The 115,343-nt window shown below is 35.4% G+C and carries 97 protein-coding genes (2 of these 97 only partly in view); 35 read left to right on the top strand and 62 right to left on the bottom strand.

Annotation, left to right across the window (positions count from 1 at the left end):
• Positions 1–558: the 5' portion of an anti-sigma factor gene (locus ACFQ1K_RS05215; RefSeq protein WP_320556739.1), read on the bottom strand. The gene continues 219 nt to the left of window position 1, outside the view; the window shows 558 of its 777 coding nt (coding positions 1–558); its start codon is at positions 556–558; the stop codon falls past the left edge of the window.
• Positions 558–1,112, bottom strand: coding sequence for an RNA polymerase sigma factor (locus ACFQ1K_RS05210; protein ID WP_320556740.1), 555 nt, complete (start codon positions 1,110–1,112; stop codon positions 558–560). Before ACFQ1K_RS05210 ends, ACFQ1K_RS05215 begins: the two co-directional genes overlap by 1 nt.
• Before the next feature lie 127 nt (positions 1,113–1,239).
• Between ACFQ1K_RS05210 and ACFQ1K_RS05205 the strand changes: the two genes are divergently transcribed.
• The gene (locus ACFQ1K_RS05205) at positions 1,240–1,749 is read left to right on the top strand and encodes a fasciclin domain-containing protein (RefSeq protein WP_320556741.1); all 510 of its coding nucleotides are present in this window, start codon (positions 1,240–1,242) and stop codon (positions 1,747–1,749) included.
• Positions 1,750–1,984: 235 nt separating this feature from the next.
• Here ACFQ1K_RS05205 and ACFQ1K_RS05200 read toward each other — a convergent pair whose 3' ends face one another.
• Positions 1,985–2,638, bottom strand: coding sequence for a YceI family protein (locus ACFQ1K_RS05200; protein WP_320556742.1), 654 nt, complete (start codon positions 2,636–2,638; stop codon positions 1,985–1,987).
• 170 nt (positions 2,639–2,808) lie between these two features.
• On the opposite strand from ACFQ1K_RS05200, the gene ACFQ1K_RS05195 reads away from it, so the two are divergent.
• From ACFQ1K_RS05195 to ACFQ1K_RS05165, 7 genes are all read left to right on the top strand, one after another.
• Positions 2,809–3,360: a nucleotide exchange factor GrpE gene (locus tag ACFQ1K_RS05195; RefSeq protein WP_320556743.1), complete on the top strand. Its 552-nt coding sequence runs from the start codon at positions 2,809–2,811 to the stop codon at positions 3,358–3,360.
• A 104-nt stretch (positions 3,361–3,464) separates the two neighbouring features.
• Complete coding sequence (dnaJ, locus tag ACFQ1K_RS05190; protein WP_320556744.1) at positions 3,465–4,580, top strand: molecular chaperone DnaJ; 1,116 nt, start codon at positions 3,465–3,467, stop codon at positions 4,578–4,580.
• A 290-nt stretch (positions 4,581–4,870) separates the two neighbouring features.
• Positions 4,871–5,797, top strand: coding sequence for an ABC transporter ATP-binding protein (locus ACFQ1K_RS05185; protein WP_320556745.1), 927 nt, complete (start codon positions 4,871–4,873; stop codon positions 5,795–5,797).
• Positions 5,798–5,799: 2 nt separating this feature from the next.
• Positions 5,800–7,113, top strand: coding sequence for an ABC transporter permease (locus ACFQ1K_RS05180; protein ID WP_320556746.1), 1,314 nt, complete (start codon positions 5,800–5,802; stop codon positions 7,111–7,113).
• A 4-nt stretch (positions 7,114–7,117) separates the two neighbouring features.
• Positions 7,118–7,993, top strand: a complete 876-nt coding sequence (locus tag ACFQ1K_RS05175) for a mechanosensitive ion channel family protein (RefSeq protein ID WP_320556747.1) — start codon at positions 7,118–7,120, stop codon at positions 7,991–7,993.
• A 5-nt stretch (positions 7,994–7,998) separates the two neighbouring features.
• Entirely contained in the window at positions 7,999–8,886 is an 888-nt protein-coding gene (locus ACFQ1K_RS05170) for a DUF6268 family outer membrane beta-barrel protein (RefSeq protein WP_320556748.1), read from the top strand.
• A 2-nt stretch (positions 8,887–8,888) separates the two neighbouring features.
• Positions 8,889–10,052: a sigma-54-dependent transcriptional regulator gene (locus tag ACFQ1K_RS05165; RefSeq protein ID WP_320556749.1), complete on the top strand. Its 1,164-nt coding sequence runs from the start codon at positions 8,889–8,891 to the stop codon at positions 10,050–10,052.
• A 2-nt stretch (positions 10,053–10,054) separates the two neighbouring features.
• Here ACFQ1K_RS05165 and ACFQ1K_RS05160 read toward each other — a convergent pair whose 3' ends face one another.
• Positions 10,055–11,239 carry a hypothetical protein gene (locus ACFQ1K_RS05160; RefSeq protein WP_320556750.1) on the bottom strand — a complete coding sequence of 395 codons (1,185 nt, stop codon included), beginning with the start codon at positions 11,237–11,239 and terminating at the stop codon, positions 10,055–10,057.
• Between the two features lie 93 nt (positions 11,240–11,332).
• Between ACFQ1K_RS05160 and ACFQ1K_RS05155 the strand changes: the two genes are divergently transcribed.
• On the top strand, positions 11,333–12,211 hold the full coding sequence (locus ACFQ1K_RS05155; protein WP_320556751.1) for a PPK2 family polyphosphate kinase: 879 nt from the start codon (positions 11,333–11,335) through the stop codon (positions 12,209–12,211).
• The gene (locus ACFQ1K_RS05150) at positions 12,204–13,625 is read left to right on the top strand and encodes a M20/M25/M40 family metallo-hydrolase (RefSeq protein ID WP_320556752.1); all 1,422 of its coding nucleotides are present in this window, start codon (positions 12,204–12,206) and stop codon (positions 13,623–13,625) included. Before ACFQ1K_RS05155 ends, ACFQ1K_RS05150 begins: the two co-directional genes overlap by 8 nt.
• Positions 13,626–13,651: 26 nt before the next feature.
• Here the strand turns inward: ACFQ1K_RS05150 and ACFQ1K_RS05145 are convergent, their stop codons facing one another.
• From ACFQ1K_RS05145 to lysA, 4 genes are all read right to left on the bottom strand, one after another.
• Positions 13,652–14,374: a DUF6090 family protein gene (locus ACFQ1K_RS05145; protein ID WP_320556753.1), complete on the bottom strand. Its 723-nt coding sequence runs from the start codon at positions 14,372–14,374 to the stop codon at positions 13,652–13,654.
• A 164-nt stretch (positions 14,375–14,538) separates the two neighbouring features.
• Positions 14,539–15,726, bottom strand: a complete 1,188-nt coding sequence (locus tag ACFQ1K_RS05140; RefSeq protein ID WP_320556754.1) for a DUF1624 domain-containing protein — start codon at positions 15,724–15,726, stop codon at positions 14,539–14,541.
• 83 nt (positions 15,727–15,809) lie between these two features.
• Positions 15,810–16,535, bottom strand: coding sequence for a hypothetical protein (locus ACFQ1K_RS05135; protein ID WP_320556755.1), 726 nt, complete (start codon positions 16,533–16,535; stop codon positions 15,810–15,812).
• Positions 16,536–16,739: 204 nt separating this feature from the next.
• Positions 16,740–17,945 carry a diaminopimelate decarboxylase gene (gene lysA / locus ACFQ1K_RS05130; RefSeq protein WP_320556756.1) on the bottom strand — a complete coding sequence of 402 codons (1,206 nt, stop codon included), beginning with the start codon at positions 17,943–17,945 and terminating at the stop codon, positions 16,740–16,742.
• A gap of 106 nt (positions 17,946–18,051) precedes the next feature.
• On the opposite strand from lysA, the gene ACFQ1K_RS05125 reads away from it, so the two are divergent.
• From ACFQ1K_RS05125 to ACFQ1K_RS05115, 3 genes are all read left to right on the top strand, one after another.
• Complete coding sequence (locus ACFQ1K_RS05125; RefSeq protein ID WP_320556757.1) at positions 18,052–18,714, top strand: hypothetical protein; 663 nt, start codon at positions 18,052–18,054, stop codon at positions 18,712–18,714.
• Positions 18,715–18,816: 102 nt separating this feature from the next.
• Entirely contained in the window at positions 18,817–20,007 is a 1,191-nt protein-coding gene (sucC, locus tag ACFQ1K_RS05120; RefSeq protein WP_320556758.1) for an ADP-forming succinate--CoA ligase subunit beta, read from the top strand.
• A gap of 155 nt (positions 20,008–20,162) precedes the next feature.
• The gene (locus tag ACFQ1K_RS05115; protein WP_320556759.1) at positions 20,163–20,507 is read left to right on the top strand and encodes a hypothetical protein; all 345 of its coding nucleotides are present in this window, start codon (positions 20,163–20,165) and stop codon (positions 20,505–20,507) included.
• A gap of 50 nt (positions 20,508–20,557) precedes the next feature.
• On the opposite strand, the gene ACFQ1K_RS05110 is transcribed toward ACFQ1K_RS05115, so the two are convergent.
• The 3 genes from ACFQ1K_RS05110 to ACFQ1K_RS05100 all read right to left on the bottom strand — a co-directional run bounded on the left by ACFQ1K_RS05110 (position 20,558) and on the right by ACFQ1K_RS05100 (position 22,313).
• The gene (locus tag ACFQ1K_RS05110) at positions 20,558–21,259 is read right to left on the bottom strand and encodes a phosphoadenylyl-sulfate reductase (RefSeq protein WP_320556760.1); all 702 of its coding nucleotides are present in this window, start codon (positions 21,257–21,259) and stop codon (positions 20,558–20,560) included.
• Positions 21,260–21,343: 84 nt separating this feature from the next.
• The gene (locus tag ACFQ1K_RS05105) at positions 21,344–21,586 is read right to left on the bottom strand and encodes a DUF1456 family protein (protein WP_320556761.1); all 243 of its coding nucleotides are present in this window, start codon (positions 21,584–21,586) and stop codon (positions 21,344–21,346) included.
• Positions 21,587–21,596: 10 nt separating this feature from the next.
• Positions 21,597–22,313 (bottom strand): alpha/beta hydrolase, encoded by a 717-nt coding sequence (locus ACFQ1K_RS05100; RefSeq protein WP_386133913.1) that lies wholly within the window; start codon positions 22,311–22,313, stop codon positions 21,597–21,599.
• A gap of 234 nt (positions 22,314–22,547) precedes the next feature.
• Between ACFQ1K_RS05100 and ACFQ1K_RS05095 the strand changes: the two genes are divergently transcribed.
• Positions 22,548–22,949 (top strand): TerB family tellurite resistance protein, encoded by a 402-nt coding sequence (locus ACFQ1K_RS05095; RefSeq protein WP_320556763.1) that lies wholly within the window; start codon positions 22,548–22,550, stop codon positions 22,947–22,949.
• Between the two features lie 11 nt (positions 22,950–22,960).
• Here ACFQ1K_RS05095 and uvrB read toward each other — a convergent pair whose 3' ends face one another.
• The 13 genes from uvrB to ACFQ1K_RS05030 form a co-directional block, all read right to left on the bottom strand.
• A complete protein-coding gene (gene uvrB, locus ACFQ1K_RS05090) occupies positions 22,961–24,967 on the bottom strand; it encodes an excinuclease ABC subunit UvrB (RefSeq protein ID WP_320556764.1) in 2,007 nt (668 codons plus the stop codon).
• A 35-nt stretch (positions 24,968–25,002) separates the two neighbouring features.
• Positions 25,003–31,509 carry a choice-of-anchor L domain-containing protein gene (locus ACFQ1K_RS05085; protein ID WP_320556765.1) on the bottom strand — a complete coding sequence of 2,169 codons (6,507 nt, stop codon included), beginning with the start codon at positions 31,507–31,509 and terminating at the stop codon, positions 25,003–25,005.
• Positions 31,510–31,635: 126 nt separating this feature from the next.
• Positions 31,636–33,993: a choice-of-anchor L domain-containing protein gene (locus tag ACFQ1K_RS05080; protein WP_320556766.1), complete on the bottom strand. Its 2,358-nt coding sequence runs from the start codon at positions 33,991–33,993 to the stop codon at positions 31,636–31,638.
• Positions 33,994–34,052: 59 nt separating this feature from the next.
• On the bottom strand, positions 34,053–38,966 hold the full coding sequence (locus ACFQ1K_RS05075; RefSeq protein ID WP_320556767.1) for a choice-of-anchor L domain-containing protein: 4,914 nt from the start codon (positions 38,964–38,966) through the stop codon (positions 34,053–34,055).
• Positions 38,967–39,076: 110 nt separating this feature from the next.
• Entirely contained in the window at positions 39,077–43,912 is a 4,836-nt protein-coding gene (locus ACFQ1K_RS05070; RefSeq protein WP_320556768.1) for a choice-of-anchor L domain-containing protein, read from the bottom strand.
• Positions 43,913–44,330: 418 nt separating this feature from the next.
• Entirely contained in the window at positions 44,331–46,112 is a 1,782-nt protein-coding gene (locus ACFQ1K_RS05065) for a gliding motility-associated C-terminal domain-containing protein (RefSeq protein ID WP_320556769.1), read from the bottom strand.
• A gap of 37 nt (positions 46,113–46,149) precedes the next feature.
• Entirely contained in the window at positions 46,150–48,609 is a 2,460-nt protein-coding gene (locus ACFQ1K_RS05060; protein WP_386133910.1) for a T9SS type B sorting domain-containing protein, read from the bottom strand.
• Positions 48,610–48,611: 2 nt separating this feature from the next.
• Complete coding sequence (locus tag ACFQ1K_RS05055; RefSeq protein WP_386133908.1) at positions 48,612–52,055, bottom strand: T9SS type B sorting domain-containing protein; 3,444 nt, start codon at positions 52,053–52,055, stop codon at positions 48,612–48,614.
• A gap of 103 nt (positions 52,056–52,158) precedes the next feature.
• A complete protein-coding gene (locus ACFQ1K_RS05050) occupies positions 52,159–52,983 on the bottom strand; it encodes an ABC transporter permease (RefSeq protein ID WP_320556415.1) in 825 nt (274 codons plus the stop codon).
• 70 nt (positions 52,984–53,053) lie between these two features.
• The gene (locus ACFQ1K_RS05045) at positions 53,054–53,956 is read right to left on the bottom strand and encodes an ABC transporter ATP-binding protein (RefSeq protein WP_320556416.1); all 903 of its coding nucleotides are present in this window, start codon (positions 53,954–53,956) and stop codon (positions 53,054–53,056) included.
• A gap of 118 nt (positions 53,957–54,074) precedes the next feature.
• Positions 54,075–54,590 (bottom strand): IS1096 element passenger TnpR family protein, encoded by a 516-nt coding sequence (locus ACFQ1K_RS05040; RefSeq protein ID WP_320556417.1) that lies wholly within the window; start codon positions 54,588–54,590, stop codon positions 54,075–54,077.
• A 14-nt stretch (positions 54,591–54,604) separates the two neighbouring features.
• On the bottom strand, positions 54,605–55,621 hold the full coding sequence (locus ACFQ1K_RS05035; RefSeq protein WP_320556418.1) for a COX15/CtaA family protein: 1,017 nt from the start codon (positions 55,619–55,621) through the stop codon (positions 54,605–54,607).
• A gap of 26 nt (positions 55,622–55,647) precedes the next feature.
• Positions 55,648–57,063 carry a CCA tRNA nucleotidyltransferase gene (locus ACFQ1K_RS05030; RefSeq protein ID WP_320556419.1) on the bottom strand — a complete coding sequence of 472 codons (1,416 nt, stop codon included), beginning with the start codon at positions 57,061–57,063 and terminating at the stop codon, positions 55,648–55,650.
• A gap of 117 nt (positions 57,064–57,180) precedes the next feature.
• Here ACFQ1K_RS05030 and ACFQ1K_RS05025 point away from each other — a divergent pair, with 117 nt between their 5' ends.
• Positions 57,181–58,071 (top strand): ATP-grasp fold amidoligase family protein, encoded by an 891-nt coding sequence (locus ACFQ1K_RS05025; RefSeq protein WP_320556420.1) that lies wholly within the window; start codon positions 57,181–57,183, stop codon positions 58,069–58,071.
• On the opposite strand, the gene ACFQ1K_RS05020 is transcribed toward ACFQ1K_RS05025, so the two are convergent.
• Positions 58,055–59,158: a glycosyltransferase family 4 protein gene (locus ACFQ1K_RS05020; RefSeq protein WP_320556421.1), complete on the bottom strand. Its 1,104-nt coding sequence runs from the start codon at positions 59,156–59,158 to the stop codon at positions 58,055–58,057. The genes ACFQ1K_RS05025 and ACFQ1K_RS05020 overlap by 17 nt on opposite strands.
• Positions 59,159–59,255: 97 nt before the next feature.
• Positions 59,256–60,107 (bottom strand): glycosyltransferase, encoded by an 852-nt coding sequence (locus ACFQ1K_RS05015; RefSeq protein ID WP_320556422.1) that lies wholly within the window; start codon positions 60,105–60,107, stop codon positions 59,256–59,258.
• A gap of 69 nt (positions 60,108–60,176) precedes the next feature.
• On the opposite strand from ACFQ1K_RS05015, the gene ACFQ1K_RS05010 reads away from it, so the two are divergent.
• A complete protein-coding gene (locus ACFQ1K_RS05010; RefSeq protein WP_320556423.1) occupies positions 60,177–60,950 on the top strand; it encodes a lipopolysaccharide kinase InaA family protein in 774 nt (257 codons plus the stop codon).
• Here the strand turns inward: ACFQ1K_RS05010 and ACFQ1K_RS05005 are convergent.
• Complete coding sequence (locus tag ACFQ1K_RS05005) at positions 60,947–61,708, bottom strand: glycosyltransferase family 2 protein (protein ID WP_320556424.1); 762 nt, start codon at positions 61,706–61,708, stop codon at positions 60,947–60,949. The two genes, ACFQ1K_RS05010 and ACFQ1K_RS05005, sit on opposite strands and share 4 nt — an antisense overlap.
• Positions 61,709–61,749: 41 nt before the next feature.
• On the opposite strand from ACFQ1K_RS05005, the gene ACFQ1K_RS05000 reads away from it, so the two are divergent.
• Positions 61,750–62,571 (top strand): glycosyltransferase family 2 protein, encoded by an 822-nt coding sequence (locus ACFQ1K_RS05000; RefSeq protein WP_320556425.1) that lies wholly within the window; start codon positions 61,750–61,752, stop codon positions 62,569–62,571.
• 3 nt (positions 62,572–62,574) lie between these two features.
• Positions 62,575–63,396, top strand: a complete 822-nt coding sequence (locus ACFQ1K_RS04995) for a glycosyltransferase family 2 protein (RefSeq protein WP_320556426.1) — start codon at positions 62,575–62,577, stop codon at positions 63,394–63,396.
• A 2-nt stretch (positions 63,397–63,398) separates the two neighbouring features.
• Here ACFQ1K_RS04995 and ACFQ1K_RS04990 read toward each other — a convergent pair whose 3' ends face one another.
• Positions 63,399–64,463: a glycosyltransferase family 9 protein gene (locus tag ACFQ1K_RS04990; protein ID WP_320556427.1), complete on the bottom strand. Its 1,065-nt coding sequence runs from the start codon at positions 64,461–64,463 to the stop codon at positions 63,399–63,401.
• A gap of 53 nt (positions 64,464–64,516) precedes the next feature.
• Positions 64,517–65,332 (bottom strand): 2,3,4,5-tetrahydropyridine-2,6-dicarboxylate N-succinyltransferase, encoded by an 816-nt coding sequence (locus ACFQ1K_RS04985; RefSeq protein ID WP_320556428.1) that lies wholly within the window; start codon positions 65,330–65,332, stop codon positions 64,517–64,519.
• Between the two features lie 215 nt (positions 65,333–65,547).
• On the opposite strand from ACFQ1K_RS04985, the gene ruvX reads away from it, so the two are divergent.
• From ruvX to mazG, 4 genes are read left to right on the top strand one after another with little or no spacing between them, the layout of a single operon-like run.
• Complete coding sequence (gene ruvX / locus ACFQ1K_RS04980) at positions 65,548–65,961, top strand: Holliday junction resolvase RuvX (RefSeq protein ID WP_320556429.1); 414 nt, start codon at positions 65,548–65,550, stop codon at positions 65,959–65,961.
• Positions 65,962–65,999: 38 nt separating this feature from the next.
• Complete coding sequence (def, locus tag ACFQ1K_RS04975; protein ID WP_320556430.1) at positions 66,000–66,590, top strand: peptide deformylase; 591 nt, start codon at positions 66,000–66,002, stop codon at positions 66,588–66,590.
• Between the two features lie 10 nt (positions 66,591–66,600).
• A complete protein-coding gene (locus ACFQ1K_RS04970; RefSeq protein ID WP_320556431.1) occupies positions 66,601–67,029 on the top strand; it encodes a DUF5606 family protein in 429 nt (142 codons plus the stop codon).
• Between the two features lie 3 nt (positions 67,030–67,032).
• Positions 67,033–67,806, top strand: coding sequence for a nucleoside triphosphate pyrophosphohydrolase (mazG, locus tag ACFQ1K_RS04965; protein WP_320556432.1), 774 nt, complete (start codon positions 67,033–67,035; stop codon positions 67,804–67,806).
• A gap of 252 nt (positions 67,807–68,058) precedes the next feature.
• Here the strand turns inward: mazG and ACFQ1K_RS04960 are convergent, their stop codons facing one another.
• The 18 genes from ACFQ1K_RS04960 to ACFQ1K_RS04875 form a co-directional block, all read right to left on the bottom strand.
• Complete coding sequence (locus ACFQ1K_RS04960; RefSeq protein ID WP_320556433.1) at positions 68,059–68,244, bottom strand: hypothetical protein; 186 nt, start codon at positions 68,242–68,244, stop codon at positions 68,059–68,061.
• A 3-nt stretch (positions 68,245–68,247) separates the two neighbouring features.
• Positions 68,248–70,206: a DUF349 domain-containing protein gene (locus ACFQ1K_RS04955; protein ID WP_320556434.1), complete on the bottom strand. Its 1,959-nt coding sequence runs from the start codon at positions 70,204–70,206 to the stop codon at positions 68,248–68,250.
• 150 nt (positions 70,207–70,356) lie between these two features.
• Entirely contained in the window at positions 70,357–71,115 is a 759-nt protein-coding gene (locus ACFQ1K_RS04950) for a shikimate dehydrogenase family protein (RefSeq protein ID WP_320556435.1), read from the bottom strand.
• Entirely contained in the window at positions 71,084–72,103 is a 1,020-nt protein-coding gene (locus ACFQ1K_RS04945; protein WP_320556436.1) for a DUF368 domain-containing protein, read from the bottom strand. The genes ACFQ1K_RS04950 and ACFQ1K_RS04945 overlap by 32 nt, the downstream gene beginning before the upstream one ends.
• Entirely contained in the window at positions 72,103–73,071 is a 969-nt protein-coding gene (locus ACFQ1K_RS04940; protein ID WP_320556437.1) for a DUF368 domain-containing protein, read from the bottom strand. The genes ACFQ1K_RS04945 and ACFQ1K_RS04940 overlap by 1 nt, the downstream gene beginning before the upstream one ends.
• Before the next feature lie 37 nt (positions 73,072–73,108).
• Positions 73,109–74,515 carry a tetratricopeptide repeat protein gene (locus tag ACFQ1K_RS04935; RefSeq protein WP_320556438.1) on the bottom strand — a complete coding sequence of 469 codons (1,407 nt, stop codon included), beginning with the start codon at positions 74,513–74,515 and terminating at the stop codon, positions 73,109–73,111.
• 157 nt (positions 74,516–74,672) lie between these two features.
• On the bottom strand, positions 74,673–75,848 hold the full coding sequence (locus tag ACFQ1K_RS04930; protein WP_320556439.1) for an aspartate aminotransferase family protein: 1,176 nt from the start codon (positions 75,846–75,848) through the stop codon (positions 74,673–74,675).
• Complete coding sequence (locus ACFQ1K_RS04925) at positions 75,849–77,708, bottom strand: OstA-like protein (RefSeq protein ID WP_320556440.1); 1,860 nt, start codon at positions 77,706–77,708, stop codon at positions 75,849–75,851.
• Positions 77,709–77,751: 43 nt separating this feature from the next.
• Positions 77,752–78,192: a hypothetical protein gene (locus tag ACFQ1K_RS04920; protein WP_320556441.1), complete on the bottom strand. Its 441-nt coding sequence runs from the start codon at positions 78,190–78,192 to the stop codon at positions 77,752–77,754.
• A gap of 9 nt (positions 78,193–78,201) precedes the next feature.
• Complete coding sequence (locus ACFQ1K_RS04915) at positions 78,202–79,482, bottom strand: adenylosuccinate synthase (protein ID WP_320556442.1); 1,281 nt, start codon at positions 79,480–79,482, stop codon at positions 78,202–78,204.
• Between the two features lie 12 nt (positions 79,483–79,494).
• Positions 79,495–79,947, bottom strand: coding sequence for a Fur family transcriptional regulator (locus ACFQ1K_RS04910; RefSeq protein ID WP_320556443.1), 453 nt, complete (start codon positions 79,945–79,947; stop codon positions 79,495–79,497).
• Between the two features lie 105 nt (positions 79,948–80,052).
• A complete protein-coding gene (locus ACFQ1K_RS04905; protein WP_320556444.1) occupies positions 80,053–82,260 on the bottom strand; it encodes a RelA/SpoT family protein in 2,208 nt (735 codons plus the stop codon).
• A 110-nt stretch (positions 82,261–82,370) separates the two neighbouring features.
• A complete protein-coding gene (locus tag ACFQ1K_RS04900; protein WP_320556445.1) occupies positions 82,371–82,541 on the bottom strand; it encodes a hypothetical protein in 171 nt (56 codons plus the stop codon).
• Between the two features lie 362 nt (positions 82,542–82,903).
• Complete coding sequence (locus tag ACFQ1K_RS04895) at positions 82,904–84,136, bottom strand: M48 family metallopeptidase (protein WP_320556446.1); 1,233 nt, start codon at positions 84,134–84,136, stop codon at positions 82,904–82,906.
• A gap of 144 nt (positions 84,137–84,280) precedes the next feature.
• On the bottom strand, positions 84,281–85,078 hold the full coding sequence (locus ACFQ1K_RS04890) for a TrmH family RNA methyltransferase (protein WP_320556447.1): 798 nt from the start codon (positions 85,076–85,078) through the stop codon (positions 84,281–84,283).
• A 166-nt stretch (positions 85,079–85,244) separates the two neighbouring features.
• Positions 85,245–86,558: an amidohydrolase family protein gene (locus tag ACFQ1K_RS04885; protein ID WP_320556448.1), complete on the bottom strand. Its 1,314-nt coding sequence runs from the start codon at positions 86,556–86,558 to the stop codon at positions 85,245–85,247.
• Between the two features lie 29 nt (positions 86,559–86,587).
• A complete protein-coding gene (locus ACFQ1K_RS04880; RefSeq protein WP_320556449.1) occupies positions 86,588–89,560 on the bottom strand; it encodes an amidohydrolase family protein in 2,973 nt (990 codons plus the stop codon).
• A 78-nt stretch (positions 89,561–89,638) separates the two neighbouring features.
• Positions 89,639–90,706 (bottom strand): DUF3810 domain-containing protein, encoded by a 1,068-nt coding sequence (locus ACFQ1K_RS04875; RefSeq protein WP_320556450.1) that lies wholly within the window; start codon positions 90,704–90,706, stop codon positions 89,639–89,641.
• 61 nt (positions 90,707–90,767) lie between these two features.
• Here ACFQ1K_RS04875 and ACFQ1K_RS04870 point away from each other — a divergent pair, with 61 nt between their 5' ends.
• Positions 90,768–92,231 (top strand): aminoacyl-histidine dipeptidase, encoded by a 1,464-nt coding sequence (locus tag ACFQ1K_RS04870; RefSeq protein WP_320556451.1) that lies wholly within the window; start codon positions 90,768–90,770, stop codon positions 92,229–92,231.
• Between the two features lie 118 nt (positions 92,232–92,349).
• Here ACFQ1K_RS04870 and ACFQ1K_RS04865 read toward each other — a convergent pair whose 3' ends face one another.
• The 3 genes from ACFQ1K_RS04865 to ACFQ1K_RS04855 are packed head-to-tail and all read right to left on the bottom strand — an operon-like array spanning position 92,350 to position 95,103.
• Positions 92,350–93,561 (bottom strand): peptidylprolyl isomerase, encoded by a 1,212-nt coding sequence (locus ACFQ1K_RS04865; protein ID WP_320556452.1) that lies wholly within the window; start codon positions 93,559–93,561, stop codon positions 92,350–92,352.
• Positions 93,554–94,087: a gliding motility-associated peptidyl-prolyl isomerase GldI gene (gene gldI / locus ACFQ1K_RS04860; protein ID WP_320556453.1), complete on the bottom strand. Its 534-nt coding sequence runs from the start codon at positions 94,085–94,087 to the stop codon at positions 93,554–93,556. Before gldI ends, ACFQ1K_RS04865 begins: the two co-directional genes overlap by 8 nt.
• The gene (locus tag ACFQ1K_RS04855) at positions 94,087–95,103 is read right to left on the bottom strand and encodes a DHH family phosphoesterase (RefSeq protein ID WP_320556538.1); all 1,017 of its coding nucleotides are present in this window, start codon (positions 95,101–95,103) and stop codon (positions 94,087–94,089) included. Before ACFQ1K_RS04855 ends, gldI begins: the two co-directional genes overlap by 1 nt.
• Before the next feature lie 282 nt (positions 95,104–95,385).
• Between ACFQ1K_RS04855 and ACFQ1K_RS04850 the strand changes: the two genes are divergently transcribed.
• Positions 95,386–95,805 carry a nucleoside-diphosphate kinase gene (locus ACFQ1K_RS04850; protein ID WP_320556454.1) on the top strand — a complete coding sequence of 140 codons (420 nt, stop codon included), beginning with the start codon at positions 95,386–95,388 and terminating at the stop codon, positions 95,803–95,805.
• A gap of 107 nt (positions 95,806–95,912) precedes the next feature.
• Here the strand turns inward: ACFQ1K_RS04850 and ACFQ1K_RS04845 are convergent, their stop codons facing one another.
• The 9 genes from ACFQ1K_RS04845 to ACFQ1K_RS04805 all read right to left on the bottom strand — a co-directional run bounded on the left by ACFQ1K_RS04845 (position 95,913) and on the right by ACFQ1K_RS04805 (position 102,544).
• On the bottom strand, positions 95,913–96,299 hold the full coding sequence (locus ACFQ1K_RS04845; protein WP_320556455.1) for a hypothetical protein: 387 nt from the start codon (positions 96,297–96,299) through the stop codon (positions 95,913–95,915).
• 149 nt (positions 96,300–96,448) lie between these two features.
• Entirely contained in the window at positions 96,449–97,204 is a 756-nt protein-coding gene (locus tag ACFQ1K_RS04840) for an MBL fold metallo-hydrolase (RefSeq protein ID WP_320556456.1), read from the bottom strand.
• A gap of 168 nt (positions 97,205–97,372) precedes the next feature.
• Positions 97,373–97,792 (bottom strand): hypothetical protein, encoded by a 420-nt coding sequence (locus ACFQ1K_RS04835; protein ID WP_320556457.1) that lies wholly within the window; start codon positions 97,790–97,792, stop codon positions 97,373–97,375.
• A 76-nt stretch (positions 97,793–97,868) separates the two neighbouring features.
• Positions 97,869–98,258, bottom strand: a complete 390-nt coding sequence (locus ACFQ1K_RS04830; RefSeq protein WP_320556458.1) for a hypothetical protein — start codon at positions 98,256–98,258, stop codon at positions 97,869–97,871.
• Between the two features lie 112 nt (positions 98,259–98,370).
• On the bottom strand, positions 98,371–99,036 hold the full coding sequence (locus ACFQ1K_RS04825; RefSeq protein ID WP_320556459.1) for an energy transducer TonB: 666 nt from the start codon (positions 99,034–99,036) through the stop codon (positions 98,371–98,373).
• A 34-nt stretch (positions 99,037–99,070) separates the two neighbouring features.
• Positions 99,071–99,670 carry a hypothetical protein gene (locus ACFQ1K_RS04820; protein ID WP_320556460.1) on the bottom strand — a complete coding sequence of 200 codons (600 nt, stop codon included), beginning with the start codon at positions 99,668–99,670 and terminating at the stop codon, positions 99,071–99,073.
• A 66-nt stretch (positions 99,671–99,736) separates the two neighbouring features.
• The gene (locus ACFQ1K_RS04815; protein WP_320556461.1) at positions 99,737–100,729 is read right to left on the bottom strand and encodes an alpha/beta fold hydrolase; all 993 of its coding nucleotides are present in this window, start codon (positions 100,727–100,729) and stop codon (positions 99,737–99,739) included.
• Positions 100,730–100,908: 179 nt separating this feature from the next.
• On the bottom strand, positions 100,909–101,502 hold the full coding sequence (locus tag ACFQ1K_RS04810) for a hypothetical protein (protein WP_320556462.1): 594 nt from the start codon (positions 101,500–101,502) through the stop codon (positions 100,909–100,911).
• Between the two features lie 112 nt (positions 101,503–101,614).
• Positions 101,615–102,544 carry a helix-turn-helix transcriptional regulator gene (locus ACFQ1K_RS04805; protein ID WP_320556463.1) on the bottom strand — a complete coding sequence of 310 codons (930 nt, stop codon included), beginning with the start codon at positions 102,542–102,544 and terminating at the stop codon, positions 101,615–101,617.
• A 253-nt stretch (positions 102,545–102,797) separates the two neighbouring features.
• On the opposite strand from ACFQ1K_RS04805, the gene ACFQ1K_RS04800 reads away from it, so the two are divergent.
• From ACFQ1K_RS04800 to ACFQ1K_RS04770, 7 genes are read left to right on the top strand one after another with little or no spacing between them, the layout of a single operon-like run.
• On the top strand, positions 102,798–103,223 hold the full coding sequence (locus ACFQ1K_RS04800) for a DUF2141 domain-containing protein (protein WP_320556464.1): 426 nt from the start codon (positions 102,798–102,800) through the stop codon (positions 103,221–103,223).
• 2 nt (positions 103,224–103,225) lie between these two features.
• Positions 103,226–103,849, top strand: coding sequence for a tetratricopeptide repeat protein (locus tag ACFQ1K_RS04795; RefSeq protein WP_320556465.1), 624 nt, complete (start codon positions 103,226–103,228; stop codon positions 103,847–103,849).
• Positions 103,850–103,875: 26 nt separating this feature from the next.
• The gene (locus tag ACFQ1K_RS04790; protein WP_320556466.1) at positions 103,876–105,234 is read left to right on the top strand and encodes a histidine kinase; all 1,359 of its coding nucleotides are present in this window, start codon (positions 103,876–103,878) and stop codon (positions 105,232–105,234) included.
• 12 nt (positions 105,235–105,246) lie between these two features.
• On the top strand, positions 105,247–105,552 hold the full coding sequence (locus tag ACFQ1K_RS04785; protein WP_320556467.1) for a 2TM domain-containing protein: 306 nt from the start codon (positions 105,247–105,249) through the stop codon (positions 105,550–105,552).
• Positions 105,553–105,563: 11 nt separating this feature from the next.
• Positions 105,564–105,908 carry a 2TM domain-containing protein gene (locus ACFQ1K_RS04780; RefSeq protein ID WP_320556468.1) on the top strand — a complete coding sequence of 115 codons (345 nt, stop codon included), beginning with the start codon at positions 105,564–105,566 and terminating at the stop codon, positions 105,906–105,908.
• A 32-nt stretch (positions 105,909–105,940) separates the two neighbouring features.
• A complete protein-coding gene (locus ACFQ1K_RS04775) occupies positions 105,941–106,264 on the top strand; it encodes a 2TM domain-containing protein (protein WP_320556469.1) in 324 nt (107 codons plus the stop codon).
• A 28-nt stretch (positions 106,265–106,292) separates the two neighbouring features.
• A complete protein-coding gene (locus ACFQ1K_RS04770; protein ID WP_320556470.1) occupies positions 106,293–107,048 on the top strand; it encodes a LytR/AlgR family response regulator transcription factor in 756 nt (251 codons plus the stop codon).
• A 2-nt stretch (positions 107,049–107,050) separates the two neighbouring features.
• Here the strand turns inward: ACFQ1K_RS04770 and ACFQ1K_RS04765 are convergent, their stop codons facing one another.
• Positions 107,051–108,223 carry an LETM1-related biofilm-associated protein gene (locus tag ACFQ1K_RS04765; RefSeq protein WP_320556471.1) on the bottom strand — a complete coding sequence of 391 codons (1,173 nt, stop codon included), beginning with the start codon at positions 108,221–108,223 and terminating at the stop codon, positions 107,051–107,053.
• Positions 108,224–108,364: 141 nt separating this feature from the next.
• Here ACFQ1K_RS04765 and ACFQ1K_RS04760 point away from each other — a divergent pair, with 141 nt between their 5' ends.
• The 4 genes from ACFQ1K_RS04760 (at position 108,365) to ACFQ1K_RS04745 (ending at position 113,186) form a co-directional block, all read left to right on the top strand.
• Positions 108,365–109,021: a DUF4331 family protein gene (locus tag ACFQ1K_RS04760; protein ID WP_320556472.1), complete on the top strand. Its 657-nt coding sequence runs from the start codon at positions 108,365–108,367 to the stop codon at positions 109,019–109,021.
• Positions 109,022–109,044: 23 nt separating this feature from the next.
• A complete protein-coding gene (locus ACFQ1K_RS04755) occupies positions 109,045–109,608 on the top strand; it encodes a DUF4331 family protein (protein ID WP_320556539.1) in 564 nt (187 codons plus the stop codon).
• 75 nt (positions 109,609–109,683) lie between these two features.
• Positions 109,684–110,961, top strand: a complete 1,278-nt coding sequence (locus tag ACFQ1K_RS04750; protein ID WP_320556473.1) for a tetratricopeptide repeat protein — start codon at positions 109,684–109,686, stop codon at positions 110,959–110,961.
• The gene (locus ACFQ1K_RS04745) at positions 110,961–113,186 is read left to right on the top strand and encodes a TonB-dependent receptor (protein ID WP_320556474.1); all 2,226 of its coding nucleotides are present in this window, start codon (positions 110,961–110,963) and stop codon (positions 113,184–113,186) included. Before ACFQ1K_RS04750 ends, ACFQ1K_RS04745 begins: the two co-directional genes overlap by 1 nt.
• A gap of 287 nt (positions 113,187–113,473) precedes the next feature.
• Here the strand turns inward: ACFQ1K_RS04745 and ACFQ1K_RS04740 are convergent, their stop codons facing one another.
• Together ACFQ1K_RS04740 and ACFQ1K_RS04735 are read right to left on the bottom strand one after the other, a co-directional pair.
• Entirely contained in the window at positions 113,474–113,827 is a 354-nt protein-coding gene (locus ACFQ1K_RS04740) for a hypothetical protein (protein ID WP_320556475.1), read from the bottom strand.
• Positions 113,820–115,343: the 3' portion of a penicillin acylase family protein gene (locus ACFQ1K_RS04735; RefSeq protein WP_320556476.1), read on the bottom strand. 900 nt of this gene lie beyond the right edge of the window; the window shows 1,524 of its 2,424 coding nt (coding positions 901–2,424); its start codon lies off the right edge, out of view; its stop codon occupies positions 113,820–113,822. The genes ACFQ1K_RS04740 and ACFQ1K_RS04735 overlap by 8 nt, the downstream gene beginning before the upstream one ends.

Raw genomic sequence — 115,343 nt, 5'->3', positions numbered from 1 at the left:
ATTTATTAAAACGGTTTTATTACTGTGGTTAACATAGCTTACCACTTTACCATTTGGCATTAACGTATTGCCTTTTAATATATATTGTTCAGTATCTGGATGCCTAAGTATAGCAAACAGTGCGTTTTCATTTTCTATCTGTTTTCTAATGGTATTGAGTTTATCATTCAACTCGGTCTTTTCGATTTCAACAGCTTCCAATTGTTGTTTTAGATCGTTCAACTGGTTGTACATCCAAAAACTGCCAATCATTAAAAATACAGCTATGCTTGCGGCAATACCCATATAAAATTTGAGGTTGCCATTGTTTGTATTGTTGTTTGATTCCTTAGCTTCTCTAATGTCTTGTATTAGTTGGTGTTTGATGCTTTTTGGTGGAGTGATGGCATTTTCTAAACCCAAGATTTCAAAGTCTTTTTCTAAAGCATCAAACTGCGCTTTTAGGTCTGTATCAGAAGCTAGGGCTTGCTCAATCATTTCGCAATCTTTTGCATTGAGTTCTCCAAGCAGATATTGCTCTAACAATCCGTTTTCTAATATGTTTTTCTTATTCATCATCACAGCGCATTTAGTATTAGTAAAAGTACACTCAAGGTTTTAACATAGGCTTGTCGCAGCTGTTTTAACGCTTGTCGTACATAAGATTTAAACGTGCCAAGAGGCACATCCATTTGCTGGTGTGCTTCCTTATGTGTTAATCCTTTAAAGTAAACTAATTCTATAGCCTCTTTATGGTGTGCTTCTAACGAAGTAATGGCACCATTAAGTTCTAAATACTTAGCATCTATACTAATAGCTTCTTCTTTACTGTCATATACACTAAAATCATCGGTTTGGATGAGCGGTTCAACTTTTCTTAGAAAATTTAACGTTTTGTTTCTGGCAATTCTAAAAACCCAAGTATAGAAACGGCCTTTGTTCGCATCGTAGCTTTCTGCCTTATTCCAAACGGTCATAAAAGTATCTTGGAGTAAATTTTGGGCTTTGCCTTCATCACGTACCATTTTTACAATCACGCTGTAAATAGCACCAGCATATTTATCGTAAAGTAACGACAACGCACGCTCATCCTTGTCTTTTAGTTGTTGAATAAGAAAGTTGTCGTTTTGCATTACTGTTAAAGATTTCCCAAAAATAAAGGCTTGCTCATCCAATAGTATCAAGCCTGTGTAAATATAAATGAAAGCACTCCAAAAACGAAAAGAAGTGCACTAGTTTAACCAAAAATTTAAAAAAATCATGAAAAAGTTAGTATTAGTATTTACCACAATTGTGGCATTAGTATTCTCACAAAAGACTGTGGCGCAGGAAACCATCGTAGATGCAGCAGTGAGTAATGAAAATTTTTCAACTTTAGTTACGGCTTTAAATGCGGCGGATTTAGTTGAAGCTTTACAGGGAGATGGACCTTTTACCGTATTTGCACCAACCAATGATGCTTTTGCAAAAATTGACAAAGAAACATTAGGCAATCTACTAAAGCCAGAAAACAAAGAAACCTTAACCAAGATTTTAACCTACCACGTTGTACCAGGAAAATTGATGGCTAATGATGTTGTGGCAGCGTTAAAGAAAGGCAAAGGCAAAGTAGAAGTAAAAACATTAGCGGGAGAAATCTTAACTGTAATGCAAAAAGATGGAAAAATCTGGTTGAAAGATCAGAATGGGAACTATAGTGAGATTACTGCAACAGATGTAAAAGGTAGCAATGGTGTAATACACGTCATTGATACTGTAGTAATGCCGTAATTCGGTTTTAGTGTTAATAGTTAACGCATTACTACACCGTTATTAATCAGTGTTTTGATTGATGGTGTTTTGATTAATAGCGAAGCAGCAATTTTAGCAATAAAATTGCTATGAAGAAGAAAAGCACTTACGTAAACGTAAGTGCTTTTTGTTTTAATTGATTTTGTCATCTCAAGTTCTTGACAGACTGAGTACAGTCCAAATCAAAAAACTATTGAGAATTGACGTTTAAATGTTATGCCTTATTCGCCACAAGATTAATGGTTAACTCTATCTCATCATTGATAAAGCTATCGCCTAAATCATCAAAGAAGGATTTAGAACCATATTTTACGTTCCATTTAGAACGGTCAATAGTAAAGGTCTCACTCCTTAAAGTCATGGTATCACCATCAACAGACGTTTTTACAGGGAAACTTATGTTATTGGTTTCATCTTTCATAGTTAAGTTTCCAGAGAGCATGGTTTTACCATCTTTAGTCTCTAAACCAGTAACCTCGAATGTTGCTGTAGGATGACTTTGGACATCAAAGAAATCAGGACCAGATAAATGACCTTGTAATTTGGCATTGTCTTCATCATCTACAGGGATGTCAGTAACCACAATAGTACCCATATCAATAGTAAAGTTTCCACTTTCTATCATACCATTATTAACAGCAACCGTTCCTTCCTTTACGTTAATGGTTCCTGTGTGGGATCCTGTTGGTTTAAATCCTTTCCACATAATAGAAGAGTTGTCTGCATCAGCTTTAAACGTTACGGCAGTTTCCTCAGCGACAGCAGCAGCTTCGGCGTCTTTTGTTTCAGCTTCTTTGGCTTTGTCATTACAACTAGTAAATGCGACAAAGGCAGCTAAAGCGGTAATCTTTAAAAATGTTGTTTTCATGTCAGTGTTTTTTTTGAATTAGAAATTAAAAACACAAAGTTAAGGATATGGAATACGCTAGTGTTATAAAAAAATGTTAATGACATTTTGACATTTTAATAATAATGGCAGTACTTTTGCAACCCTAAATCGTAGATTTAAAATTCAGAAAGAAATAAAATAAACTCAAAATGAGTAAAAAAGATAAAAATAAAAAGGCTGAAGAACCTCAAGTAGAGGATACAGCGACTGCAACGGCAGAACAAGAGCAACCTAAGAATGAAAATTCTGTTGAAGAGCAATTACAAGATCAATTGGCAGCTGAGAAAGATAAATTTATGCGTTTGTTTGCTGAGTTTGAAAATTATAAGAAGCGCACCAATAAAGAGCGTATAGAATTATTTAAAACTGCTAGCGAAAGTGTAATGTTGGCCATGCTGCCGGTTCTGGACGATTTTGAACGTGCCTTACTACACATCGAAGAGGATAAAGAAGCCGAAGAATTGCGCAAAGGAGTGCTATTGATTTATAATAAATTACTAAACACTTTAGAACAAAAGGGCTTATCTAAGATAGACGTTAAAAAAGGAGACGTTTTTAATGCCGACGATCATGAAGCCGTTACCCAAATACCTGCACCTAGTGAGGATTTAAAAGGAAAAATCATCGATGTCGTAGAGCGAGGATATAAACTTGGGGATAAGGTAATTCGTTTTCCAAAAGTGGTTATAGGCCAATCATAAAAAAACAATAAACTTCGATTTAGTTTGTTGGTTAGAGTATTTATATGGGCTAGCCATCCGTATCGAGAACAATGAAAAGATAGCCACGGTAGTGGACAATGCATATGAAAGAAGATTATTACGATATATTAGGAGTAAGCAAAGGTGCCTCTGATTCAGAGATAAAAAAAGCCTACCGCAAGATGGCTCTAAAGTATCACCCGGACAAAAATCCTAATGATAAGGAAGCCGAGGAAAAGTTTAAGAAAGCTGCTGAAGCTTATGAAGTTTTAAGTAATGCAGATAAAAGAGCGCGTTACGACCAATTTGGTCACCAAGCTTTTGAGGGTAATGGTGGCTTTGGCGGAGGCGGCATGAACATGGACGACATCTTCAGTCAGTTTGGGGATATTTTTGGTGGAGCCTTTGGAGGCGGTGGTTTTAGCGGCTTCGGTGGAGGCGGTAGACAACGTGTGGTAAAAGGGAGTAATCTCAGAATACGTGTAAAATTATCTTTAGAAGAAGTCGCCAATGGTATCGAAAAGAAGATAAAGGTAAAACGTAAAGTTCAGGCACCAGGGACCACTTACAAAACATGTAGTACTTGTAATGGGTCAGGTCAGGTAACAAGAATTACCAATACCATATTAGGTCGCATGCAAACGGCAACGACGTGCCAATCCTGTGGAGGAGCTGGTCAAACCATTGATAAAAAACCTTCTGATGCCGATGCTCACGGTTTAAAAGTATCAGAAGAAACGGTTTCTGTAAAAATACCTGCTGGTGTGGTAGATGGTATGCAACTTAAAGTTACCGGAAAAGGTAATGATGCGCCTGGTAATGGCATAGCAGGAGACCTTTTAGTAGTCATCACCGAAGAAGAACACCCTACTTTAAAGCGCGAAGGAGACAATTTACATTATGATATGTATGTAAGTGTTCCAGATGCTATTCTAGGAACTTCTAAAGAAATAGATACTGTTACTGGCAAGGTAAGAATTAAGATTGATGCTGGTGTACAGTCAGGAAAAATTTTAAGACTCAGAGGTAAAGGTATTCCAAGTATAAATGGATATGGTAAAGGAGATTTGCTAGTCCATGTAAATGTTTGGACACCAAAGACTTTGAGTAAAAAACAAAAAGATTTTTTCGAAAATATGAGGGATGATGAGCATTTTGAGCCTAAACCAGAAAGTACCGATAAGTCTTTTTTTGAAAAGGTGAAAGATATGTTTTCGTAAAAACCTTGATGTTAAATAAAAAATACTATCTTTGAATTATCGCTAATGCTAATTGGCGGTAATTTTTCTTTTTCATAGCAATTTTTTCCCATCCTTATTTAACTATAAGGGTGGGTTTTGTTTTTTATGTGCTTAAGCAATTTGTATAGCCTCCCATTTTTATTAGCTGATTGATCAAAAAAATTAGAATAAGTAATCTTGTGTTACTAAAAACGCTATACATTTAATATATTTACAAACTAACCGTTATTTACGATCTAATCGTTTACGTTTAAAAAATCACTACTCATATGAACGATCTGTTAGTCGCCGACTCCGTATCTAAAAGTTTCGGAAATTTTAAGGCACTAAATGAAGTCTCAATAGCTGTTCCTAAAGGCAGTATTTTTGGATTACTTGGGCCGAATGGTGCTGGTAAAACAACATTAATAAGGATTATAAACCAAATTACCATGCCAGATGAAGGGAGTGTGAAATTGGATGGTCAACCATTAAAACCCGAACATATAAAGGATATTGGTTATTTGCCTGAGGAACGTGGTTTGTATAAGTCTATGAAAGTTGGTGAGCAAGCCTTGTATTTGGCACAATTAAAAGGCATGTCAAAGTCTGAAGCCAAAAGCAGATTAAAATATTGGTTCGATAAATTAGAGATAGGAGATTGGTGGAATAAAAAAATTCAGGAACTTAGTAAAGGCCAGGCCCAAAAAATACAATTTGTTGTTACCGTATTGCACAAGCCTAAACTTTTAATTTTTGATGAGCCTTTTTCGGGATTTGATCCTATAAATGCCAACCTAATAAAAGACGAAATCCTGAAGCTTAGAGACGAAGGAGCAACCGTTATTTTTTCAACACATCGTATGGAATCTGTCGAGGAACTGTGTGATCATATAGCATTACTTCATAAGTCCAATAAAATTTTAGATGGTAAGCTAAACGACATCAAACGCCAATTTAAAACCAACACTTTTGAAGTAGGTTTGCAATCTAACAACAGTGAGGCCGTTTTAACTGAGATAAAAAATAGATTTGAAGTTTTGCCAGCAACCTTCAAAAATTTGAATGATGATATAAAGCTCAATGTAAAAATAGATGAGACCACGTCATCAAATGATTTATTGTCGTTTTTGGCATCTAAAGCAGAGGTACACCATTTTGTAGAAGTGATACCAACAGCCAATGATATCTTTATTCAAACTGTAAAAAATAACTAAGAATGAATCATCTTCCACTCATTATAAAGCGTGAATACCTGACTAAGGTTAAGAATAAGTCTTTTATCATCATGACCTTTTTAAGTCCTCTTATAATGATTGCCCTCATTGCAGTTGTGGCATATCTTTCGCAATTAAACAATGACAAAAAGCGCACTATTTCAGTATTAGATGAGACAGGGTATTTAAAAGATGTATTTCAGAATACAGAGAATACAACTTATAATGTTCTTAATGATTTTAGCTTGGAGGATGCTAAGAAGTTAGTAAAGGAAACCGATAATTACGGTTTACTTCATGTGGCTAAAGTAGATTCCTTAGATGAGATTTCGGAAAACATTAAATTCTATTCTGAGGAGACTCCTTCGTTAACATTAATTTCTAGCATCGAAAGGAAAATAGAAAAAAATTTGCGTGAGATGAAACTTCAAAAAGATGGAGTATCCCTTGCGCAGATTGAAGCTTCAAAGACAAGTGTTGATATTACACAAGAAAGTTTTGAGGGTGAAAAAACCTCTAAAATTGACAATGTGATTAAACTGGCCTTTGGTGGTATTGCAGGCTACCTGTTGTTTATGTTCATTATCATCTATGGCAATATGATAATGCGTAGTGTTATAGAAGAAAAAACAAGTAGGATTATAGAGGTGATTATTTCTTCCGTAAAACCAATTCAATTAATGATGGGTAAAATTATAGGCACATCTTTGGCTGGTGTAACCCAATTTACGATTTGGGTGATTTTAGGTGGTGTCTTAATGGTAGTCGTTTCTGCTATTTTTGGTATTGACCTCAGCCAAACTTCTGTACCACAACAAGAATTGATGAATGAGGCTATGCAAAGTGAGGGCGCTCAGATGATGGCTGAAAATATCTTAACAGGCATCAGTCATTTACCAATTCTAAACCTGGTTATAGCTTTTATGTTCTTCTTTATTGGAGGTTATTTGTTATATAGTTCCTTATATGCAGCCATTGGTGCAGCTGTAGATAACGAAACGGATACACAACAGTTTATGTTGCCTATTTTAATGCCTTTAATTTTGGCTGTTTATGTTGGTGTGTTTACAGTAATTGAGGATCCTCATGGCACGGTCTCAACAGTATTTTCATTTATTCCATTAACTTCACCAGTAGTCATGCTCATGCGTATTCCATTTGGTGTACCTTTATGGCAACAAGGATTGTCGCTGTTGCTTCTTATAGGTACATTTATTTTTGCAGTATGGTTTGCTGCTAAAATTTATCGTGTAGGTATCTTAATGTATGGTAAAAAACCAACCTATAAAGAACTTTTTAAATGGTTGAAATATTAATTGTATGATTCAAGACCTGAAAGATATAGAAGAAAAAATTACAGATAATTCAGTTTTAGAACGTGTAAAGGAGTTTCTAAGCCTTCATGTAGATTTCACCAAGGAAATAAGCATCTCAATTTTAGACATGCTAATTGTGGTTACCGTGATTGTACTCACTAAGGTAGTCTTAAGGGTTTTACTAAAAATTATTACAAGAAATTTACCCGAAACCGATAAGGGAAAGTTCAATGTTGTTTACGGTTATTTTAGATGGTTAATCTACATTATTATATTACTTATTACCTTGCATTCGGTCGGAGTTAATGTTACTGCTGTTTTTGCCGCTTCAGCAGCATTGCTTATTGGTATAGGTCTTGCTTTACAGACCTTGTTTCAGGATATTTTTTCAGGGGTTTTTATCCTTTTGGACCAATCCGTACATGTTGGGGATATTATTGAAATAGATGGAAAGGTTGGTAGGGTTGAAGAAATTAAATTAAGAACGACTAGAGCTGTAACCATAGATAATAAGGTGTTGGTGATTCCTAATCATTTGTATTTAACCAATTCGCTTTATAATTGGACTCAAAACGGCTCTGAAACACGTGAAAGTGTTGAAGTCGGGGTAGCTTATGGTAGTGATATACAATTGGTAAAAAAATTATTGCTACAGGCAGCGCGTACGCATCCAGATGTTATTGCAGAACCAGAGCCTGTAGTTTTATTTATGGACTTTGGGGATAGTTCCCTAAACTTTAAGCTTGTATTTACACTTAACGATAGTTTTAAAGCAACCTTTCCTAAAAGTGATATCCGTTTTGAGATTGATAAGCTATTTAGAGAGCATAAGGTTACTATTCCTTTCCCTCAGCGCGACATCCATATTATCGAAAAATAGAGCAAATGAGTTTACACTTATTAAAATGTTATGCGATTTTAGCTCTATTGGCTATAGGTTGCGTACATACCGTAAGCGCACAACTTACAGATTTAGCTCGCCTTGAGTATTCTTTTATACCCAGCACAAGGTCAGAGGATCAATATACCAGGTTACGGGCTTTAATTAACTATCCGATACAAGTCGACGATAAAGACTATTTTATAATAGGAGGTGAGTACAATAGAATTATCCTTAATCTCGAAGATAACTATCCATTCAATGTTGGATTGTTGGAACAGATACACATTATAGACCTTAATTTGGCTTACACATTTAAGTCTGATTCCAAGTGGAGATTTGGTTTTAAAATCAACCCACGCATCGCCTCAACGTTAACAAAAACATTGACTTTTGACGATGTCTTTTTAAATGGTGGTGCTTATATGGTCAAAGACCGCACGGATTCGGATATAAAAAGACCATATCGGTTAATCTTAGGTTTGACTTATAATACCACGGCAGGGGTGCCATTTCCATTACCTTTTATAAGTTATTACAGAAGGATAAATGAGAAATGGTCATTTAATGCTGGTGTACCCAAGTCAAATGTTAAGCACTTTTTTAATTATAAAAACATGCTACAGGTCTTTGCAGGTTTAGATGGCTATTTTGCCCATGTTCAAGAGCCTACAATAGTTAATGGTCGAAGCATTGACAATATTTCACTTTCCGTTGCAGTTGGTGGAATTGGGTATGAATATTGTTTTACTAAAAATCTGGTAGCTTATTCTTATATTGGGTACACATTTAGACTGAACAACGTATTGCGTAATGATGCTAGAGACGAAGTCTTTCGGTTAAATAATCTAAACGCATTTTATCTGAGAACGGGAATTAAATTTAAAATATAAATATGTCAAAAATATTAATAATTGAAGATGAAGCGGCAATCCGCAGAGTGTTAGTAAAAATTCTGTCCGAAGAAAACGACAATTACAAAGTAGAAGAAGCTGAGGATGGTTTGGTTGGTATTGAAAAAATTAAGAAGGGTGATTTTGATTTAGTACTTTGTGATATTAAGATGCCAAAAATGGATGGGGTAGAAGTACTGGAAGCGGTTAAAAAGCTAAAACCAGAGATTCCTATGGTTATGATTTCTGGTCATGGGGATTTGGATACAGCGGTTAATACAATGCGATTAGGTGCATTTGACTATATTTCAAAACCGCCAGATCTCAACCGATTATTAAATACGGTACGAATTGCTTTAGATCGAAAGGAACTCGTAGTGGAGAATAAAATGCTTAAGAAAAAAGTAAGTAAGAACTACGAGATGATTGGAGAAAGCGATGCTATTGCTCGAATTAAAAGTATGATCGATAAAGTCGCGCCAACGGATGCTAGAGTTTTAATTACCGGACCCAATGGTACAGGTAAGGAATTAGTCGCCCATTGGTTGCACCAAAAAAGCGAGCGTTCAAAAGGCCCTATGATAGAAGTAAATTGCGCTGCAATCCCAAGTGAGTTGATAGAAAGTGAACTTTTTGGTCATGTCAAAGGTGCATTTACATCGGCCAATAAAGATAGGGCAGGTAAATTCGAAGCAGCTAATGGAGGCACTATTTTCTTAGATGAGATTGGAGATATGAGTCTATCTGCACAAGCAAAAGTGCTGAGGGCATTACAGGAAAGCCGTATACAGCGTGTAGGTAGTGATAAGGATATTAAGGTCAATGTTAGGGTGGTTGCTGCAACCAATAAAGATCTAAAAAAGGAGATAGAAGAAGGTAATTTTAGAGAGGATCTGTATCACAGATTAGCTGTTATTTTAATAGAAGTACCAGCACTAAACGATAGGAGAGAAGATATTCCACTTTTAGTAGATTATTTTGCTGATAAAATTTCACAAGAACAAGGAAATACAAAAAAATCCTTTTCTGATAAAGCTATAAAGCTTCTTCAAAATTATGATTGGACAGGAAATATTAGAGAGTTGCGAAATGTCATTGAACGGTTGATAATTTTAGGAGGGAAAGAAGTAAGTGAATCCGATGTAAAAGCATTTGCTTCAAAATAATTTTAAAGGCCAAAAGAGACACATATGCCAGTTTGTATATCTGGATTATTGTTAACCGTAAGATCTTGTTGGATGTAAAATGTAGTAGTCATTTTTTTGGTTAATGAGTACATTAGTGTCCAATAGTTATTATTTCTATATAAATTAGAAATTCCAGAATTCCATGACTTAAATGATGTTCCGTTTTTGGTGGGTATGATATAATCGAATTCATTTTTATTATTTAAACTTGTTTGGAAGTAAAAATCAGTCGCGAAACTATGTCGGGTTCTTTTACTTTTTGATAGAAAACTGAACTGTACTAGTGTTTCAAAATAACCTATAAACGTGTTTGAACTAAAGTCTATGTTATCACTTTGAAAATTAAGAAGGTTGTTCTTAGTCCCACCTATACTCAAACCAATATCAAATGAATCTTTAGTGTTTAACTCAATCGATTTCCTAAGGTTCACTGAAGCTCCTATATCTAGGGAAGCATTGAATCGCGATGTGTTTATCCCAATATGTGTTCCATAATTAAAGTCCAATCCTGCAATTAATACTTTCGGGTATCGGTAATAGCTAAATTCAAATCCACTTAAAATGAAATCTCCATTATTTATGTCCATAATTTGGTCTCTCCTATCTTTATATCTAATTCGAGCTTTATTTAAAGGATACAATTGCCTGTCGAAGGGATCTTTTCCACCGGCAATATTTTCGTGAAAATACTCGATAGTGTCATCATTAGTTATTAAAGAAAATGGAAATTTACCTCTAGTTAATAAGAATGATCTTAAGCCAACTTTTAATTCACTTTTAGTGTTAATGGGGATATTTAAGTTTATGCGTAGGCCTTTAATTACCCCGTCATTTTGAACTTCTAATGTTTTAGCATCTAAAGTGTCAACATCGACAATAAATTCTCTAACATGCCATGGTCTCGTACTAATAAACTCCCTATCAGCAACATTATTTGGTATATACGCGGTGACGGGTGGTGACCATACATTTCCGCTCTCAAGATTTATATTTAAGTTATATTCTCCAAGCGGTTTACTTTGAAAATTCCCTTGCCATCTCGAAAAAAAAATACCGAATGGGTGTGTAGAAACAACACTTACCTTTTTTATACTATTGTTTATATCTATTGTCTTACTTAAATCTTGTGAAAAAGAACATATAGAACTTATTAATAATAAACACAATTGTATATTTTTTAGATTCAAAAGTTGCCTTGGTTTAATTGTCTTTCCCAAATCTATTAAATCTTCATTATATTAGAGATTTAATTAAAATAAATGAAAAATATTAACATAGAAGATTTCAGGATTAAGTCCCAAGTCAGCATAAAAGATTTACCAACATCTTATGATTTAGGGGTCAATAAAAAGAAAATAGAACGCGAGCTAAGGACTGTATGTGAAGACTTGGCAGATATTCAAAACGCCATGTACGCACATGGTAAGTATTCAGTACTTTTTTGTGTACAAGGCATGGATACGGCAGGTAAGGATAGTTTAATTCGCGAAGTTTTTAAAGAATTTAACGTTAGAGGAATTGTAGCCCACAGTTTTAAAAAACCAACCGAAATAGAACTTAAACATGATTACCTTTGGAGGCACTATATAGCATTACCCGCACGTGGGAAATTTGGTGTTTTTAATAGAACGCATTATGAGAACGTTTTAGTAACTCGTGTTCATCCAGAATATTTAATGTATGAAAATATGCCAGGAATTGACTCAGTTAATGACGTCAACGATGCTTTTTGGAATAGGCGATTTGAGGAAATTAATAATTTTGAAAAACATATCGCTAATAATGGTACTATCATCTTCAAATTCTTTTTGAACATATCAAAAGACGAGCAGAAAAATAGACTTTTAAGACGTTTAGATAGGAAAGACAAGCAATGGAAATTTTCTGCTGATGATCTTGATGAACGCAAGCTATGGGATCATTACCGAACCTGCTATGAAGATATATTGAATAGAAGTTCTAAAGCCCATGCACCTTGGTTTAATATTCCTGCGGATGATAAACCAACAGCGAGATACTTGGTAGCAAAAATCTTATATGACACTTTAAAAACTTACAAGGATATTAAGGAACCAGAGTTACCAGAATCGGAGAAAGCTAAAATTGGTATGTATAAACAAGAATTGGAAAATGAATAAACTAAAGCAAAAATTTTTAAAATTAATCGTTTTAGGGCTTTTGCTAAGTCCGTTGGGTGCTACTTCACAAACTGATGAAGGTGCTTTAAAAAATATCTATAAAACCTCCCTTACCAACGGTATGAGTTACCTTTGGTTAGATTATTTGTCTAATACTATAGGTGGTCGTTTATCAGGTTCAACTAATGCAGAATTAGCTGTGCAATATACCAAAAGAGAACTTGAAAAACTTGGGTTGGATAAAGTGTGGCTACAGCCTGTAATGGTACCAAAATGGGAAAGAGGTGAGAAGGAAATGGCCTATATTTCAACAAATGGAGAATTGGACAAGGTGAATATTTGTGCGTTAGGGGGCTCGGTCGCTACTCCAGAAAATGGAGTAAAAGCCAAAGTAATCGAAGTAGGAAGTCATAAAGATTTAGAAAGCCTTGGTGAGGATAAAATTAAGGGTAAAATCGTATTTATAAATAGAGCATTACAGCCAGATTTGATTAATACGTTTGAGGCTTATGGTGGATGTTCCTCAGAACGTTATAGAGGTGCTGCCGAAGCCTCTAAGTATGGAGCTGTTGGGACTATTGTGCGCTCATTAAGTTCTAGACAGGACGATTATCCACATACTGGCAGTATGAGTTATGGAGATTTGCCAGCAGAAAAGCGAATACCATCTGCTGCTATAAGCACGAATGATGCGGTAAAGCTCAGTGAAGCTTTGAAAAAGGATAAGGATTTAGAATTCTTTTTTGAAATGAGTTGCCAGCAATTTGATGATGTACAATCTTATAATGTCATAGGCGAAATTACCGGAAGTGAATTTCCTAATGAGTACATTATTGTTGGTGGCCATTTAGATTCGTGGGATTTGGGTGATGGAGCACATGATGACGGTGCAGGTGTCGTGCAGTCAATGGACGTGTTACGACTATTAATAGAAAACGGCATAAAACCAAAACGAAGCATTAGAGTTGTTCTTTTTATGAACGAAGAAAACGGATTACGAGGAGGACGTAAGTATGCCGAAATTGCTAAAGAAAAAGGCGAAAAACACATCTTTGCATTAGAAAGTGATGCCGGTGGCTTTACACCAAGAGGGTTTAGCTTTGATGGTAGTGATTTGATGTTAAAAAAGATTGATACATGGAGACCACTATTTAAGCCGTATTTAATTCATTTTTTCGAAAAGGGTTATAGTGGTGCAGATATTGGTCCTTTGAAAAATGATGATATATTATTAGCTGGCTTACGACCGGATTCCCAGCGTTATTTTGATCATCACCACGCAGCGAATGATACCTTTGAACATGTAAATAAACGTGAGTTAGAATTAGGTGCTGCCACCATGACGGCTTTAGTGTATTTAGTAGATAAGTATGGTGTGGAAATTAGCCTTGAAATGAAAGATATTAAAGATTAGTTGCCATTTTTCATCAAAAATATATTCTAATCAGCTTCCAACCGATTGTCGATAGAGGTTATGAGTTCTTTTGCACTGCGCTTATGAGCTCTAACAAAATTGGCGTGATTCTGACTTGCTAAAATATAATTTGCAGCAACTCTATTTCTGTAATCTACTGAATTGCCAAAATAAACTTTCATTTCGTCTGTAAACCGACCTTGCATCCAATCTACGAACCAGTCTTTATTTTTATAATAGTCTAGATTACGCAAGGTTTCAGATTTTATAAATTCATTGCTTTGTCCTAAAATATCCGTCATGGTCTTGTAAAACTGAAGTATGTTATTTTGAAGGCTATCTATTTCAATAGTCTCTAATTCTTCGAAATTCTTAAGCATGTTGTATCCTTTATCTTGGATAATAAAGGGTTGATAAAGTGTCGTGAGACTTCTACACATAAGACATTTATCAATGGAATTGGTATTATACTCTTTATTGATAATTTTGGTGCTGTATTTATTGATAGAGTCATAAAAGGTAATTATACCATCAGCCCTAAGTGTATCCGTAACCAAATCAGCACGAACTGTTTTTAAAATAACTTTAAGTTGTTTGTCCTGTTTTCGCTTCTCGTTCCAGTGGTTCACTTGTACTGCTAGTAAAATACCAATCATCACCAATGCTATTTCACCAATGGCATATAAAAGGTAATTACTGGCTTTATTAGTAAAGAACGATTTCCTTATTTTTCTAAAGATGCTAATCATGGTTATTGTTTTTTTTGATCTTGTTTCATTTTCCGATATTTTAAAACTAGGCGTACGCCTAGCCTTGCACATAGAATTACAGCAATCACCATAACAATGTCAAATCCGCTCATGGTTTTGTTTTAAATGGGTTCATTATGTAAGTGTAGCAAATTACCTTAAAGTTACAAATAACTTAACCACCACTTATCTTTATGCTTTAGTTTGTATCGCATATAGGTTTTACAGATTGGGTATAAAACCATAATCAGGATAACCCAAATGATGTAGACTGTAATGAGTGAGTAACCATAACCTTGTAAGATGCCCGAGTTTATGGTTTCATTGTCTAAGATCATTAATTTCCAATCCTTACCTGTTATGAGTAAACCGATAATAGCCGCAGTGTGTATTACCAAAATATGAAGGATATAGTAGAAAAATGGGACTCGTCCAAAAACAAGAAGGAAATTAGTGATTCGATTTTTGATATTCTCAATTCCATAAAGAAATAATAATGCTGGCCCTAATGTCATAAGAAGATATACTAAGGATGGAGGATATTTGGTTGCATTAAAAAATGATATAATGGTTTTCTCTGTGTTTTCTTGATAGGTCCATGGTGTTAAATCGCCATAAAGGTTTGTTCCCCTCAAGATGAAGAATAAAATGATAGAGCCAAAACCAATATATAAAAGCCATTTTCTTCTCAAGTTTAATGAGTTTCCTTTTTTATAGAATTCCCCAAAACAGTAACCTAAGATTATTACTCCTATCCAAGGTAAGACAGGATATGAGAACCATAAAAATTTCTCCTGAGTTAATGGAATACCATTGGATTGATGCAAAAAATACCAAAGTATAGCTTCAAAACTAGTTCCTTCTTTTGTAATACCATCTAGCATATTATGCCCAAATACAAGTGCAAGTCCTAATATGAGAATTAGTATTCTTGGTAAATGAACAACAAGTCCAAGAATGATCATGCATACACCAATAGCCCAGATTACCTGAAGATTAGTAAAGCCAAACGACACATCAAACCACCACAAGAAATTATTGATAAAAATTTCAACAAAAATTAACCAAAATCCTCGTGTGATTAAGAATTTAGATAGCTCACCCTTAGTTTTCTTTTGTCCATAGAGAAAGGCTGAGGTTCCAGCAAGGAATACAAAAACTGGGGCGCAATAATGGGTGATGAAACGCGTGCCAAATAAGAAAATATTGGTAGTTGCCATATTTTCTGGATAATTACTCGTAAAAGCATTGATATGAAAATAATCCCTTACATGATCTAATGCCATAATAACCATAACAAGACCTCTGAGGATGTCTATGGATTCAATTCTGGTAGATTTGATTGATGCCATTTGTACTTTTATTTTAAGTGAATAAACAAAAAAATGCCAAACTTAATTGGCATTTTTTCGTATCATAATTTGAGTTGAATTACTTATTCAGTTTTGGATAAGTCATCACTTTTATCATAGATGTAAGACCAAGCGTCATCGAGTGCATTTCTAAATTTATTCCGCATTTCTTCAGTTTTCTTTTTGCCATGGGCTTTTTCGTATATTTTCCATACTCCATCCATATCAACATCGAGATCTGCATATTTATCAAATGGCCATGCTACCAAATAGTCGGCTGAATCTGTAGAGCCTCCCGCAACAGAATACCAATACCCTCTTTCATCACCTTCGGCTTTCTTAATTTCACCAGATAAGGCTTTAATCACCTCCATAAAATCTGTTGAATTATCAACTCTAAAATAAGTGACCCATACTTTGTCCTTGCCTTCTTGAGAGTCGTTGCTGATTTCTGGCATGGTTTCGGATATCATATAATCCACACTTTCCATATGAGGAAGAATAAAACTTGGGAAAATACTGCGACAACTGTTACCTGCTTCATCGTTTTCGTCATCCATTTCAGCCCAGTTTTCCATAGTATCCGTTACGGCATAAACCGTATTGGCACCTTGGACTCTTCGCCAAAAATTCCATGTGCCTTCTCCATTATTTTCCTCATAGCATTTCTTGTACATTTTAACGCCTTCAGCAAATTGTGCTTCATGGCCCATTTTAACTTGAATGTGGGTAATATTATTAATGATTGATTCGTTTTGTCCCATTAAGAAAAATGGAACAGCCAGGAGTAATAAACCTAGTTTTTTCATGTTTGTAATAGTTTAGTTGATTAATATTAATAGCAAACCAAACATAAATTCGGATGAATCATCAGAATTATAAACTAAGTTCTAAATAAACAGGAGCGGTAAACAAGTAACAAATTATGATAATTATCGAACTGAAATTCAATAAGATAATTATCTAAAGATATAAAATATTATTCAATGTAAGAATTTTATTGTTAGAAAATCTTAAAATGACAGTTCCATTTGATTTCTGAGGATGTCATCAAAAGTCTCCCTTTTTCTTATCAGCTGTGGTGTGTCGTTGTAAATGAGAACTTCCGCAGGTCGGTATCGTGAGTTATAGTTACTTGCCATTGTAAAACAGTATGCACCTGCATTTTTAAAACAGAGAACATCACCTTCGTTTATTTCAGCAATTCGTCTATTGTTTGCAAAGGTGTCTGTTTCACAAATGTATCCCACTACAGAATAGAAGCGCTCTCTACCTTTTGGGTTAGAGATGTTAATAATCTCATGTTGTGAGCCGTAGAGCATCGGTCTTATTAAATGATTAAATCCGGAATCGATTTGTGCAAAAACGGTTGATGTGGTTTGTTTTACAACATTGACCTTAGCTAGAAAAACTCCAGCCTCGCTCACCAAGAATTTTCCAGGCTCAAATGCAAGGGTTAAATCCTTTCCATAGGTTTTACAGAAGCTGTTAAATCGTTTTGATAGTTTTTTGCCAAGTTCTTCAATGTTGGTCTCTATATCGCCTTGTTTATAAGGTACCTTAAAACCAGAACCAAAATCTATGAATTCAAGGTTTTTAAAGTTCATCGCTGTTTCAAACAAAATTTCACTTGCATATAGGAACACATCAATATCTAAAATATCACTACCTGTGTGCATGTGTATGCCATTAACGGTCATTTTGGTATTTTCTACAATGCGCAGTAGAAGCGGAATCTGATGAATTGAAATCCCAAACTTACTATCTATATGACCAACGGAAATATTTGTATTTCCACCAGCCATTACATGAGGATTAATTCTTATACATACAGGGATGTTAGGATGCTTAGAACCAAATTGTTCTAATATGGAAAGGTTATCGATATTAATTTGCACACCTAGCTGTGCTACGTTTTCAATTTCTTCAAGAGAAACACCGTTTGGAGTGTATATAATATCTTCTGGATTAAAACCTGCTCTAAGTCCTAAATGAACTTCTTGTATGGAAACAGTATCTAAGCCAGAACCCATTTTGTTGAATAGTTTCAACACTGAAATATTAGAGAGAGCCTTTACTGCGTAGTTAATTTTTAGGTGCTTTACGGTATTAAAAGCATTTGTTAATCTGTTGTATTGAGAGGTTATTTTTTCAGCATCATACACATAGGTTGGGCTGCCGTATGTTTTTACAATCTGTAATAAAGTGTTGTTTTCCATCGCGCAAGTTAAAAATAAGGATGCAAACTTAAACTTAGTATGAGTTTGCTGGAATTTATTTCACATTATTTACTAATTTTACACATTAAGTTAAATAATTAACAAAATGAAAACTATTGCATCTTGTGTGGAAACCATTGTTTTACGCCAGCCCTTTTTGGAAGAGGGTTTGGCTAAAGAAATTATAAATTATTCGGCATTAGCGGATGCACTGCAAAATGAAGTGTCTCTACAATTAGGAAAACCTGTTAAGACAGGTGCTATAATGATGGCCTTAAGACGTTTTAAAGAGCGCTTGGAGGTTAGTAAACCCTATTATGGACTGGATGCTCTACTTGCTAAGTTGGGTGATATTACCTTACGATCCAATCTTAGCGATTTCACGTACAAGAATTCTAGTACGCTAATCGATAGTCAAGCTGCTATTTTAACCAAGATAAAAGATAAAAACAATATTTTTTATACGTTCACCAGAGGCATTTTAGAAAGTAATATTATCATTTCAAGTTCAGAACGCACGTCTGTATTGGAGAGTTTTAAAAATGAAGACCGTATCGCGGTCAAAGAAAATTTATCAGCAATCAGTTTAACATTGCCTAAGAGTAATACTACTGTTGCTGGGCTCTATTATCAAATTTTAAAACGATTGGCATGGCAAAACGTTCCACTATATGAAGTCATTTCTACGACTAATGAATTTACCATTGTTATTGAAGATGTGTATGTAGACAGTGCATTTTCGGTCATTAAAAACTTGAACAAGAAATAATATAATCCGATGAACAAAATCGTTAAAAATTCAACCTAAAATTTATTGGTTTAAACTACGCGTATATGTATTTTTGCCAAACGAATTAATTTCAGATCACACATGAATTTACACGAATATCAAGGAAAAGAATTATTAAGCAGTTTTGGAGTTCGCATACAACGTGGTATTGTAGCTCAAAGTGCTGACGAGGCTGTAGAAGCAGCTAAGAAATTAACTGAAGAGACAGGCACAGGTTGGCATGTTATAAAAGCTCAGGTTCATGCTGGTGGACGTGGAAAAGGTGGAGGTGTAAAACTTGCCAAAAATTTAGATGAGGTTAAAGACCTTGCCGGACAAATCATAGGGATGAATTTGGTAACGCCACAAACCTCTGCAGAAGGTAAGAAAGTTCACCAAGTATTAGTAGCTGAGGACGTGTACTATCCTGGCGATAACGAGCCAGAGGAATACTATATGTCTGTATTGTTAAACAGAGGATCTGGCAAAAACATGATTATGTACTCTACGGAAGGGGGAATGGATATAGAAGAAGTTGCCGAGAAGACTCCTCATTTAATTTTTACTGAAGAAGTAGACCCAGCTTTAGGCCTTTTGCCATTTCAAGCACGTCGTGTAGCCTTCAACCTTGGACTGTCAGGTGCGGCCTTTAAAGAAATGACCAAATTTGTTACTGCTCTTTATACAGCTTATGTAAAGTCTGATGCATCATTATTCGAAATCAATCCAGTTTTAAAAACTAGTGATGATAAGATTATGGCAGTAGATTCTAAAGTGACTTTAGATGATAATGCTTTATACAGACATAAAGACTTAGCAGAATTACGTGATAAACGTGAAGAAAACCCAATCGAGGTAGAAGCCGGTGAAATGGGCTTAAACTACGTAGATTTGGACGGTAATGTTGGTTGTATGGTAAATGGTGCTGGTTTAGCAATGGCAACTATGGATTTAATTAAGCAAGCAGGTGGTGAGCCAGCTAACTTCTTAGACGTTGGTGGTACTGCAGATGCTGCTAGAGTAGAAGCTGCTTTTAAAATCATTTTAAAAGATCCTAATGTAAAGGCCATATTAATAAATATTTTTGGTGGTATTGTACGTTGCGATCGTGTAGCACAAGGTGTTATTGATGCTTATAAAAATATGGGTAACATTAACGTACCAATTATCGTACGTTTACAAGGTACCAATGCAGATATAGCTAAGGACTTAATTGATAATTCTGGTTTAGACGTATTGAGTGCTACAGAATTCCAAGAAGCCGCTGATAAAGTACAAGACGTTCTTTCTTAAGGAAGAAATATAATAGAAATTTAGTAAAGCGCCTTTTTTCAAAGGCGCTTTTTTTGTATTAATACTCTGCTAATCAAGGTTAAACTATGTTAACAACTGTAACAATCTGCAATTAATTGCCGTCCTTTAGGTATCAATCTTATAAACGAATAATTATGAAAACACTAAAAATGTTTGTACTAATCGCAACGATTGCGCTTAGTAGTGCTGTTTCAGCAAGCACAAATCCAATCGAAGAAGCTGACGAGCCCAACTTAATTACTAAAACTGTAAGTAAATTATTAGAAGACCCGTATTTTCAATTGAATGAAGATATCAATGCAACTGTGCAGATTGCCATTAATAAAGATAATGAAATTGTAGTACTGTCTGTAGATACTAACGATGAAAAGGTAGGGGACTTTATTAAAAATAGATTAAACTATAAGAAAGTCCCACAAAATGTAGTTGGTAGCCTTAACTATTATACCTTGCCTGTTAGGATGTTAAAATCTCAATAATATCCATTTTGAATTAAAGTTATTAAGAGCAACGATTACCGTTGCTCTTTTTATAAATGTAAACCACATTCGGTTTTAGGATTGTTATTCCAACGACCACTTCGGTCTTCACCAGGTACTGTACAATGCTTACAACCAATAGAGTGATATCCTTTAGCCACTAAAGGATGAAAAGGAAGGTTGTGTTCTTCTATAAAAGCATCTCGCTCTTCTTTGCTAACATCTAAAAGTGGGTAAAACTTTAAAATATTACCACGTTCTTCAAAGATATCTAAGGTTGCTCTGTGATCACTTTGCCACTCCATTAAACCTGAAATCCAAACCTTGTATTCCTTTTTTATTTTTTCTAAAGGCTGAACTTTGTTAATCGAACAGCAGAAATCCGGATTTTTCTTCCAAGTCTCATCTCTGGTTGTAAATTCGTGTTCTTCCTTAATTGCAGAAATAGAGGTAACGCTGAGATTGTAACTCTTTTCTAGCGTAGACTTGTATTTCAGGGTATCTTCAAAATGATAACCTGTATCAATAAAAAAGACTTCTTGTTTATTGTTAATATCTGAAACCAACTTTAATAAAAACGCCGAAGTCGCTGCAAATGAACTGGTGAGCATAATGTCAGTAATATCAAAATCTATGTACAATTGTTTTATGCGCTGTTGAGCAGATAACGGTTTGTATTTATTGTTAAGTGCTTTTATTTCCTCTACAGAAATATCTAGCAATGGAGTATAATTTGAAGAGGTATCAATCATGCTATAAATCAACTTTTATAAGGCAAGATATGGGCTTAGTTTCAAACAAAAAAATGACGTGTTTATTTTTGTGAAGTTGATAATTTATTCCTTCTTTTTTTGTGTTTTTGGCATGGGTCCCCTTAAATGAATAATTAATCCATTGAGGAAGTTTCTTAGAATCTGGTCTCCACATTCCATATATTTAGGATGATCTTCTCTTCTAAAGAAGGCGTTTAGTTCACTTTTAGAGATTCTAAAATCAACAAGCGCTAGAATTTTTACAATGTCTTCGTCTCTGAGTTTATGGGCAACCCTGAGTTTCTTTAATATATCGTTGTTTGTCATAATTTAGTCATTAATAATTAGTCATTAGCCATTGATAGGCAGTTCCAAAATTTTCAGACCATAATTTTTCATTATGTTCACCACCTTTAACTATATGGCTTTGAATTTTTTTGTCGTTTACTCCCATGGATTTTAATAATTTGATCATTCTCATTAGGTTGGGTACCATGGTCTCACTTTCATTATCACCAGCTAAAAAATAAAAGCTTGAGGTTTTAGGAATGTCTACAGCTGTAACTAAATCATAAATTTTTTCACTAAACCAAAAGGCAGGTGAAAATATGCCCGCTTTACCAAAAGTTTCTGGATAGGTTATGACGGCATAAAAGGATATAAGTCCACCAAGTGAGGATCCAAAAATAACCGTGTTTTCCACTTCAGGTTTAGTTCTATAGTAAGAATCAACATGAGGTTTAAGTGTGTTTTTAATAAAGGTGATATAGGCATCTCCATTTCCACCGCCATATTTTTCATGGTTGTAAGGTGTTAACTCATCAATACGCTTTTCGTTGCCATGTTCTATACCCACAATAATACTTTCGTTTTGGGTTATTGAATCTAGATACTCATCCACGTGCCACTCACCAACATAAGACGTTTCTTCATCAAATAAGTTTTGGGCATCGTGCATGTAAATCACAGGATACACCTTTTTAGAATTTTGATAATTTTTAGGTAAATACACCCAAATTGTTTTAAGAGTATCTAGTTGAGGTGCTTCTATCACAAAAGTTGTAATCTGTTTAGAAGCAGTACTTTGCGCTGTAATATTGAGCCAAAAAATTAGAAAAAAAATTAATAAAAAGGGGTTGAAACGCATACTATTATAGACTTTCAAGGTTGACAAACGTTTAAAAAAACCGACTAAGTACATTTAATTTTTCGACAAGATACATTATATCAACGACAATAAAATAATGTACCTCTTTAACTTTACAACGTTAATTAATCCCTCGTATACATGATCAACCGTGCTGAAAAATTGAGTTTGCTTTCTGAGATGATTGCTTTTGCTCAGACAGATGAAAATATTAAAACTATAGAGTATAACTTCTTGTTTAGTATAGCCAAGCAACTAGATATTTCTAAGGAAGATTTTGAGTATCTTTTTGAACATCCGGTAACCTATGTGCATTTAAAAACACATAGTGAGCGCATCGTCCAGTTTCATAGATTAGTACTTTTAATGAATCTAGATCATAAGGTGTCCTCAAAACAGTTGGCAAAAATCCATAATTTTGGTTTACGCATGGGCTTAAGTCATGAATCTATAAATAGGGTGTTAGATTTGATGGATAGTTTTCCAAATAAAATCGTACCACCTGATTTTTTAATCGACATATTTAAGGTGCAGTATAACTAGTAGACTAAACTTTACTTAACTTTCAGCTTTTCTAACTTTTCCTGATAAGCCGTAATTTCATCTCTAAAACGTGCAGCTTCCATAAAATCCAGAGCCTTGGCGGCTTGTTCCATTTGCTTGCGTTTTTCTCTAATCTTCTTTTCGAGTTCCCCCTTAGTTAGATATTTACTTTCGGGTTCTGCAGCGAGTTTAGCTTCAAGCTCAGTCTTATAGGTGCTTACCGAATTTTTGGCTAAAGCACTGTCCAAACTCTTATTTAATGCTTTAGGTGTAATGTTATGAGCTGTATTATAAGCGATTTGCTTTTCACGACGGTAGTTGGTTTCATCAATGGTTTTTTGCATACTATTGGTAATCGTATCAGCATACATAATTGCTTTGCCGTTTAAATTTCTGGCTGCTCTACCAACGGTTTGGGTTAAGGAGCGATTTGACCTTAAAAAACCTTCTTTGTCTGCATCCAAGATAGCGACTAACGAAACTTCCGGCAAATCTAACCCTTCACGCAATAAGTTGACACCAACTAACACATCAAATAAGCCTTTGCGGAGATCTTGCATAATTTCTACACGTTCTAAAGTGTCAACATCGCTATGAATATACCTGCATCGGATTGCGATACGGGTTAGGTATTTCACTAATTCTTCTGCCATTCTTTTAGTGAGTGTGGTAACCAAGGTGCGCTCATCTTTTTCAACGCGTTGTTGAATTTCTTCAATTAAATCATCGATTTGATTTAAGCTGGGTCGTACCTCAATTATCGGATCTAATAAGCCAGTTGGCCGAATCACTTGCTCCACATATACACCACCAGTTTTTTGCATTTCATAATCTGCTGGAGTAGCAGAAACATAGATGACTTGATTCTGAAGCGCTTCAAATTCTTCAAATTTTAGGGGTCTATTATCCATAGCGGCAGGTAATCTGAAACCATATTCCACTAAATTTTGCTTACGACTTCGGTCGCCTCCATACATGGCATGCACCTGCGAGATGGTTACATGACTTTCATCTACAACCATTAAATAATCATCTGGAAAATAATCTAGCAAACAGAACGGTCTCGTGCCAGGCGCTCTACCATCCAGGTATCTCGAATAGTTTTCAATCCCAGAACAGTAGCCTAGCTCGCGGATCATTTCTAAATCAAATTCGGTGCGTTCTTTTAAGCGTTTGGCTTCTAAATGTTTACCTATGTCTTTAAAATAATCATGTTGTTTTACCAAATCATCCTGAATGTCGCGAATAGCATTTTGTAATACATCTGGTGAGGTTACAAACATGTTTGCAGGATAGATATTTAGTCTATCATAACGTTCAATGATTTCATTAGAATATGGATCAAAGGCCTCGATTTCCTCAATCTCATCGCCAAAAAAGTGGATTCTAAAGGCGTTGTCCGAATATCCAGGAAAGACATCTACCGTATCTCCTTTAATTCTAAAGTTTCCATTTTTAAAATCAGCTTCGGTTCGTGAATATAAACTCTGAACTAAAAGATGTAAAAGTTTGGTTCTTGAAATGACCTGATCACGTTCTAACGTAATAACGTTTTTCTGGAATTCTACAGGATTACCAATACCATACAAACAAGATACTGAAGCTACTACCAAGACATCTCTTCGACCTGAGAGTAGAGAAGACGTTGTGCTTAATCGCATCTTTTCAATTTCTTCGTTTATGGATAAATCCTTTTCGATATAAACACCAGAAACCGGAATATAAGCTTCAGGTTGGTAATAATCGTAATAGGAAACAAAATACTCTACAGCATTATTAGGAAAAAACTGCTTGAATTCCGAATACAATTGTGCGGCCAAGGTTTTGTTGTGGGCCAGTACTAGAGTAGGCCGTTGTACTTCTTGGATGACGTTGGCCACGGTAAAGGTTTTTCCAGAACCTGTGACACCGAGTAAGGTTTGGTAAGGTTCTCCTTGGGTAATACCATCTGCTAATTGCTTTATGGCTTGTGGCTGGTCTCCTGTAGGTTTAAATTCTGACTCTATCTTAAATCGCATAGAGCAAATTTACGATAAAGATATTCAGTATTCAATTAACGGCGCAATGAGAAATGACCTCTAACGTCAAAAGATTTTTCACCACCTCTAATCTCAGCTAGGAACCAATAGTCGCTAGACGGCATTTTGTTGCCATTATAAGTGCCATCCCAGCCTCTAGTGTTAGAGCCCAATTGTTTTAATAATTTGCCATATCTATCGAAGATATATACAATACTTCCCGGTAATGTTTCTATACCGACTATATGCCAAGTGTCATTTTGGGAATCTCCATTTGGTGTAAAGAATTTAGGCGCATCAACGACGACAACTTCTTTAGTGACTTCTGCACAACCATTTAAATCAATAATGGTAATGGTATGATACCCTAGAGAAACATTTTCGAAAATATTCGACTCTTGAGGTTCACCATCATCTAAGATATAGACATAATTACCAATACCACTTATCGTAATGGTTATATTATTAGGATCTGAAAAATCTACAGTTTCTGTTAGTTCTATAGTCGCGGATTCGGATTCGGTTACGTTAAATGTAGAAATGGTCTCACAGCCTAATTCTGAAGTTACGGTCACGGAATATGTACCAATTTCAGTGATTTCAATATCTGGTGTTGTAGCATTGGTTGACCATAAATAGGTGTCTGATGTAAAGCCTGTTTCTGCGGATACGATTAAAGGTAAGTTATCTATACAGACCACTTGGTCTGGAATATTAATTTCTGGTTTTCGATTTACAATCGTATTAAAGCTGACCAAACTATAGCAGTTTGTTGCATTATTTTCAACTCTTGCTGTAATTAACTCATTATTAAATGCCAAATAAGATTCACTATCTATTGGGTTAGTGCCTTCTTCTGCAAGCGTTTGGTCATTGTAATACGTTACACTGTAATCTAAAGAATTCAAATTACCTAGGATCGAAGGTGTTTGAGTGTTAAGATTAAAGATTAATTGCCCATCATAATTATCATCACACGCTTCGAGGTTATCGGGTTGATTGACCATAGGTAAAGGATTAACTTGCAGTTCAAAAGGATAAATATGGTAACAATGTGTTGTGCTAAATTCTACACGAGCGTATATAACATCATTTGATGTCACATAGGTATAATTATTGTCTAATGCGTTTTCTTCTAAAAGGGCATCATTTTCTGAAGTATAATAACTGATTAGAATATTAAAACTCGTATCGACGATTTCTGAATTAATGGTACTTAGATCGAAACTATTTGTTTCATTTTCACATATTTCATAAACTTCAAAATCATTGATGGCTGGAGGTAAATTTACATTCAGTTCTAGAGGAACAGATCTATAACAATCGGCTACAGTATTATATACTTTTATAAAAACTGTCTGAGGATTACTAAGGTTTACATAGTCTTGCGGATTTAAAATTGCATTATTCTCAGCTTCTAAATCTGCCATAGACTCATAGTAGCTTAAAATATCATAAGGATCAGCTGTGGCAAACAAATCGTCTTCGGCCATGGTTAAGTCAAAGGTTGTTATGCCATCGTAATCTATATCACATTCAGTAATAGGATTTGGAATGTTTGGGTAAGGATTTACGTAAAGCGTAAAATCTGTCAAACTATAGCAGCCGGTTTCATTATTTTCTATTCTCACAATGATATTCTGTTCGTTATTGCCATTATAAGAAGCTTCAAGTGCATTATCACCACTGCTTGCATCAGTATAGTTTACATGGTATGTTACCGTAAACTCATCTGTAATTTGTAAGCCTAGTACTGTATTTGTTTGAGATTGAAGGTCGAATATGGCGAATCCATCATTTGATTCATCATCACAAAGTTCCATGTCGTCCGGCTGATTGGCAATAGGCAGAGGATTTATTTGCAAAATAAAATTATAGATATAAAAACAACCAGTATTAGTGTCTTCTACCCGAACAAAAATGACATCATTAATACTTGAATAGGTATAATTCTCAGATAGGGAATTGGTATTAGTTTCAGCATCGCTATAACTAACAAAATAAGACAATTGAGTATTTGTAGCGTCATCCACCAGGACTGATTCGATTTCACTGAGATTAAAACTACTATCTAGATTGTCACAAATTTCAAAAATCTCAAATTCGTTTATTGGAGGTGGTAGTATAGTGTTCAATTCAAGAGGTATAGCGGTATAACAATTGGCAGAGTTATTAAATACTTTTATGTAAACAGTTTGTGGGTTGCTCAGGTTCTCGTAATTTTCTGGAAATTGGATTACATTTAAGTCTGCATTAAGATCTTCTTCAGATTCAAAATATGTAATGGAGATATTATTTGGCATAACAGCGTATAGATCTGTTTCAACTTCTGTAAGGTTAAAGGTATTTATACCATCATAATTATTATCGCATATTACTATTGGGTATACTGCTGAAGGTGCCTCATAAACTATAGTATTAAATTGAGTCGTAGAATAACAACCTGTATTTGAGTTGGTGACCCTAATAAAAATAGTTTCTCCATTTTGGGAATTATAATCTTCTGTTAGTGGATTATCACCACTTTGAGCATCGGCAATTGAATTATGATAACTTACTGCAAAAATATTTGGATCCTGACCTTGTAGAACGTCATCATTTTGTGATGAAAGATTAAAAATTTCGAAACCGTCATTAGATGTGTCGTCACAGGTTTCTAAATCTAATGGTTGATTTGCTATTGGTAACGGGTTTATGATAAGCTCAAATGGATACGTAGCATAACACCCAGTAGAAACATAGGCTACTCTAGCAAAAATGGTGTGTGACGGCAAAGAGTATATGAAATTATTATCTAAAGGATTGCTATTGGTATCAGCATCTTCTTGTGTATTGTGGTAGGTGAAAACAATATCTGTATCGTCATTTGTTACCAATGCGTTTACTGTCTGAAGATCGAAATTGGACATGGTATTGTCACAAATTTCCACTGTCATGAAGTCGTTAATGGAAGGAGGTAAATTAACAATAATATCAACTGGTATTGAAACATAGCAATCACTTATGGTATTATTGACCTTAACAAATATAGTCTGAGGATTGGTGGTATTTGTATAGTTTTGAGGATTTATAATTGGATTTGCATCAGTATCTAAATCATCCATACTTTCAAAATAGGATACCTCAATATCATCTTGTCTAACATCCAGAATGTCCAATTCAGCAATCGTAAGATCCCATGTGAGAATACCATCGTAGTTGTCATCACATGCAATTAATGGATTTGATGGATTTACTATTGGTGCGGATATAATATTTATTTCAAAAGCTGATATGCCATAGCAATAATTACCATTATCAACCCTTGCAAAAAGCTGTTGTGGGTTTGTTGAATTTGTATATGTTAAGTCAACAGGATTTAAGCTATTATCTGCATTGTATTGAGATGTATAAAATGTGATATCTAAATCCTCAGGACTTCCAGCCTCCATTGTGGCTATGGTTTCATTTAAATCTACGGTAACTAAACCATCATTGCTTATGTCATCACAAACAAAAATACTTTCGGCAGGATTGAAAATAGGAAGCGATCCTACCTCTAATTCAAAAGACGAGGTGCCAAAACAGTTTGGATCCGTATAATTTTCAACTCTTACATAAATAGTTTGGGGACTAGTTGTATTTTGATATGCTGCATATTTGTTTATAGGGTTAGTCCCTGCAATGGCATCTTCTTCGGTTTCATAATAGGTCACGAATTTATCGTTCTGCCCATTTAGAATTTCAGCATCCTTCAGATAGAAATAAAAATCTGCAACACTACTGATGTCAGCTTCACAATTTTCATAGTTTGAAATAGGAACAAATTCTGGCAATGTATTGACGTAAACATAAAAACCAGAAACACTATAACAACCTGAACTTTCATTAGCCACCCTTGCATAAATATATGTCGTCGAGGTGGTAAAATTTGAAGTATCTGAGATAGGGTTTGTGGCATTGATGGCATCACTATTGTTAGTATAAAATGATATTTCAAACCCTGCTGTAGAAGCTACGATACCTGGTATTTGACTTTCAAGATTAACGGTAGCAATTCCATCATCATCGTCGTCACAAACAATAATTGGTGCAGGGTACATTATTTCTGGTGCATCAACAACGGTAACTTCTAATGAGGAAATACCGTAACAGCCGGTTTGGCTATTGGTAACCCTTATATAAAATAGTTGTGGATTAGAGCTGTTATATACGTAGTCAGGAAGGATGTTTTCATTATTAATAGCATCCTCTTCGGTTAAATAATACTTTACATTTGCTGGTGATACACCCTGACTGGCTACTGTATTAAAAGTATCCATAAACAATGTTGTAAATCCATCATTTACAACATCATCACAGTAATCGGCAAATTGTGTTTCTAGGACAATTGCTTGTGCAATCTCTAATTCGACAGTTACAAATTCTGTACATTCATCACTTATAATTGTCGCATAAATTGTTGTACCGTTATTAGTGACTGTATAAGGTATAGATTGGTCTAAAGGGTTTGTATTATTATTCCTGTCTTCTTCAGTTTCATAAAAAGTTGTTTCAAACTCATCATAACCGTCTTCTAAATCAGCTTCAACTTCATTGAGGTCAAAATCGGCGATACCATCGTTACTAGGGTCATCACAAACTACAAAGGCTTCGCCACTATACACAGTTTGTATAATATTTGCATGTAATTCTAATTGTGTTACAGCAAAACATCCTGTGGTGTCATCTTCAACTCTAATATATATAACCTGATAATTAGGAACTATATTTTGATAGTCTTCAGGATTAGCAATTGGATTTATGTTGTTTTGAGCGTCATACAAATTCTCGTGAAAACTTACGGTAACACCTGTTAAGCCAAGTAATACATTATCAATGACACTAGTAAGGTCAAAATTTTCAAAGCCATCAAAATCTTGTTCACAAGCATTTATCCATTGAGTTTCGGTATTGATTGATGGACTGGATTGAAACTGAATATCTATGGTTGTCGTAGAAAAACATCCTGTAGAAGAATCATAAACCCTTACGTATAACGTTTCTGATATATTATTGTTAATGTAAGGTGAGTAAATCGGATTGATACCAAGATCTGCTTCGGGTTGTGAATAATGATAAGAAATAAAAAGACTTGTATTGCCATTGGCAATTTGACTATTGGCTTGAGTAAGGTCCACATATGTAATACCTTCGAGTGTTGCATCTTGGCAAACAATTATCGGATCTGGTTCTACAAATTCTGGAACTTGGTTGACCACTAAATTAAAAGTCGAATAAGCCAAACAACCATTAACAGTATCTTCTATCCTTACAAAAATTTGTTGAGGTGAACTTGTGTTTTCAAATACACCTTCTATAGGATTGATATTATTTTGCGCTTCTTCTGAGGAGAGATGATAGCTAATATTATAACTGGACGGTGGAACAGAATATAGGACTTCAGTATCCTTTAGGCTGAAATCAAATTCTTCTACACCATTATTAGATTCATCATCACATAAAAGAAAATCTGAAAGTGTACCAGCAGGTTGTTCAGAATTTAGAGTTATATCCACTGCGTCTTCAATGACACAAGATGTTTGGTTTAATTGTATGGTGACTTCGACTCTGTAGGTGCCTGAGGTAACCACTTCCAAACTTGCTCCATTTTCTCCATTTAACAAAATATCATCTTGAAACCATTGGTAAGTGGCCTGAGGGTTTGCTATATCACCATTTAGCATTACAGACTCACCACAAGTTGTAATGTCTGGTCCAAGATCCACACTGGCATTAAAACTATTACCTTCGATGAAAACTGCTGAGTCGTAGTTTTCGTCATTTTGGTCTGCAATAACTAGTTTTATTTCATATTCCAAATTAGGTTGTATGGCAGCAGTCGCCGTCATGACCACAGTTCTACCATTATAATTAGTATCTCCAATATTATAGCCTTCAAAGTAAGCTTCATTTTGTGCATCACATTGTCCAACAATAACATCGTGAATTGTATTGGTATTAACAGGTATTTCCGTACCAGGAATCAATGCTATGTTAGTAAAAGGTTCTGTTGAACCAGCCTCTCTGATTAAGAAAGCAAACCCATCAGAATAGGAACAAGGAAAATTCTGTTCATATTCTTCAGAAGCCAATATGTAGTTAAATTGAATTTGATTAGCAACTGATATAAAATTAAATTGAATGGAAGTAGCATTTTGTGTGTTTGTTATACCAAGCGCATTTTCCAAATCAGCATCTGTCAACCAGTTGTCATCACCTTCGTTGAGTGAACTTGTATTTAAAACATTACCTGCAGAATTAACATTACCAGTCGTTAAGACAATACCATTTTCAAAAGGAAAGTTAGAATCACCACGTTCAAAAAAGCCATAACTTGAAAATCCATTAATAGATCCATTAATTGTAGATACAATATTTGAAATTTCTACACAGTTCTGACCAAGATTATTTTGAATAAGTTGTTCTAGTGGTAAAGAGTCGTCCGTGATAATTTGTTGACTAGTCGAATATTGGAAACCGAAAGATGCTAAAAGAAAAGCATATATAATCTTTAATTTCATTTTAGGTTGGTTTATTATAGCTAAGGCAAACTAAGCTTTTGAATATCAAAAAAAATACCCATAGATTGGGATTTTTAAGGACGAACTACTTGAAATTTAGATGAATAGGTGTGTGTAAATTTCTTTTTACCTTTTTAAAGTAAAATGACCTTTAATTTCGTAGTATATGTCATTTTGTCTAAACTTGATGATATACCAGTAGTCACTTGAAGGCATTGGACTGCCTGAGGATGTTCCATCCCAACCTAAACTGCCAGACGAAGATTGCATCATTATTTTTCCGTAACGGTCAAAAATCTGTAAACTTTCTATCTGATTATCTTTTGAATTAGCTCCAATAATCTGCCAGGTATCATTAACATTATCTCCATTTGGTGTAAAGAATTTTGGGATGCCAACTATATTTATTGTTTCTTCAACAATACCGCAGCCATTTCTGTCATTTATGTAAATGGTATGTTCACCTTCAGAAATATTAGTAAACACATTACTCTCTTGGTAAAACCCATTGATATCGTCGATGGCATAATCGTAAAAACCTGCGCCACTAACATTTACCGTAACTATGTTGTTTGGTGAAATCCCTTCAATAGAAATACTTTCAACAATAGCGGTCTCCGAGGTGCTCACGGTAATCGTTCTGCTTGACGAACAACCATTGGGATCGCTGACGACCACTGTATAATTACCAGCCAGATTAATGGCATTAAAGGAAGTATCAACATCAGTTAATATTCCATTAAAGTACCATTCGTAATAATAATTATTTGGTAAGTCGTTTAGAACACCACCATGAATCGTAATGGTCTCAGGAAACGTATTCATACAATAAGTAACGGTTTCATCAACTTCTAGTAACGGTGTGTAAAGCACATTGAGATTTACGGTTGATATACTGAAACACTGGTTATCGTTTTCAATTTTTACAAAAATAGTCTGGGAATCTGGTGTCGTATTGGTGTAATTGTTAGGTAAAGCATTGCTTTCGCTCAAAGCATCTTCAAGAGTTTGATAATATGTAACCTGAGATCCCGTAGGAATTTGTGCAATAATGGAAGCCTCGATATTACTCAAGTTGAATGTGGCAAACCCATTCATATCCACTCCATCACAGGCTCCCAAATCTGGAATAGAAATAATAGTATTGGAAGTTCGTAATTCCAAGGCCACAATATCAAAACAATTAGCAGCATTAACAATACGTGCATACACATTTTGAAATGGTATGGTATTTTGAAAATTATTTGGATTACCAATTGGGTTAGTGTAATCTATGGCGTCATCCTCAGTTAAGAAAAAATCTACTATAGCAAGATTGTTACTGTTATTTGTAAGGTCATTAGAAGCATCATAAAGGTCATATGAGGTTAGTCCGTCGGTATCTATATCACATTCTGTGAGAACAGCATCTTGACCAATAGGCAAAGGGGCATATTCTATTACCACTTCACCATAAGAAATACAATCGTCTAAAATCGTAACTTCAACATTATAGGTACCAGGTTCTGTTACTGTAAAATAGCCACAGTCTAAACAATTTGGTGTGGTTTCTTGTAGAACACCATCTTTATACCAACTATATGAGCTTAAGGAAGGGTTATTTGCATTGAGTTCTAAAGTTTCACCTTCGCATAAGGCATTTCCTGTTCCAATTAGTTTGTTTGGCCCTAATTCGGTAGATAATTGAAAGCTCCCTGCTTCAAGAAAGACGGCTGAGTCATAACGATAGTTTTGCTCATCTGCAATAACCAATTTTACATGGTAGGATTGATTAGGTACAATATTCGCAGTTGCTGTTAGAACTGCTGTTTGTCCGTTAAAATTAATGGGTGAGTTCGTACCATTATAACTTTCAAAGTAGGTTTCGTTTTGAGGTGGGCAACTGCCAGGAACACCAGGAGTAACGGTTGTGGCTTTCACAGGTGTATTGGTATCTGGTACCAACGCAATATTTTCATATTGATTTTGACCTGTTGTTGGTCGGATCAAAAAACCGAACAAGTCTGAATACTGACAACTATTTGGATTATTTTCTTGGTATTCTTCTGAAGCAAAGATGTATCGAAAACTTACTTGAGGTGCTACAGCGGTGAAGTCAAATTCAAGTATCGTAGCATTAAAGGTATTACTTTCATTAAGCGCGTTTTCTAAATCTAGGTCACCTTGCCAATCTGGGGCATCATCATCACTTAAGTTATTATTTGGACCTGGTACATTAGCTAATCTCCCTGTGCTTAGCACAATACCACTTTCAAAGGGAAAATTGGTGCCACTCGCATCAAAAAAGCCATAACTTTGATCACTACTTCCAAAGTCACCACCAACCACATTAGTTACGTTTATATTTGTTATGCAGTCACTATCAATTAAAATATCTTCTATAAGTTGCTGAGGAGTGTAGGTTTGGCTATCTACTAAAATATTTTGCGAATACGTAAATAGAGAAATGAAAAAAGAGATAAAAAATAATGTGTTGTATTTCATATAAATTTAAGAGCATGCAAAGATACATATAGTTGCTGTCAAAAAATGTTAAGCATTGGTTATAACTGCCGCTTAAGCGCAAAATGACCCTTAACTTCGAAGAACCTAGAGTCTTGTCTAACTTTAGCAACAAACCAGTAATCACCAGAAGGCATAGGATTACCATTGTATGTGCCATCCCAACCAGGAGAGGTATGTGTAAGTGTCTTTAAGAGTTTTCCATAGCGATCAAAAATATAGATGATTGTGCCTGGTAAGGTTTCAACTCCTGTTATATGCCAGGTGTCAAAATTAGCATCTCCATTTGGTGTTAAGTGTTTTGGTGTGTCGATTACCAAAACTTCCCTTGTAATTTGCGCACATCCATTTTGATCGATAATAGTTATGGTATTGTACCCAATTGGTACGTTATTGAAAACGCCAGAAGACTGAAACGGCAAGTCATTTAACTGATACAAATAGTTACCAATACCAGATACTGTTACCGTAATGTTGTTAGGGTCTGAAAAATCAATAGTTTCTACAACATCTATAGTTGCTGAATTCGATTCGGTAACAGTGAATGTTGATGTCGATTCACACCCAAAAGTATTGGTAACGGTAAGTGAATAGGTGCCAACTTCTGTGATTTCTATGGAAGATGAAGTTTCATTGGTAGACCATAAGTAACTATCATTTGGATTATTTGTTTCTCCTGAAACCACTAATGGTAAATCATTTAGGCAAAGTATTTGATCTTCTATAGCTATTAAAGGTTTTTGATTGATACTTATAGTAAACTGAGTAACATTAAAACAACCTGTCAAATTATTTTCAACTCTCACAAAAATAACCTCATTGTTTGAGGCCAGGTAGTCACTGCTCAAAGGGTTAACGTTTTCTATTGCCTCTTCCTCAGATGCATAATAACTTACCATAAACTCATTTGGATTTTGACCGTTTAAAACCAAAGTATCCTGTTGTGATAAATCAACAATTAAGAGACCATCAAAATCATCGTCACATTCTACGATGTCGTTAGGTGGATTTGCAATTGGAAGTGGATTTATACGTATTGCAAAAGGATAAACCACATAGCATGCTGTGGTACTATATTCTATTCTTGCGACTAAAGTTTCTAAAGTATTAGTGTAACTGTAGGTGTTATTTAACGGGTTACTGTTATTTTCAGCATCTTCAATAGACGTATGATAGCTTATGAGAATATTGAAAGTGTTATCTAGTAAGAGGTTATTGATGTCTTGAAGGTCTATTGAATTTTCGTCATTATCACATATATCGTAGGTTCCGAAATCATTAATTATTGGTGGTGCATTTATGATTAATTCAAAAGGAGCAACAGCAAAGCAATCAGTACTCGCATTTCTGACTCTTACATAGATAGTTTCAGGACTTGAGGAATTAGTATATGTCGTAGGGTTTGCAATGGCATTGGTGTTATTCTGTGCATCAGCTTCAGAATTAAAATAGGTAAAGTCTAAATTATACTGTCTACCATCCAAAATACTAAGTTCAATATCCGTTAAATCCCACTCAACTATGTTGTCGTAATTATTTCCGCAAGCTTCTAAAGATTGTCCGTAATTGACTTCTGGCAGTAATAAAGTGTTTAAAGAAAATGTTTCCATAGCATAGCATCCAGAAAGTGCATTCTCGATTCTAGCGTAGATGATTTGAGGATTACTCGTTGTCGTATAATTTAAAGGAATTGGATTGGTGCCAAGTTCAGCATTAAGTGGTGTTAAATGAAATGAAATATTGAGGTCTGTTGTGCTATCCAATTCAATTTCCTCAATTTTTTCATTAAGATTAATTGTAGCTAATCCCGTGTTATTAACATCACATTCAAAAACGTCAGAAGGCAAGTTGTAATCTGGCGTTTCTCTAACTTCAATTTGCATAGGAGCGACTTTAAAACAGCTATTGCCAGCTTCATTTTCTAGCCTAATAAAAATGGTTTGAGGATTGGATGTGTTTTGGTAAGGTATAGTTTTATCTATGGGATTTTCCCTGTTTATAGCTTCTAATTCAGATTCGAAATAAAGGACCTGCATACCTTGTTGATTTCCTATAATTTGAGCATCCTTATTTTCAAAAATGAAGTCTGACGGTAAGTTGGGGTCGACTTCACAATTGATTATATCTGAAATAGCATTTAGTTGTGGATCTGCATAGATAAGCACATTAAAACTAAAAATACTGAAACAATTTTCTGATTCGATATCAGCTCTTATAAATATTTCTCTACTGGAAGTGGTATAATTTTCTGGATCTGAAATGGCTAAAAAGTCACGATTTTCATCAATAGCATCGTTAAACGATTCGTAGAACGAATAACTGATATCTGTATTTTCATTAGGAAATTCCTCTAAAGCTACTTCAAGATTTACAGTTTCTATAAGGTTTTGGTCGGTATCACATATAATAATGGAATCAGGATTCGTAGCTTCTAAGGCAGCTGTAATATTTAGCGATACTTCTGCGATATCAAAACATCCTGTAAAGGCATTGGTAACTCTTGTAAACAGTATTTGTCCTTCACTAAGGTTGTAATTGTTAATTAATGGGTTTTCTTCATTTAACGCATCATCTTCAGTCAAATAGAAATCTACAGCCACGACTGAGTTTGAATTTGTGAGAATTTCACTTCTGATTTGGCTTGCTACGGGTTCTAATATGATATTAGTAGTATTGCTGATGGGATTTGTGTTGCCACAGTAATCTAAGTTGAAATCCGGAAGATTTAATGCCGTTTCAACATTAAGATTTATTCGGGCGTCAATGGAGCAGCCCACAATGCCATTAATGACGTAATAAACTTCGACATACAAAGTTTCAGAATCATTTACAATGAGGTCATTATTTTGATCAATTTCATTGATTCCAGCAGCTCTATCTTCCTCAGATGCATAGTACTCTATAAACAGATTTGGTGTGTACTCTGGTGTTAATCCGTCAATGATTTCGGATCTCATCTCATCAAAATTAAATGCAACAATGCCATCATTTGAATTGTCATCACACCTATTGATATCTTTTTCTTCACCTACAACATTAAACAAGTAGTTTTTATGAACTTCTAAAGCAATTTCAGAAAAGCAGTTGCCATTTTCAAAAGAGATGCCTAATCTAAAGGTAAAGGATGGAGAATTGGTAAGGGTAAAAGACCTTGGGTTTCCAAGACCATAAAGCTCTAATGTTCTAACAGTAGATCCAGGAAAAATTTCAGTTTCTATGGTATTGAAATAGGCTTCCAAGTCAAAGGTCACAGGAACATTGTTGTAAGTTAGAAGTGTGGAACCATCAAACTCTTCGTAATCCGGATCAATACATGCATCTAAAATAAGTCGATCTGTAAATAATGGTGGTGGCCCAATGTAGATAAAGTTTAGATAGGCCAGGGAATAACAACTTTCCGGCTGATCGTCTAAAGCTATCCTAGCGACGACATAAGGTGGCTGCGTGCTAAAATCAGGAAAATCAAAAATTTCATTTTCTAGATTAATGGCATCCTCTTCCGTCATGTAAAATCGAATCTCTCTATCTAGATTATTATCTGCAAGTATACCTCTCAGCTGATTGATATCATTAATGCCTGGATCTGCAATTTGGTCTATGCACACTTCCAAGTCATAGTCTTGAGTGCTTGGAGAAAAATCTACTTGAATATTAAAACTTCCAAGCTGTAAGCAGCTACCATCCAAACTTTCAATTCTAACAAAGATCGTTTCAATAGGTTCTGAGTTTTCATAAGTGCCAACAATTGGATTTGTATTGTCTTGTGCATCATTTTGGGTGAGATGATAGGAAATCACATAGTCGTCGGATGGCAGAGCAGATAAGATTTCATCGTCTTTTAAAGTTGAAAAATCAAAACTTGAAATACCTATTGGTTCTATTGAATCACAAATAAAAACATCTTCTATTGGTGCAGCAGGTTGAAATGGTATAACTTCGATTTGAACAGTATCAGATAAGATACAATTACCTCCGGTTAATGGTAGCTCAATTTCTACACGATAAACACCTTCCTCATTTACTTCTAATGTTGAATTGGTTTCACCTGGGATTACAACATCGTTTAAATACCAAGTATAATTCGCTGCAGGATTATTGATATCAGCATCTAGTGTGAAAAAGTCGTTACCACAGAGAACTTGGTCTGGACCAAGGTCAATGGCACCACCAAAGCTTTGTGCTTCAATAAAAACAGCAGAGTCAAAACGTTGGTCTATATGATCCGCAATTACAAACTTTATTTCATAAACCTCATTGGGAGTTACTGCTGTATTGGCAGTTAATACGACACTTTGCCCATTAAAGTTTGTGCTTGGTAAGTTGTAGCCCTGAAAATATTCTTCATTTACAGCATCACAAAATCCATTAATATTTGGATGGATGGTATTTGTGCTAACTTCGGTAGTAGTATTAGGAACTAATGCAATGTTTACAAAAGGGTCTGCGCTACCAGCAGGTCTTATTAGAATACCAAAAACATCCCTAAAGTTACAAGGATAATCTTGCTGATATTCGTCTGATGCAAAAACATACCTGAAGGCTAAAAAATTATTTGCAGTACTAAAATTAAACTGAATGGATGTTGCATTCAATGTTTGGTCTATACCTAGTATGTTGAGAACGTCGGGATCTGTTTCCCAGTTGATGTCGCCATCACTTAGATTATCAGTTATAAGCGAATTGCCAGCTTTGCTGACATTTCCAGTAGACAATATGATGCCATTTTCTAATGGAAAACTTGAAGAATTGCTATTAAAGCTTCCATAACTTACAATGTTATTAATGTTCCCATTGTAAGGTGATGATATATTACTCACCGTCGCGCAATTATCACCTACCATATCTTGGATAAGCTGTTGCGTGGTCGACGAATTATCAGTCGTGATTTGTTGTGAAAACAAAACACATACAGACGACAAAACGAGGAGAAGAGTAAGTAATCTATTCCTTATCATAGCTGATTTTTAAAAGTATAGAAGTTTAACTTGTATACTCTCAAAATCAAAGATATGAAAATGCGTATTTCTTATTCTATTTTAAGAAATAATTTGCTCTAAATAAGAATTTAACGACGAATGGCAAAGTGACCTTTGACCTGAAATGATTCACTGCCACGAACCACATTGGCCACAAACCAGTAGTCACTTGCTGGTAATTTATACCCATTGAAGGTGCCATCCCATCCTGGTCCATCATGGGTCAATGTTGTTAAGTGCTTCCCGTAACGATCAAATATATGAATAATGGTTCCTGGTAAGGTTTCAACACCAATAATATGCCATCTATCAAACTGACCATCGTTATTTGGTGTCATATGCTTTGGAATATCAATAACTAAAACATCTCTTGTTACTTCAGAGCAGCCATTAAGGTCTATAATTGTAATTGTATGGTAACCCATCGGTACATTTTCAAAAACATTAGATTGTTGAGGTTCACCATCATCTAATTGATACAGATAATTACCAATACCAGTTATAGTAACCGTAATATTGTTTGGGTCAGAAAAATCGATAACTTCAGTAGCTTCTATGGTCGCAGCTTCGGACTCAGAGACACTAAATACACGTGAATTCTCGCAACCATATTCATTTGTCACGCTTACCCAATATGTTCCAATTTCTGTTATTTCTATATTTTCAGACGTTTCGCCAGTAGACCATAGGTAAGTATCTGTTGGATTGTTGGTATTGGCTGAAACAATTAAAGGTAAATTTTCTAAACAGATTACTTGATCTTCAATATCAATTACAGGTAATGGATGAATAATGACTGAAAATTGGGTGATTGTGTAGCAACCTGTAATATTGTTTTCTACTCTAGCAAAAATAATTTCAGAATCAAAAGCGAAGTAATTGGTATCTAAAGGCAATAAGTTTAGCTGAGCGTCTTCTTCTGAGTTGTGATAAGTTATCGTATAATTGAATGGATTTTGAGTTCCAAGTATTTGTGTGTTCTGTTGTGTTAAATCAAATTCTAACAGGCCGTCAAAATCATCATCGCAAGACTCTAAATCATTAGGCTGATTAGCAATAGGAAGGGGATTTACATTAAGGGTAAACTCATATACCATAAAACAATGGGTGGTACTAAATTCAGCTCGCGCAAACAAAGTGTCGTTATTGGTTAAATAGGTGTAATGAGTATTTAGTGCATTTTCATTGGCATAGGCATCTGCTTCATTTGTATAGTAAGTGAAAAGTACATTAAAGCTTTCGTCCATAATAACTTCATTAATTTCGGTTAAGTCGAAACTATTATCCTCATTCTCACAAATATCGTATGATTGAAACTCATTTATAACAGGAGGCATATTTACATTGAGTTCAATTGGTACCAAGACATAACAGTTTGAGATGGTATTATTTATTTTGATGTAAACAGTTTGTGGATTACTGATATTTGTATATGCTTCCGGATTTGAAATGCTATTGCTATCGGCTTCCGCGTCATTATAATTTTCAAAATATGAAATTTCGATATCGTCTTGTCTTACATCTAAAATATCAAATTCGGCATTAGTTAAATCGAAGACTGTATACCCATCGTAATCTGTATCACATTCTGTTAATGGAACAGAAGGGTTAACATCTGGTACTTGTATTACATTTAATTCAAAAGACGTAATAGAATTGCATATCGTGCCATTATCAATCTGAACAAAAATGGTTTGAGGATTGACTGTATTAGTATAATCTAGAGGTATGGTATTTATACCATTTTCTGCATCGTTATAAGAGGTGTAAAATGTAATGTTAAGGTCATCTGCTATTCCCTGTGATATTTCTGTAATCTTGGTTGATAAATCAAAGGTTTCGTTACCATCATTAGATAAGTCATCACAAACAAACCAATCTGTAGGCTCATTAAAAACAGGGTTTGTACCAACTTCGATAATAAAACTGGATGTACCATAACAATCTTGATCAGTTATATTTTCTACTCTTACAAAAATAGTCTGAGGAGTTGAGATGTTTTGATAGGGGACATCTTTATCAATAGCATTTGTTCTGGTGTCAGCATCCTCTTGGCTTAAATAATATGAGACGTCCTTACCCGTTTGACCATTTAAAATCTCGGCATCTTTAGTGCTAAAAATGAAATCTGCAAAACCATCACTACTATCTTCACAAATTCTATAATTGTCTATGGTTGTGAAAACAGGTAAAGTGTTTACGGTTATTTGTAAGGATTCTACAGAATAACAGCCTGTGTTTGTGTTTTCGACTCTGATATAAACAGTTTCAGTTTGAGCACTATAATTACTTACATTGGTTATGGTATTGGTGCCATTATCTGCATCGGTTTGGCTTGTATGAAAAGTAATTTGTCTGTCGTTGGTGTTGCTCACCACCTGTGAAATACTGTCTAGTAAATTTATAGTAAATAAACCATCTTGATCATTATCACAAATTATGATATTTGAAGGAGTTGAAGTTAAAGGTGCCTCTAAAACCGTGATTTCAAAAAAGGTAATGTCTGAACAACCTGATTCGTCAGACGTAATTCTGGGATAAACTGTAAAAGGATTTGTTGAGTTCGTGTAAAAATTAGGTAATACATTAGTATTATTTCTGGCGTCTTCCTCGGTTAAAAAATAGGACACATTAAATCCTTCAAGATTATCTGTGACCAAAGCATCAAATTGCGACAAGTCCGTTGTTGTAACACCATCCTGATCTTCGTCACAGACGGTCTGGCTAACTATATTTTCAAATTCATAAACGGGAACTAAAATTAAATCGATCTGTTCTATGTCGTAACATGTTACACTTGTTAGTCCTAAGTAAATGGTTTGAGGATTACTATTGGGTATAAAAGGAACAGTTTGGTCTATGGCATTTTGCTGATTGTCTCTATCAGTTTCAGTTAAATAGAATTCAACAGAAATCGCAAACTCTTCAGGCAAATCATTAATAATTCCTGCAGCTATAGATAAAAAGTTGAATTCCTCAACACCATCATTATCAATATCGCATAGACTCACATCGCTAATATCAGTTGCAGTCAATAATAGGTTTGTATGGATTTCTACAGGTGTAATCGAGGCACAACCTGTAGTGTCATTTTCAACTCTGATGTACAAAATCTGTTCTTCAGAAACAATATTGGTGTAATTGGTGGCATCTGCTATAGGATTACTTCCTGTTAAGGCATCGTCATTGGTTTCATGAAACGTCACTGTAACACCAGTTAAACCTTGCAATACCTCAGGAATTATACTTGTTAAGTCAAAGATGGCAAAACCATCGTGGTCTGCATCACAGGCATCTATGTAATGATCTTCAGTGTTTATTACAGGATTTTCTAAAACCGTAATATCTAAACTCGTAGTGCTAATACAACCTGTAAACTCGTTTCTAACACTTACAAAAACTTGCTCGTTACTATTTGTGTTTACATAAGGCATAGGCAATGGATTTACGCCAATTGCTGCATCTGCAGGTGTACTATGGTAGGTGACTATAAGGTTGGTAAGGCCATTGGTGATTTCGTCATTTTTTATGTTTAGGTCTATGGTTGTAAATCCGTCAGCAACCTGGTCATCACAAACTTCTAAAGGTGATGGATTGTTAATATTTGGAAGCGGATTGACAACTAAGTTGAATGATGAAAAGGCCAAGCAGCCGTTATTTGTGTCTTCAATTCTCACATATATAGTTTGTGGGCTTGTAATATTTTGAATGGTGCTGTTAATAGCGTTAAGCCCATTTTGTGCTTCTATCTCAGAAAAATGATAGGATATGACATAGTCCGATGGAGGTACAGACGCTAAAACTTCACTATTTTTTAAAGTTAAATCAAACGTTTCTATACTATCGTTACTGCTGTCATCACAAACTTCGAAATCTGATATTGGACCTGAAGATTGGGTGGAGCTTAGAGTAAGGTTAATATCATCTTCAATAACACAAGTACTACCGGAAAGCGGGATTTCAATGCGTACACGATAATTACCTGTTTGCGTTACGTTTAGAGTGTTTTGAATTTCATCAGGAACTAATACATCATTAAAATACCAAGAATAAGTAGCCTGTGGATTACCAATATCACCATTTAGAATAACATCATCGGCACAGGTCGAAAAGTCTTCACCTAAATCTACTGATGCATCAAAACTATTGCCTTGTATGAAAACGGCAGAATCATAATTTTGATCCGTTTGATCCGCAATGACAAGTTTTATCTGATACTCCACATTTGGTTGAATGGTAGCAGTGGCGGACAATACTGTAGTTCTTCCATTGTAATTGGTATCGCCAAGGCTATAACCTTCAAAATATTGTTCGTTTGAAGCATCACAAAATCCAACAATTTCATCGTGAATTGTGTTGGTGTTAACGGGTATTGTAGTGCCAGGAATCAGTGCGATATTGGTATAAGGTGCACTAGAGCTAACTTCTCGAATTAAAAATGCAAACCCGTCAGAGTATTCACAGGGAAAATTACCAAAATATTCTTCTGATGCCAGAATATAATTGAATTGAATTTGATTGGAAATGGATATAAAATTAAATTCTAATGATGTAGCATTCAGTGTTTGCGTAATACCTAGAGCTGCTTCTAAATCAGGATCCGTTCCCCAGCTACTATTGCCATCATTTAGAGTCGCTGTGTTTTCTGTGTTGCCTGCTGAATTGGCATCTCCCGTGGTAAGTATAATCCCATTTTCAAATGGAAAATTTGATGCTCCTCTTTCAAAATAACCGAAGCTCCCTAAACCCACTACATTTCCGTTTTGGGGTGAACTTACGTTAGAAACTTCTACACATCCTTGGATTAGATAATTTTCAATTAAATTTTGAGGACTAAGAGTATTATCAACCGTAATTTGCTGTGCATAAGAATAAACTCCAAAAAGGCATAGGCATATAAAGAGGGCGCGGTTAATATAGTCCATACGTTAGGTTAAGTTTAATATGCACAATCAGATATCAATTTGGGGCTGATAATCTTGTACGATTAAGGGTGAAATTTAAAAGTATTTAAGATGAAATACAAAAAAATACGATAAAATACACTAAATGTTAACAAATTTATCCGTTATTCTTACAAAGAGCATAAAAAAGACCTCATGAAGAGGTCTCTTTCCCAAATTGAAATTTCTTAAACATTACAGCCTCAACAATAATGTCTATTAACCTGAAATTCCATATTGTTGCTTTCCATAAAGGAAAACATAGCTTTCGATAAATAAAATAAGAGGGAAATGCACATGATGTCTGCAAGGGAGATTGCATCAATATGCACTTTAAAATTAAAGGATGATTATTATACCTGCAAAAGAAAAAGATTAACGGATAAAAACCTTAACAAATTTAGTAATTTACGTACACCCAACCTACCATTGGTCGATAGTCAGGATCATTAAGATTTAAAACGTAGTAATAGGTACCAACAGGTACGGTTTTACCATGATTGTTTATTCCTCTGTTTATTTTTCCATACCATGGTTTTTCATTGTTACCTTCAAAAACAATATCACCATAACGGTTATAGATTTTAAGCTGGTGTTCTGTAAAAATATTGTAAAGTCCTTGTATGTTAAACCAGTCATTAAAGGTATCATTGTTTGGTGAAAAACCATTAGGCACATAGGGAGGACAGTTCTCTATAGTAAGCTCAAATTGATAGACTTTATAACATGGAGGACTTTCTAGCCTAACATAAATAGTTTCTGGACTTGAGGTATTGCTATAATTAGATGGGATTAAAATAGAGTTTGTTGCCATTTCTAAATCATCGAGAGATAGATAAAAAGAAATATTATCTGCTTCATACTCCAGATCAATTAAAGCATCATACAAATTGTAAGTTGAAATTTCAAAACCTTCGTTACAGCCTATTAAGCTTGGTAAAGTAACTATGTCCGGTATGACTAGTAATTCAATATCAACAACATTAATATTATTGTCTTCGTTGGTTTCAGTTACGATTCCAGACATGGTGCCATCGTCATCAACAATGGCAATTATGGTTAAATTAGGGTTTGAGTCTTCAGGTACAGTTACAATAATTGTGTTTGACTCGGACTCCCCAATATTTATAGGGTTTGTAGTCTGACTTTGACCAATAAGAAGGCCATCTAAATAAAATGCAATTGGTGTATTTGCAGGCAATACATCAGTACTATTAAAATTATTTGTAGTATAGAATAATTCAATTTCATTTTCACCACAATTGACCACATAATCGTCAACTTCAATCGTAGCGTCTGGCAATTGACTGTTCAAAACAGTAATAATATTATTAATCATAACAAAATCTTGACCTGACGTAAGTGTAATGGTTGCTGATGTATCACCAACACTAATATTGTTTTGAATATTGTACACATCAATATCCATATTATAGAGGTTTGTATCTCCAGTAAATGAATTGGTGCCATTAAATGCATTGTTGGCAGGATTCAAAGGAGGGTTACTGATAACGTTTCCGTTAATAGTGAGCTGTTCGTTAACCGCTAGTGATTGATCACCTTCCCAGGCAATAAAACCAATCTTTGCATTTTCGTTGTCCAAAACATTAAGATTGTCCAACGTGATACTTAAGAACGTTGGAACACTTTGTAGCCCATCATAAACGTTAAGCTGGTTTAATGGCAATGTGTCATCTTCATAAATAATAGATATGGCCCAGCCGCCAAAATTTGTGCCAGTAGGGCAGTAGGGAGTTATAACATTGCTTAAATCAAAATCAGAAACTGTGTATGTACTATTACCCAGTGTTGATACGATATCCGTAATGTCAGCGAAGGCTGCAAAAAAAACGCGGTTAGCATCTAAGGCATCGCTGAAGGTACGTTCAGCAATTATGGGTATATCGTTAACTGCAATTTCAAAATCACCAGTTCCTGAACCTGCCCAATAGAGGTATGCTGCAACTATATTTTGATTGGTTTCTAGGCTTAAATCTGCCGCAGATGTGGTCGCAATGGTACAAGGTCCAAAAGGACCATTTTCAGCAATATTCAAGGTGTTACCTATGGCAACATAATCAAATCGACCATTGAATTGTTGAAACAAGGAAATATCTTGGGCATGCAAAGAAGCGATGGCAAAAAAGAGAACTATAAATCTTATGAAATGAGATGCGTTCAAATTTATTTAGTTGATGAAACTAAGTTAAGATTTATATTTATCGCACCAAACTAAAATGGCTTGTAAAGGTTCTACCGTCTTCGAGTTTTACCTTGAACCAGTAGTCACTGGCGGGCATCTTGGCTCCGTTATAGGTGCCGTTCCATCCAGGGCCTAACGGATCGAGTTCTGCGAGCAGTTTACCAAAACGGTCAAAGATAAAGATGGTTGAGTTGGCCTGGAATTGATTGTTGATGCCCTTGACCTGCCAAAACTCATTGGTTCCATCACCATTTGGCGTAAAGAACTTTGGAAACCCGATGACCGATACCAGTTCTTCGGAAATACCACAATCATTTTTATCCCTTACAAAGACGGTATATAATCCAGGCAGTACATCTTCAAAGATGTTTGAATCCTGATAAGGACCATCGATGTCATCCAATGCATATTCATAATCACCTTCGCCAGAAACCAAAACAGTGATGGAGTTATTGTTTGAAGCATCCCTAACTTCGATATCGTCTATTGTCGCAATATTCGAAGGTAACACGGTAATGGTTCTGTCCTTAAAACAACCGTTAACGTTAGACACTCTAACATTGTAGCTGCCCGGAGCATCAACCTCTATGGTCGCTGTACTTTCGCCAGTAGACCATTCGAACAGGAAATTACTTGGGGACCCATTAAGGATACCAGCATCCAGTATAATAGTATCTGGGAAACCATTGAGGCAGTACAGGGTTTCAAAAGTTGTCTCGGCTTGTGGAAGCTCGTAAACGGTCAGCTCGATTTGGCTAATGCCATAACAGGCATTGGAATTTTCCACACGTGCATAGATCGTTTGATTATAAGGAATGGTATTGGTAAAAGTATTGCCTAGAGGATTGGATTCCACCAGGGCATCCTCATAGGTTTCATAATATTGAAGGTCCAAACCAGCAGGTGCACCAGCCAGAACGATAGCGTTGGAGTCATTGAGGTTAAAGGTGGCGAAACCATCTTCCGTTCCATCATCGTCGCACACAGCAAGGCTGGCATTGTTGGAGGATGTCGTACTGACCTCAAGAGAGACCTCGCTAAAACTCACACAACCGGTCAATGTGTTGGTGACCCTTGCATAGACAATTTGTGGGTTGAAGAAATTATCAAATGCATTTGAATTAATAGGGTTAATATTATTTTGAGCATCTGATTGAGATAGGTGGTAGGTGACATTGGTATTCGGTACATTACTGGTAACTTCGTTGGAAATTTCGTTAAGATTGAAAGTAGTGAACCCTTCGGGAATCCCGTCTTCATCGCATTGTATTAGCGATACGTCATTAGCAATTGGCTTGGCAGCAACGACAATATCAAACGAGGTAAATCCAACACAACCGCTAGTTAAGTCTTCTATTCTAACAAAAATTTCAGTTGGAGTAGCTGTAGTATTTGTGAAAATTGTGGGTAAGGGAGAGGCATCAGCCTCTGCATCTGTTTGTGATAAATGGTAACTAATATTATAGTTAGCACCTAGAATACCATTAATAATCTCCTGTGTTTTCACATCAAAATCGAAACTGGTTTGTCCATTTTGATCATCGCCATCCGAATCATCATCGCAAAGCTCATAAGTAGTTGGTGTATTAAAATTTGAGAGGCCAGTAACATTTACATCCAATGTGTTAATAATGTAACAATTAGTAGTGGTATTTTCAATACGTATAAAAATGGTTTGTGTACTGAAAAAACTGGTAAATATTTCTCCAAGTGGATTTATATTAACATTAGCATCGTTTTCGGTATTGTGATAACTCACCGCAACGTCACTTTGACCATTTATAATATCTTGAGTAAGGGCTGTAAGATCAATTTCGGTTATTAAGTCATCAAATGGCGCAACATTGTCACATAGGTCCAAATCGGGAAGGCTCGTAAGGTTAGGATTTGCTAAAAGTGGATTAGATGGACTCTCAGGAAATGTTGCTGTACCAGTCCATTCTAGTGAAAAGGGGCTATTTCCTACTGGTCTGTCTATAACTAAAAAGTAAGTTTCGCCTGCTAAAACATCTAGATCACTCACGAAACTATCACCGTCTGCACCAGGACCTTCATTAGGGTCTGGGTCGTCAGGACTCATACCTGTTAAATTATTACCCTGACCAGCCGCTTGTGGGTTTGTCGTAGAACATCTTATAGTCTCACCAAGATTGCCACATGTGGCGTTTGGACCAAAAAGGAAAAAATCATAATCCTCTGTAATAGCATTGCTACTGGGTGTTAAGGTAAATGCCAAGGTCCCTGAATTTGCTATAGTGATTTGAAACCATACGCTATTGTTTTCTCCACTACCACAACTACTTAAGCCTTGTACTTCTTCAACACCTTCTCCATTAACATCAAAAACAAAACTAGAATTACCACAAACTGTAATAGCATTAACACAATCATTAGGCTCTTGGCTTTGACAAAATATACCATAACATAAAAAAGCTATAGCTATTAGTTTTTTATTTAGGAATAGATTTGGTTTCAATATTATCGTTTTAAAGAGAAATGGCTTGTAAAGGTTCTACCGTCTTCTAGCTCTACCTTGAACCAGTAGTCACTGGCGGGCATCTTGGCCCCGTTATAGGTACCGTTCCATCCAGGGCCTAACGGATCGAGTTCTGCGAGCAATTTACCAAAACGGTCAAAGATAAAGATGAAGGAGTTGGCCTGGAATTGATTGTTGATGCCCTTGACCTGCCAAAACTCATTGGTTCCATCACCATTTGGAGTAAAGAACTTTGGAAAGCCGATGACCGATACCAGTTCTTCGGAAATACCACAATCATTTTTATCCCTTACAAAGACGGTATATAATCCAGGCAGTACATCTTCAAAGATGTTTGAATCCTGATAAGGACCATCGATGTCATCCAATGCATATTCATAATCACCTTCGCCAGAAACCAAAACAGTGATGGAGTTATTGTTTGAAGCATCCCTAACTTCGATATCGTCTATTGTCGCAATATTCGAAGGTAACACGGTAATGGTTCTGTCCTTAAAACAACCGTTAACGTTAGACACCCTAACATTGTAGCTGCCCGGAGCATCAACCTCTATGGTCGCTGTGCTTTCGCCAGTAGACCATTCGAACAGGAAATTACTTGGGGACCCATTAAGGATACCGGCATTCAGTACAATAGTATCTGGGAAACTATTGAGGCAGTACAGGGTTTCAAAAGTCGTCTCGACTTGTGGAAGCTCGTAAACGGTCAGCTCGATTTGGCTAATGCCATAACAGGCGTTGGAATTTTCCACACGTGCATAGATCGTTTGATTATAAGGAATGGTATTGGTAAAAGTATTGCCTAGAGGATTGGATTCCACCAGGGCATCCTCATAGGTTTCATAATATTTAAGGTCCAAACCAGCAGGTGCACCAGCCAGAACGATAGCGTTGGAGTCATTGAGGTTAAAGGTGGCGAAACCATCCTCGTTTCCATCATCGTCGCACACAGCAAGGCTGGCATTGTTGGAGGATGTCGTACTGACCTCAAGTGAGACCTCGCTAAAACTCACACAACCGGTCAATGTGTTGGTGACCCTTGCATAGACAATTTGTGGGTTGAAGAAATTATCAAATGTATTTGAATTAATAAGGTTAATATTGTTTTCGGCATCTTCAAATGAAAGGTGATAAGTAACGTTTCGATCTTGCTCGTTATTGACAATTTCATCGCTAAACAAGCCAATATTAAAGGTCGTAAACCCTTCGGGAATCCCATCTTCATCGCACTGCACAATAGTAATGTCATTTGCCACTGGTGCATCATTGATGGTAAGCTGAAAACTTCCGGTACTGTAACAATCCGTATTGTTTGTGTTTTCAATCCTAACGAAAATAGTTTCGTTAACCGCTATAGAATTTATGTAAGACAGTGGTAATGGAGATGTATTATCATCCGCATCTTGTTGCGTAGGGTGAAATGTAATACTTGTGCCTGTTTCTGGCTGGGCACCTCTGATATTTGGAATTAAATCGCCCAATTCTATCGATGCAAAACCATCGGTTGGGTCCCCTTCATTATCACAAAATTCAATATTATTAAGTTGGACAATTTGAGGGGTATTAAACACTTCAAGCTGAAACGAAGTCACATCAAAACAATTGGTGTTGTTTATATTATCTACCCTAACGTAAATGGTTTGCGGGTTACTAATGTTAGTATACGGGAAGGTGATTTCATTTTCTAGTGTATTGGCGTCATCCATAGATTCAAAATAGCGCACATTATACTGCGATGCCGATTGCGTGGAAAGTGCTTCACCATTTTTATTGGTAAAGTCAAAATTTTCAAAAATACCATCATTTCCAAAATCATCACAAACAACGACATCAGAAACAGGATTTGCTACGGGAATATCAAAAACTCCAACAACGGCACTACCTTCAATAGGGCAATCGCCATTGTTTGGCTCAATATACACTTCGTAAAACCCTGGAGTGTCAATAAAAAGTTGTGCTTGATTATTTCCTGCAATAGGATTGCCATCAAAAGACCAAGCATAATCGGCACCAGGAATATCATCTGCTTGTAAGGTGTAGCTATCTCCCGTGCAAAGGCGTAATTCTGTGGTACTTATACCGTTTCTTATGATATCTATTTCAGAATTGAATAAGGACTGGATAAATGGTGGTAGGCCAATACGACTTAGATTTTGGTTATTTCCATTGATATCAACGAGTACTCCTTGTTCGTTATAATTTGCTGCTAAACCGTCTAGTTCAGGATTGTTAATGACGCCCAGAAATCTTCCTGTTCCATTTATGTTGGATAAATCAACCTGGGCCCTATAAATTCTTCTATCTATACCTAGCTGCAATGCACCTGCACTGAAAGCGTTAGAGCTATGAATTACTTCCATTGAGTTAGGAATATCTATACTTTCAAGGTCCCATTGTAAAACTTGACTAGGACCATTGCCTTGAATACCCAAGCCAACTGTTGCATAGGCTTTACGGTTTTCAGCTGAAAACTCAACACCATAAGGGCTATTATTATTTTGTGGACTGTATAACTCTACATTATTGGAAACAATACCCGTTTCGTTATCAAAGTCATATAAATATACACCGCCTCCAGCATTTCCACCTGTTGTAGTGGCGAACCCAAAATGTGCTACCAATAATTTTGAGGCGTCAGGAGAGGTTTTGATATAGCCAAGGGCATTACGGCGATAACCCTCGATTGGAACATATGGACCTACTGTTGAAACAACAGGAGTCGTATCAACTCCATTAATATCAACTCTAAAGGAATAAAAGGAGTCACCAAAGTGTGTAATAACCCAAAATGAAGAACAATCTTCAGCACGTACTGCTGTAATTTTTTCTGCACATTTAAATCGAATCTCTAAATCATCGTTGGGATCATATGTTATAAGTGGAATATTTTTTTCAGTGGGTACAACATCACCCAATCCTCCATTGAGTGTCATATCCACTAAGGAATAATTAAAGCCATTATTAAAGCCGTCATCAGCACCTGGAACGGTTCCACCGCTATCATAGTTTCCGTTAAATTGATTAGGATAGACGGATGCGTTGTCATGGTGTGGTTCGTCTACTGTAAAGATATAGTACTGGGTTGGGTTTTCCGGTTTAGGAACGATGACACCTGAGGACGTGCTAGACGGATCACCAAGCAATCCTGTGCCACTAAAATAGTTTCCATTAGGCATAATTTGGTGATTACGGTTCCAAACGGTCTGTCCGTCTGTGTAAAATTGAAGATTTCCATTTTCATCAGAAATAGACGTGCAACCTTCAAGTGTATTAATTTGGCCATCTGTAATACCAGTTACGGTTCCTGTTGTTGCATCAAATCTGAGACCTGCATTACGTCCAAAATACCAGTATGAAGCTTCACTTTGAGCAAAGGTTAGGGCACTAAACAGTACGGTAAATACTAAAAGACAACTCTTTTTCATAACAACTTTGGTGTATACTACATACATCAATACAATATAACAAGGAGAACCCAAAAACTCCCATTCTTTGTATTAAAATATCATAGCAATTGTTACAAAGCTATTATAAATCTCTCTTTTTTAATAATTGATAAGATAAAAAGATGAAAAGTGCAGACCAACCCAATACAATAGCAATTTCGTACCAGTGTACGGCATAATCATAAGCTATGTCGTTACTATCAGGATATTTAGTCATCGCAATACGCTGTATAGGTTGATCTACCAAATTCCACATAGATTGTAACGGCATGAAGTTATGGATCTTCCACGCTACTTCATTACCTACTTTTGAGTTAAAGAACCAAAAGATCAACCATTCAATTAGAAACTGAATGAATAAAAAAGCTAACGCAAATGCCGAACGCTTAAGTAGCATACCAAAGAACAAACATAGACTAAAAAAGCCCACAAGCTTGACAAAATAAGCTAATAAAAACTCGATTTCTCTTATAATGATGGAAGGTTCTGTATAACTGGAGTATATAAGGCCTATGACAAATGATACCAAGGTTATTAATACTGTGGCACATAATGAAAAAAATACGATCGTATAAAATTTGGATAGAATAAACTCTTTTTTACTAAGACCGTCTATCAAATTTTGCTTTAGCGTTTTGTTACTATATTCATTACCAATCATACTCACTACAACTATCGCAAAGAAAAATTTAAACTGAGCGGCAAAAAACGTCGTAACGTGCCAGATCATTGGAAAATTGAAAATACCTAACTCCCCCAATTCTAGAGTAAAAAGACCAAAGAAATTTATTTTTATCGATGACAATACCAATACAGTAAATGGCAAGATAAAAGATACCAATATGAGAATTCTACTGGTCTTATTGAGCCATAATTTTTGTAATTCTAATTTTAAAAGGCGTAACATATATTGATTGGTTAATTATAGTTTATTGATTATTGAATTTCTGACTGAAATAAGGTCAGCAAATCGATGATTAATTTAAGTTATCGGTTAGTTGTAAGAATTGCTCTTCTAAGCTTTCTTTTCGTTTAACAAGATGTGATAACACAATACCTTCGTCAAACATCATTTTGTTAAAGTCTGAAGCTGACATGGGCTCATTTAAAAATGCCGTAATTAATTCTCCTTCAACTTTTAGTTTTCCAAAGTCTGGATTATTCTCTAGTATTTTAAGAAGCTCATCTTGCTTTTCTGTTTTGAGCTCAAAATAGCCATAACTATTTATCATTTCATCAACTCTTCCTGAGTATAATTTTTCACCCTTTCTTAGGACAACGACATGCGAGCATACTTTTTCGACCTCATCCAACAAGTGCGAGGCTAACAAAATCGTTGTACCATTGGCCGCAATTTCTTTAATGATTTTACGTATTTGATGAATCCCTTGTGGATCTAAACCATTTGTAGGTTCGTCCAATATTAAAATCTCAGGATCGTTTAACAAAGCTGAGGCTATAGCTAAACGTTGTTTCATTCCTAAGGAGTAGGTTTTAAATTGATGATTTTTTCTATCTAACAGCCCAACAACTTCCAATTTTTCATCAATTTTACTGTAATCTACCCCCTTTATTCTGCATACCAATTTAAGGTTTTCTGCAGCAGTCATATAAGGATAAAAGTTTGGGCGTTCTATAATAGCTCCGACTTGTTTTAAAGCATCATGGGTGGTGGTATTGCCATCAAACCAATGAAAGTCTCCACTTGTTTTATTAACCACGTTGAGTACAATACCCAAAGTGGTGGATTTTCCACTGCCATTAGGCCCTAAAATACCGTAAACATTTCCCTTATTAATGGTAAAACTTAGATCTTTTACAGCTGTGAGGTAGCCAAATTTCTTTGTGAGATTATTGATTGTTAGAATGGATTGTTCCAAAATTGATTGGTTTTTAATACTGAAACTTCAGTAATGATTGGTTATGTGAATAAGACGAGCGTCTCTAAATTTTGTTACATAAAAATAAAAAAGCACCAAAATAAGGTGCTTTTAATATTCAATTCCAGTTTTCGTCAAAATCTAGATTATCGTAATCGTCTATATCTAGGTCATCATCAAACTCATTAAAATCTAAATCATCATCAGCCTCAAATGTCTTATCTGGCGCTTCATCTGGTATTTGTCCATGAACAAACATAAGGTTGGGGTAATCCGTACCGACTGCTTCATCCACAATTTCTGCTAATTCCACATAAAAGGTCCACATGCTTAAAAAATCATAGACATAGATGAGTTTTGGTGACGCTTCGTGAACCACATCCTTAATAGTGGTCGTACTCATCATCCTAACCTTATTACCACCTTCACTCATATCCATCATAGCGATTTCCTCACCTTGGTTCCACTCGTCATCACTTATGTAAAAAGAAGCCATTTCCATACCATCAAAACCAAAAGATTGGGTAATAATGTTATGTAAGTCTTCCATAGTGTCTGTTTCACGAATTTCTAAATCGCGAAATACATCGTCTTCTGTGTCATTATCTAAAATGACTCTAAATCTATAAATCATGGTACAAATTTAAACTATTTACTAAAACGGTGCAGTGTAAAAACCATACTACTGAGCAAAATAAATGCAACTACCTGATGCAAAACACCTAGCCATACAGGCACTGCTAATAATAGGGTAAGTACACCAAGAAAAAATTGAATCCCAACCACAAGAAGTAGGCTATTGACACCTAATTTCTGCCATTTTGATATCTCCTTGCGCGTGGCCTTGTACCATATCGCCAAAATGAAAATGACGACAACATAAGCCAATGTTCTGTGTATAAACTGTACACCACTTTTACCTTCAATAAAATTGAGATAGGTTGGGTTTTGTTCGGTGTAAACTGTCTCGTGAATAAATTTACCTTCACTCATAAAGGGCCAATGGTTATGAATCCATCCCGCATCTAATCCAGCAACAAAGGCTCCATAAATAATTTGAATGATTAAAACAACTAGTCCCAATCGTATAAAGTTTCTAAGTTTTGTGTCTACAGCTTTTTTATCTGGAAAGATCAAGTCTAAAGCTACCCAAAAAGTATAGGCAAATGTTAAAAACGCTGTCGTTAAATGTGCTGCTAACCTATAATGGCTAACATCCGGACGGTCTACCAAACCGCTCTTAACCATATACCAACCCAAGAAACCTTGAAATCCTCCCATTAAGAGAAGAACAATGGATTTTTTAATTGTGGATTTAGAAAGTTGTTTTCTAATTAAAAAATAAACAAAAGGAACAATGAACACCAATCCAATAAAACGGCCAATGACGCGATGAATCCATTCCCAGAAATAAATATCTTTAAACTCTTCCAAAGACATACCATAGTTTAATTTTTGATATTCTGGATACTGTTTATACAAATCAAAAGCCTCATTCCACTCGATTTCATTCATGGGAGGGATCACACCGGAAATTAGCTTGTAATTTGAGATGGATAAACCAGAATGTGTTAACCTAGTTATACCACCAACAATAACCATTATAAAAATTAGAATGCAACCAGTAAGTAGCCAGTAAATAACGGTTTTATTATCCTTTTTCATTTTTCTTTCTTTTGCAAATTTTTGTTTTAATCTTGAATAGTTAATCCTAATTTTTTTCCTTTTTCGATCATTAAGTTGTAGGCGGCCTCATGTTCGTTTGGGATATCACCCTCAAGAATCGCTTCCTTTATGGCTTCCTTTATGATTCCTATTTCTCTTGAAGGTTTTAAATTAAAGGCTTTCATAATTTCTTCACCAGAAACAGGTGGCTGAAAATTACGAACACGATCACGTTCTTCAACTTCAACGATCTTATCTCTTACCAACTTAAAGTTGTTATGGTACTTTTTGAATTTTTTAGGGTTTTTGGTGGTGATATCCGCCTCACACAAGGTCATTAAATCATCGACATACTCACCTGCGTCAAATACCAAACGCCTTACTGCCGAATCTGTCACCTCACTAGCCAAAACAATTGGACGAGAACTCATGAGTACCATTTTCTGAACAAATTTCATTTTGTCATTTAATGGCATTTTAAGTCGCTTAAATAATTTGTATACCATCTTAGAACCCACAAACTCATGGGCATGAAACGTCCAGCCAATGGTCTTATGGAATTTTTTGGTTGGAGCCTTTCCGATGTCGTGTAAAAGTGCAGCCCAGCGCAACCACAAATTATCTGTTGTTTTGGCAATATTATCAACAACTTCTAGGGTGTGATAAAAATTATCTTTATGACGTTGTCCCTCAATTTCATCAATACCTTTGAGAGCTGTGAGTTCTGGTAATATATAGCCTAAGAGACCAGTTTTTTCGAGCAAGATAAAACCGATGGAAGGTTGTTTGCTTTCAAGAATTTTATGTAATTCCGTAACAATGCGTTCCTTTGATATTATTTTTATTCGGTCTTTATTGGCCGATATGGCTTTTAGGGACTCTTCTTCAATGTCAAAGTTGAGCTGTGTTGCAAACCTAATGGCTCGCATCATTCTCAAGGGATCGTCACTGTAGGTAATATCTGGATCTAGTGGTGTACGGATTACTCCTTGGTCTAAATCCTTTAATCCGTTGAAAGGATCTATCAGATCGCCAAAATCTTCTTCATTAAGGCTTAGAGCTAAAGCATTGATGGTAAAGTCACGCCGATTTTGGTCATCTTCCAAAGTGCCATTTTCAACTATAGGATTTCTGCTGTCTTCGTTATAACTTTCTTTACGCGCACCTACAAACTCTACTTCAATATCTTCATAGCGCAACATGGCTGTACCGTAAGTTTTAAACACCTGTACTTTAGGGTGATTTGGTAAGTTTTTTGAAACTTCTTCTGCCAAGGCAATACCACTTCCAACCGCAACGATATCAATATCTTTAGTACTTTCGCGTTCTAAAAGATAATCTCTTACGTAACCACCAATAACAAAACACTTTAATTGTAGTGCTTCGGCTGATCGAGAAATAACATCAAATATAGGATGCTTAAGTGCGAGTTTATGATTCATTTTTGTGTATTAAAAATGGTTGTGCAAAGATACGACTTACTGTAATTGTTTTAAAATAGAAATAACCTTTAATACATATTAAAAAGTATTGATATTTTTACAGTCTAACTATAACTAATGAATTTTTTTAAAAGAAAATATTACCAGCTACTTTCAAAACTATTAAAGCACTTGCCTAATGCTGATCTTGCTTTTGTAAAAGCACAATATTACCTTAAAAATGGAAAGCAATTGCATCTTGATCCTCCGACAGAGTTTATGGAAAAATTGCAATGGCTAAAGTTCAACTTATATAATGAAGACTACAAGAATTTTGTAGATAAATACGAAGTGAGAGATTTCGTGAAAAATAAAATTGGTAGTAAGTATCTTGTGGATTTCATTGGTATATATGATAACGTAGAGGATATTGCATTTGATCAATTACCCAACCAATTTGCGTTGAAAGGTACCCATGGGTCTGGTTATAATGTTATTGTAGAAGATAAATCTCGAATAGATATTATTAACGTAAAGCAAAGGCTTAATAAATTTCTAAAATTAAATTATTATCACAAGTACAAAGAGCCGATTTACAGAGCTATAAAACCACGAATTTTAGCAGAACATTACTTAGACCAAACCGATAGCGAAAACATTGTTGACTATAAATTTTTCTGTATTCACGGGGAGCCCAAATATGTTTGGACTAAAACTTTCCATAACGGAAAATACAGAAACTGCTATTATGATTTGAACTGGAAAAAGCTTACAGATGATTCTAATTCAAAAAATTTTCTTGAAGAAGAGTTACCAAAGCCAGATAATTTCGATGAACTTGTAGATATAGCCAAAAGACTGTCTAGTGAATTTATTTTTGTTCGTGTTGATCTATATTCTATAAGTGGAAAACCTTATTTTGGTGAACTCACTTTCTTTCCTTGGGCAGCTTTAAAACGTCTTTCTGTTGAACGCTTGAATAAGGAATTGGGTGACCTTATAAAATTACCTATTAAATCTGATGCTTAGCCAATTCGTCGTACATTTTTTTGGAGATAACCTTTTTTGTAAAATTATCTAAAAGATACTGATAGCCATGTTCTGTAAAGGATTTTTGTAGGTCGCTATCTTCAATTAATACTATTACTTTTTCAGCAAAATCTTTGGCATTACCAACTTCTGCGAGTAAACCGGTTTTACCATTAACTACAACTTCTGATATTCCGCCAGCATCCGCCGCCACAATAGGTACTTTACAAGCATAGGACTCTAATAAAACACCGCCTGTCGGCTCATTGTTAGAGGTAAAAAGAAATACATCGAACTCGGGTAAAATCTCAGGAACATCACGTCTAAAGCCCGTGAAAATGATGTGTTCTGTAAGTCCCTTTTCTTCAACATAGTTTTTTATATCCTCTTCTAGGCTGCCTTTACCAACGAGCACATACTTGGCTTTCACTTTATTTTCCTTTACTAATATTTCAACCGTGTCTACCCAAGTATAATGGTCTTTAAAGCCAGTGAATTCGGCAATATTACCTATTATTTTATAATCTTTTGGTATATTGAATTCCCTATGTAATAGACCTGAAGCATTCTGTTTTTTGAATTTATTGACATCTGTAACACTGCCAATAACCGTAAAACGACTATGATCTTTGACGGCAAATTTTAAGGATTCTACCACAGGTTGCGACACACATATAATTTTTTTGATGCCTTTGTAGTTGTATTTCCATTTTCTAAAGAAATTGGTGTCAACACGTTTTATTAGTGTTCTACAAAGTACCAAAGGGACCTTCATTCTAAAAATAAAATGTGCTAAAACTGCCAACGTATGGGCTTTACTACTATGGATAAAAATAACAGTAGCTCTTTTTTCCTCTGCAAGTTTCTTAAATGTTTTGGCGTATGATAAACTGTATTCAGATTTGTAATCAAAGGGAATGACCTGCATACCTTTGCCGGTCGCGACACGCTCTATTTCAGAACCAGATGGGCAGACAATCCACTGATCTTCGACATAGCCTTCAGCTTTAAAAGCCTCGTATAGATAAATGATTTTTTGTTCGTGTCCTCTCCAACCATTGGAGGCGGTAAACTGAATTAAACGCATGTAAGTTTAGTTATGGATTCAAAAGTAAGGATTAAAAATTACTCTGTTTCTGAATGTATAAAATGAGGTCAATTTATTTTATTTCAGATTGAAAACTTTATTTAATCTTGTAAAGACCCAAAGCCTTTTTAAACTTTTTACTCGCTAAAACATAGTTGACATAGCATTTATTTTTAAAGCTTAAATACCTCCATTTGTCATGTGAAATAATCTCGTTGGTGACTTTGTTGTCTATGTGTTCAGACACTTTAAAATTTGCTCTAATTGTCTCCCAGGCTACATTGTCATAGCCATCAAACTCATTGACTTTGTTTTTTTCGTGGATGATTGACATCCATAGACGCTTATCAGCAATTTCTATTCGTCTGGATTCTTTTTTCCACATGTTATGGTCACTAAACCAAACGGTCTTTGGATTATCATTTTTTTCGATAAGACTGATAAAGGGATTAAAAATGTGCTCCTTTTTACCCAGCATAATTTCGGGCGAAATTTGTAGTGAGTAGCCTTTTAAAATGTCAATGGCCATAAAATCTTGTGATTGAAATTGAGATTGAATGGTATCGATATAATCTCTATGAATGCAATCGTCGTTATCTATGCGTGAAGTAATTATATAATCTGAGTCCTTGCTATCTTCAATGATATAATCTTTGATGGAGCTGTGAAAAGCATCCATACCATCTATATAAAATGGCTTAAAATGTGTGTAAGGTTGAAGAAGTTTTTCGATTTCTGATTTAAAATCTTGATCCGTTGTGATATCAAAAAACAAAAGCCATTTAAAATTGGTATTGGATTGATTGGCTACAGATGGCAAACAAAAATTACTGAACAAACCAATACGATGGGTCATCCATTCACGAGTTAAGAGTGTTTCGTTGTTCTTGGTAAATTCCCAATTCTTATTTCTAAGATTAAAACGTGTAATAAGATAATGCTTGTACATAGCCTCTGGTTGAATGTTGGCAAAATTAAAGAATTAAATACCTACTTTTGCAGGTAATTAAAGCTATTTATGTCTGTAAGGATTAAAATTCATAAAAATTCAGAACTCACTAAGCCCTTGATTTTAGAAACACTTAATCGGTTTTCTAAAGAGGGAGAACTCATTGGTACAGGCTATAGAAATGTGATTAAGATCCTGGAAATTGATGGCGTGAAGTATAACATAAAAGGATTTAAAGTCCCTAATGTTATAAATAAAATTGTCTACCGATTTTTTAGAAAAAGTAAAGCTGAGCGTTCTTTTTTGTATGCAGATAAACTTTTGGAGGCAGGAATTTTGACTCCAAGTCCAGAAGCATATGTAGAGTTTACATCGTTATTTGTTTTTGGTAAAAGTTATTACATCAGTAAACAATTGGACTATGATTTTACAATACGTAAACTGATTGACGAGCCACAATGTGAGGATTATGATAATATCTTGAGACAATTTACACAGTTTACGTTTCAGCTGCATGAAAAAGGAATTCATTTTTTAGATCATTCCCCAGGAAACACCCTTATAAAGCAAACATCAGATGGTTATGATTTTTATCTGGTAGACCTGAATCGGATGGAATTTAAAACCTTGTCTTATGATGAGCGTTTGGCCAATTTTGCGCGATTATCCCCAAAGGATTATATGCTAGATATTATAAGTGATGAATATGCAAAACTTATTAACAAACCACATAATGAGTTAAGGGAGCGTATGTATTATTTTTCTGAAAAATTTTCTTCAGGTTTTAAAAAGAAGGAAGCCTTTAAAAAGAAATATTATTTCTGGAGGAAGAAAAAAAGTTAATTACCAGTCTTATAAATTTCTCGTAACTTTGAATATTTCAAAAAGGTAATGTTTGCAGTTTGTACGCAAATAACAAACCCATTAAATCCATCTAAAAATCCAAGTCTTAAAATATAGGACTTAATGAACGCCCAGGTAGGATTCCAGATAATTTTCCATATCGGTGCCGCTTTACCTTTGTCATAATAGGCTTTTGCAGCGATGGTTGAGAAATATTCAGTTTTCTTGTTGAATTCAGAGTAAGTTTGATAGGTCCAATGTAAAATATCACCTTTTAAATGACCGCTCTTAGTTTTACTATCATGAAACTGTACATTATCATGTGGATTAATACCTGTCCATTTCGCCTTGGTTTTATCAAAAACACGCAATTTTTTATTGGGATACCAATCGCTGTATTTTATCCATTGACCACAAAAGTTATTAAACCGGTTGGCATAATACCCATCAAATTTCCAATTGGTCTTTATTTCAATGATGGATTTTTGAAGTGCTTCAGAAAGGGCCTCATCTCCATCCAAAGACACCACATGCTTGTAAGTGGTTTGTTCTAAAGCAAAGTTTTTTTGTTCAATATAGCCTAGAAATTCTTGCTCTATAAAGGTGACATTGAATTTTTTACAAATGGCCTTAGTGTTATCAGTAGAGTAGGAGTCTACTACCACTATTTCATCAACCACATTGACTAAGGATTGTAAACAGCGCTCCATATTCCGTTCTTCATTAAATGTAATAATAACACCAGAGAGTTTTAGCATACTTATCATTTCAGTTTTGTAAAAATAGTATTTTTGTGTTTATGCAATCACCGGTTCAGGCGTCAGTTATTATTAGTACTTACAATCAACCAAAATGGTTAGAATTGGTATTGTATAGCTATGATCTTCAGACGGTCTCTAGTTTTGAGTTGATTATAGCTGATGACGGTTCAGATGAAAGCACGAAAGCTGTTATTGATGCCTTTAAAACCTCTTCAAAATTAAGTGTCACTCACGTTTGGCAAAAGGATGAAGGGTTTCAGAAAACCAAAATCCTTAATAAAGCGATTATGGCATCCAATTCAGACTATCTCATATTTACGGATGGTGACTGTATTGCAAGAAGGGATTTTGTTGAAACACACTTAAAGTTAAAACGACCAAATTGTGCACTTTCGGGTGGTTATTTTAAGTTGTCCGAAACTATTTCCAAAACACTTTCCAAAACAGAAATCAAAAATCAGAAATGTTTTGACGCCAATTGGTTGGTCGCCAAAGGTCAGCCTAAAACGTTTAAGCTTAATAAATTAACAAAGTCTAATATTAAAGCGAAGCTACTTAATGTATTCACACCAACTAAAGCGACGTTTGACGGCATGAACGTGTCTTGCTTTAAAAAAGATATCATTGCTGTCAATGGTTTTGACGAGCGTATGAAGTATGGTGGAGAAGATCGGGAAGTTGGTGAACGCATGATGAATAATGGCATCAAGTTTCTGCAAGTGCGGTATAGTACGATTTGTGTACATTTGCACCACGAAAGACCTTATAAAAACCTTGAATCTGAAAGGAATAACAAGAAGATTCGACAAGAAACAAAAAAGAGTAAATCAACGTATACCGAATTTGGTATCAATAAATAAATTATGGCATTACCTAAAATTACAGTTATTATTGCCACCTATAATAAAACCGATTGGTTAGAAAAAGTGTTGTACGGTTACAGTGTGCAGACTTACAAGGATTTTGACATTATTATTGCAGATGATGGCTCAACCAATGAAACCAAAGAATTAATAGATCGGTTTAAGCGAGATTATCCTGTAGAAATCACACATGCATGGCATGAAGATAAAGGATATAGACGTCAAAAAATATTGAATGAAGCCATTGTTATAGCTAAGCATGACTATATATTATTTACGGATGGCGACTGTATTCCTCGTGAAGATTTTGTTGAAACCCATGCGAAGCAGGCGGAAAAAGGCTATTTTCTATCTGGGGGTTATTGTAAACTACCTATGGATATTAGTGAAGCTATAGCGGAAGATGATATAAAATCCAAACGTTGTTTCGAGGTAAAATGGTTAAAGCAACAAGGAGAATTAGGTGGAAAAAATAAGTTGAAGCTTTCTGCTAAAAACGGTTTAGCCAATTTTCTGGATGTAGTCACACCAACAGGCGCCACATTTAACAATTGTAATTCTTCGGCATGGAAATCTGATTTATTGGCTATAAATGGCTACGATGAACGTATGCAGTATGGTGGACCAGATAGAGAGTTGGGTGAGCGTTTAATCAACAATGGTATTAAAACTAAACAAATACGTTATAAAGCAATTTGTTTGCATCTCGATCATGCTCGTGGCTATAAAACCAAGGAATCCTTAGATAGAAATTTGGCTATACGTGCAACTACAAAAAAGGAAAATAAAAAGTGGACCGAATTCGGTATCAAAAAGGGCTAGTTTTAAAGGTTGTTTAAAAATTTTACCAAGCTGTTTTCAAAATAAGAAGGTTTAAATTTTGAATATAAATCAGAAGCTTTAGATTTTAACTCTTTAGGGTGCTTAACATCTGAATATGGTTGATTGTCAAAATCCTTAAGGTGAACCGAAACGTGTTTTTTACCATCGTCAAACATATTCCAAGCTTCTTTTTTTATCCATGGCGAAAAAATGGTGAATGTTGGAATATGTAAGGCCTTTGCCATATTTATAGCACCGCCCTCGTTGCCAATAAGTGCAGTACAATGATGAGTGATGGCCAGAAAATCTCTCAAACTTTTGCCAAAAACCTCAAAGTAGATGTGTTTTTTAGTTTCAGTTGAGCACAATTCTAAAATTGCTCTGGCATCAGCCTCTTGTTTGGGGATGTAGTTAAATAAAATCTGACATTCCGGTTGCGTTTTTACAAGGGTATCTATCACTGAAGCCATATAATCAAAAGGGTAGGTTTTGTTGGCTCCACTGCCCAAAACTCCAGTCATATACAGTGGTTTGTGGGTTTTAATATGATTTGACTCTAAAAAGGTTATGGCTGCAGCTTTTTCTTCTTCGGTTAGATATATTTTTGGTCTTACAATTTTGGCGGTATCTATTCCTAAAGGTTGCAGTAGTTGCAATCGATTCTCTATAGCTAAGCCTGCGTTGGTATCTGCTTTTGCCTTGTGTTTAAATAAGTGTGAGTACAATAACTTATTTCTGCCTTTATCTATAGAGACTTTAATGTTTGCTTTAGAAAATAATGAGATGATATTACTCGATAACTTAGAGTAGACATCTATAACAACATCATAGTTTTCCTTTCTAAGTTGTCTAGCCAATTTGAAGACTTTTATAATACTCTTTTCATGTTCTGGTGTAAAGAACTGAATTTTATCAATAAAAGGATTTTGATCTATAACAGGAAGGGTATGCGTATTAATGAGATAGTGTAACTCGGCATCAGGATTATGATGTTTAATAGCTTCAAATAAAATGCTTGAAGCTAAAACATCGCCAATCATTTTCTGTTGTATAATTAAAATTTTCATTCTGAAAAGTTAAAATGTACCAAGGTCATTTCACTATTAAAGCACAAAGTTTATCAAACGGCTACACCATACTCGCGTAGAGCATCGTTTAAAGAGGTTTTCTTATCTGTACTTTCTTTGCGTTTACCAATAATTAACGCACATGGTACTTGATAGTCTCCTGCGGCAAACTTTTTGGTATAACTGCCAGGTATTACTACTGAACGCGCAGGAACTTTACCTTTCATTTCAACTGGTTCATCACCTATTACATCTATAATTTTAGTGCTCATCGTTAGCACTACATTAGCACCGAGAACAGCTTCTTTTTCCACATGTACACCTTCAACAACAATACATCGGCTACCTATAAAGGCACCATCTTCAATAATTACAGGTGATGCCTGTAGAGGTTCTAAAACCCCACCAATACCAACACCACCGGAAAGATGTACATTTTTCCCGATCTGTGCACAGCTACCAACAGTCGCCCAGGTATCTACCATGGTGCCTTCATCTACATAAGCACCAATGTTTACATAACTTGGCATCATAATTACACCTTTAGAAATGTAAGCTCCATGTCTTGCAACGGCATGCGGTACCACTCTAATGCCCTTTTCCATATAATTACGTTTTAATGGAATTTTGTCGTGGTACTCAAAAATACCCACTTCGAAGGTTTCCATTTTCTGAATTGGGAAGTAGAGTACTACTGCTTTTTTTACCCATTCGTTTACCTTCCATCCATTTTCGGTCGGTTCTGCAACACGCAGTGTCCCTGCGTCGATAAGGTCAATGACACTTCTTATGGCATCTATGGTAACATGATTGGTTAATAGGGAGCGGTCTTCCCAAGCATTTTCTATAACGGTTTGTAATTGTTTCATCAGTATAAAAATTTTATCAAAGATAAGCTGATAAATAGCCTTGGTAAAATATTTTTTATTCGAATTGTAACGGAATCATCAATGAGGTGTCATAATCCTGTTAAATGCAGCCTAAATTTATTTCATATAAATGTATCTGAGTATTTAATTAATAGCTAATTTAAAAACGCTTCTTTTTATGAAGAAGCGTTTTTTATTACACTATCTTTGCAACCATGGGAAGAATTTTAGCCATAGATTACGGTACAAAACGAACAGGATTAGCGGTCACTGACCCAATGCAAATTATTGCTTCGGGTTTAACAACGGTCGATACAAAGGAACTAATTCAGTATTTAAAAACTTATGTTACCACTGAAGAGGTTGAAAAATTTGTTGTTGGTGAGCCAAAACAGATGGATAACACGGCATCAGAAAGTGAAGTGCATATCCAAAAGTTTTTAGAAAAATTAAGTAAAGAATTTACGAATATTCCCATTGTACGAGTAGATGAACGTTTCACTTCTAAGATGGCGTTTCAAACCATGATAGATAGTGGTTTAAAGAAAAAACAAAGACAAAATAAGGCACTAGTAGATGAAATAAGTGCGACCTTAATATTGCAAAGTTATTTAGCTTCAAATTCTTAAATAAGAATTGTACTTTTGCATCCGAAAACAACGATATTATGATATTACCAATAGTTGCATATGGCGATGCTGTTTTGAAGAAAAAGGCAAAGGAAATTGATAAGGACTATCCTAATCTTAATGACCTCATAGAAAACATGTATGAGACCATGTATGGTGCTTATGGTGTTGGCTTAGCGGCACCACAAGTTGGTTTGCCAATACGTTTGTTTTTAGTAGATACAGAACCATTTTCCGAAGATGAAGATTTGTCCGATAAAGAAAAAGAGCAAATGAAGAATTTTAAGAAGACATTCATCAATGCTCAAATTTTAGAAGAAGAAGGAGATGAATGGGCTTTTAATGAAGGCTGTTTAAGTATACCAGATGTTAGGGAAGATGTTTTTAGAAAGCCAAAAATCAAGATTCAGTATCAAGATGAAAATTTTGAAACACATGTTGAGGAATATGACGGTTTAATTGCCAGAGTTATTCAACATGAATACGATCATATAGAGGGTGTATTATTCACAGATAAACTTTCATCCTTTAAAAAACGTTTGATTAAAGGGAAGTTAACAAACATTTCAAAAGGAAAAATTAAAATAGATTACAAAATGCGTTTTCCTGCAATGAGCAGAAAGCGTTAATACAAAATATATGGGTTTAGATAAGATTTTAGCTATTTCTGGAAAGCCAGGATTATATGAAATTGTAGCACAAACAAGAACAGGAGCCGTTGTACAGTCACTCTTAGACAAAAAAAGAATTACGGTTGGTGCACACAGTAATATTAGTATTTTAAGCGAAATAGCTATATATACTTTAACGGAAGAAATCCCGCTAAGAGATGTTCTTAAAAAGATAAAGGATAAAGAAAATGGAGAGCAAACCTCCATTAGTCATAAGGATGGTAAAGATACTTTAGAAGAATATTTCTTTGAGGTTTTACCAGATTATGATGAAGACCGTGTTTATCCATCAGATATAAAAAAGGTAGTGCAGTGGTACAACTTACTTCACAAAAACAATCTTTTAGACACACTAGAAGCTGAATTAGAGGCTGAATCTTCAGAGGAAGAAGAATAAACTATGTCAAACAAAACCAACCAATTAAAGGCCTTTGAGCGTTTGCTTGTTATTATGGATGAGTTGCGAGAGCAATGTCCTTGGGATAAAAAGCAGACCATGGAGTCGCTTCGCCATCTTACTATTGAAGAAGTATATGAGCTGGGTGATGCCATATTGGAAAATGATTTAGATGAGGTTAAAAAAGAGTTGGGAGATGTGTTATTGCACATTGTATTTTATTCTAAAATTGGTAGTGAAACCAACAACTTTGATATTGCAGATGTCTGTAACAGTATTTGCGATAAGTTAATAGAGCGTCATCCACACATCTATGGTGATGTAAAAGTAGAAAACGAGGAAGAGGTAAAACGTAACTGGGAACAACTAAAACTTAAAGAGGGCAAGAAAAGTGTTTTGGAAGGGGTGCCAAAAAGTTTGCCAGCTATGGTAAAAGCCAATCGCATACAAGATAAAGTGGCTGGTGTTGGTTTTGATTGGGAACAACCCGAACAAGTCTTTGAAAAAGTAGAAGAGGAGCTAGCAGAACTAAAATCTGAGATTGCCAAAGGTGACAAGGATGCTATTGAGAGTGAGTTTGGTGATGTGTTATTTTCAATGATTAATTACGCACGTTTTCTTAGAGTGAATCCCGAAAATGCTTTAGAGCGTACTAACAAGAAATTCATTAAACGCTTTCAATACCTTGAAAGCAAATCGAAAGCGCTGAATAAATCGCTAAAAGATATGACCTTATCTGAAATGGATATTTTTTGGGAAGAGGCAAAGTCCCTTTAATCATTTGAAATTCTGCGATTGTTTCAGAATTTAATATCTATAATGTTAAAATTCCCTAAAAACAAAATCACAAACATCTAAACCGAAATTTCCCACGTAAATAAAGAATATAAAAGCGAAAGTTTTTATAGTCTTAATAAAAATCTTAATTATTTTTAAGCGGTTGTAATTAAGGTTAATTTAGTTTAGTTAGGGCAAAACCCATCTGTTAGTATCAGATGGGTTTTGGTTTTTTAAATATTTGAGTGAGGTTTATTCTACTTCACCTTTGTTTTTAATCTTTTTCCCAATGGCATAGCTTACCATGGCAATTAAACCCGATATTACAACAGATGTCCAATCTATACCTGAATTTGGGTTTTTCATAAGTATAGTATAGGTAATATAAGCCGCCGTTGGAAAAGCAATAATGAAGTTTCCTAATAGTTTGTTGTCCATAAATTAACTATACATCTCGCGTACCTTAGTTAACTTGGCTTTCCAGGTGTCTAGTTCTTTTTTATGCTTATCTATATTTTTATGTACATCCTTAACCAAGGGATTGTCTGAGTCTACATTAGTAAAGAACTGTAAATTATTCTCCAATTGGGTGATTTCAGATTTCACTTCTCCTATTTTTTTACGGATAAAGTTTTGTTCGTTATCTAAAAGTCTGGTATCCTCATCGTTGTTGGCCAAGTTTTCAAGTTTACTTTCAAACTTTACCATTTCCAATTTAGACTTTTCCATTTTTAGTTTATCAAACGCCTCGTCGATAGCTTTATAAAACTTCCCGTCTATATAACGCTTATTTTGTGGTACATGGCCAATGGCTTTCCAATCGGCAATTCTAGTTTTTAGAGTTTCCACATCTGCATTGTTGTCACCCGATAGTTTTAAAGAATTGAGTTCTTCAAGCAGCTTTACCTTTTTATCAAACGCATCGTACAAGTGCTGGTTTTTCTCCTTCCGTTGAGCGTGCATTCTGTCAAAATAGTGATTGCAAGCGTTTTTAAATTGCTTCCAGATTTTGTCACTATCGCGTCTTGGTACGTGACCAATTTTCTTCCAATCACTTTGAATTTTTTTCATTAAAGGAGTTACCACGGCAAAATCATCACTGTCCTTGTTCTCTTCGGCGATTTTTATTAGCTCTTTCTTCTTTTGTAGATTTTCGTATTGGTCTTTCTTTAGATCTTTGTAAAACTTGTTTTTGCCTCGATTAAAAGTTCTTACCGCGTCCTTAAATTTTGCCCAAGTCGCTTCATTGACCTTTAAAGGTACTTTACCAGCATTGAAAAAGGATTCGCGTAACGCTTCGACCTCCTTTATCTTTTTTTGCCAGGCACCGTGAGAATTAGCTTTATCTTCTCCAATATCTTGGATTTTAGCTATAATTTCCTCTTTCTTTTCTAGATTTTTTTCATAAGCTTTATCTAAATCGGCATAATAGGCCTGTCGCTTATCATGTATGGTTTTTGTAGCATTACTAAATCGCTCCCAAATCTCTTCTCTATGTTCTTTAGCAACAGGGCCTAGCTCTTCTTTCCAGAGTTTATGAAGGACTTGTAATTCCCTAAATGCACGATTGACGTTCTCGTCTTTGGCAAGTTCCTCGGCACGTTCTATGATTTTTAGTTTTTGCTCATAGTTGTGCTTAAAGTCCATGTCTCGCAAATCGTTGTTAAGATGCAAGAAATCGTAAAAGCGTTCTACATGATGATGGTAGGTGTTCCAGGCGTTGTTATACTTATCTCTTGGAATAGGACCTGCATTACGCCATTTTTCTTGAAGTTCTTTGAAGGTTTTATAAGTCGTACCCATATTTTCCTCCACAGAAAGAAGTCCTTTAATTTCTTCTATAATTGCTAACCTGTTTTCTAAGTTTTGTTTCAGGTTTTGCTCACGTTCTTTATAATACGCGCTGATGGATTGTTTGTAGTCTTTATAGAGCTGACTGAACAGTTTTTTAGTATCGTTAGTGTAGTAAAAATCTATTTCATTACCTCCCTCTTCTAAAAACTCTTCTTTTTTCTCTTCTAATAATTCACTGAACTTTGCATTGAATTCAGCTTTTATTTCATTGACTTGCTTTGAAATGGTTTGAATTTTGTGATGCTTTAAAAGTCTATTGAGCTCTTCAGCTAAAGCTTGCATAGACATAGCATGGTAGTCTTTTTCCTCTACGTCATGGCGCTCGGCATTAGATTCATCTTCTGCATCCTCGGCATTTGAAGCCTCAATTTCAGAATGGGCTTCACTATCTTTTTCGTTACTCGTAGATACGTCAGTAATCTTGGACCCTTTATCTCCTTCCGTCTTATTTTCTACCTCAGGAGATATGTCTTCTTTAGGATTAGATACTTTAGTTTCTACTTCTTTTTTTCCGTCTGCATCTTGCAGGTTATCATTCTCAGACATAAGTCAAATTATTTTAAGAGGTTAAAGATACTAACAACTCCCTTAAATACAAAGGAATTACAGTATCTTGAATTCATGGCGGCAGAATTGGTGGTAGTTAAGTTTTTTAGGAAGGTTTAGTTGATTAGGCGCCCAATTTGATGCGCCATGTTATTTGTTCCATATTTCCCAAGCTTTGTCTGCTTGCAGCTTTAGCATTTCTGAGCCATTAATGGTTATAGCTCCCTTAACATCTCCACAACTTAAGAATTTGGTTTGTTCAGGATTATAAACCAAATCATATAAAATGTGCTTTTTGGTAATGGCATCGTAGGGTAGGTCTGGACATTCGTTAACATTAGGGAACGTGCCTATTGGAGTACAATTAATAATGATAGTGTATGTTGAAATTATATCTGCAGTTAGGTCTGAATATAGGAACTTCACCCCTTTTTTTTCAGATCGCGATACATAATCGTACTGAATTTTTAATTTTTTAAGTGCATAAGCGATAGCTTTAGAAGCTCCACCTGTTCCTAAAATTAAAGCACGCGTATGATGTTTTTTTAGGTGTGGTTGTAATGAATTTTTAAAGCCATAATAATCTGTATTATAACCAATAAGCTTTTGATAACGTGTGATTTTTATGGTGTTTACGGCACCTATCTTTTTTGCTTTTTTACTTAGATCGTCTAATATGGGTATAACGGTTTCCTTATAAGGAATGGTGACATTAAGGCCTTTTAGATTTGGTGTATTTTTAATAATATCCTCAAGATCTTCAATAGATTCTAGATCGAAATTAACATAAGTGTAAGGAAGTTCTTCTTTCTTGAATTTTGAGGCAAAATAGCCCCTAGAAAATGAATAGGAAATATTCTTTCCTATTAACCCAAATTTAAGCTTTGATTTGTCTTGTTTGTTGTCCATACCATTCTAATCCCAAAACAATTAGGATTCCTAAGCCAATATAAGCAATTGCAATGTAAGTTTCTGTAGTGGCCTCAGGGAAAAAACGTTTATAATTTGCAATAACTTGTTTACCAGTAGAATCTAAAATATAGCTACCATCTATACTGGTTTTGTAAATGGTTTCTTTCCATGGCCAAACCACACCAAGCGACCCAATAATAAATCCTACGATAGTTGCGAGTGTAATGTTTTTGTAGTGATGCAATATGTAGTTTAATATATGTGAAAATGTCACTAATCCTGTCACAGAGCCTAAGGTAAAAACACCGAGAACCTTGAGCATACGTATTCTGGCTTCGTTTTTAATAAACTCGAAATTACCTGTAAAAATATCTGAAAGTGTATCATATAGCGCATTGACCGAATCTACTAAGAGAAGTACATAGTTTCCAAGTAGGATTAAAATAAAAGAACCCGAAAAACCTGGAAGTGTCATGCCAGAAACACTAATTATACCGCAAAAAAATACAAACCATAGATTGTCATTCTCTGTTGCGGGATCTAAGAAACTAATGCTTATACCAACAATAGTACCCAGAATCAATGCCGTAATGGTTTTACTGTTCCAAGCTTTAAAATCTTTACTTATATAATAGATTGAGCCTAAAATCATACCGAAAAATGCACTCCAAACATAGAGTTCATAGTTAATTATAAGATAGTCTAAAATCTTAGAAACACTAAAATAGCTCACAACCATTCCCAAGAATAAAAGACCTAAAAATTTACCGTTGATATATTGGTAGAAACTCTTAAAACGACCGTTGAATAAAAGTTTAAAAGCTGTATTATTTACACGTTGAAGCGAATAAATGAATTCTTCATAAAACCCAGCTACAAATGCAACTACACCTCCAGATACACCTGGTACTTTATTTGCAGCTCCCATTGCCAGTCCTTTTACGACCAAAAAAACACGATCCTTAAAAGTTCTGGTGCTTTGCATTAGACTTTATTTTTTTGACTACCTAACCCTTCTAAAATTAAAATCGTAGCAAACCCTACGACTACAAAGATAATTGCCAATACGATTTGATTATCACCATCGTAAGAGGATGGTAAAATGCTTTGGTCTAACAAAACGACTTCATCACCTTCAGAATTCACTCTGGTCTTTAAGATCTTTTTCCAAGGCCAAATTTTATTAAGTGAACCTACCATAAAACCGGTAAGGATGGCTAGGGTTAGATTTTTTTGATGTTTAAACATCCAATTGAGTGCTTTGGAAAAGACTTTTAAACCTATTACGGCACCAATTGCCAACAGCACAAACTTTAAAAGGGCATCTTTAAATAAGTCCATGTTACCGGTAAAAAGCCCATCTCTAAGGTTATTTATGGTGTCAATAGCGGTTTGATACGCCCCCAAAATAAGTAAAATGAATGCACCTGATACACCTGGAAGTATCATGGCAATGATGGCAATAAATCCACAGAACAACAAGTAAAAAGGACTATCTGGAGATGCAAAAGGTTCTGCTAAAGTAATGTAATAAGAAATGGCAGAGGTTAAAATTATAGCGATGATAATTTTTGGAGACCAACCTTTAATTTGTTTGGCAATGTAAATAATGCTTGCTAGAACTAAACCAAAAAAGAACGACCATAGTAGAATGGGTTCGTTATGTAAAAGCCATTTTATGAGTTTGGCTAATGACAAAATACTAATGGCAATTCCTGAAAAAAGTGCCAATAAGAAAGAACCGTTGATAGATTTCCAAGCGGTTTTAAAACCTTCCTTTTTCCAAACCTTAAAAACACCTAGATTGATTTTATCTATGCTTTCAATAAGTTCTTCGTAGATACCGGAAATAAAGGCTATCGTACCACCAGAAACACCAGGAACTACATCTGCAGCTCCCATGGCTATACCTTTAAAAGTTATTATGAGATAGTCTAAAAAACGTCTATGCATTTCTTTTTTAATAAGAAATGCTAAGGTATGGATTTTTTTAGTCGGAAGTCTTTTTTGCCTGTGAAATTATAGCCTTCACCATTGGTCTATCACTTAGCATAGGAAATAGTTCTGAGATAATAAAACTATAATCTATATTCAGTCTTAAGGCATTTTTTAAATGAAAACGACCTTTTTCACTTTGCTGTGTTGTAAAATATAATCCGCCAAGTCTGTACTCAATCTCTGGATGTTCTGGATAAAATTCTGCCGCTTGAAGAAGGTTGTATATTGAAGCATCATGTTCTCCCAAAGCAATTAAAATATCCGAACGGTCTAACCAAGTATCCAGTTCGTAATTACCGAGCTCTAAAGTGCGTTTATAACCTATTTCTGCTTCTTCAAGAAAGTTTAATCGCTTATTAATGGTGGCGTAAAGTTTCCAGTATAAAACATTCTCACCATCTATATTCACAGCTTTATTAATAAACTTAAGCGCTTTATGATAGTCTAAGCGTTTCATGTAAAACTTGGTAATGGCAATCCAACCTTTATCTAATAATGCGTCGTCTTTAATGGTCTTGTTAAAGAATTGTAAGGCCATGTCATCTTGCCCAAGTTTTTCGTAACAGTGTCCTATTCTTAATAAAGCAAATGAAGTGGGTTCGTCAAGCGCTAGAGTAACTTTATAGTTTTCTATAGCTTCTTCATAATGTTTAAGCTTTTCTAAAACTTTCCCTTTTTCTATGTAAGCACCTACAAATGTATCGTCTGAGATTATGGCAAAATCGAATGCGGCATTGGCCTTTGCATAATCCTTAATTGCAAAATATTGACGTCCCAGTTGATGCCAAGCCACTTCGCAATACGGATGGGAATCCAGAAAATTATTGAGATAGCTTATGGCTTCCTCATTTTGATTTAAAAAATCATAACAGTACACGATATTATGCAATGCTGAATAATCAGACGTGTCACTCTCTAAACACTTTTTAAAATAAATGACAGCATTTTCAAACTGATCTAAAAATAAGTACTCCATACCAACCAAAGCGTAAAGATCGGCATCTTCTTCAGGTTCAGAGGATAAATCAATAGCGATTAAGAGCGTTTCTATGGCTTTTTCGTGTTTATCTTGTTTAGAAAGCACATTGGCTTTTTGAATATATATTTCTTCATTGTTGGGTTCAATCTCATGAAGCATATCTAAAATATCATCAGCTTCTGAAAATTTATTTTCAATGACTAGAATCTCTACTTGGAATAATCTTAGGTTGATAGAGGTAGGATGTTGCTCTAAGCCAAGTTTGATTGCACGTTTGGCTAGAGCTATTTTTCCATTTTCGAGATAGTGGTGAATGATGTTTTCAAATTCATTTGAATCAAAAAACAAAATATCATTTGTTTTTAGCATGGATTCAAATCTTGTAAGCGGATAGTTTTCGTCTTCGTGACTATAATTCATAAGCGGTTTTAAGATTCACTAATCTAAATTACAGTTATCATCCAAAGGTCGTAATGAATTATATTTTTGTTTTTAACAAATTAATTAACATTGATTTAAGTATTTTTACATTCTTGTTAGTAGTTGAAATTCATTAAGTTATAGTAAAAAGTATTGATTATAACTTGTCCAGAATTGAAGTGATGACTTTACAACCCTTGATAATTTCTTCGTTTGAAATGGTAAGCGGAGGTGTAATTCTAATGGCCTTTGGTTCAAAAAGTAGCCAAAATAAAATGAGCCCTTCGTCTTGAGCTTTTAGAATAACATGATTAGTTATATCAGGGTTATCAACCATTGCAGCAAGCATTAATCCTTTACCTCTAATCTCTTTAATATGTTTGTGATTAAGATGGGTTCTGATTAATTGTTCTTTTTCTAAAGCTTCTGCCATGAGATTGGAGCTGGTAACTTCTTTTAAAGTTGCTAAAGCTGCTGCTGCGATAACAGGGTTACCTCCAAATGTTGTGATATGTCCTAACTTAGGGTTGTTACTCAAGGTCTGCATCATGTCCTCAGAAGCCGTAAAGGCACCAATAGGCAAGCCACCTCCAAGACCTTTTCCTGTAACCACAATATCAGGTTGACAATTATAGTTTTCAAAACCAAAGAGCTTTCCTGTTCTTCCTATTCCTGGCTGAATTTCATCTAAAATGAAGACAGCACCAACGTCATTACACCGTTTTTGTACTTTTTGAAGATAATTGTTTTGTGGTACAATAAATCCGGCTCCACCTTGTATAGTTTCTAAAATTACAGCTGCTGTTTTATTGGTGATTTGATCTAAATCTTTTTCAGAATTAAAAGCAATATATTTAATATCAGGAATTAAAGGTAAAAACGGTGCTCTACGTTCTTCGTAATCCATGAGACTTAAAGATCCCATGGTATTGCCATGATAGGCATTTTTAGCAGCAATAATTTCTGTCCTCCCCGTATAGCGTCTCGCAAGCTTTAGACTGCCTTCTATGGCTTCTGTACCAGAATTTACAAGATAGGTGGTCTCTAATGGACTAGGTAAATATTTAGCCAAAAGTTTTGTAAGTTCCAATGCAGGCTTTTGAATATACTCACCATAAACCATGACATGAAGATAATCATCTAGCTGTGATTTTGCGGCATTAACCACTTTGGGATGTGTATGTCCAAGCGTACATGCCGAAACGCCTGCGACGAAATCTAAATAAGCCTTTCCCGTGTTGTCATATATATAAGAACCTTTGGCATGGCTAACTTCCATGGCTAAAGGATGAGGTGTAGTCTGTGCCTGATATTTAAAAAACGCATTCTTCAATTATTCTTCCCCTTTAACTTTAAGTTTTTTCTTCTCCTCTGAAATCTCGGTAGGTTTGTCTTTAGGTGTCCATTCCACTTTCGGTTGTGTGGTTTGTTCTTTCTTAGGCTTTAAATCTTCTTTTGGGTCTTTTTCTTCATCCTCCTGTGGAAGATTTTGTGCTGCCCTGTTCGGTTTGTTTGGGGTTGCCTTTCCAGCTTGCTCAAGACGTTCTGCAACGCTGTCGTCTATAAAATCTTCTGGTGGAACATAGTCCTCAAGCCCTGAAATTTTTGGCAATACCAACGGCGGATCATCTTTGAATAAATCGTCTACAGAAGTTGGTCGCTCTTCTCCACGCCAATCAAACCCTCTGAGGCGTCTCGCATTTCTTGGAAAATCAGGTTCTGGAAAAATATTACCATCAATCTGATTGATAAACCGTACTTCTTCAATAGCCTGTTCTATAATTTGAATATTAATACTACCGGATTTTGATTTCTGAATACCAATGAGTTCGTTGGCTTCATTTCGCATATATCTAATGGTTTCGGCATTTTTAATGATGTCTACATTATAGAGTTCATTATCTTTAAACAAGCCGATAAGCCGTTGACCTTTTATCTGATTATAACCATCTTCACTAATTGTGTCCTTGCTCACTAAAAAGGCGTTGTTAAATACTTTTAAAGAATCTAGTTTTTCAGTTTCAGTGTTAGAAATTAAGTGAATGGTATCACCAGTCATTTGATTGCCTAAATTCCATAATACAGGTTTTCTGGCAATTGCAAATGCATCGGTAGAGCTAAATCTTTTTAAATTGATGAGTTCCGTTAACCCTTTTTTATGGTTTACATGGATAGAATCTGCCTTTCCTGCCAAATCACTCTTGTAAAGTTTGGCATTATAGTAGGCTCTTGTAATTCTGTTGTCTTCTTTTCCGGTAACCATCAAGGTATCTGCATGCAGATACACTGAATCTTTTTCCTGAACAGTGATTGCTAATGCGCGTTTAGTGATAAAAACGGAATCCTTATCGCGCCAAACTTCGGCATAATGCCCTTTTACAATACTATTATTTAAAGTGTCTGTAACGGTAATATTGTTAGTGGCAGAGGCAAAACTGCGATTTCGGTCAAAGTAAATGCTATCTCCCTCAACGGTCCTGTTATCGTAATTTATTTTAGAGTTACGTTGAAAATAACCTGTATTGGCATTCGTATCATAGAAACCACGTTCCGTGTAAATATGACTTTCTTCACCAACAATGGTTGACGGTCCAAACAAATAAGCGTGACCATTATCGGGAAAAAAATCGAGACGCTCGGTATTTAAGGTATAATCAGGATTTACAAGAACTACATCTTTTGTAAACTGGTACTTTTTAGCATTCATATAATAACGACCAATCTGGCTGGTAATGGTACCTGACGAGTCCCTCACCACCTTGCCACTCGTATCATAATAAGCCAGCTGCCGAGTTCTGTCAAAGTAAAGTTTATCAGTTGTTAAAACCGAATTGGGCTCGGTTAATACAACATCACCCTTGGCTACGGCAATTTCTGTTTTGCCACTGTAGTCAATGTATTTGGCAACCATGGAAATGGAGTCGCCTTGCTTCATGTTAACATTACTAAATGCTTCGATATAGTCTTGGTCTTGATAGTACACGGCCTTGTCACACCATAGATTTACACCTTTATGAATAAAGTGTACTTGCTGGGATTCATCACGTAGAAAAATTAATGCACCATCTTCAATTTCTGGGTCAGAGGCTGCAATACCAGCATACTCAATGGTTATTTTTTGTTTTTCCTGAGCAAAACTAAATGGAGAAAGGAAAATTGAAATGATGAAAAGTAGATTCTTTAAAGGATTCAAAGCTGTATGTTTATTAAAAAGTAACACTTATCAATCAGCTTTATTATGGGTTAACAGTTTTTTTAACGTTGTTCAGCTTGTCCTCAAAGTTAATTGAAAACTTTAAATCTTTTGGGACATTCAATTTTTTTCTTAGTAATTTGAATTGTTCTAAAGTATAAAAAGGAACTTTATCATAGCTACCATTCCTAACTTCTTCTATATATATGATATGATAGTAAATTTTATCATTAAACTGTTCTGGGCGACTTTTAACTATGATAAACTCATCATTATAACCAACCTTTAAAATTGTTCTATCCACTAATGTATAAGAAATATTATGTTCCCTATCTGAATAGTTTAGTTCTGTTTCTTCGTAAGAACCATTTGCAAAAAGCCAAAAATCATCTACTAATTCATGTTCTACTAGTCCAACTCCAAATAGACAGGATGTTAAATTAAGAAAGAATAAAAATGCGATAATCGCTTGTAATCGTTGCATAGTGTGCCCTTAAAGTACCTTTCTTTCGATAGTTTGCTTACGGTCTGGACCAACAGATACGATCGTAATAGGTATATTAAGTTCGTTTTCTAAAAAGACAACATAATCATTAAAGGCTTTTGGTAGCTCCGATGCATCGGTCATTCCAGTTAAATCTTCCGACCATCCATTAACCTCAGTATAAATTGGAGTGACGTTTTCTTCCTCGATATTGTAAGGCAAGTGTGTAATTGTTTCACCTTTATAGTTGTAAGCCGTGCATACTTTTAAAGTCTTAAAGCCAGAGAGTACATCTCCTTTCATCATGATTAATTGTGTAACTCCATTAATCTGACAAGCATAACGTAGCGCTACCAAATCTAACCAGCCACAGCGTCTAGGTCTTCCAGTGGTTGCACCAAATTCATGACCAACACGTGCCATGGTTTCACCTGCTTCATCAAACAATTCCGTTGGAAAAGGACCAGAGCCAACACGTGTTGTATAAGCTTTAAATATTCCGAAAACATCACCGATTTGATTGGGTGCTACACCTAAACCTGTACATGCACCAGCAGCCGTAGTGTTAGATGAGGTTACAAATGGATACGTACCAAAATCGATATCTAAAAGAGATCCTTGTGCACCTTCCGCTAAGATTGATTTTCCAGCTTGTTGTGCTTGGTGTACATATTCTTCAGAATCGATAAACTTTAAGGTTTTAAGGGTCTCGATGGCATCAAAGAATTCTGCTTCAAGTTCTTTTAAGTTATATTGTATATCAACATTATAGAAGTCAATCATGGCTTCATGCTTGTCTGCCAAGGTACGGTATTTATCCTTCCAATTGGCCAATTCTACATCACCAACTCTAATTCCGTTTCTTCCGGTTTTATCCATATAAGTTGGACCGATACCTTTCAATGTAGAACCTATCTTTGCTTTTCCTTTCGAAGCTTCACTTGCAGCATCCAATAAGCGATGCGTAGGTAAAATGATATGTGCCTTGCGCGAGATGCAGAGGGATGTTTTATAATCAACATTTTGTTCATCTAACTTATTTAACTCCTTTTTAAAAATCACAGGATCTATAACCACTCCGTTTCCTACTAGATTCACGGTATTGTCATGAAAAATCCCAGAAGGAATAGTGTGCAACACATGCTTTCTACCGTTAAACACTAGTGTATGACCCGCGTTTGGGCCACCTTGAAAGCGTGCAATAATATCGTATTTAGAGGTGAATACGTCGACAATTTTCCCTTTGCCTTCATCTCCCCATTGTAATCCAAGTAGTAAATCTACTGCCATTTTTTAAATTAGTTAGTCGTCTTTTTTACGATTGCCGTAAAAGTATAGTGAATGATTAGTTATTTCAATATCAAAAACCTCCTCGATAGTTTTTTTAATGGATTGAATGCGAGGATCACAGAATTCTATAACTTCACCAGTATCGGTAAGAATCACATGGTCGTGTTGCTTATCAAAATATGACTTTTCATAGTGAGCTTGGTTTTGCCCAAATTGATGTTTTCTAACCAAGTTGCATTCTAATAGTAATTCTATGGTATTGTAAAGTGTAGCCCTACTTACCCGATAGTTTTTGTTTTTCATTTTAATATAGAGTGATTCTATGTCAAAATGTTCTTGACTATCATAAATTTCCTGAAGTATAGCATAGCGTTCAGGTGTTTTACGATGACCTTTATCTTCAAGGAACTGGGTAAAAACGCGTTTTACAATTTCCTGATTACTTTCTTCTGTAGTTGCATTCATAATTAAGCTGCAAATTTACGTAAAAATATAGGATATGGTTGATTTAATTTGATATTAAAACCGAAAGAAATGAACAAGTTTTCAATACTTTTTTTATGTTGTAAATCATACCCTTATGACCTTGTCTATACCGTTGATTTTTTTTAGTTTGTCTATAAGGTTTTTTAACATGGTTTGGTTTTTAACTTCCACGGTAATATCTCCATTAAAAATTCCATCGTCACTAGAAAAACTAATACTTTTCATATTAACGTGTAAGTTCTCCGAAATCAGTTTTGTAATGTCATTTACCAAACCAAGATTGTCTATTCCTGAAAGCTTAATGTGTGAGGTATATGTGCGTTGCGTTGAATCTATCCATTTTGCAGACATTATTCTGTAAGCATAATTAGACTGAAGACTTACAGCATTTGGACAGTTCTTTTTATGCACTTTAATACCATCGTTTATGGTTACAAATCCAAATACTTGATCACCAGGTATTGGGTTACAGCAATTAGCTAAAGTATAGTTAAGCCGTTCTTCTTCCTTTCCAAAGACCAACATGTCGTATTTAGAGGTAATTTCATCTTTGTCAATGTCTTTAGGAACGTCAGGTTTACGGATTCTGCTTTTTATATAACTCATAAATGCATTACTTCTAGAAGATGCAAACGCTTTGAGTTTAGTATTATCTATGGTTCCAATACCTACGCGGTAGAATAAATCTAAAGATGTTTTAAGCTTAAAGTAATTAACTAACTCATTTACGGATTTTTCATTCAAGGTAATTTTAAGCTGTTTTAACTTACGTCTTAAAATTTCCTTACCTTCCTCTGCAATTTCTTTGGTGTGTGCATTTAATGCCGATTTAATTTTACTCCGTGCCCTGGCAGTAGTGGCATAATCTAACCAGTTGGCATTGGGTTTAGCATTGTCCGAAGTTAGGATCTCTACTCGGTCACCACTTTGAAGCTCATGACTAAGTGGCACTAGTTTTCCGTTGACTTTGGCGCCACGGGTTTTCATTCCAACTTCAGTGTGAATACTAAATGCAAAGTCGAGAGGAGTAGCACCTTTTGGTAAGGATTTTAAATCTCCCTTTGGGGAGAACACAAAGATTTCTTTAGAATACAGATTGAGTTTGAACTGCTCCACAAAATCTACGGCATCCGTTTCATTGCTTTCTAAGGCTTCTTGTAGCTTATTGATCCATAAGTCTAGATTATCTTCCTTGTCGTTAGCATTTTTGTATTTGTAATGAGCTGCATAACCTTTTTCGGCAATTTCATTCATTCGTTCACTACGTATCTGAACTTCTACCCAACGGCTTTTTGGTCCGACAACGGTAATGTGCAGCGCTTCATAACCAGTTGACTTTGGGGATGAAATCCAGTCTCGTAATCGGATGGGATTAGGTGTAAAGTGATCGGTTACGATAGAATATATCTTCCAGGCCAAAAACTTTTCATTGGCTAAGTCTGATTTGTAAATTATTCTCACCGCAAACTTATCGTAGACTTCATCAAACGAAACACCTTGTTTAACCATTTTTCGTCTAATACTGAAAATGGATTTAGGTCGCCCTTTAATTTCGTAGTTAAGGCCTTCTTTATTTAATGACTTTTCAATCACTTTAGAAAATGCTTTGATATAGGCGTCTTGTTCTTCCTTGCTTTCTTGCATTTTTTCCGCGATGTCGTTATAGACCTCTGGTTCTGTATATTTTAAGCCTAAATCTTCAAGTTCTGTTTTAATATTGTAAAGTCCAATTCTGTGTGCAAGCGGTGCGTAAATGTACAGGGTTTCAGAGGCAATTTTCACCTGTTTATCATCCCGCATAGAATCCATGGTTTGCATATTGTGCAAACGGTCTGCAATTTTTATAATGATAACACGGACATCTTCATTGAGTGTGAGTAACATTTTTCTAAAGTTCTCCGCTTGCAGGGAAACATCCATATCTTTTTTAAGGGAAGATATTTTGGTCAGGCCATCCACAATGAGAGCTACTGTTTCACCAAAAAGGCGCTCTATATCTGCAATTGTATAATCTGGATTATCCTCAACAACATCATGAAGTAAAGCCGCAGCAATGGAAGTAGCATCTAAGCCTATTTCTTGTGCAACAATTTTCGCCACAGCTATAGGGTGAAAGATATAAGCTTCACCCGATTTTCGACGCTGATTTTTGTGTGCGTCTAAAGCAACCTCAAAAGCATGACGAATCATTTTTTTATCATCTTTGCTAAGGGTCTGGTAGCTCACTCTCAGTAACTCTTTGTAAGCTTTGGCAATGGCTGCATTTTCTTTTTCAATATCTACTTCCGTCATAACAACTAAAGTAAACAAACTCCATGAGATAAGCAATGATGACTTTTATGAAAATTAATCAATAATATTAACCTATAACAAATTGAAGTAAGCTATTTTCTCTTTGCTTATTAAGCTTTGTCATCAATATCGTCTTCATATGCTTCGAATATCTCTTCCTCTGTTAATTCGGGATAATGATTCTCTTTTTGTTTTTTATGCGCGAGATAAATATTGTAGAACATAAAGTAAAGATATGCCGCAAAAATAAGCGCTCCAATAAATAAAAATCCTCTATTCATGATGTTCGTCTTTGTCTAATTGCAATTGCGAATAATAATATTGTTGCTGGCCAATGTGCAGAGTATTCAGCCTCGTCTTTCATACCGTATAATCCTAAGCCAACCGAGTATAACAGGCATATAAAGGCTAGGATCACAGGATACCATTTTAAGATAAATTTTTTCATTTTTATTATTTGTTTAATGTTTGAAACAAAAACTTAAACAAAATATAAATGAATTCCTAACTTAGTGAGGTGTTATTAAAAGATCTTAGGAAATATTAACAGGTTACCAGTATTTCGTTAGGAAGCTTTAACATATAGTTAAAGGTTTAGTATAGTTTTTCTCGTTTTTCAAAGATACGAACGGAAAGGTTTTAATTATTTTGATAAGTTCTTTACCCTTTGCAACAATGTAGGATGTGAATAATGCATAAACACATAGGCTTTGTGCGGTGTAAGATTGCTTAAGCTATTTTTAGAGAGCTTTTTTAAAGAGGTTATTAATGGCTGAGCTTTATAGGTGTTTTTGGCATAGTCGTCGGCCTGGTACTCAAAAACTCGCGAGACATAATTCATTAGTAGACCCGTGACTTCCGAAATGGGTGAGTAGAGCAGTCCAAAGGCAATCAAACCTACATGGAAGCTTTGTTTTTCTACACCAATGGCATTTGACAACAACGGATTGGAAATAAAGATTGATAAAATATAAAGCGTCAAGCCGGTTAAGAGAACAGAGGAGATTAAATTAAAAATAATGTGTTTGCGTTTATAATGCCCAACTTCATGTGCTAAAACTGCAACAATTTCGTCATCTTCTAAATCATTCACCAAGGTATCGTAGAGGGTGACGCGTTTTTCACTTCCAAAACCAGAGAAATAGGCATTGGCTTTTGTACTGCGTTTAGAGCCATCAATGACAAAAATTTTATTCAGACTAAACCCAACGGATTCTGCATAATCGGAAATTTTATTGCGTAATTCTCCATCTTCTAAAGGGGTTTGTTTATTGAACATTGGTACAATTAGCCGTGAATAAAACATATTCATAAAAACAGTGAATATGGTTACGATTACCCAGGCATATAACCAAAAATAGTTTTGTGTAAGCTGGTAAAACCAAATTATCAATGCGATGATTCCACCACCAAGTACAGCCATCATCAGTAGTCCTTTGAGTTTATCTAAAATGAAGGTTTTTTTGGTGGTTTTGTTGAAGCCAAATTTTTCTTCAATCGCAAAGGTTTTGTAATATGCAAAAGGCGTGGTGATTATATCGCTGGCAAACATAATAATGCCGAAGAAAATTAAGCCGACAATAATTGGGTTATTGGAATAACTTCTGGCTATATTATCAACGTATTCAAAACCATCTAAAAATAGAAAGCCTAAGGTTAGCACCAATGAAAATAAAGAAGACCAAATTCCGAACTTATAGTTAATGGCTTTGTAGGCTTGAGATTTTCTATACTCATCTTCATCATATACATCACTTAATTCATCAGGAATAGCATCCTTAAAATGTTTGGCATTTAAAGCATCAAGAATTTTATCCTTAATAAAATTAATGAGGATAATGGCTACGATGATGTAAAAAAGGGTTTGTGCGGTCATGTAATCTCTTAAGGTTATAATTTCTTCACTTCGAGTGAAATTCCTTTCTTAGGCATTTTTTATGGAGAAGCTTTTTTATCTTATTAAGGTTCTCGATATAATTTTCTCGTCCTTCGAAAATCACTCGAACTGACATCGTTAATTTTATTTAAAGTCTCGTTGTCTTTTTGCTTCAAAAATAAGAATTCCTGCGGCAACAGAAACGTTCATAGAATCAATAATCCCTTGCATAGGTATACTAATATTTTGCGTTGCGGCATCACGCCAGGCTTGTGTTAAACCTGTGGCTTCCGTACCAACAACAATGGCCGTTGGTAGCGTGTAATCCTGCGTATTATAAGGTTCTGAATCTTGAAGAATTGCCGAATAAATATTGAAATGATAATGCTTTAAAAATTCGATGGCTTCTGTAGTGTTCGCCATAGCAATTTGAGTCGTAAAGACACAACCTACACTTGATCGAATAATATTTGGGTTGTACAAGTCTGATTTAGGATTGGCAATAATTACGGCATCGACATTGGCAGCATCTGCAGTTCTTAATAAGGCACCTACATTACCAGGTTTTTCTGGTGCTTCGGCCACTAAAATTAATGGGTTTTTGTTACTGAGTTTTAAGTCTTCGAGCAGATGCCTTTTACTTTTTACAACAGCAATAACACCTTCTGTCGTGTCGCGATGTGCCAATTTTTGAAATACTTCTTGTGATATTTCAATGATCTCAATACCATATCGAGACATGGCCTTGGCTTCACTTTCAGAAAACAAATCAGGATAAAACAACAACGTTTCAATTTGATAACCACCCTTTATGGCAAGGGAAAGTTCACGTTTGCCTTCAATTAAAAACTGTCCAGTTTTTTTACGTTGTCTGGACTTTTCTTTTAATTGAACGAAGTGTTTAATCAATGGATTTTGTGGACTTGTGATTTGTTTTATCATAGTTGAAGCAAAAGTACTTTAAATTTAGTCTTATTGTAAATTCTAAAACAGCAAATAATAAACAAACAATAAAAAGTACAGGTCTTTATTGTATGCATTAGAATGACCCGCAAACCATGAAGTATAAATAGAAAAAAGCGAGCTATTTAGCTCGCTTTTTAAAATTTTAATTTTCTTTAATTCCGTATTTCTCTGAGTAGCGTTTCCAAAGTTCAGTCTGGTGTGTTTCTAGACTGATATTTCTACCATCAATAAACGCATGTGTTAATTTGTTGGTTCGCATATCCAAAGCATCACCTTCACTTATAAATAGTGTGGCGCTCTTTCCAACTTGCAGACTGCCGTACATATCATCAATTCCCATGATTTTAGCAGGATTTAAAGTTATTAACTGCAATGCTTGTTCTTTGTTTAGACCGTGTGCTACAGTGGTACCTGCATAAAAAGGCAAGTTTCTAGAATTCATGCGTTCCATTTGACCGCTAGTTTCTAAAGATACTAAAACACCTGCATCTACTAATTCCTTGGCTTGTTTAAATGTGTAATCGTAATCGTCATCTTCCAATTCTGGCAAGGAGTGTACACGTTTCAGCATGACAGAAACCTTATTTTGTTTCAGTAAATCAGCAACATCACTCGCTTGATAACCTCCAACAATAGTCATTTTAGTTATACCTTGGGCTTTTGCAAAGTTAACGGCATCTGTTATGCTTTTAGCATCATCTGCATTGATATATAAATGTTTAATACCTGTAAATAAATCTCCCATAGCTTCAAACTGAAGGTGTTTTTTTGTTTTATTTCCGCTATTGTAGGCCTTAGCTTCATTAAAATAATCCGTAAGTTCTTTTACCTGTTTATCATAGTTTTTGTTTGGTTTAAGACCAGGATCTTCACCAAGCCACCAGCGTCCTCTACTAAAACTATTTGGCCAATTAATGTGAATGCCATCGTCTGTTTTAACGGCTGCGTCTTCCCAGTTCCAGGCATCGTATTGCACAATAGAAGATGTTCCTGTAATACGTCCTCCACGAGGGACAACCTGACCTAACAAAACACCATTTGGGCGCATCGATTCAACCACTTTAGACTCAGCATTGTAAGCAATAATACTGCGCACATGAGGATTAAATGTTCCCATTTCCGAAAGGTCATTAGATGCTTTTACGGCATCAACTTCAACTAATCCTAATGTTCCGTTAGATACTATAAAACCAGGATAAACGTGTTTGCCTCGTGCATCGATAATGTCCATGGCTTGTCTGGTGAGTGGAGTGGAAGCTTCGGGTCCAATCGTTGTAATTTTCCCATTGCTCACTACTATAATGCTATTTTCAATGACCTCACCATTACCAATATGAGCGGTCGCTCCGATAATGGCAAAATCCTTGACTTGCTCTGGTGCAGGTGTTTGCTGTGCAAAACTAAAAGTCACACACAGCACTAATAGAATCGTATTTATATGTTTTAATGTTTTCATTTTAATTGGTTTTAAAAGGGTTGATGTGCTTAGTGACCTGAATCCATGGAGTCGCAATGCAGCAATTCTTTTTCTTTCTTCTTAATAGGTTGTGTTTTTAACCCTTTGTTTTTTTCTTGAAGCATAAGATTAATTAATTCGCTTTTTTCCTTTTTAATTGCTTCTCGCATTTGCTTATCGCGCTCTAGGTCGAAGTATGTCACACCTTCAATAATTGTCTTTTCTGCCTTAGTGTAAACGGAAAGTGGGTGGTCTGACCATAAAACCACATCAGCATCTTTTCCTTCTTTAAGACTACCAACTCTATCATCTAAATGCAATAATTTAGCAGGATTCAAAGTCACGAATTTTAAGGCCTCTTCTTCACTGATGCCTCCGTATTTAACGGACTTTGCTGCTTCTTGATTTAAACGACGCGACATTTCGGCATCATCACTATTAATAGCTGTAACCACACCAGCTTTGTGCATGATTGCAGCATTGTAAGGTATGGCGTCATTAACTTCATATTTATAAGCCCACCAATCACTAAAAGTAGAACCACCAACACCATGGTCTTTCATTTTATCAGCAACTTTGTAACCTTCCAGAATATGGGTGAACGTGTTAATGTTAAAGTTGAATTGTTCTGCAACCTTCATCAACATGTTGATTTCGCTTTGTACGTACGAGTGACACGATATGAAGCGTTCTTTATTCAGAATTTCAGCCAGTACCTCCATTTCAGCATCCTTTCTATATGGTTTTCCGCTTTTTTTAGCTTCGTCGTAAGCTTTTGCTCTGGTAAAGTAGTCTATGAAAACTTGTTCTACTCCCATACGCGATTGAGGGAAACGTTCATTTCTGCTGACTCGTGTTTGTTTTACATTTTCTCCCAATGCAAACTTTATAAACTTAGGAGAATTGTCATAGATAAGATTTTCGGCAGCTTCACCCCATTTTAATTTTATTATTGCGGAACGACCACCAATGGGGTTGGCAGAACCATGTAAAATTTGAATGGATGTAACACCACCTGCAAGATTTCGATAAATATTAATGTCTTCATCATCTATAACATCCTCTATGGTTACTTCTGCTGAAGAATTCTGTCCGCCTTCGTTAATAGAAGCTGCAGCAATATGAGAGTGTTCGTCAATAATTCCAGCAGTGATATGTTTCCCAGTAGCATCAATAACCTTTGCGTTTTTATCTGAGAGGTTTTTACCGATTTTTGAAATTTTACCGTTTTTAATTAGAAGGTCCGTATTTTCTAAAATACCATCATCTTCGTTCGTCCAAATCGTGGCGTTTTTAAATAATAACGTTTCGGATTTTGGTTTTTCCGTAAAGCCAAATGCAAGGTTAGGATAGGTAATAGGATACATCGTTGCCTCTTCTGATTTAGAATCTGTCTTCCCTTTTTCTTTTGAGTCTCCTTCCTGGTTTGTTTTGGTTTTGTTGGCGTAAAAGGAGAGTTCATTTCCGTTTGGCATTATAGCTTTACCATTTAGGGTACTATTATTGGCCGTATTGGCGACAATCCTAACATACTCCTTTTTAGTACTATCTGCAGTTTTAAAGGTGAGGTTTATCCAATCGTTGGTATAACTCAGTTTAGAGCCCAAGCTATTATCATTACTCTCTAGTTTAGCAGCAGGTTTACTCGTGCTATTTGAAATGGTTAGTTTATAATCTTCTCCTGCCAATTTAAAGTTGTAATCTCCATCTATATCTTTGGTATTCATATCTTCTATGATATGAGCATTTCCTTGCACCCAATTTTCGAACAACTTGGTTTTTTTGTCAAAAATATCACCTGAGGTAATTAAAAAGTTAGCATAGCTGCCCGCCTTGAGGGTTCCTAAAACATCAGATTTCCCCAACAATTTAGCAGGAACCGTTGTTAAGGCTTCCAGAGCTTTTTCTTTTGAAAGTCCGCTTTCAATGGCTTTCATTAAATTAGATTTAAACGATTTTTTTGACTTTAAACCATGTGTAGTTAAGGCAAATTGAATACCGTTTTCTGCTAGCAATCTTGGATTATGCGGTTCCTGATTCCATGAACGCATGTCTCCTAAAGCGAGGGTAGAAGCCAAATGTGCATTTTCTACATCATAAGCCATTCTAAAATCTAAAGGAAGAATGATGGTTGCATTGGTAGCCTTCACTTCATTTATACGTTCATATTCGTCACCACCACCAACAATGGTGTATTGTACATTAGAGTCGTCACCAACTTTATCAGCTCTTAATAAATTCGCGCGACTTCCGGCTTCAAAAATCTGTAAAAGTCCTGTATTGTTGTTCAAAGCTTCTAATGATAAATCTTTAGTATCTATATTACCATCAGCATACCATTTGGCATCACTATACATTTGTCGTAATAAAGCCATACTTCCCATAATTGAAGAAGGGTAGGACTGACGCGATGTTACGCTTTTACTAAACGAAAAATGCTGTGAGGTCTTACCATCAACTACTCGAAGTGCATTATCAGCCTCATTGTTAAGAGCAATAAGAGCACCAGTACCTCTAACGATTCCATCAGGCATGTGCGTGTTAACTACACCAAAACCAAGCTGATGCATTTCGGATGCTGATTTTCCGTCGTATTTAAAACTTGCCATAACATCCTGTTCTGGCATGACATGGTCGTTCCAATAAAAGCCGCTTCTACTGGCACCATATCTTGGACCATCACCACCGCGTTCAGGTTTTTTTACACCAAAAGAGGTGTAAATGTCTATAAAGGATGGGTAGATGGTTTTTCCCGAAGCATCAATAGTGGTTGTGTTATTAGGAATGTTTACCGATGTGCCCACATTGACTACTTTACCGTCTTTAATTAGTAAGGTTGCATTGTTTAATACCTCGGTTGGAGATACGTAAATTGTTGCATTTGTAAGCGCCGTGTAGTTAGAGTTTTTAGATTTTACACCTGTATTACTAGGAAAGTAATCTTGCGCAAAGAGCGTAAAACTGCACATAAGCATGAGCAGTCGTAAAAATACTTTTGTCATAAAATGGTTAGTTAATTAAGATTTCTAAAGATAGAGATTAAAGGCTATTCTATAAATTATATTAAGATTTTTTAACGTTTACAGTGGCTGATTGTCAAAGTAGTTCACCAATAGAGCCACAACATAGCTATAGCTTTTCATACCAGCAGATTGGTTATTGGCTTTAAGAAAATTATCAAAGGTTTTTTCAAAAACTGGCTCAATCGGATTTTCGTAAGATCTCCAAAATTTCTGAACTTCTTCATAATTTTTTAAAATCCCTTTATTGACTGTTGGAAGGATTTCGTAATACAAGGCTTTGTCACGTTTAAATATCTCAACAAGACAATAGCGCAACCCAAAGGTATAACCAGAATATTTAAAATATAAATCCTCATTATGTATCGCTGCTAAACATCCAATAAAATTGGCTTCGTTTTCTGCAGCATAACCTAATTGATGGGCAACTTCGTGACAGGAGGTTGTAGGAAATTTGTAAGTTGGAATTAAGCCATCGACTTGTGCTTCGTTGGTAAAAGGATTAAGATAACCAGAAAACCCCATGTAAGTTAATGGAACACTATAAATTGATTTTTTGATACTTACAGGGTTATATTTAAGATGCGGGTAATGTTCAGCCAAAGACGTATAACCGTCTTTTACCATATCAAAAACTTCAGATTTTGTAAATGGCATATCCACCTTTGCCGAGTCGTTTGGAGCTAATTGACGATGAATTGTATTTGATTTTTGAATCAAGCGCTCAGTGAAACTCAACAATTGCTCTGTTGAATATTCAGCCTCAAGATCTAGTGATTTATACAGCGGAAGTCTGTAGTAGTTAAGCGCCCACAATAGATGAAACGCAAAATAAGCTAAGGACAACGTTGCAAAAACATCAAGGAACCAATTTAAGGTGTCCTTATAAATTCGTTTTCGGTTGACAATCATCCAACGAATTACATAAATACTTAACAACGTATACAACAGATCACCAACTGAAAGAGGTATCCAGCCAAAGGTATAACGCATTAACTTGGACGTGAATACATATATGCCATGACTGTAAAATTGCTCAACAAATTCAGGGAATTGCTTTAAGATTTGAATAGCAACAATCTGAACAATCAGGAAAAGAGCAATAAAGAGTTTTTTGTTTTTCAGCATGAATCAAAAATAGGAAATAGTTTTAGTTTGGTTACTTTTGTAAATAGTAAAAATAAAGATTATGAGTCAAGATATAAGAAGCCTTGAGCCAAAGGCACTTTGGAACAAATTTGCGGATTTAAATGCCGTGCCACGTCCTTCAAAAAAGGAAGAACGTGTTATAAAATTCATGACCAATTTTGGTGAAGGATTAGGACTGGAAACTATAGAAGACGAGGTAGGTAATGTCATCATTAGAAAACCCGCAACTAAAGGCATGGAAGACCGAAAACCTATTGTAATGCAATCGCATTTAGATATGGTACACCAAAAAAATAATGATACGGTGTTCGATTTTGATACACAAGGTATAGATATGTTTGTAGATGGAGATTGGGTTAAAGCAAAAGGCACAACACTTGGTGCAGATAACGGTCTTGGTGTGGCGACGATTATGGCTATTTTAGAAAGTGATACTATTGCACATCCAGACCTAGAGGCCTTGTTTACTATAGATGAGGAAACAGGCATGACAGGAGCTATGGGCTTAAAGGGAGGCTTGCTTAAAGGTGAAATCCTATTGAATTTAGATACCGAAGAGGACGATGAAATTGGTGTGGGCTGTGCTGGTGGTATAGATGTAACCGCTACAGGATCATACAATCAAGAACCTATAACAAACGAGGATTATAAAGCTTATACTATTGAAGTGAAGGGCTTACAAGGAGGGCATTCTGGTATGCAGATTCATGAAGGTTTAGGTAATGCCAATAAAATTATGAATCGTTTGCTCTATGCTGTTGTTGAAGATATTAAGGTTGCTGAGATAGATGGTGGTAGTTTAAGAAATGCTATACCAAGAGAGAGTGTAGCCACAGTGGTTTTAAAATCTCATAAAGAGGCGATGATATTGGAGGTTTTAGGAGCTTTATCCAAAACCATTAAGAAGGAATATAAAACCATGGAGCCTGACTTAAAAATGGTTTTTAAGGAAACTGATTTACCCAAAAGCGCAATGCCATACGAAGCACAAACACAACTACTCAAAGCGCTGTATGCAGCACACAATGGAGTGTACAGAATGAGCGCGGATATTAAGGATTTGGTGGAAACCTCTAACAATATCGCTCGAGTGATTGTTAAAGATGGTCATATCAAAGTAGGATGCTTAACACGTAGTTCTGTAGAATCCTCTAAAATGGACTTAGCCAATGCGTTAAAAGCTACGTTTGAATTAGCTGGTTGTGAGGTGGAATTCTCAGGTAGTTATCCTGGTTGGGCACCAAACATGGATTCTACAATATTGAAAGTCATGGTACCAATTTATGAACAACTAAACAATGGTAAAAAACCGCATGTAGCAGCTTGCCATGCTGGTTTGGAATGTGGTATCCTTGGACAGAATTATCCAGATATGGACATGATTAGTTTTGGACCTAACATCAAAGGAGCACACTCACCAGATGAACGCGCTCAGATTTCTTCAGCCCAGAAATATTGGGAGTTTGTTTTAGAAATTTTGAAAAACATTCCGAAGAAAGATTAAACAAAGACATGCTCAAACTTCTGCTTGTTAATAGACAGTAGTTTAGCATTATGTTATTATAAGGAATAAAAAAAGGCAGCTAAACAGCTGCCTTTTTTATTTTTTATAAGTTGGTTGCCTACTCAGCAATACCTGCGATTTCTATATCAAAAACCAAGTTTGTTTTTGGTGGGATTAAAGGTGCTCTACCAGAATCACCATAGCCTAAATAATAAGGAATAAATACTCTGGCTTTATCTCCAACTTTCATATTTAACATGGCTTCTCTAAAACCTGCAACTAAACCAGCACTTTCATTATATGGCATTGTGAAAGGAGCATATTGTCCAGCTTTATCTTGTCTTTCATCATATTTACCGTTCTTTTCGGCAACTTCTTTCCAAGTGGTCCAAAATAATGTACCGTCTTCAAAATATCCTGCACAGTCAATTTTAACCTTTTGGGCAGGTGTTGGTTTTACACCATTGCTTTCATGTGTAAAAATCATGGCCATTCCTGTAGGCGAATCAATGCGACGACCATCCATAGACTCATTTTTCTTTAACCACTCCTCTTTGGCGAGTTTTGCTTTTTCCTCTGCTAGTTTTTTGGCTTCCTGCTTAATTCGATTAAATTCTGCCTCTACTTTTGGCATGCCTTCTTCAAACACTTTTGGTGCATCAAAAAACTTGGCATCTTTTCCTACTCTTATAATATTTAAATCTGTAATGATGACATCTTCAATTGGTTTGTGGTTTCTTCTTGCAGGATCTATGACCTTAACATTAGAGATTGAATCTTGTACATCTAATCCTTTTACCAGTTTTCCAAAAACCGAATGACAGCTAACTCTTGGTTGATCACAAGGTTTTAAATTTCCTTCGGCATCAAAGAAATCTAAGCGTTCTATGGGAACCTCAGTAATAAAAAACTGACTTCCATTGGTATTAATGTTACCGCCGTTGGCCATAGATAATATACCTGGTGCATCATGTGAATATTTTTTGCTGAAGTCTGCGGCAAATTTGTACCCAGGATCTCCAGCGCCTGTTGCAGTTGGATCTCCACCTTGAATCATAAACTTGTCAATTACTCTATGGAAGGTTATACTGTCGTAGTATGGCTTTCCTTTGTATTCTTCTGATACCATTGGGTGTGTGCCCTCCGCCAGAGCTACAAAGTTGGCGACAGTCACAGGCACGTCCTTGTAATACAATTCGGCGAGCATCGTCCCTTTGTTGGTAATAATTTCTGCATAAATCCCATCTTCTAAGTCAGGATATTTTTCTTGGCATGAGCTATTTGCCAAAACAACCAATAAAACTAAGGCTGTAAGTACTTTTTTAATCATTTTCTTGGGTTATCGTGTTTAAGGTTACTTCACAAATTAAAGGAATATTGGTTCCTATTCTATTTTCATCACCATAATAGCCGTATGCTTTTTGTGATGGGAAAATAAATGTTATGTTATCGCCTGGTGTCATCAGTTTTAAACCTTCGCGCAAACCGGTGAATAATTCTTGCTTATCCATTACATAGGTCTTTTGTGCCATGGCATAAATTTCATTTCCACTAAGATCAGACACGTTGTATTCAAAATTTACAATATCACCAAAATCGGGCTGAATCGTATCATTTTCGGCTTTGGTATTGTAGAAGTACCAAAACCCACTTTCTGAGGCAATATAATCCTTGTCAGGATTATTTTTTATTATGGTTTGAATAAGTTCTTGTTCTTTTTCGTTCAGTTTTTTGTTACGTGCTGCTGACTCCTTAAGGAACGAGCCAGACTGAACTGTTTCGGGCATTCTTGCTTCTGGCGATTTACAACTGACCAGAAGAAAAGCCACAATTACTATGTAGAGTAGGTGTTTCATTATTGGGACAATTCATTTTTATATTGTGGTAATATACTAATAAATTTTTCAACGGTAATTTGTAGGTTCTCTTCACTACGTCCACCAGCAGCATTGGTGTGGCCTCCACCATTAAAATGAGCTCTCGAAAATGCATTGACAGAAAAAGTCCCTTTACTACGTAACGACACTTTTACAATCCCTTCTTGTTCATTTTCTATAAAAATAGCTGCAAAAATGATGTCTTTTAAGGATAAGCCATAATTAACAAAGCCTTCAGTATCTCCTTTTTTAAAGTTGAATTCATCCAACTCAGCTTGTGATAAAGTAATGTAGGCGGTACACAATTCTGGTATGACCTTAAGATTTTGAAGCGCTCTGCCTAAAAGTTGCAAACGACTGTAACTATTAGTATCGTATACCTGGTTGTGAATTTCTGAATTTTTTGCACCTCTTTCCATTAAGTCACCAACCACGTGGTGCGTTCTGCTTGTGGTAGATGGAAAACGAAACGAACCAGTATCAGTCATAATACCTGTATATAGACAAGTAGCAATTTCGCTATTGATGTTATCTAAATCGCCTAATAGTTCTATAAAATTATAAACCATCTCGCAGGTTGAGGACATGCTAACGTCAGAGTAGGTGTACTTGGCATAAGTGTCTGGTTGTTGGTGGTGGTCTATCATAATTTTAGTAGCAGATGACTGCTCTAAGGATGTTGCCATATCACCAGTACGATGCAGAGCATTAAAGTCTAAGGTAAAAATAAGTTGGGCTTTGTGGATTAACGCTTCACAGGCTTCCTGTTGTGATTCGAAGATTAAAACCTCATCATTTCCAGGTAACCACTTTAAAAAATCCGGGTAATCGTTAGGTGCAACAACGGTCGCTCGATGGCTGTAAGCCTTTAAATAATGGTATAATGCCAAAGTAGAACCTACAGCATCGCCATCAGGATTTTTATGTGGTACAATCACAATGTCTTGCGGTGTTCCTAAAAGTGTTTTTATTTCTGAAATCTGCGCTTTAATCATAGGAAGCGAATTTACAATTTTTAGGGTTTTTGTAAATGTTTTTAATATGAAATTAAGAATCGTACTCAATCCTATCTGCTTAAGATTTACAGGTCGTGTCACTTCGGATGATTCTGCGATGATAGGTTGGCTACACAAATTTTATTTGACATCACAACTATAATTCACTCGAACTTACCAAAGACTTTGTTAATTTATCATTAAACATTAGCCATTAATTAAGGCCGTGGCTTGATAAATTAAAGAAATGCATTACTTTTGCACCCAATTAAAAAATTACAAATGGCAACGAATAGAACGTTTACAATGTTAAAGCCAGATGCTGTTGAAAAAGGACACATTGGCGCAATATTAGAAAAAATTACCGCTTCAGGATTTAAAATCGTAGCAATGAAATTAACGCAAATGACCAAGGCAGATGCTGAGGAGTTTTATGGTATCCACAAGGAACGTCCATTTTTTGGTGAATTGGTGGAGTACATGACTCGTGGCCCAATCGTTGCAGCGATTTTAGAAAAAGACAATGCTGTTGAGGATTTTAGAACCTTAATTGGTGCTACAAATCCTGCAGATGCTGCAGAAGGCACAATCCGTAAGTTATATGCATCTTCTATTGGTGAAAATGCTGTACACGGTAGTGATAGTGATGAAAACGCTGCTATTGAAGGTGCGTTCCACTTTGCTGGTAGAGAGATGTTTTAGAAAACATATCATATAAAATTGAAAAGACCATCTGTTAGGATGGTCTTTTTTTTATTTCTAGGATTGGGTGATTGAGCTATTATTGAAGTTGTCAATCATTTTTTTCTTTACCAAATATGTATGGTTTCAGTGAATTCCGAATCGCCAGTTACCATTAGTATCAGTTTAGAAGGCACAAAACTTTTTCCTTTGTATTCAGGGATGGCTTCAAAACCTAATTGTTTACCCTCTTCAAGCAAGTCTCCAACCATATTGTCGAATTGATTTTTAAATTCTTTAACAAACTCTGGTACATACAGCGTATTTTCAGGGCTGTCTTCACCCCCAAACTCCGGCGGCATCATATAAATTTTAGTCAAGCTCCCTTTTTTATATAAGTCAATGGCCTTTTCAATACTATTTATGTCACTGAAATCAGGTCCATTTTCTACGTCTTGGGAAAATGATAGGAGCGTAAATAGCAATACAAAAAAAGTTAAGAGTGTTTTTTTCATGAGCAATTTCGTTTTTATAAGTCTTGTTCACCAACTTATAATGGTTTCGTTTAAGTTTAGTATGCATTCAACTAACTAATGTAGTAAATAAATCGAAAATAAAATATGTCGAAAAAAGTTTTTGTACCCTACTTATACATTAATTAGTTTTATAAGGTTACCAATTGTCCATCCATGGGAATGATTAATTGAGCTTCATCAATTCCTTGTTCATTAGCTAGTTGTCTTAATGAATTTCTTGTGACTCTACAGTGGTCTAAACTTTCTAAATGAACTGCAACAATTTTTGCGTTATCTGAATGTTTTGCAAGTAAAATTGTTTCTTCCTCATTCATTAGAATCGGATGATTTTCGAAACCAGGCATTATGGCTCCACCTGAATTTGTGATAATGATATCTGGTTTAAAAGTGTTTAATGCGGTCTTTACTTCCTCACACCAAATGCTGTCGCCAACGATATATACGGTAGGTTCATTATTGGCTTGTAACACAAATCCAGAAACGTTTCCCATTTGCGCTAATACTTCTCCACTTCCATGTTTTCCAGACGTTCTCGTTAGGCTTATCGTTTCAAAAGTTGTTCTCGTTTCCACCACTTCCGTATTAACAAATTTTGCTTTTTGCATATATTCTTTGTCAGAGGGCTGGCAAAATAATTTTATGTCTTTTGGCAGTTTTTCCCTTGCTAAAGCATCAAAATGGTCAGGATGCGTATGGGTAACGATTACAAAATCTAAATCACGTAAGATATTGTCTATTGAAACTGTGAGGTTAACAATAGGATTTCTTTCGATTCCTGCGAATGATTCTATTGCGCCTTTTTTTGAAAACATGGGATCAATCAAAATGGTTTTTCCTGCGTACGTAATTTTGATAGTTGCGTTGCGAATGAGTTGTATGTCCATTAATGTATTATAATTTGGATTTGGTTATGTTAAATCCAAGAGGATTTTACATCACAAATCGAAGATAGCGAATTTGCGAGGAATTCCCACGAGGACATTTTACAACCGCCTGCTTAATGCGTAATTGTGATGCACTTTATCGCTTTTAGCTTTTTAGATAGCTACAATTTATTTTTGCGACTTCGCGAACAGTGCTACGAACGTCAGTATGGAAGCTATTAAGTCGCAAAAGATACTTGTATACATCAAATAGGAAACGTAAAGGATACGCTTATGGTCCAAGAATGCAATAGCACCATCTAAATACATGACTGCAAATAAAAGAATAAGAATCCCGACGACAATGTATCCTGTTTTTCTTTTTTCGGTGGCACTTCTAATTTTTTTGATTTTTAGTGTGTACCAAATAATTAATAGGAGCCGAACTAAAATGGCTAAAGAAATTCCAATAACAGCACCAGAATTGTATTCGTTTGGTAAAGTTTTAGTGTAAACTCCTGGAATAATTATGATCATTAATAGGATAGAGAGTAATAACATGATAACTGCTGTCATTAAAATCCTTTCTTTTCTCTGTGTTATTTTCATATCGTTAGTTTATTAAGATATGGACATTTGGCAAAAATGCTGTAGAACGGATTTATATAATTGTTAGTTACCGTTTTTAAACCCATTCCACATTTAGTTTTTCCAATTCTGAATTTAATTCAGTGAGTGCACTAGATTCAATTAGCTGGGTGTTAATGGTCAATTCTTCGTTGTCTGTTTTGATGATATAATCTCCAGCAAATTTCTTAATCTGTTTTATTTCGGTCATTTTTAGTTTTTTTCCGAAAGGACCATTTACATTTATAATTCCGTTTTCAACAGTCAGATATTTAAAACTCTTTTGATAGACGTAAAGCCCTAAGTACATCAGGGAAATAAAAATCCAACCGTAATCCGTCCAATTGGGTTCTTCCTTCCCAAATACGCCTAAAGAAAACCAAACCAGCCAAATTAGACCTAAAATCAAATTTACATTTAAGTGTCTTCTTTTATACGCTACTTTCATTTTTCAAATATTTTAATAAAGTGTGCATACTGTTCGTTGGTTAAAACTTTGAAGTTTTTGGCCGTACTGAAGTATGGTAGTTATTGGACAATTGGTGTTTTAATATAAACAATTATGTATTTGGTCTTTCTGGGATATAAACAACATCGACTTCTAAATTATTTCCATATTTTACTATGATAGAGCATAATACAGAAACTCTTTCACCATTGTGGGTAGCTGGTTTCATTTTAGGCATTTTTCTGAGCACTCTTAAGATTTCTGCCTGAACGATTACTTCTGAATCTCTCACCTTCATGCCAGTTAAATTTCCGTTTTCGTTGATTATAAAAAATGCTTCTACCATTTTTGGTTCTGAAAGATTTAAATCTTTAGATACACTTAAGTTAAATTCTCGCACAATAAATGTCGATACTTTATTATTAAAACATTCTCTTGTTTCTTGTTTTGAGAGATCTTCACAACCATCAAATACTGGCGTAATTTCTACATCTTTTAATATCATACCATCGTCAGTAGTATACATGGCCAAACCGTCCTCATGCGAAACAATGCTGCATAAACTTAATAAAGCCTGTTCTTCTGCTTCTGTCATATTTCCTTGTGCCATCACTTGTTCTTGAACAGCATTTATTTTCATTATTAAATCACTTTCTGTATTCGGGAACACCTTGGGTTCTTTCTTACAAGACAGGGCGGCTAAAGCACTTAAAATAACTGATATGGTTATTGTATATTGGTTTACGAAAAATGTCTTCTCTTTGAATCGGTTGGTCATTGGTTTTTATTTTTTGTCTGTTGCTGATGGTTTTTTACAAATTGTTTGAATTTGTTTTATTGATTTTAATCCCAAAGTATCCATTGATTATATAAAGGCACATTACTAGCAACATTGCTTTTTGAGCTGTTGATGAATCAATAATATTTACAAACCCTCCAAAAAATGAAATTAGGGCTAACGTTGATAATATTATTGCTAATACCCTTAACCAATTACTTAAGATACGAGCTTTCCAATGCAGGATTAAATATCCAACTAAGCTAACCATCATTCCGTAATTGACCAATTGATGTGCTCCCTTGCCAATTAATGTTCCAAATTCAAAAGGAGCATTTGGTGTAATTCCAATACTTAGCGGCATAGCCATAGCAAAAAATAATTGACCAACACCAATGATTACAAAGCCAGGATTTTTAAAATATTTTGAAAACAAAAAAGATGAAATGGACAATAAAGTTGTCATAAGTAATTCCGATTTCCACTGATAATCATAGATGCTCCAATTTTGAGTGATGTAATCATATCTCTCTGGGCCAATTGGAGGTGCATCCTTCAAAACAACCATATAAAAAAAACCGATAACTAGCAGATAAAAAGAAGCAATGCTCCATAAAAGTTTAGCCGTCTTCATAAAACTTAGTATTTAAAATTAGTGCCAAAGATTTTGTGTAAGATTAGTCAGATAGGTCACACTTTACTAATCTTCTTTACTTACCGAAATCAAATACTTCAACATAAGTTCATCAGCTTTCTTAAATTTTTCCATAAAATTTGCACCTTCAATCTCATCAATATTTTGAAGCGTTAAATTGTTGCCAAATGCATTTTTTAAAGCATCCATGTTTTTTTGTGTTGGATCATTCTCTGCGTAGTATTGCTTTATTCTGTTTTGTAGTTCTTTGTCTGCGTAAAGATTATCAAAGTATTTTTTGGCCATTTCATTAGGGATGAACGAATTATTTGGTTGTAAGTAATTAAGTAAACTTAAATTCATCTTGACAATATTCATCTCTTCCGAGTAAGGCCAATAAAGCGGTATGTCAATTTTCTTTGATTCATCTGTGTAAAATATCGGTTCATAATCGTAAGAGGGCATAACAATATCTGGTGCACGATCACCTAAATCCATTGCTGCATAAGAACAATAGTACATAAACTCTTTTATTTCATCGTTGTGAATGGGCACAGTCTTATACATACTATTATCGCTAACAACTATGGCATCAACTCTATTAGGGTGATTTTCGGCAAGATAAAACATGACCTGTGGTGCAGTAGTTCGGCCAATAAAAGTGGCACGATCAATCTTCATTTCATCCATAAAGGCCATAATATCTTTAGCAATATTTTCTACATTATAAATGTCATCACCTTCTTTATCAGAATTTCCATAACCTCTATAAATGGGTGAATAAACTCGGTAATGCTCCGATGCCTTAGAGAGAATGTCTCTCCATGCTACATAATTTTGGAAATAGCTGAGATTGTACTTTAATGCAGAAGCATTATGGACTCCTTGAATATGTATAAGTACATTTCCTTTGCCCCCAAAATCCATGTATTCCATATGCATTCTTGAAGTCTGTATCATTTTGGCTTCAAAGCCTTCAGAATCTGAGTTGGTTCCTGAGTCTTGTCCATAGGATATAAATAGAAATAGGCATAATATGGTAGTTAATAATGATTTCATATCAAGACTGTTTTAAATTGAACACAATGCAAATATGTATTTTTGAATGCTATGATTTTTCACTACATCCTAAAGATAGCGAATAAGATTCAATTTCCGATTAGAACACAAGCACGAAGTGTACAGTCGTTTGAGTAAATTAACCACAATGAATTGCAGCCATAGTTGGCATTCGTTTTTCATTCTTCCGGATGGGCCTTAATCTTTAATCCATAAAATGCATTGATCAGGTATAGTATATTCACCAAGGGTGCAACAATCATTGCCTGTTGCCATGTCATAAAGCCGGCAAAAACAATTGAGAAAATGATTGCCATGAACCCCGAGATTGCATATGCCAGGACTCGTAACCATGCTTTAAGGTATTTATCTTTTAAATATAATAGGAATAGACCTCCAAATAAAACCAGATTGCCAAAAACAAAAACTACAGTTGCTATTTCATTGGCCATTTCTGCAATTTCAAGAGGCGTATTTCTATAGCCACCCAACATTACAGGGTAAGTCATTAAGGTAATCAACTGCCCAACAGAAACTATTACCCAACTAAGCTTGCGGGTATTCAGTGCGAAATAAAATGCACTTACAGTTATTAAGGCCATTAGAAGAAATTCAGCCTTCCACATCCCACCATAGGCAGCCCAGTTATCATTCAAATATTGATAGCGCTCTGCGACGTTTTCAGGTGCCTTACTTTGTAAATAAACATAATAACCAATAACAAAATTGATGAGCAAGGTACCTGCAGACCAAAATAACTTAGCTAGTTTCATATCTCTTTGTTTAATTAAATTAATTAGTTGGTAATATCCTTAAACAAGTATAGGTTATTTTTTTAAAGGATTGGTAGTGTCAGAAGCCAGAATCTTAGTGCTAAAAGCTAATTCAAACTTTCCGAAAATCTAAAGACGGTAATGTATTGAAGTAGTTCTTGTAGGCCGAAGAGAAGTTTGACGGGTGCGAATAATCCAATTCATAGCTTAACTCAACAGGGGTTTTGTTTCCCATTCTAAGCTCATTTCTGGCATATTCCATTTTAATCTTAAAGTGATACTGATGGGGGGCTCGACCAAAAAATTGTTTAAATGAAACTTTAAATTTTGAAGGGCTCATTTTTGCGATCATTGCCAACTCTTTAATGGAGGGAATATTTCTTGAAAGGTGGTTCTTTAAAAGTTCTGAAGCGACTAAGAGATTATTAATATCCTCATTGTGTAATGCAATAACATTTGATTTGGACGAATTGTATTTAATTTTGTTAAAAAGATGCTCAATAACCTCCAAAATTAGCACATGGCATTTAAGCTTATTGTTCATAGCTTTTATGGCCGCTCGAATTTTATTTTCGATTCCGTATTCCATATCCTCATAAACTAAAAGTTGACCATCTTTAATAAATGGCGATTCGTAGTAATTATCCAGAAAGTGTTTCGGAATCCTAATGGATGCGAGTTCTGACCGATGTCCCATCGGAAAATTAGTTTTTATCTCTATCCCAGGACAGTACAATAATATTCCCGCTGGAACAAACCTATGATTTACCATTGGTTGATTCGTTGTTTTTTTCAATTGCATGTCTGCCCCAATATTCATATGAATGAGGTACCACTCACTATTTTTAGAGTTTGTGCTGGTCATATATACAGGGGTGTTATGTTCAATAGGCTCAAAATGATAAAACTCGGTATGGTCAGGAAACTTTATCAGTTTGATTTTATCATAAGAATACCCTGAATCCTTTTCGAAATTGTCCGAATTAACAACGCGTCGAAATTGTTCCTTTAAGTCTCGTCCAATATCTAAGGTAATCTTCAAGTTTGGATATTTTATTATTGCATTTCGAATGCCATTAATTGGATATACTTATGACGAATTATTTTTTGATTGATTTTAGATTGTAACTATGGTATTAGTAGACATACAGCGCTTTAAATTACTGATTTTTAAATGAATTTTAAAAAAAAATACAATTCGTCATTAAAAAGTGACAATTCAGTAAGTGCTATTTTAAAACTTCAATATAACCTAAGATATTTGCACTGTAATCATAACATAGCAATCAAACATTATGCACAACCTAGTAAAAATTGCCACCGCTATCATATTAAGTATCATGTCTTCTAATGTGTATGCACAGGAAACTTTTAATTTAACTGTTAAGATTGAAGATGCTGATAGTAACGATGGTCAAATATTTGTTTCAGTATACAATACAGCAGCAAATTTTTTAGATACCTCTTATAAAGGGGCAATCTCTAAGATTACCAATAACGGCTGTGTTGTCACGTTTGAAGGTTTGCCAAAAGGAACTTACGCCGTTTCTACTTTTCATGATGAAAATGATAACGGTAAGTTAGATACCAATTTTATAGGTATACCTAAAGAGGACTATGGATGTTCTAACGGGGCTAAAGGCATCATTATGGGACCACCAAAGTGGAAAGATGCCAAATTTGAATTACAAACAGATCAAACAATAACAATCACACTTTAATTATGAAGAATTTAATATTTATCGCATTCTTGGTCATTACAGGACTTGCACCAGCACAAACTAATTTTGAAAATGGTATGTCTAAAGCTTTTGAACTTTGGGAAGCTGGGAAATGGGATGAAGCTGAAAATATGTTTGAGCGCATTGCCAAAGCTGAGGAAGATGAGTGGTTGCCTAACTACTACATTGCTCAGATGAATAGTCTAAAAAGCTGGAACGAAAAGGACGAAACCGTTTTAAAAGCACAACTGGACAAAGCACAAAGACATTTGGATATTGCCATGAGTAAAAGCGAGGATAATGCCGAGATAATGATAATGCAGGCTCAGGTGTATACCAATTGGGTGGCTTACGATGGTGCTACCTACGGTATGAAATATGCTGGAAAAGTAACAGAACTTTATGCTAAGGCATTGGAATTGGCACCAACAAATCCAAGAGCTGCATTTTGTAAGGCAGATTGGGGAATGGGAAGTGCTAGATATTTTGGAAAGGACACCACTCCATTTTGCAAAGATATTGAAGCATCAATAGAACTTTTTGATACCTTTAAACCAAAGAGTGATTTTCATCCTAATTGGGGAAAAAAGCGTGCCGAGCAAGTTTTAGCTGCATGTAAGGAGTAAATTATTTAATCAGTTAGTAATAATACATGAAACGATTCATTAAAACGGTAGTATCTGGTATCCTTGTTGGTATTGTGATTATGATAGTAGATCAGTCTATACGCTATTTCACAGGGTTGGATATTGAGTTAGATGAAAGGTTTTACCGCACGTTTGCTTACTATATTATATATTCCGTACCACTGAGTTTGGTAAACTCTTACTTTTTTGAATACATCAATGATGTGGTGGTTTGGCATCGCTATAAAAAGTTCAGGTTGGCTTTTGGTTTTTTTGGGTCCGTAATCATCACATTAATAACCATATTCTTCATAAGAGCCTTTATTGAAATTGTACTTGAAGGGGAATCTTGGGCAGAGTTTGTCAACACGGAGAGAACAGCGTTTTATTTAAGTGCATTGCTCATTACCCTGGTGATCTCTTTATTTTTTCATGCTGTTTATTATTATAGGGAATTACAAAAAACCAAGGTCAAGGAGCAAAAAGTAATCGCTGGTGCGGCAAGTGCAAGGTTTGATGCTTTAAAAAATCAGTTAGACCCTCATTTCTTGTTTAATAGCCTTAACGTATTAACAAGCTTAATTGAAGAAAATCCACAGAATGCCCAAAAGTTTACAACAGCTCTATCTAAAGTGTATCGTTATGTTTTAGAACAAAAAAACAAGGAACTAGTAACCATTGATGAAGAATTGGATTTTGCCAGAACATATATGTCCTTATTAAAAATGCGATTTGAGGATAGCATCATTTTTGAAATACCAGATAAAGCTTCCAATCCTGAAAGCAAGGTGGTGCCCTTGTCGTTGCAGTTACTTCTGGAAAATGCCGTTAAGCATAATATGGTCACCTCGAGTAAGCCATTACACATTAAAATATATGAAGATGGCAACCACTTAGTGGTGTTAAACAATCTTCAACCAAAACAAATTGTAAAGAAGAGCAGTGGTGTGGGTCTAGAAAATATAAAGCAACGCTACCAGCTTCTTACAGAACGAAAAGTTTACATCAATCAAAGAGAGAAGGATTTTGCTGTGGCAATTCCAATGCTCACAAAACAAGTATCAATCATGAGAACCGCACAAAAATCAAAAGAGCGTCTTAACGACGATTATGTAAGGGCTCGTAAGCGCGTCGATGAGCTCAAAGGCTTTTACTACAGCCTTATATCCTATTTTTTAGTGATACCATTTTTAATCTTTATATGGTACAGATATTCGCAACATACCATTCAATGGTTTTGGTTTCCAGTGTTTGGATGGGGTATAAGCTTAATATTTCAAGCTTACCGTGTTTATGTAGATAACGGAGCTTTAGGTGCTAAGTGGGAAGAGCGTAAAATACAGGAATATATGCGTGAAGAAGATGAAAAAAACCGTTGGAACTAAAATTATGAAGTTATGAACGATCAAAATTTAAATTACATAAGAGCCAAACGCAGAGTAGAAAAGGAAAAAGGGTTTTACACCCACCTTATAATATATTTAATGGTGAATACCATACTTACTTTTATTAAGGTATGGGGTGATTTTAATAGCTGGGATAGCTTTGTCAATGAGTTTTTATCTATTGATGTGCTAAGTTCCTGGACCATTTGGGGAGTCTTTTTAATATTACATTTTATATCCTTTAAGTATGGAACCCAATGGGAAGAACGGAAGATTCAAGAATACATGAATGAAGAGTTATTTGATGATTCAAAGTAAAAAATAACGTTATGGAAAAATATAGTTTAGAGCCTTACAAAGATAAGGATGAGGTTTCAGATTTTAGAAAAGAAGAGGCCTATTTAAAAGCCAAAAAAAAGGTAGATGCCTTAATTGGATTTTATTGGCATTTAGCGGTATATATCGTAGTCAATATATTTCTGATCCTATTAATTGGATTAAACTCAGGTCAAGGTTTTACAGGTTTCGGGACTTATGCTACAGCTCTTTTTTGGGGTATTGGTTTAGCGTTTCACTTTTTAGGTGTGTTTGGACCGGATTTCCTTTTTGGAAAAAACTGGGAGAAGCGAAAAATCCAAGAATTTATGGATAAGGACGATCGTAATTGGGAGTGATACTATAGATAGTGAACGATAAAAATAAATTCATGGAATCTGACAATTCAAAGGAGCAACAATTGCTAGAAGCTAAGAAGCATATAAGACGTGTAAAATTATTTTACATTCATTTAGCTGGCTATCTTGTTGTTGTAGCGTTACTGCTTTACAACCTATATATAGTTGAAGGTACTTACACGCATACAATTATAAGTCTAAACCTTTCTGTATTGCTACTCTGGACAGTAGCAATGTTTATAAATTACTGGAGAGTTTTTAAAGAGCGAAAGATGTTTAATAAAAGCTGGGAGAACAAAAAGATTAAGTCTTACTTAGATAAAAAGGATATTGAAGAAACAAAAATGTGGGAATAAAATAACCATAAAAAATTGAAATTTTAAGATGAACGTAATTATTATAGAAGACGAAAAACCTTCGGCAAGACGATTACAACGCATGCTAACAATCTTAGGCATGGACGCAGACACTATGTTACATTCGGTAGAAGAATCGTTGGAGTGGTTTCAGAATAATGAACATCCTGATTTAATTTTTTTAGATATTCAATTAAGTGATGGTTTATCTTTTGAGATTTTTGAAGCGATTGATATTAATTCTGCGGTTATATTCACAACAGCATATGACGAGTATGCACTACAGGCCTTTAAGCTTAATAGTATCGATTATCTTTTAAAACCAATTGATGAAGATGATCTTAGAAAGGCGGTTGAAAAATATAAAGAACGAGCTCCGCAACACAAGCCAGTAACCTTAGATTTTAATGATATTAAAAAGTTATTGGTGAATCCTATTGAGCGCGAGTATAAAAAGCGCTTTTCTGTTAAGGTGGGCCAACACCTAAAACTCATAAATATTGAAGACATTGAATGTATTTACAGTGAAAATAAAGGCACTTATGCGCATACCAATGAGGGTAGAAATTACCTATTAGACATGACTTTGGATCAGCTTGAAGATGAGTTAGAGCCCGATGTGTTCTTCAGGGTAAGCAGAAAGTTTTACGTTAATATCAATGCTATTAAAGACATTATAAGCTATACAAATTCCAGATTACAGATTAAGCTGCATCGTTATAACGAGCAAGAGGTTATTGTGGCTAGAGAGCGCGTGAAGGATTTTAAAAACTGGTTAGAGTAGATTTAATCGTCCTCTATCCTGTTTTCATCAAAAGCCGAGGGTAACAACTTAGGGATGAACTTCACAAACAACGGAAGTAAAATCATACCACCTGGTAACATAAAGATAGCCAAACTTGGAATGGATTTAAATATGTCCAATAACTGCGATTGAATTTTCTTTTGTTCCTCGTCGGTTAAATTGCGCTGAGTAGATTGGGCTAATAACGCCATAGCTTCTTTGCTTTCAGACAATTCCCTAATCAGCCGCTTGCTATTGCGTTTTATGAGTTTGGAGACGACTTTACTACTGTTATCATAAAAACTTTGCGCCAAGTTCTTAGACCGCAAAAAAGCAACATCATCTTTGTGCGTTTCGTAAAACACGTTAATGTCCTCTACGGATTTTGACATAACCTCGGAATCTAATTGCAAATCGGTTTTAAGTTGGTCCAAAAATTCCAGTTCCTCTGCATCAATTATCTTATCAGACCATAAGGCCATACAAACCAAATCAACCAGATAAAGTTTCTCTAAAGGTTCCGATATAAAGTTAATGGCGTCAGTATAGGAAGGTAATTCGGAATTTTTATGACGTACCGAGTCTTCGAAAAGCCTTATGAGGTTAGTGTCGTACTCCGATTTTTGGGTTTTAGAATCTATAGCCGAAAAGACTATGGTCTCTAAGGCAGACTCAATATTAATAACGTAGTTTCTAATTTTGTTTTCATGTTTTAAAAACCGTTGATACCCTAAAATATCCACAAACAGTAAGGCGTTTATTAAAAAATAATTAAACGTCTTGGTAATAAGATTATCATCAATGTAGATGCGCTTATGGATGAGTTTTTCTAATAAACTTTCAGAGGATTTATCACCAAATAAGTCTTCAAAGAAGGAGCGTTTGTTATTGCTTATGGATTTGTAATACCTTATGAGATGTTCTGTGAAATTCTCATTGGTATTTTGCTTTTTATATATAAAATAAAAGGTAAGGAGTAGATTGATTTTGCAGCGTTCTTCATCTGTAAAATCGTTATTTTTATAATTATCTGGCAATACGTCAACATTACTTCCGTAAACGAATCCTGTTTCCTTTAGCTTTTGATAAAACGTAGTCGTGTCAGTCTGAATATCATCCCATTCAGATACTTCAGAGAGTAGTTTTTTTATCCAGCCATTTGCAGATGGGTTCATGGTAATCCTATTATGATATAAATATACTTTTTATCTATAAAAAACAGTCACTTTCCAAGCTTTTTGAAAAAATATAAAACCGCCTCTTGCATTTTTCCGTAGGTAGGATAGAGACACAATAATTAACAAAATCTCAAAATTATGAAGAAAACAAAAATTTTTTTAGCAACAGCAATCGCAGGGATTGTAACATTGGTTGCTATCGCAGCAGATCATATTGATGCTCCTGCAGTTCAAGGTGGTACTAGTGATATCACGGATTTCTATGCCTTTCAAGGTGAAAATACATCGAATATTGCCTTTGTAGCAAACGTTCAGGGACTTTTAGGTCCAGGTAACGATACTCAGAATGCAACTTTTGATGAAAATGTATTAATTGAGTTTAATATCGATAATACAGGTGATAGCGTTGAGGATCTTGTCATACAGGCCATACCAAGAGATGGTAAAATGTATGTATTTGGACCAATATCACCAACTCAAACAGGTTTAAACAGTACCATTGCCAGTAATGCAGCCAATCAGCTTTCAGTAGATATTACGGCTTACGGAGAATCCGCTATTGTAGAGAGCTCTGCTGGGATGATGGCTTTTGCCGGACCTAGAGATGATCCATTTTTTATGGATTTTGCCCAATATGGACAAATTATAGCCGGTAATGCTACAAGTTTTAATAACCCAGGAGCAGATACGTTTGCGGGTACAAATGTACTGTCTGTTGTCGTTGAGGTACCAAAATCTATGATTGGTGGCACAGGAACAATAAACACTTGGGTAGAAGCTAAAAGAAGACAATAATCTAATTTTTAAAACAATAAATGATGAGAATTAATAATATAAAACAGTTTGCTATTGCAATTTTAATCGCTTCAGTAGTATTTAATTGTAATAACGATGATGATAATATGGGCTCTCAGCCTATGGGACCTGATTTTTCAGGAACCTATGCACAACAAGACCAAATGGGACGACCAGCAGTAAATACGGTCTTTGTTTCTTCAGGTATGAAGGATGCTTTTAATACAACTATTCCGTCACAGCAGGGAGCAGCTTTTCAGACCATGTTTCAGAATAATTTAGAAGCATTGAGTCCTGCTTATGCAAACCCTGGCGATACTAATGCTTTAGGTCTAGATGCGGCTACTTTTACAGGTTTGCTAGCAACAGACGTTCTAAACGTTTCCTTGGACGGAACAACGACGTTTTTTGACGGTACTAATGTTTTAACTGGTAGAGCACTGGCCGATGATGTTATAACCGTTGAGCTGTTGCTCATCTTTGGAGGTGAGGATTTCTCTGAGAACCCAGGATTATCTAACGATAATGTAGATGCTAACGATAAAGCTTTTTTATCGTCTTTCCCTTATTTGGCCTCGCCTTGGTAAGATACAGAACCCAATTCCTGAAGTAGATTAAAGTCTACTTCAGGATTTTTTTTAAACACTAAAAAACACAAAACCATGATACTAAAAAAGACCTTTCCCCTCATACTATTATTGCTATTGTTTAACTGTGGAAAAGCTACGGTAACAAAGAGTGAAGATTATAGCACTTATTTAAATGAAGCAGTTGATAAATCTGCTCTTATAGCCGATACAGAAATTTGGACAAGTAAGCTTAATGCCAATCCAAACCAGTATCCCTACTTGATAAAACGAGCATCTGGGTATACTGCAATTTTTGACGCTACTGGTGATATTGATTTCTTGATTAAAGCTGAGAATGATCTTAAACATGCTATTGAAGTTACTAAAGGGAAAACCACATCATATTTAAGAAGTTTAGCTTCAAATTATATTTCCCAGCATCGTTTTAAAGAAGCCTTAGGTTTATTGCAACAGGCAGAAAAAAATGGTGATAAACTAAAAGGCACCGAAAAAATGCTATTTGATGTTCATTTGGAATTAGGAAATTATTTTGCTGCTAAATCGTATTTAAATAGTTTTAAAAACACATCCGATTTTGATTATTTAATCCGTTTAGCAAAATGGGAAGACCATAACGGTAATTTAGATCAAGCGATTATTCAAATGGAAAAGGCGAAAGCTATAGCAGAAGCCTCTAACCTAAAAAGTTTGAAACAATGGTCCTATACCAATCTAGGAGACTTTTATGGGCATGCTGGTGAAATAGAAAAATCCTACATGTATTACCTGAAAGCTTTAGAATTGGATTCAACAGATGCCCATGCCAAAAAGGGAATTGCATGGATAGCGTTTTCTTATGAAAATCATCCTAAAATTGCGTTGAAAATTTTAGAACAGATCTCTACATATTACAAAGCGCCAGATTATCTATTGCTTAAAGCTGAAATCGCAAATTATATGCAAAATAATAAATTAAAAGATGAAGCTATTGCGGACTATAATAAAATGGTTCGGAACAGTAATTATGGTGATATGTACAACGCCTATAATGTCTTATTATATGCAGAAAACATGATGTTACCTGAACATGCCCTTGAAATTGCAAAAATAGAGGTAGAGAATAGACCTACACCACAATCTTACGATTTATTAGCATGGAGTTATTTTAAAAAGGGAGACGTTGAAAAGGCAAACTCCATTATTGAAAACTATGTAGATGGTCAATCGTCAGAGCCAACCGTTTTATACCATATTGCTGAAATATATAAAGCAGCTGGGAAGACGGACTTAGTTTCAGATTTAAAAAATGAACTGGTAGCCAGTATTTATGAACTTGGACCAAATATGGCATCAAAAATAAACCAACTATAATGATGAGAAAACTATCCATGCTAATCGTTTTAGCGAGTTGTTTTGTATATGTTGCAAAAGCACAGTCAACTAGAGGTGTGGTGTCTAACCAGCTTAATCAACCCCTTGAAGCAGCTTATGTTTATAATATTAATTCAGAATCACATGCCCACACTTCAGAAAATGGTGTATTTGTTATCAATGACACCAAGGTAGGTGACTCATTAAGGGTTGGACTCTTAGGTTATGAAACTAAAATAGTTACCATTACAAATACCAAGAGTTTGAGTATCATTTTAGAAGAAAAAGTATTTCAGCTCGATGAGATGGTAATTAGAGAAGAGCTTAATCCAGTGAGTACAATTACGAGGTTAGATCTTAATGTAACACCAGTTAATTCCTCACAAGAAGTTTTAAGAAAAGTACCAGGATTATTTATTGGTCAACATGCCGGAGGAGGAAAAGCAGAACAAATCTTTCTTCGTGGTTTTGATGTAGATCACGGCACCGATGTGACCATTGGAGTAGATGGTATGCCTGTAAATATGGTTTCTCATGCTCATGGACAAGGCTATAGCGATTTACACTTTGTAATTCCCGAGACTGTAAACAAAATTGATTTTGGAAAAGGGGCATATTATGCTTCAGAAGGTGATTTTAATACTGCAGGCTATGTAAATTTTAAAACAAAAGATTTTATAGGTGAAAGTAGTGTGTCGTTGTCATTAGGCCAATTTAATACTTTGAGAACAGTTGGGTTATTTGATTTATTAGAAAATTCAAAAAGTCAAAATGCATATATCGCCATGGAATTTATAGGTACTGATGGCCCATTTGATTCTCCTCAAAATTTTAACCGACTGAATCTATTCGGAAAATACGTCATGTATTCCCCAGAAAATAATAGGGTAACACTATCGGCATCACACTTTACCAGCCGATGGGATGCTTCAGGGCAAATACCGCAGCGTGAAGTAGATAATGGTAATGTCACTCGTTTTGGAGCTATTGATGATACTGAAGGTGGCGAAACAGAGCGTACCAATATAAATGTAGCTTATGATAAATACATATCAGATCAGACAAAACTTAAAGCTAATGCCTTTTACTCTCATTATGCTTTCGAGCTCTATTCTAATTTTACATTCTTTTTAGAAGACCCATTGAACGGGGATCAAATAAAACAAAAGGAAGATCGACAGATTTTTGGTGTGAATGCCGCATTAAACCATTCTACTTACTTCGGAGATACAGAATTAAATTTAACTGCGGGTTTTGGATTAAGACATGACATTATCGATGATGTAGAATTGTCTAGAACATTAAATCGAACCACGACCTTAGAAACTATTCAATTAGGCGATATTAATCAGACCAACATGAATGCCTTTGTTAATGCCGATTTTGATTTTGGCAAATTTAGGGTTGCTCCAGCCTTACGTTTGGACTACTTTAAATTTATGTATAATGATGCGTTACAAACAAATTACGAGACGCAATCAGAAACAAAAGCCATAGTTAGTCCGAAGTTAAATTTTTACTATAATGCCAAGGATAACCTACAACTTTACTTAAAATCAGGATTAGGATTTCATTCTAATGATGCCAGAGTGGTAGTCGCTAACAGTGGAGAAGATATTTTACCGCGCTCTTATGGTATGGATTTAGGTACCGTTTGGAAACCATTTCCAAAACTAGTTGTTAATTCTGCGTTGTGGTATTTATTCTTAGAGCAAGAGTTTGTATATGTTGGGGATGCTGGTGTAGTGGAACCAAGTGGTAAAACCCGGCGTTATGGTTTGGATTTAGGCCTGAGATATCAGATTAACGATTGGTTGTTTTTAGATTCTGATGCGACTTACACAAATGCTCGAAGTATTGATGAACCGGAGGGTGAAGACTTCATACCACTGGCTCCAGACTTTACTTTTACAGGTGGGTTGTCAATTGACGATTTCAACGGTTTTTCTGGTGGTTTGCGCTTGAGGTATTTGGATGATAGACCAGCTAACGAAGATAATTCAATTGTTGCTGAAGGTTATTTTGTGACTGACTTTAACATCAATTACAGAATGAAAAATGTTACTCTTGGGCTAATGGTAGAAAATTTATTCGATGTGGATTGGAACGAAACTCAATTTGCTACAGAATCTCGTCTGCAAAATGAAGCAGAGTCGGTGGAAGAAATACATTTTACTCCAGGAACTCCTTTCTTTATAAGAGGTATAGTGACTTATAATTTTTAGGTTTCAACCCTTAATTTGTGGGGAAGCGAATTAAGTTTGGTTGATTGGTTGCTAACAAAAAGGGTTAGCTGAGGATTACAGTTGGCCTGTATCATAAGGGATTTTGATACGTTTTTGAGTTTTTTTGTTAGTGGAAACACCCACATTTTTGTGGGTGTTTTATTTTTATTTAAACGGATAAGATTACGTCTATCTTATAAAATTATGAAATAAGGGGTTCACTTTAGTGAACATTACCACCTTGTTACACACGGAATTTATATCTATTCTTAGATAAAAGAACTTAATTACTTGTTTCCCATCAAGGTAATCTGCTTTCCAAAGACAGCAGCTACACCAGCTGCCAAACCGCCTATAATACCTGTGACGAGCATTAAAAGATAAGGGTTTCCACTAAGGGGTAAAAGTACAGCAATACGTTTGGCCAACGTGTAATCATTACCACTACTTAGTATAAAACTGTAAACCGCCCAAAATATAAGAATCGCAAAAAAGGGTACAAAAAACACCGCTGCTCGTTTAAGAGGTATGAATAATGCCGTGGCTAAAGCTGCGGTCATTACTGACCACCATGGCATAACAAATGACAATAAAAATGCCAATAAAATCGTTGCGAAAAAGTTGGTGATAATTTTAGTCATTGTTAGTCGGTGTTAAAGTTTGTGTACCAATAATAGCTTCGGTAGCCTTATTGGATTGCATAAAATAAAGATGGTGATACTTCCCAGCAGCCCAATCGTCTATAAAATTATCATAGTATTTACTTCCAGGATTCCCGGATTGTCCACCAGGATAAATACCAATGGCTGTTGGTGGTGATGACATCTCAACAATCATTCTCCAGGATGGTCCATGATTTTCCGCTGTGGCGTTAACTATATTCCGATCTCCTCCAATAGGAATGTCAAAGCGTGAAAAGGCCGGTAAGGCTTGCAATAAGTGACCAGCATAAGTAGCTTTGTATTTTAGCCAGGTGTAGTCTCCTTTTTCTTCTCTAATTTCTATTAGTCGCTTTGCAGCCTCCTTAAATGCAATTAAAAATAAATCCTCTGCTGTTTCAGTTTTATCCTCTGTTTCTTTGATGTCCATGAACTTATGGTTACCGTGGTTTTTTAAGAGGTATATGGTTTGGTAAGTAAATGGTGCTGTTAGAGCTATGTCCTCAATATCAAATTCATCCCAAACTAAGTTGTACAGTTTACCATACCATTGTCTAAAAATACTTGGGCCAACCTCATTAATGTCGTTATTAAATGTCCATGCTTTTATTTCGTCATAAATTGCCATTTCTTCTTCCGATAGGGAAGAGGCATCCATGTGGGCAAGCATGTAAGGCACAATTTCAGCAGCTTTAAGATTGTAATTATTATTGTGTAAATCTTTAAAATCTTCAATATCAAATTTTTCTTTTGAATTAAAGTAATCATTTATCACTCTATTTCTGTAGGTCTCATAACCATCATTAAATACAAAATAAGGATAGTTTTCATCCACGGGATGCTGATTGGCTGAACTTACGAAACCGCGGTCAGGATTTTTGGTATGGGCATTAAACGGTTGAGGTATGTAGCTTTGCCAATCATTTTCGGGATTGCTACCATCCATTAAGAATTTACCCTGTCCTTCCCATTTATTAGGGAATTTACCTTGAATCCAAAGGGCAATGTCTCCCTCAGTTGAAGCAAAAACAAAGTTTTGTGCTGGTGCATTCCAATGTTTTAAAGCTTTTACATAATCATCATAGTTCTTAGCCTTGTTTAATTCTATAAATGTACGTTGATTATTACCTCCATCATGACCAATCCATCTCATGGCATAGCCAGCTAACTTGTTGTCTCCTCTAAAATTTTTATCAAATACCACGGGACCATGATGCGTGTACAATACCGAATCTTTATAATTTTTCTTGCCTTTTATTTTAATATCCTCTACTCTTACTTTAACATCTCTCCAGATGCCGTCATATCTGTATTTTGTGCGGTCTTTATTAAACTCTACTTTGTACCAATCAATCACATCCCTGGTAGCATTGGTTTCTCCCCAGGCAATATGTTCATTAAAGCCTGAAATAACACTTAATGCTCCAGGAATTGTGGCACCAAAAGCATTATGATGAGGTGTGCTAAGCTGCATGACAAACCAAATTGATGGTAGATT

This window comes from Winogradskyella aquimaris, assembly GCF_042676105.1.
Classification (GTDB): Bacteria; Bacteroidota; Bacteroidia; order Flavobacteriales; family Flavobacteriaceae; genus Winogradskyella; species Winogradskyella aquimaris.
The sequence above is the reverse complement of the archived record's forward strand: the minus strand, read 5'-3'. Positions and strand labels throughout refer to the sequence as shown.

Excerpts from the sequence above, each read along its gene's own strand:
- ACFQ1K_RS05210 (WP_320556740.1), bottom strand. The coding sequence starts at position 1,112 with ATGCAAAACGACAACTTTCTTATTCAACAACTAAAAGACAAGGATGAG.
- ACFQ1K_RS05205 (WP_320556741.1), top strand. The coding sequence starts at position 1,240 with ATGAAAAAGTTAGTATTAGTATTTACCACAATTGTGGCATTAGTATTC.
- ACFQ1K_RS05200 (WP_320556742.1), bottom strand. The coding sequence starts at position 2,638 with ATGAAAACAACATTTTTAAAGATTACCGCTTTAGCTGCCTTTGTCGCA.
- ACFQ1K_RS05195 (WP_320556743.1), top strand. The coding sequence starts at position 2,809 with ATGAGTAAAAAAGATAAAAATAAAAAGGCTGAAGAACCTCAAGTAGAG.
- dnaJ (WP_320556744.1), top strand. The coding sequence starts at position 3,465 with ATGAAAGAAGATTATTACGATATATTAGGAGTAAGCAAAGGTGCCTCT.
- ACFQ1K_RS05185 (WP_320556745.1), top strand. The coding sequence starts at position 4,871 with ATGAACGATCTGTTAGTCGCCGACTCCGTATCTAAAAGTTTCGGAAAT.
- ACFQ1K_RS05180 (WP_320556746.1), top strand. The coding sequence starts at position 5,800 with ATGAATCATCTTCCACTCATTATAAAGCGTGAATACCTGACTAAGGTT.
- ACFQ1K_RS05175 (WP_320556747.1), top strand. The coding sequence starts at position 7,118 with ATGATTCAAGACCTGAAAGATATAGAAGAAAAAATTACAGATAATTCA.
- ACFQ1K_RS05170 (WP_320556748.1), top strand. The coding sequence starts at position 7,999 with ATGAGTTTACACTTATTAAAATGTTATGCGATTTTAGCTCTATTGGCT.
- ACFQ1K_RS05165 (WP_320556749.1), top strand. The coding sequence starts at position 8,889 with ATGTCAAAAATATTAATAATTGAAGATGAAGCGGCAATCCGCAGAGTG.
- ACFQ1K_RS05155 (WP_320556751.1), top strand. The coding sequence starts at position 11,333 with ATGAAAAATATTAACATAGAAGATTTCAGGATTAAGTCCCAAGTCAGC.
- ACFQ1K_RS05150 (WP_320556752.1), top strand. The coding sequence starts at position 12,204 with ATGAATAAACTAAAGCAAAAATTTTTAAAATTAATCGTTTTAGGGCTT.
- ACFQ1K_RS05145 (WP_320556753.1), bottom strand. The coding sequence starts at position 14,374 with ATGATTAGCATCTTTAGAAAAATAAGGAAATCGTTCTTTACTAATAAA.
- ACFQ1K_RS05140 (WP_320556754.1), bottom strand. The coding sequence starts at position 15,726 with ATGGCATCAATCAAATCTACCAGAATTGAATCCATAGACATCCTCAGA.
- ACFQ1K_RS05135 (WP_320556755.1), bottom strand. The coding sequence starts at position 16,535 with ATGAAAAAACTAGGTTTATTACTCCTGGCTGTTCCATTTTTCTTAATG.
- lysA (WP_320556756.1), bottom strand. The coding sequence starts at position 17,945 with ATGGAAAACAACACTTTATTACAGATTGTAAAAACATACGGCAGCCCA.
- ACFQ1K_RS05125 (WP_320556757.1), top strand. The coding sequence starts at position 18,052 with ATGAAAACTATTGCATCTTGTGTGGAAACCATTGTTTTACGCCAGCCC.
- sucC (WP_320556758.1), top strand. The coding sequence starts at position 18,817 with ATGAATTTACACGAATATCAAGGAAAAGAATTATTAAGCAGTTTTGGA.
- ACFQ1K_RS05115 (WP_320556759.1), top strand. The coding sequence starts at position 20,163 with ATGAAAACACTAAAAATGTTTGTACTAATCGCAACGATTGCGCTTAGT.
- ACFQ1K_RS05110 (WP_320556760.1), bottom strand. The coding sequence starts at position 21,259 with ATGATTGATACCTCTTCAAATTATACTCCATTGCTAGATATTTCTGTA.
- ACFQ1K_RS05105 (WP_320556761.1), bottom strand. The coding sequence starts at position 21,586 with ATGACAAACAACGATATATTAAAGAAACTCAGGGTTGCCCATAAACTC.
- ACFQ1K_RS05095 (WP_320556763.1), top strand. The coding sequence starts at position 22,548 with ATGATCAACCGTGCTGAAAAATTGAGTTTGCTTTCTGAGATGATTGCT.
- uvrB (WP_320556764.1), bottom strand. The coding sequence starts at position 24,967 with ATGCGATTTAAGATAGAGTCAGAATTTAAACCTACAGGAGACCAGCCA.
- ACFQ1K_RS05085 (WP_320556765.1), bottom strand. The coding sequence starts at position 31,509 with ATGAAATTAAAGATTATATATGCTTTTCTTTTAGCATCTTTCGGTTTC.
- ACFQ1K_RS05080 (WP_320556766.1), bottom strand. The coding sequence starts at position 33,993 with ATGAAATACAACACATTATTTTTTATCTCTTTTTTCATTTCTCTATTT.
- ACFQ1K_RS05075 (WP_320556767.1), bottom strand. The coding sequence starts at position 38,966 with ATGATAAGGAATAGATTACTTACTCTTCTCCTCGTTTTGTCGTCTGTA.
- ACFQ1K_RS05070 (WP_320556768.1), bottom strand. The coding sequence starts at position 43,912 with ATGGACTATATTAACCGCGCCCTCTTTATATGCCTATGCCTTTTTGGA.
- ACFQ1K_RS05055 (WP_386133908.1), bottom strand. The coding sequence starts at position 52,055 with ATGAAAAAGAGTTGTCTTTTAGTATTTACCGTACTGTTTAGTGCCCTA.
- ACFQ1K_RS05050 (WP_320556415.1), bottom strand. The coding sequence starts at position 52,983 with ATGTTACGCCTTTTAAAATTAGAATTACAAAAATTATGGCTCAATAAG.
- ACFQ1K_RS05040 (WP_320556417.1), bottom strand. The coding sequence starts at position 54,590 with ATGATTTATAGATTTAGAGTCATTTTAGATAATGACACAGAAGACGAT.
- ACFQ1K_RS05035 (WP_320556418.1), bottom strand. The coding sequence starts at position 55,621 with ATGAAAAAGGATAATAAAACCGTTATTTACTGGCTACTTACTGGTTGC.
- ACFQ1K_RS05030 (WP_320556419.1), bottom strand. The coding sequence starts at position 57,063 with ATGAATCATAAACTCGCACTTAAGCATCCTATATTTGATGTTATTTCT.
- ACFQ1K_RS05025 (WP_320556420.1), top strand. The coding sequence starts at position 57,181 with ATGAATTTTTTTAAAAGAAAATATTACCAGCTACTTTCAAAACTATTA.
- ACFQ1K_RS05020 (WP_320556421.1), bottom strand. The coding sequence starts at position 59,158 with ATGCGTTTAATTCAGTTTACCGCCTCCAATGGTTGGAGAGGACACGAA.
- ACFQ1K_RS05015 (WP_320556422.1), bottom strand. The coding sequence starts at position 60,107 with ATGTACAAGCATTATCTTATTACACGTTTTAATCTTAGAAATAAGAAT.
- ACFQ1K_RS05010 (WP_320556423.1), top strand. The coding sequence starts at position 60,177 with ATGTCTGTAAGGATTAAAATTCATAAAAATTCAGAACTCACTAAGCCC.
- ACFQ1K_RS05005 (WP_320556424.1), bottom strand. The coding sequence starts at position 61,708 with ATGCTAAAACTCTCTGGTGTTATTATTACATTTAATGAAGAACGGAAT.
- ACFQ1K_RS05000 (WP_320556425.1), top strand. The coding sequence starts at position 61,750 with ATGCAATCACCGGTTCAGGCGTCAGTTATTATTAGTACTTACAATCAA.
- ACFQ1K_RS04995 (WP_320556426.1), top strand. The coding sequence starts at position 62,575 with ATGGCATTACCTAAAATTACAGTTATTATTGCCACCTATAATAAAACC.
- ACFQ1K_RS04990 (WP_320556427.1), bottom strand. The coding sequence starts at position 64,463 with ATGAAAATTTTAATTATACAACAGAAAATGATTGGCGATGTTTTAGCT.
- ACFQ1K_RS04985 (WP_320556428.1), bottom strand. The coding sequence starts at position 65,332 with ATGAAACAATTACAAACCGTTATAGAAAATGCTTGGGAAGACCGCTCC.
- ruvX (WP_320556429.1), top strand. The coding sequence starts at position 65,548 with ATGGGAAGAATTTTAGCCATAGATTACGGTACAAAACGAACAGGATTA.
- def (WP_320556430.1), top strand. The coding sequence starts at position 66,000 with ATGATATTACCAATAGTTGCATATGGCGATGCTGTTTTGAAGAAAAAG.
- ACFQ1K_RS04970 (WP_320556431.1), top strand. The coding sequence starts at position 66,601 with ATGGGTTTAGATAAGATTTTAGCTATTTCTGGAAAGCCAGGATTATAT.
- mazG (WP_320556432.1), top strand. The coding sequence starts at position 67,033 with ATGTCAAACAAAACCAACCAATTAAAGGCCTTTGAGCGTTTGCTTGTT.
- ACFQ1K_RS04960 (WP_320556433.1), bottom strand. The coding sequence starts at position 68,244 with ATGGACAACAAACTATTAGGAAACTTCATTATTGCTTTTCCAACGGCG.
- ACFQ1K_RS04955 (WP_320556434.1), bottom strand. The coding sequence starts at position 70,206 with ATGTCTGAGAATGATAACCTGCAAGATGCAGACGGAAAAAAAGAAGTA.
- ACFQ1K_RS04950 (WP_320556435.1), bottom strand. The coding sequence starts at position 71,115 with ATGGACAACAAACAAGACAAATCAAAGCTTAAATTTGGGTTAATAGGA.
- ACFQ1K_RS04945 (WP_320556436.1), bottom strand. The coding sequence starts at position 72,103 with ATGCAAAGCACCAGAACTTTTAAGGATCGTGTTTTTTTGGTCGTAAAA.
- ACFQ1K_RS04940 (WP_320556437.1), bottom strand. The coding sequence starts at position 73,071 with ATGCATAGACGTTTTTTAGACTATCTCATAATAACTTTTAAAGGTATA.
- ACFQ1K_RS04935 (WP_320556438.1), bottom strand. The coding sequence starts at position 74,515 with ATGAATTATAGTCACGAAGACGAAAACTATCCGCTTACAAGATTTGAA.
- ACFQ1K_RS04920 (WP_320556441.1), bottom strand. The coding sequence starts at position 78,192 with ATGCAACGATTACAAGCGATTATCGCATTTTTATTCTTTCTTAATTTA.
- ACFQ1K_RS04915 (WP_320556442.1), bottom strand. The coding sequence starts at position 79,482 with ATGGCAGTAGATTTACTACTTGGATTACAATGGGGAGATGAAGGCAAA.
- ACFQ1K_RS04910 (WP_320556443.1), bottom strand. The coding sequence starts at position 79,947 with ATGAATGCAACTACAGAAGAAAGTAATCAGGAAATTGTAAAACGCGTT.
- ACFQ1K_RS04905 (WP_320556444.1), bottom strand. The coding sequence starts at position 82,260 with ATGACGGAAGTAGATATTGAAAAAGAAAATGCAGCCATTGCCAAAGCT.
- ACFQ1K_RS04900 (WP_320556445.1), bottom strand. The coding sequence starts at position 82,541 with ATGAATAGAGGATTTTTATTTATTGGAGCGCTTATTTTTGCGGCATAT.
- ACFQ1K_RS04895 (WP_320556446.1), bottom strand. The coding sequence starts at position 84,136 with ATGACCGCACAAACCCTTTTTTACATCATCGTAGCCATTATCCTCATT.
- ACFQ1K_RS04890 (WP_320556447.1), bottom strand. The coding sequence starts at position 85,078 with ATGATAAAACAAATCACAAGTCCACAAAATCCATTGATTAAACACTTC.
- ACFQ1K_RS04885 (WP_320556448.1), bottom strand. The coding sequence starts at position 86,558 with ATGAAAACATTAAAACATATAAATACGATTCTATTAGTGCTGTGTGTG.
- ACFQ1K_RS04880 (WP_320556449.1), bottom strand. The coding sequence starts at position 89,560 with ATGACAAAAGTATTTTTACGACTGCTCATGCTTATGTGCAGTTTTACG.
- ACFQ1K_RS04875 (WP_320556450.1), bottom strand. The coding sequence starts at position 90,706 with ATGCTGAAAAACAAAAAACTCTTTATTGCTCTTTTCCTGATTGTTCAG.
- ACFQ1K_RS04870 (WP_320556451.1), top strand. The coding sequence starts at position 90,768 with ATGAGTCAAGATATAAGAAGCCTTGAGCCAAAGGCACTTTGGAACAAA.
- ACFQ1K_RS04865 (WP_320556452.1), bottom strand. The coding sequence starts at position 93,561 with ATGATTAAAAAAGTACTTACAGCCTTAGTTTTATTGGTTGTTTTGGCA.
- gldI (WP_320556453.1), bottom strand. The coding sequence starts at position 94,087 with ATGAAACACCTACTCTACATAGTAATTGTGGCTTTTCTTCTGGTCAGT.
- ACFQ1K_RS04855 (WP_320556538.1), bottom strand. The coding sequence starts at position 95,103 with ATGATTAAAGCGCAGATTTCAGAAATAAAAACACTTTTAGGAACACCG.
- ACFQ1K_RS04850 (WP_320556454.1), top strand. The coding sequence starts at position 95,386 with ATGGCAACGAATAGAACGTTTACAATGTTAAAGCCAGATGCTGTTGAA.
- ACFQ1K_RS04845 (WP_320556455.1), bottom strand. The coding sequence starts at position 96,299 with ATGAAAAAAACACTCTTAACTTTTTTTGTATTGCTATTTACGCTCCTA.
- ACFQ1K_RS04840 (WP_320556456.1), bottom strand. The coding sequence starts at position 97,204 with ATGGACATACAACTCATTCGCAACGCAACTATCAAAATTACGTACGCA.
- ACFQ1K_RS04835 (WP_320556457.1), bottom strand. The coding sequence starts at position 97,792 with ATGAAAATAACACAGAGAAAAGAAAGGATTTTAATGACAGCAGTTATC.
- ACFQ1K_RS04830 (WP_320556458.1), bottom strand. The coding sequence starts at position 98,258 with ATGAAAGTAGCGTATAAAAGAAGACACTTAAATGTAAATTTGATTTTA.
- ACFQ1K_RS04825 (WP_320556459.1), bottom strand. The coding sequence starts at position 99,036 with ATGACCAACCGATTCAAAGAGAAGACATTTTTCGTAAACCAATATACA.
- ACFQ1K_RS04820 (WP_320556460.1), bottom strand. The coding sequence starts at position 99,670 with ATGAAGACGGCTAAACTTTTATGGAGCATTGCTTCTTTTTATCTGCTA.
- ACFQ1K_RS04815 (WP_320556461.1), bottom strand. The coding sequence starts at position 100,729 with ATGAAATCATTATTAACTACCATATTATGCCTATTTCTATTTATATCC.
- ACFQ1K_RS04810 (WP_320556462.1), bottom strand. The coding sequence starts at position 101,502 with ATGAAACTAGCTAAGTTATTTTGGTCTGCAGGTACCTTGCTCATCAAT.
- ACFQ1K_RS04800 (WP_320556464.1), top strand. The coding sequence starts at position 102,798 with ATGCACAACCTAGTAAAAATTGCCACCGCTATCATATTAAGTATCATG.
- ACFQ1K_RS04795 (WP_320556465.1), top strand. The coding sequence starts at position 103,226 with ATGAAGAATTTAATATTTATCGCATTCTTGGTCATTACAGGACTTGCA.
- ACFQ1K_RS04790 (WP_320556466.1), top strand. The coding sequence starts at position 103,876 with ATGAAACGATTCATTAAAACGGTAGTATCTGGTATCCTTGTTGGTATT.
- ACFQ1K_RS04785 (WP_320556467.1), top strand. The coding sequence starts at position 105,247 with ATGAACGATCAAAATTTAAATTACATAAGAGCCAAACGCAGAGTAGAA.
- ACFQ1K_RS04780 (WP_320556468.1), top strand. The coding sequence starts at position 105,564 with ATGGAAAAATATAGTTTAGAGCCTTACAAAGATAAGGATGAGGTTTCA.
- ACFQ1K_RS04775 (WP_320556469.1), top strand. The coding sequence starts at position 105,941 with ATGGAATCTGACAATTCAAAGGAGCAACAATTGCTAGAAGCTAAGAAG.
- ACFQ1K_RS04770 (WP_320556470.1), top strand. The coding sequence starts at position 106,293 with ATGAACGTAATTATTATAGAAGACGAAAAACCTTCGGCAAGACGATTA.
- ACFQ1K_RS04765 (WP_320556471.1), bottom strand. The coding sequence starts at position 108,223 with ATGAACCCATCTGCAAATGGCTGGATAAAAAAACTACTCTCTGAAGTA.
- ACFQ1K_RS04760 (WP_320556472.1), top strand. The coding sequence starts at position 108,365 with ATGAAGAAAACAAAAATTTTTTTAGCAACAGCAATCGCAGGGATTGTA.
- ACFQ1K_RS04755 (WP_320556539.1), top strand. The coding sequence starts at position 109,045 with ATGAGAATTAATAATATAAAACAGTTTGCTATTGCAATTTTAATCGCT.
- ACFQ1K_RS04750 (WP_320556473.1), top strand. The coding sequence starts at position 109,684 with ATGATACTAAAAAAGACCTTTCCCCTCATACTATTATTGCTATTGTTT.
- ACFQ1K_RS04745 (WP_320556474.1), top strand. The coding sequence starts at position 110,961 with ATGATGAGAAAACTATCCATGCTAATCGTTTTAGCGAGTTGTTTTGTA.
- ACFQ1K_RS04740 (WP_320556475.1), bottom strand. The coding sequence starts at position 113,827 with ATGACTAAAATTATCACCAACTTTTTCGCAACGATTTTATTGGCATTT.